103 protein-coding genes, 2 tRNA genes, 4 pseudogenes and 1 riboswitch (2 of these 110 cut by a window edge) are annotated in these 115,343 nt (G+C 60.5%); of the genes and pseudogenes, 35 read left to right on the forward strand and 74 right to left on the reverse strand.

The features are described 5' to 3' along the window. The 6 genes from HW450_RS00260 to HW450_RS00285 form a co-directional block, all read left to right on the forward strand. Positions 1 to 193, forward strand: partial view of an adenosylmethionine--8-amino-7-oxononanoate transaminase gene (locus tag HW450_RS00260; protein ID WP_182386053.1) — the 3' end only. 1,079 nt of this gene lie to the left of the window's left edge; the window shows 193 of its 1,272 coding nt (coding positions 1,080-1,272); its start codon lies beyond the left edge, outside the window; the stop codon is at positions 191 to 193. Continuing rightward, entirely contained in the window at positions 190 to 855 is a 666-nt protein-coding gene (bioD, locus tag HW450_RS00265; RefSeq protein ID WP_182386054.1) for a dethiobiotin synthase, read from the forward strand. Before HW450_RS00260 ends, bioD begins: the two co-directional genes overlap by 4 nt. 203 nt (positions 856 to 1,058) lie before the next feature. Next, a complete protein-coding gene (locus HW450_RS00270) occupies positions 1,059 to 1,985 on the forward strand; it encodes a pseudouridine synthase (protein WP_182386056.1) in 927 nt (308 codons plus the stop codon). Then, positions 1,985 to 2,683: a (d)CMP kinase gene (gene cmk / locus HW450_RS00275; RefSeq protein WP_182386057.1), complete on the forward strand. Its 699-nt coding sequence runs from the start codon at positions 1,985 to 1,987 to the stop codon at positions 2,681 to 2,683. Before HW450_RS00270 ends, cmk begins: the two co-directional genes overlap by 1 nt. Positions 2,684 to 2,686: 3 nt before the next feature. Next, on the forward strand, positions 2,687 to 4,279 hold the full coding sequence (der, locus tag HW450_RS00280; protein ID WP_182386059.1) for a ribosome biogenesis GTPase Der: 1,593 nt from the start codon (positions 2,687 to 2,689) through the stop codon (positions 4,277 to 4,279). 257 nt (positions 4,280 to 4,536) lie between these two features. Next, positions 4,537 to 5,751 carry a hypothetical protein gene (locus tag HW450_RS00285; RefSeq protein WP_182386060.1) on the forward strand — a complete coding sequence of 405 codons (1,215 nt, stop codon included), beginning with the start codon at positions 4,537 to 4,539 and terminating at the stop codon, positions 5,749 to 5,751. Here HW450_RS00285 and HW450_RS00290 read toward each other — a convergent pair. The 5 genes from HW450_RS00290 to HW450_RS00310 form a co-directional block, all read right to left on the reverse strand. Continuing rightward, positions 5,748 to 6,515: a class I SAM-dependent methyltransferase gene (locus HW450_RS00290; RefSeq protein ID WP_182386062.1), complete on the reverse strand. Its 768-nt coding sequence runs from the start codon at positions 6,513 to 6,515 to the stop codon at positions 5,748 to 5,750. The genes HW450_RS00285 and HW450_RS00290 overlap by 4 nt on opposite strands. 239 nt (positions 6,516 to 6,754) lie before the next feature. Continuing rightward, positions 6,755 to 6,828: transfer RNA gene (locus HW450_RS00295), tRNA-Pro, on the reverse strand. A gap of 64 nt (positions 6,829 to 6,892) precedes the next feature. Beyond that, positions 6,893 to 7,837: a TIGR00730 family Rossman fold protein gene (locus tag HW450_RS00300; protein WP_232843280.1), complete on the reverse strand. Its 945-nt coding sequence runs from the start codon at positions 7,835 to 7,837 to the stop codon at positions 6,893 to 6,895. A gap of 3 nt (positions 7,838 to 7,840) precedes the next feature. Next, positions 7,841 to 8,221, reverse strand: coding sequence for a YchJ family protein (locus tag HW450_RS00305; RefSeq protein ID WP_182386064.1), 381 nt, complete (start codon positions 8,219 to 8,221; stop codon positions 7,841 to 7,843). Further along, positions 8,218 to 9,375: a bifunctional alpha/beta hydrolase/OsmC family protein gene (locus HW450_RS00310; protein WP_182386066.1), complete on the reverse strand. Its 1,158-nt coding sequence runs from the start codon at positions 9,373 to 9,375 to the stop codon at positions 8,218 to 8,220. Before HW450_RS00310 ends, HW450_RS00305 begins: the two co-directional genes overlap by 4 nt. A 93-nt stretch (positions 9,376 to 9,468) precedes the next feature. On the opposite strand from HW450_RS00310, the gene secA2 reads away from it, so the two are divergent. The 5 genes from secA2 to HW450_RS00335 all read left to right on the forward strand — a co-directional run bounded on the left by secA2 (position 9,469) and on the right by HW450_RS00335 (position 14,402). Continuing rightward, entirely contained in the window at positions 9,469 to 11,751 is a 2,283-nt protein-coding gene (gene secA2, locus HW450_RS00315; RefSeq protein ID WP_182386068.1) for an accessory Sec system translocase SecA2, read from the forward strand. A gap of 123 nt (positions 11,752 to 11,874) precedes the next feature. Then, positions 11,875 to 12,306 carry an oxoglutarate dehydrogenase inhibitor Odhl gene (gene odhI, locus HW450_RS00320; RefSeq protein WP_182386069.1) on the forward strand — a complete coding sequence of 144 codons (432 nt, stop codon included), beginning with the start codon at positions 11,875 to 11,877 and terminating at the stop codon, positions 12,304 to 12,306. A gap of 89 nt (positions 12,307 to 12,395) precedes the next feature. Further along, a complete protein-coding gene (gene ftsR, locus HW450_RS00325; RefSeq protein WP_232843281.1) occupies positions 12,396 to 13,127 on the forward strand; it encodes a transcriptional regulator FtsR in 732 nt (243 codons plus the stop codon). A 5-nt stretch (positions 13,128 to 13,132) separates the two neighbouring features. Beyond that, positions 13,133 to 13,675: a bifunctional nuclease family protein gene (locus HW450_RS00330; RefSeq protein ID WP_182386071.1), complete on the forward strand. Its 543-nt coding sequence runs from the start codon at positions 13,133 to 13,135 to the stop codon at positions 13,673 to 13,675. Between the two features lie 172 nt (positions 13,676 to 13,847). After that, on the forward strand, positions 13,848 to 14,402 hold the full coding sequence (locus HW450_RS00335; RefSeq protein ID WP_182386073.1) for a MerR family transcriptional regulator: 555 nt from the start codon (positions 13,848 to 13,850) through the stop codon (positions 14,400 to 14,402). A 98-nt stretch (positions 14,403 to 14,500) separates the two neighbouring features. Here the strand turns inward: HW450_RS00335 and HW450_RS00340 are convergent, their stop codons facing one another. From HW450_RS00340 to gndA, 6 genes are read right to left on the reverse strand one after another with little or no spacing between them, the layout of a single operon-like run. Continuing rightward, positions 14,501 to 15,829: a vWA domain-containing protein gene (locus HW450_RS00340; RefSeq protein ID WP_182386075.1), complete on the reverse strand. Its 1,329-nt coding sequence runs from the start codon at positions 15,827 to 15,829 to the stop codon at positions 14,501 to 14,503. 3 nt (positions 15,830 to 15,832) lie between these two features. Beyond that, on the reverse strand, positions 15,833 to 16,717 hold the full coding sequence (locus HW450_RS00345) for a 3-methyladenine DNA glycosylase (protein WP_407926252.1): 885 nt from the start codon (positions 16,715 to 16,717) through the stop codon (positions 15,833 to 15,835). Further along, a complete protein-coding gene (locus HW450_RS00350) occupies positions 16,710 to 17,768 on the reverse strand; it encodes a hemolysin family protein (RefSeq protein ID WP_182386076.1) in 1,059 nt (352 codons plus the stop codon). The genes HW450_RS00345 and HW450_RS00350 overlap by 8 nt, the downstream gene beginning before the upstream one ends. Beyond that, on the reverse strand, positions 17,765 to 19,147 hold the full coding sequence (locus HW450_RS00355; protein WP_182386077.1) for a hemolysin family protein: 1,383 nt from the start codon (positions 19,145 to 19,147) through the stop codon (positions 17,765 to 17,767). The genes HW450_RS00350 and HW450_RS00355 overlap by 4 nt, the downstream gene beginning before the upstream one ends. A 6-nt stretch (positions 19,148 to 19,153) precedes the next feature. Next, positions 19,154 to 20,437, reverse strand: coding sequence for a DEAD/DEAH box helicase (locus HW450_RS00360; protein ID WP_182386078.1), 1,284 nt, complete (start codon positions 20,435 to 20,437; stop codon positions 19,154 to 19,156). A gap of 6 nt (positions 20,438 to 20,443) precedes the next feature. After that, positions 20,444 to 21,898, reverse strand: coding sequence for an NADP-dependent phosphogluconate dehydrogenase (gndA, locus tag HW450_RS00365; protein ID WP_182386079.1), 1,455 nt, complete (start codon positions 21,896 to 21,898; stop codon positions 20,444 to 20,446). Between the two features lie 62 nt (positions 21,899 to 21,960). Here gndA and HW450_RS00370 point away from each other — a divergent pair, with 62 nt between their 5' ends. After that, entirely contained in the window at positions 21,961 to 22,401 is a 441-nt protein-coding gene (locus tag HW450_RS00370; protein WP_182386080.1) for a PaaI family thioesterase, read from the forward strand. 10 nt (positions 22,402 to 22,411) lie between these two features. Next, a complete protein-coding gene (locus HW450_RS00375; protein ID WP_182386081.1) occupies positions 22,412 to 22,996 on the forward strand; it encodes a class I SAM-dependent methyltransferase in 585 nt (194 codons plus the stop codon). On the opposite strand, the gene thiD is transcribed toward HW450_RS00375, so the two are convergent. Both thiD and HW450_RS00385 read right to left on the reverse strand, forming a co-directional pair. Beyond that, the gene (thiD, locus tag HW450_RS00380; RefSeq protein ID WP_182386082.1) at positions 22,961 to 23,788 is read right to left on the reverse strand and encodes a bifunctional hydroxymethylpyrimidine kinase/phosphomethylpyrimidine kinase; all 828 of its coding nucleotides are present in this window, start codon (positions 23,786 to 23,788) and stop codon (positions 22,961 to 22,963) included. The two genes, HW450_RS00375 and thiD, sit on opposite strands and share 36 nt — an antisense overlap. Before the next feature lie 55 nt (positions 23,789 to 23,843). Next, positions 23,844 to 25,172 (reverse strand): NAD(P)/FAD-dependent oxidoreductase, encoded by a 1,329-nt coding sequence (locus tag HW450_RS00385; RefSeq protein ID WP_182386083.1) that lies wholly within the window; start codon positions 25,170 to 25,172, stop codon positions 23,844 to 23,846. A gap of 199 nt (positions 25,173 to 25,371) precedes the next feature. On the opposite strand from HW450_RS00385, the gene HW450_RS00390 reads away from it, so the two are divergent. Next, the gene (locus HW450_RS00390; RefSeq protein ID WP_182386084.1) at positions 25,372 to 26,682 is read left to right on the forward strand and encodes a class I SAM-dependent methyltransferase; all 1,311 of its coding nucleotides are present in this window, start codon (positions 25,372 to 25,374) and stop codon (positions 26,680 to 26,682) included. A 7-nt stretch (positions 26,683 to 26,689) separates the two neighbouring features. On the opposite strand, the pseudogene chrA reads toward HW450_RS00390, so the two are convergent. Both chrA and HW450_RS00400 read right to left on the reverse strand, forming a co-directional pair. Continuing rightward, positions 26,690 to 27,838 (reverse strand): annotated as a pseudogene (chrA, locus tag HW450_RS00395) (chromate efflux transporter); the annotation flags it as partial. A 78-nt stretch (positions 27,839 to 27,916) separates the two neighbouring features. Beyond that, the gene (locus HW450_RS00400; protein WP_182386086.1) at positions 27,917 to 29,290 is read right to left on the reverse strand and encodes an MFS transporter; all 1,374 of its coding nucleotides are present in this window, start codon (positions 29,288 to 29,290) and stop codon (positions 27,917 to 27,919) included. A 136-nt stretch (positions 29,291 to 29,426) separates the two neighbouring features. Between HW450_RS00400 and HW450_RS00405 the strand changes: the two genes are divergently transcribed. Both HW450_RS00405 and soxR read left to right on the forward strand, forming a co-directional pair. Beyond that, complete coding sequence (locus HW450_RS00405; RefSeq protein WP_182386087.1) at positions 29,427 to 30,791, forward strand: amidase; 1,365 nt, start codon at positions 29,427 to 29,429, stop codon at positions 30,789 to 30,791. Positions 30,792 to 30,900: 109 nt separating this feature from the next. Then, a complete protein-coding gene (gene soxR / locus HW450_RS00410) occupies positions 30,901 to 31,350 on the forward strand; it encodes a redox-sensitive transcriptional activator SoxR (RefSeq protein ID WP_269149331.1) in 450 nt (149 codons plus the stop codon). A 394-nt stretch (positions 31,351 to 31,744) separates the two neighbouring features. Here the strand turns inward: soxR and HW450_RS00420 are convergent, their stop codons facing one another. Genes HW450_RS00420 through HW450_RS13025 form a run of 3 tightly spaced genes read right to left on the reverse strand, consistent with a single transcriptional unit; the run spans position 31,745 to position 32,980 of the window. After that, complete coding sequence (locus HW450_RS00420) at positions 31,745 to 31,909, reverse strand: hypothetical protein (protein ID WP_182386088.1); 165 nt, start codon at positions 31,907 to 31,909, stop codon at positions 31,745 to 31,747. Continuing rightward, positions 31,910 to 32,608: a YceI family protein gene (locus tag HW450_RS00425; protein ID WP_182386089.1), complete on the reverse strand. Its 699-nt coding sequence runs from the start codon at positions 32,606 to 32,608 to the stop codon at positions 31,910 to 31,912. Positions 32,609 to 32,620: 12 nt separating this feature from the next. Further along, the gene (locus tag HW450_RS13025) at positions 32,621 to 32,980 is read right to left on the reverse strand and encodes a hypothetical protein (protein ID WP_182386090.1); all 360 of its coding nucleotides are present in this window, start codon (positions 32,978 to 32,980) and stop codon (positions 32,621 to 32,623) included. Between the two features lie 138 nt (positions 32,981 to 33,118). On the opposite strand from HW450_RS13025, the gene HW450_RS00435 reads away from it, so the two are divergent. Beyond that, a complete protein-coding gene (locus HW450_RS00435) occupies positions 33,119 to 33,502 on the forward strand; it encodes an RNA polymerase-binding protein RbpA (RefSeq protein WP_182386091.1) in 384 nt (127 codons plus the stop codon). Positions 33,503 to 33,550: 48 nt separating this feature from the next. Here HW450_RS00435 and HW450_RS00440 read toward each other — a convergent pair whose 3' ends face one another. The 7 genes from HW450_RS00440 to HW450_RS00470 form a co-directional block, all read right to left on the reverse strand. Further along, positions 33,551 to 34,354 carry a polyprenol monophosphomannose synthase gene (locus HW450_RS00440; RefSeq protein WP_182386092.1) on the reverse strand — a complete coding sequence of 268 codons (804 nt, stop codon included), beginning with the start codon at positions 34,352 to 34,354 and terminating at the stop codon, positions 33,551 to 33,553. A 45-nt stretch (positions 34,355 to 34,399) separates the two neighbouring features. After that, positions 34,400 to 35,854 (reverse strand): apolipoprotein N-acyltransferase, encoded by a 1,455-nt coding sequence (gene lnt / locus HW450_RS00445; RefSeq protein WP_182386093.1) that lies wholly within the window; start codon positions 35,852 to 35,854, stop codon positions 34,400 to 34,402. Continuing rightward, entirely contained in the window at positions 35,851 to 36,345 is a 495-nt protein-coding gene (locus tag HW450_RS00450) for an FxsA family protein (RefSeq protein WP_182386094.1), read from the reverse strand. The genes lnt and HW450_RS00450 overlap by 4 nt, the downstream gene beginning before the upstream one ends. Positions 36,346 to 36,651: 306 nt before the next feature. Beyond that, positions 36,652 to 40,215 carry a cobaltochelatase subunit CobN gene (cobN, locus tag HW450_RS00455; protein ID WP_182386095.1) on the reverse strand — a complete coding sequence of 1,188 codons (3,564 nt, stop codon included), beginning with the start codon at positions 40,213 to 40,215 and terminating at the stop codon, positions 36,652 to 36,654. A 172-nt stretch (positions 40,216 to 40,387) separates the two neighbouring features. Further along, on the reverse strand, positions 40,388 to 40,741 hold the full coding sequence (locus HW450_RS00460; protein WP_220463901.1) for a HipA domain-containing protein: 354 nt from the start codon (positions 40,739 to 40,741) through the stop codon (positions 40,388 to 40,390). A 97-nt stretch (positions 40,742 to 40,838) separates the two neighbouring features. Beyond that, a complete protein-coding gene (locus HW450_RS13190; RefSeq protein ID WP_182386097.1) occupies positions 40,839 to 41,054 on the reverse strand; it encodes a helix-turn-helix domain-containing protein in 216 nt (71 codons plus the stop codon). 20 nt (positions 41,055 to 41,074) lie between these two features. Next, positions 41,075 to 42,325 carry a lipase family protein gene (locus HW450_RS00470; RefSeq protein WP_182386098.1) on the reverse strand — a complete coding sequence of 417 codons (1,251 nt, stop codon included), beginning with the start codon at positions 42,323 to 42,325 and terminating at the stop codon, positions 41,075 to 41,077. Positions 42,326 to 42,348: 23 nt separating this feature from the next. On the opposite strand from HW450_RS00470, the gene HW450_RS00475 reads away from it, so the two are divergent. The 4 genes and pseudogenes from HW450_RS00475 to cobJ all read left to right on the forward strand — a co-directional run bounded on the left by HW450_RS00475 (position 42,349) and on the right by cobJ (position 46,602). Continuing rightward, positions 42,349 to 42,549, forward strand: coding sequence for a hypothetical protein (locus HW450_RS00475; protein ID WP_182386099.1), 201 nt, complete (start codon positions 42,349 to 42,351; stop codon positions 42,547 to 42,549). Positions 42,550 to 42,554: 5 nt separating this feature from the next. Further along, positions 42,555 to 42,803 (forward strand): annotated as a pseudogene (locus tag HW450_RS13195) (precorrin-3B synthase); the annotation flags it as partial. Between the two features lie 1,682 nt (positions 42,804 to 44,485). After that, on the forward strand, positions 44,486 to 45,133 hold the full coding sequence (locus tag HW450_RS00485) for a precorrin-8X methylmutase (RefSeq protein WP_182386101.1): 648 nt from the start codon (positions 44,486 to 44,488) through the stop codon (positions 45,131 to 45,133). Next, positions 45,130 to 46,602, forward strand: coding sequence for a precorrin-3B C(17)-methyltransferase (cobJ, locus tag HW450_RS00490; RefSeq protein WP_182386102.1), 1,473 nt, complete (start codon positions 45,130 to 45,132; stop codon positions 46,600 to 46,602). Before HW450_RS00485 ends, cobJ begins: the two co-directional genes overlap by 4 nt. Here the strand turns inward: cobJ and HW450_RS00495 are convergent. From HW450_RS00495 to HW450_RS00535, 9 genes are all read right to left on the reverse strand, one after another. Further along, complete coding sequence (locus HW450_RS00495; RefSeq protein ID WP_182386103.1) at positions 46,599 to 46,874, reverse strand: HigA family addiction module antitoxin; 276 nt, start codon at positions 46,872 to 46,874, stop codon at positions 46,599 to 46,601. The genes cobJ and HW450_RS00495 overlap by 4 nt on opposite strands. A gap of 13 nt (positions 46,875 to 46,887) precedes the next feature. Beyond that, positions 46,888 to 47,205, reverse strand: a complete 318-nt coding sequence (locus HW450_RS13200; RefSeq protein ID WP_407926253.1) for a type II toxin-antitoxin system RelE/ParE family toxin — start codon at positions 47,203 to 47,205, stop codon at positions 46,888 to 46,890. Between the two features lie 35 nt (positions 47,206 to 47,240). Beyond that, entirely contained in the window at positions 47,241 to 47,984 is a 744-nt protein-coding gene (locus tag HW450_RS00505; RefSeq protein WP_182386105.1) for a cyclase family protein, read from the reverse strand. 135 nt (positions 47,985 to 48,119) lie between these two features. Further along, on the reverse strand, positions 48,120 to 48,857 hold the full coding sequence (locus HW450_RS00510) for a cobalt-precorrin-6A reductase (protein ID WP_182386106.1): 738 nt from the start codon (positions 48,855 to 48,857) through the stop codon (positions 48,120 to 48,122). Then, entirely contained in the window at positions 48,845 to 49,618 is a 774-nt protein-coding gene (gene cobM, locus HW450_RS00515) for a precorrin-4 C(11)-methyltransferase (protein ID WP_182386107.1), read from the reverse strand. Before cobM ends, HW450_RS00510 begins: the two co-directional genes overlap by 13 nt. Positions 49,619 to 49,626: 8 nt before the next feature. Beyond that, complete coding sequence (gene cbiE, locus HW450_RS00520) at positions 49,627 to 50,889, reverse strand: precorrin-6y C5,15-methyltransferase (decarboxylating) subunit CbiE (protein ID WP_182386108.1); 1,263 nt, start codon at positions 50,887 to 50,889, stop codon at positions 49,627 to 49,629. A 10-nt stretch (positions 50,890 to 50,899) separates the two neighbouring features. Next, a complete protein-coding gene (locus tag HW450_RS00525) occupies positions 50,900 to 51,607 on the reverse strand; it encodes an SDR family oxidoreductase (protein ID WP_182386109.1) in 708 nt (235 codons plus the stop codon). Positions 51,608 to 51,614: 7 nt separating this feature from the next. Next, on the reverse strand, positions 51,615 to 52,667 hold the full coding sequence (locus HW450_RS00530) for a M24 family metallopeptidase (RefSeq protein WP_182386110.1): 1,053 nt from the start codon (positions 52,665 to 52,667) through the stop codon (positions 51,615 to 51,617). 4 nt (positions 52,668 to 52,671) lie between these two features. Then, positions 52,672 to 55,437, reverse strand: a complete 2,766-nt coding sequence (locus HW450_RS00535) for a DEAD/DEAH box helicase (RefSeq protein ID WP_182386111.1) — start codon at positions 55,435 to 55,437, stop codon at positions 52,672 to 52,674. A gap of 145 nt (positions 55,438 to 55,582) precedes the next feature. Here HW450_RS00535 and HW450_RS00540 point away from each other — a divergent pair, with 145 nt between their 5' ends. Then, positions 55,583 to 56,191 carry a DUF222 domain-containing protein gene (locus HW450_RS00540; protein WP_182386112.1) on the forward strand — a complete coding sequence of 203 codons (609 nt, stop codon included), beginning with the start codon at positions 55,583 to 55,585 and terminating at the stop codon, positions 56,189 to 56,191. 261 nt (positions 56,192 to 56,452) lie between these two features. On the opposite strand, the gene HW450_RS00545 is transcribed toward HW450_RS00540, so the two are convergent. The 13 genes from HW450_RS00545 to HW450_RS00605 form a co-directional block, all read right to left on the reverse strand. Beyond that, entirely contained in the window at positions 56,453 to 56,599 is a 147-nt protein-coding gene (locus HW450_RS00545; protein WP_182386113.1) for a hypothetical protein, read from the reverse strand. A gap of 108 nt (positions 56,600 to 56,707) precedes the next feature. Next, entirely contained in the window at positions 56,708 to 57,616 is a 909-nt protein-coding gene (tatC, locus tag HW450_RS00550) for a twin-arginine translocase subunit TatC (protein ID WP_232843282.1), read from the reverse strand. Beyond that, positions 57,616 to 57,864, reverse strand: a complete 249-nt coding sequence (gene tatA / locus HW450_RS00555) for a Sec-independent protein translocase subunit TatA (protein ID WP_182386114.1) — start codon at positions 57,862 to 57,864, stop codon at positions 57,616 to 57,618. Before tatA ends, tatC begins: the two co-directional genes overlap by 1 nt. A 4-nt stretch (positions 57,865 to 57,868) precedes the next feature. Continuing rightward, positions 57,869 to 58,852, reverse strand: a complete 984-nt coding sequence (locus HW450_RS00560) for a helix-turn-helix transcriptional regulator (protein WP_182386115.1) — start codon at positions 58,850 to 58,852, stop codon at positions 57,869 to 57,871. After that, the gene (locus HW450_RS00565) at positions 58,836 to 59,780 is read right to left on the reverse strand and encodes a helix-turn-helix transcriptional regulator (RefSeq protein WP_232843283.1); all 945 of its coding nucleotides are present in this window, start codon (positions 59,778 to 59,780) and stop codon (positions 58,836 to 58,838) included. The genes HW450_RS00560 and HW450_RS00565 overlap by 17 nt, the downstream gene beginning before the upstream one ends. Continuing rightward, positions 59,777 to 61,120 carry a Pup--protein ligase gene (gene pafA / locus HW450_RS00570; protein ID WP_182387210.1) on the reverse strand — a complete coding sequence of 448 codons (1,344 nt, stop codon included), beginning with the start codon at positions 61,118 to 61,120 and terminating at the stop codon, positions 59,777 to 59,779. The genes HW450_RS00565 and pafA overlap by 4 nt, the downstream gene beginning before the upstream one ends. A gap of 15 nt (positions 61,121 to 61,135) precedes the next feature. Beyond that, a complete protein-coding gene (locus tag HW450_RS00575; protein WP_182386116.1) occupies positions 61,136 to 61,312 on the reverse strand; it encodes a ubiquitin-like protein Pup in 177 nt (58 codons plus the stop codon). A gap of 2 nt (positions 61,313 to 61,314) precedes the next feature. Then, complete coding sequence (gene dop, locus HW450_RS00580; RefSeq protein WP_182386117.1) at positions 61,315 to 62,757, reverse strand: depupylase/deamidase Dop; 1,443 nt, start codon at positions 62,755 to 62,757, stop codon at positions 61,315 to 61,317. 3 nt (positions 62,758 to 62,760) lie between these two features. Further along, positions 62,761 to 64,293 carry a proteasome ATPase gene (gene arc / locus HW450_RS00585; protein WP_182386118.1) on the reverse strand — a complete coding sequence of 511 codons (1,533 nt, stop codon included), beginning with the start codon at positions 64,291 to 64,293 and terminating at the stop codon, positions 62,761 to 62,763. A gap of 4 nt (positions 64,294 to 64,297) precedes the next feature. Beyond that, positions 64,298 to 65,470, reverse strand: coding sequence for an HNH endonuclease signature motif containing protein (locus tag HW450_RS00590; protein WP_182386119.1), 1,173 nt, complete (start codon positions 65,468 to 65,470; stop codon positions 64,298 to 64,300). Positions 65,471 to 65,499: 29 nt separating this feature from the next. Further along, positions 65,500 to 66,087, reverse strand: a complete 588-nt coding sequence (locus HW450_RS00595) for a putative glycolipid-binding domain-containing protein (protein ID WP_182386120.1) — start codon at positions 66,085 to 66,087, stop codon at positions 65,500 to 65,502. Positions 66,088 to 66,107: 20 nt separating this feature from the next. Further along, positions 66,108 to 66,947 (reverse strand): tRNA (adenine-N1)-methyltransferase, encoded by an 840-nt coding sequence (locus HW450_RS00600; protein WP_182386121.1) that lies wholly within the window; start codon positions 66,945 to 66,947, stop codon positions 66,108 to 66,110. 10 nt (positions 66,948 to 66,957) lie between these two features. Beyond that, positions 66,958 to 68,205: a M18 family aminopeptidase gene (locus tag HW450_RS00605; RefSeq protein WP_182386122.1), complete on the reverse strand. Its 1,248-nt coding sequence runs from the start codon at positions 68,203 to 68,205 to the stop codon at positions 66,958 to 66,960. 39 nt (positions 68,206 to 68,244) lie between these two features. Here HW450_RS00605 and HW450_RS00610 point away from each other — a divergent pair, with 39 nt between their 5' ends. Then, entirely contained in the window at positions 68,245 to 69,063 is an 819-nt protein-coding gene (locus HW450_RS00610; protein WP_182386123.1) for a RecB family exonuclease, read from the forward strand. Here HW450_RS00610 and HW450_RS00615 read toward each other — a convergent pair. The 12 genes and pseudogenes from HW450_RS00615 to HW450_RS00670 all read right to left on the reverse strand — a co-directional run. Beyond that, positions 69,060 to 70,370 (reverse strand): annotated as a pseudogene (locus tag HW450_RS00615) (formate--tetrahydrofolate ligase); the annotation flags it as partial. The gene HW450_RS00610 and the pseudogene HW450_RS00615 overlap by 4 nt on opposite strands. Positions 70,371 to 70,383: 13 nt before the next feature. Next, positions 70,384 to 71,694 (reverse strand): ISL3 family transposase, encoded by a 1,311-nt coding sequence (locus HW450_RS00620; protein ID WP_182386125.1) that lies wholly within the window; start codon positions 71,692 to 71,694, stop codon positions 70,384 to 70,386. Positions 71,695 to 71,821: 127 nt separating this feature from the next. Then, positions 71,822 to 72,139 (reverse strand): annotated as a pseudogene (locus HW450_RS00625) (formate--tetrahydrofolate ligase); the annotation flags it as partial. Positions 72,140 to 72,198: 59 nt separating this feature from the next. Beyond that, positions 72,199 to 73,512: an anaerobic C4-dicarboxylate transporter gene (locus HW450_RS00630; protein WP_182386127.1), complete on the reverse strand. Its 1,314-nt coding sequence runs from the start codon at positions 73,510 to 73,512 to the stop codon at positions 72,199 to 72,201. Positions 73,513 to 73,722: 210 nt separating this feature from the next. Beyond that, positions 73,723 to 75,162 (reverse strand): aspartate ammonia-lyase, encoded by a 1,440-nt coding sequence (gene aspA, locus HW450_RS00635; RefSeq protein ID WP_343159886.1) that lies wholly within the window; start codon positions 75,160 to 75,162, stop codon positions 73,723 to 73,725. Positions 75,163 to 75,557: 395 nt separating this feature from the next. Next, a complete protein-coding gene (gene hisG / locus HW450_RS00640; protein WP_182386128.1) occupies positions 75,558 to 76,403 on the reverse strand; it encodes an ATP phosphoribosyltransferase in 846 nt (281 codons plus the stop codon). Between the two features lie 9 nt (positions 76,404 to 76,412). Next, positions 76,413 to 76,676 (reverse strand): phosphoribosyl-ATP diphosphatase, encoded by a 264-nt coding sequence (locus tag HW450_RS00645; protein ID WP_182386129.1) that lies wholly within the window; start codon positions 76,674 to 76,676, stop codon positions 76,413 to 76,415. Between the two features lie 26 nt (positions 76,677 to 76,702). Continuing rightward, positions 76,703 to 77,383 (reverse strand): HAD family hydrolase, encoded by a 681-nt coding sequence (locus tag HW450_RS00650; RefSeq protein WP_182386130.1) that lies wholly within the window; start codon positions 77,381 to 77,383, stop codon positions 76,703 to 76,705. 11 nt (positions 77,384 to 77,394) lie between these two features. After that, a complete protein-coding gene (metH, locus tag HW450_RS00655; protein ID WP_182386131.1) occupies positions 77,395 to 80,919 on the reverse strand; it encodes a methionine synthase in 3,525 nt (1,174 codons plus the stop codon). Between the two features lie 17 nt (positions 80,920 to 80,936). Further along, positions 80,937 to 81,317, reverse strand: coding sequence for a hypothetical protein (locus tag HW450_RS00660; RefSeq protein WP_182386132.1), 381 nt, complete (start codon positions 81,315 to 81,317; stop codon positions 80,937 to 80,939). A gap of 39 nt (positions 81,318 to 81,356) precedes the next feature. Beyond that, the gene (mshC, locus tag HW450_RS00665) at positions 81,357 to 82,610 is read right to left on the reverse strand and encodes a cysteine--1-D-myo-inosityl 2-amino-2-deoxy-alpha-D-glucopyranoside ligase (RefSeq protein WP_182386133.1); all 1,254 of its coding nucleotides are present in this window, start codon (positions 82,608 to 82,610) and stop codon (positions 81,357 to 81,359) included. 39 nt (positions 82,611 to 82,649) lie between these two features. Beyond that, positions 82,650 to 83,474, reverse strand: coding sequence for an undecaprenyl-diphosphate phosphatase (locus HW450_RS00670; protein WP_182387214.1), 825 nt, complete (start codon positions 83,472 to 83,474; stop codon positions 82,650 to 82,652). A gap of 45 nt (positions 83,475 to 83,519) precedes the next feature. Here HW450_RS00670 and HW450_RS00675 point away from each other — a divergent pair, with 45 nt between their 5' ends. The 3 genes from HW450_RS00675 to HW450_RS00685 are packed head-to-tail and all read left to right on the forward strand — an operon-like array spanning position 83,520 to position 86,625. Then, positions 83,520 to 84,398, forward strand: a complete 879-nt coding sequence (locus HW450_RS00675) for an aldo/keto reductase (RefSeq protein WP_182386134.1) — start codon at positions 83,520 to 83,522, stop codon at positions 84,396 to 84,398. Positions 84,399 to 84,420: 22 nt separating this feature from the next. Continuing rightward, on the forward strand, positions 84,421 to 85,518 hold the full coding sequence (locus HW450_RS00680; RefSeq protein ID WP_182386135.1) for an NHL repeat-containing protein: 1,098 nt from the start codon (positions 84,421 to 84,423) through the stop codon (positions 85,516 to 85,518). Positions 85,519 to 85,530: 12 nt separating this feature from the next. Beyond that, entirely contained in the window at positions 85,531 to 86,625 is a 1,095-nt protein-coding gene (locus tag HW450_RS00685; protein ID WP_182386136.1) for a quinone-dependent dihydroorotate dehydrogenase, read from the forward strand. Here the strand turns inward: HW450_RS00685 and HW450_RS00690 are convergent. The 4 genes from HW450_RS00690 to HW450_RS00705 are packed head-to-tail and all read right to left on the reverse strand — an operon-like array spanning position 86,622 to position 90,896. Then, positions 86,622 to 86,990, reverse strand: coding sequence for a hypothetical protein (locus HW450_RS00690; protein WP_182386137.1), 369 nt, complete (start codon positions 86,988 to 86,990; stop codon positions 86,622 to 86,624). The genes HW450_RS00685 and HW450_RS00690 overlap by 4 nt on opposite strands. Before the next feature lie 11 nt (positions 86,991 to 87,001). Beyond that, positions 87,002 to 87,538: a YbhB/YbcL family Raf kinase inhibitor-like protein gene (locus HW450_RS00695; protein WP_182386138.1), complete on the reverse strand. Its 537-nt coding sequence runs from the start codon at positions 87,536 to 87,538 to the stop codon at positions 87,002 to 87,004. A gap of 13 nt (positions 87,539 to 87,551) precedes the next feature. Then, complete coding sequence (locus HW450_RS00700; protein ID WP_182386139.1) at positions 87,552 to 89,327, reverse strand: ABC transporter ATP-binding protein; 1,776 nt, start codon at positions 89,325 to 89,327, stop codon at positions 87,552 to 87,554. Continuing rightward, entirely contained in the window at positions 89,328 to 90,896 is a 1,569-nt protein-coding gene (locus tag HW450_RS00705) for an ABC transporter transmembrane domain-containing protein (RefSeq protein WP_182386140.1), read from the reverse strand. It abuts the gene before it with no gap. A 106-nt stretch (positions 90,897 to 91,002) separates the two neighbouring features. Between HW450_RS00705 and HW450_RS00710 the strand changes: the two genes are divergently transcribed. Next, a tRNA-Leu gene (locus HW450_RS00710) sits at positions 91,003 to 91,088 on the forward strand. A 428-nt stretch (positions 91,089 to 91,516) separates the two neighbouring features. Next, a riboswitch (cobalamin riboswitch) is annotated at positions 91,517 to 91,662 on the forward strand. Positions 91,663 to 91,693: 31 nt separating this feature from the next. Beyond that, positions 91,694 to 93,949, forward strand: a complete 2,256-nt coding sequence (gene metE, locus HW450_RS00715) for a 5-methyltetrahydropteroyltriglutamate--homocysteine S-methyltransferase (RefSeq protein WP_182386141.1) — start codon at positions 91,694 to 91,696, stop codon at positions 93,947 to 93,949. On the opposite strand, the gene HW450_RS00720 is transcribed toward metE, so the two are convergent. Further along, a complete protein-coding gene (locus HW450_RS00720; RefSeq protein WP_182386142.1) occupies positions 93,946 to 95,400 on the reverse strand; it encodes a DUF5129 domain-containing protein in 1,455 nt (484 codons plus the stop codon). The two genes, metE and HW450_RS00720, sit on opposite strands and share 4 nt — an antisense overlap. Positions 95,401 to 95,423: 23 nt before the next feature. Between HW450_RS00720 and HW450_RS00725 the strand changes: the two genes are divergently transcribed. Continuing rightward, positions 95,424 to 96,881: an SDR family NAD(P)-dependent oxidoreductase gene (locus HW450_RS00725; protein WP_182386143.1), complete on the forward strand. Its 1,458-nt coding sequence runs from the start codon at positions 95,424 to 95,426 to the stop codon at positions 96,879 to 96,881. A gap of 9 nt (positions 96,882 to 96,890) precedes the next feature. After that, positions 96,891 to 97,463 (forward strand): GNAT family N-acetyltransferase, encoded by a 573-nt coding sequence (locus HW450_RS00730; RefSeq protein ID WP_182386144.1) that lies wholly within the window; start codon positions 96,891 to 96,893, stop codon positions 97,461 to 97,463. A 2-nt stretch (positions 97,464 to 97,465) separates the two neighbouring features. Here HW450_RS00730 and HW450_RS00735 read toward each other — a convergent pair whose 3' ends face one another. Beyond that, the gene (locus HW450_RS00735; RefSeq protein ID WP_182386145.1) at positions 97,466 to 97,879 is read right to left on the reverse strand and encodes a cupin domain-containing protein; all 414 of its coding nucleotides are present in this window, start codon (positions 97,877 to 97,879) and stop codon (positions 97,466 to 97,468) included. A 114-nt stretch (positions 97,880 to 97,993) separates the two neighbouring features. On the opposite strand from HW450_RS00735, the gene HW450_RS00740 reads away from it, so the two are divergent. Then, entirely contained in the window at positions 97,994 to 99,394 is a 1,401-nt protein-coding gene (locus HW450_RS00740) for an HNH endonuclease signature motif containing protein (RefSeq protein WP_182386146.1), read from the forward strand. Here HW450_RS00740 and meaB read toward each other — a convergent pair. The 3 genes from meaB to HW450_RS00755 form a co-directional block, all read right to left on the reverse strand. Next, positions 99,391 to 100,482 carry a methylmalonyl Co-A mutase-associated GTPase MeaB gene (gene meaB / locus HW450_RS00745; RefSeq protein WP_182386147.1) on the reverse strand — a complete coding sequence of 364 codons (1,092 nt, stop codon included), beginning with the start codon at positions 100,480 to 100,482 and terminating at the stop codon, positions 99,391 to 99,393. The two genes, HW450_RS00740 and meaB, sit on opposite strands and share 4 nt — an antisense overlap. Before the next feature lie 90 nt (positions 100,483 to 100,572). Beyond that, positions 100,573 to 102,777: a methylmalonyl-CoA mutase gene (scpA, locus tag HW450_RS00750; protein WP_182386148.1), complete on the reverse strand. Its 2,205-nt coding sequence runs from the start codon at positions 102,775 to 102,777 to the stop codon at positions 100,573 to 100,575. 6 nt (positions 102,778 to 102,783) lie between these two features. Next, positions 102,784 to 104,649, reverse strand: a complete 1,866-nt coding sequence (locus HW450_RS00755; protein WP_182386149.1) for a methylmalonyl-CoA mutase family protein — start codon at positions 104,647 to 104,649, stop codon at positions 102,784 to 102,786. A 296-nt stretch (positions 104,650 to 104,945) separates the two neighbouring features. Between HW450_RS00755 and HW450_RS00760 the strand changes: the two genes are divergently transcribed. Continuing rightward, positions 104,946 to 105,638 (forward strand): TVP38/TMEM64 family protein, encoded by a 693-nt coding sequence (locus HW450_RS00760; RefSeq protein WP_182386150.1) that lies wholly within the window; start codon positions 104,946 to 104,948, stop codon positions 105,636 to 105,638. A 9-nt stretch (positions 105,639 to 105,647) separates the two neighbouring features. Continuing rightward, positions 105,648 to 106,256, forward strand: coding sequence for a MarR family transcriptional regulator (locus tag HW450_RS00765; RefSeq protein WP_182386151.1), 609 nt, complete (start codon positions 105,648 to 105,650; stop codon positions 106,254 to 106,256). On the opposite strand, the gene HW450_RS00770 is transcribed toward HW450_RS00765, so the two are convergent. From HW450_RS00770 to HW450_RS00780, 3 genes are read right to left on the reverse strand one after another with little or no spacing between them, the layout of a single operon-like run. Then, positions 106,207 to 107,397 (reverse strand): SPFH domain-containing protein, encoded by a 1,191-nt coding sequence (locus HW450_RS00770; protein ID WP_182386152.1) that lies wholly within the window; start codon positions 107,395 to 107,397, stop codon positions 106,207 to 106,209. The genes HW450_RS00765 and HW450_RS00770 overlap by 50 nt on opposite strands. After that, positions 107,398 to 107,826, reverse strand: coding sequence for an NfeD family protein (locus HW450_RS00775; RefSeq protein ID WP_182386153.1), 429 nt, complete (start codon positions 107,824 to 107,826; stop codon positions 107,398 to 107,400). Between the two features lie 40 nt (positions 107,827 to 107,866). Continuing rightward, entirely contained in the window at positions 107,867 to 108,703 is an 837-nt protein-coding gene (locus HW450_RS00780; protein WP_182386154.1) for a DUF3097 domain-containing protein, read from the reverse strand. 34 nt (positions 108,704 to 108,737) lie between these two features. On the opposite strand from HW450_RS00780, the gene HW450_RS00785 reads away from it, so the two are divergent. Further along, a complete protein-coding gene (locus tag HW450_RS00785; RefSeq protein WP_182386155.1) occupies positions 108,738 to 109,517 on the forward strand; it encodes a hypothetical protein in 780 nt (259 codons plus the stop codon). Here the strand turns inward: HW450_RS00785 and HW450_RS00790 are convergent. The 3 genes from HW450_RS00790 to HW450_RS00800 form a co-directional block, all read right to left on the reverse strand. Next, a complete protein-coding gene (locus HW450_RS00790; protein ID WP_182386156.1) occupies positions 109,514 to 110,566 on the reverse strand; it encodes a ferrochelatase in 1,053 nt (350 codons plus the stop codon). The genes HW450_RS00785 and HW450_RS00790 overlap by 4 nt on opposite strands. A gap of 25 nt (positions 110,567 to 110,591) precedes the next feature. After that, the gene (locus tag HW450_RS00795) at positions 110,592 to 112,271 is read right to left on the reverse strand and encodes a DIP1281 family NlpC/P60 protein (RefSeq protein ID WP_232843284.1); all 1,680 of its coding nucleotides are present in this window, start codon (positions 112,269 to 112,271) and stop codon (positions 110,592 to 110,594) included. Positions 112,272 to 112,628: 357 nt separating this feature from the next. After that, positions 112,629 to 113,186: an Rv1476 family membrane protein gene (locus HW450_RS00800; protein ID WP_182386157.1), complete on the reverse strand. Its 558-nt coding sequence runs from the start codon at positions 113,184 to 113,186 to the stop codon at positions 112,629 to 112,631. 226 nt (positions 113,187 to 113,412) lie between these two features. Here HW450_RS00800 and can point away from each other — a divergent pair, with 226 nt between their 5' ends. Next, positions 113,413 to 115,343, forward strand: the 5' portion of a protein-coding gene (can, locus tag HW450_RS00805; RefSeq protein WP_182386158.1) for an aconitate hydratase. 880 nt of this gene lie beyond the right edge of the window; 1,931 of the gene's 2,811 nt are visible here — the first part of the coding sequence; it begins with the start codon at positions 113,413 to 113,415; its stop codon lies off the right edge, out of view.

A 115,343-nucleotide genomic window follows, 5' to 3' on the forward strand; every position in this document is an offset into this window, starting at 1 on the left:
CGGCGTGGTGGAGATGAAGCACCCGGTGGACATGGCCAAGACCACAAACGCGGCGGTAGAACACGGAGTCTGGATCAGGCCGTTCGGCAAGCTGATCTACTGCATGCCGCCGTTCATTTCGAATAGTGCGGAAGTCGAGCAGATTTGCCGCGCCATCACAGTGGCCGTTCAAGCAAACGAGGAAGACCAATGATTATCTGCGTGACCGGAACCAACACGGACGTTGGCAAGACCATCGCAACGGCGGCGCTTGCGCTTCGCCTGCAGCAGGAAGGCTGGGAGGTCGTCCCGACCAAGCCTCTACAAACCGGCGAGCCCGACGGAAAGGGCGACGCCAACACGGTCGCCGCCCTCACGGGGCTTTCCACCCACGAGTTCGCGCGCTACCCGGAGCCGCTGGCACCGAACCTTGCCGCCCGCCGGGCGGGGATAGCGCAAGCCGGCATCCAGCAGGTCAAGGAGTGGATCCAGCAGTTCGATGCACCGAACCGTGTCGTACTCGTAGAAGGCGCGGGAGGACTGCTCGTGCGGCTAGCGGATGATTGGACGCTGGCCGACTTGGCGAAGGAACTGGGCGCGCCACTCATCGTGGTCACCTCCACCGGGCTGGGATCGCTGAACCTCGCGGAACTCACTGTTGAAGCAGCCCGACATAGGGGTCTTAAGGTGCTAGGCCTCATTGGTGGGTCTATTCCAACGCAGCCTGATCTGGCTACCGCTTTGAACCTTGCCGAATTCCCCGTGGTCACAGGCGTACCATTCCTCGGCGCGCTACCCCAGGGGTGCCTGGACCGGATCGCTGAGGTTGCGCTGGAACTGGAGATCCCCAAAGAGCTGGGGCGTCGTTCGTTGTAAAAAGTTCGAGACCTGGAATTCGAGTCTCGGTGAATAAAACCCTAAATTTCGTGCATTTTCACCATGGCTACTCCCAGTCTCGAATTCCAGGTCTCGCACTTGTGCGGGAAGGCCCGCCGCGACCAGTGCAGATGTGACAAATTCCCGCCGAATCGGCTAGGCTCGTGGGCGATATTTATAACCGCATAGATAGGACACTCCTTGTGACCCCTCCCGCTCGCCGAGACGGCACACCGGATAAGAAACGGCAGCACCGTAAGGGTGCCAACAACTCTGCTCGCCCGCGCCGTGGCGAAAATCGAACCAAAGAAACTGCCGCCAGCATCTATGTCTCTAAGGCTAAGCCTGCCCGTCATCAGCATGTTTCTTCCCAGCATGTCGTGGAACCTCAAAATGGGGAAGGTATTCGCCTGCAAAAGGTCCTTGCCCAGGCTGGTGTGGCGTCGCGCCGCATGGCGGAGAAGCTCATTGACCAGGGCCGCGTCGAGGTCAACGGCAAGATCGTTATGACGCAGGGCATGCGCATTAACCCGGACACCGCCGTCGTGCGTGTGGATGGCGTGCGTATCCGGCTCAACGAGGATCTGCAGTACTTCGCGCTGAATAAGCCGTTCGGCGTGCAGTCCACCATGAGTGATGATATGGGGCGCCCATGCATCGGCGACATCGTCGGTGAGAAGCTGGACGCTGGTCAGCGCCTCTTCCACGTCGGTCGCCTGGACGCCAACACCGAGGGGCTCATCCTGCTCACCAACGATGGCGAGCTGGCGAACCGCCTCATGCATCCACGCTACGAGGTCAACAAGACGTACCTCGCCACCGTGGTAGGGGAAATGAAGCCAGCGGACGTCCGGGCCCTGAAGAAGGGCATTGAACTTGATGACGGCCTTGCCAAAGCAGACAACGCCCAAATCATCGAGGTGTGGCAGGGACGCTCAATTGTCCGCGTTGATCTGCACGAAGGCCGCAAGCACATTGTGCGTCGCCTGCTCAAGGCCGCCGGCTTCCCGGTCGAGCGCCTGGTGCGCACCAAGATTCACACCGTGCAGCTCGGCGAGCAGACCCCAGGTGCGATTCGCGCGCTTAACGACGCCGAACTCACTTCCCTGTACAAGGCGGTGGAGATGTGATGATTTCCAACATGCCAGGCGATGGCCTGATTATGGCGGTTGATGGCCCTTCCGGTGCAGGTAAATCCACGGCCTGCCGCGCCGTCGCGCGGCAGCTCAGTGCAAAGTACCTGGACACCGGCGCGATGTACCGCGTTGCTACCCTGCACGTCCTGCGCAGTGGAATTGATCCTGCTAATGAAATGGCCGTCGTTAAGGCGACTGCGGCTCTGCCGTTGCAGGTGAACGACGACCCTGCCTCCACCGAGGTGCTCTTGGCCGGGAAAGATGTTTCCCGCGAGATTCGTGGCCCGGAGGTGACCCAACACGTTTCTCAGGTGTCGGCATATCCGCAGGTGCGTGAGAATTTGGTGGCCTTGCAGCGCGCACTGGCTGCCGAAGCACACCGCTGCATCGTTGACGGGCGGGACATTGGAACCGCGGTGCTGGTGAATGCCCCGGCGAAGGTGTTCCTCACCGCGTCCGCTGAGGTGCGTGCGCGCCGTCGCTACAACCAGGACATTGCTGCTGGTCGTGAAGTTGATTTCGACGCTGTGCTCGCAGATGTTCAGCGTCGCGATGAACTCGATTCCACCCGCGCAGTGTCTCCGCTGCGCCCCGCAGAGGATGCCGCGATCGTGGACACCTCCGATATGACTTTTGACCAGGTGGTTGATTCTCTCATTGAGTTGGCCCGCGTCTCACAGGAAGGAGCCTAGGAAATGAGCTCCAAGGAAAAAGATTTTGACAACGAGCCAGATACCGCTTTCGTGTATCACACCCAGGGTGGCGAGATCGCAGCTGAAAGCGCATACTCTGATGAGCTTGAGGTGGCGCCCGGTGGTGGCTGGGCGTCCTCCGAGTTCGACGCCGCGGACTTCGGATTGAAGGATTTCAACGAGTCGGAATTCAGCGACCCGGATGTCGGCGAAGATTTTGACGAGGAAGATTGGGAAGAAGTCGAGCGCGAGTTCGGCATCGGTCCGTCCTTCCAGGAAGAGAATCTGTGCACGGTCGCCATTGTTGGCCGACCAAACGTAGGCAAGTCCTCGCTCACGAACCGCTTCCTGGCGCGTCGGGAAGCTGTGGTGGAGGACCGGCCGGGCGTGACCCGCGACCGTATTTCCTACCTTGCCGAGTGGTCTGGCCGGCGCTTTTGGGTGCAGGACACCGGTGGCTGGGATCCGGACGCGAAGGGCATTCACGCTGCGATTGCACGCCAGGCGGAAACCGCGATGGCGACTGCAGACGTGATCGTCATGGTGGTGGACACCAAGGTCGGTATTACGGAAACCGATGCGGTGATGGCTCGTAATCTGCAGCGCGCTGAAGTACCAGTTATTTTGGTGGCCAACAAGGCGGATTCGGATACGCTGCTGGCAGATGTGGCGGAGTTCTGGTCGTTGGGCCTGGGGGAGCCATATCCAGTGTCGGCGCAGCACGGGCGTGGTGGCGCCGATGTGCTGGACAAGATTCTTGAGCTGTTCCCGGATGAGCCACGCCACCCATCCATCGTGCAGGGGCCGCGCCGTGTGGCGCTGGTAGGCAAGCCGAATGTTGGTAAGTCGTCCTTGCTGAACAAGATCACGGGCGAAGAGCGTTCCGTGGTGGACAACGTGGCCGGCACGACCGTTGACCCGGTGGACTCCCTGGTGCAGCTCGACCAGCACCTGTGGAAGTTCATTGACACCGCAGGTCTGCGTAAGAAAGTAAAGCACGCGCAGGGCCACGAGTACTACGCGTCGCTGCGCACCCGTGGCGTGATCGACGCGGCAGAGGTGTGCGTCATGCTTATCGACGCCTCCCAGCCCATCTCCGAACAAGACCAGCGCGTGCTGTCTATGGTGATCGAAGCTGGACGCGCTCTGGTGATCGCTTTCAACAAGTGGGACCTGGTGGATGAGGATCGCCGTGAACTGCTGGATAGGGAAATCCAGCTGCAGCTCGATCATTTGCCATGGGTGAAGCGGATCAACATTTCCGCTGAAACGGGTCGCGCACTGCAGAAGCTGGAGCCAGCGATGATCGAGGCGCTGGAGGCGTGGGACAAGCGCGTATCCACGGGTCAACTCAACAACTGGTTGCGGGCTGTTATTGCCCAGAATCCGCCACCGATGCGTGGGGGACGGTTGCCTCGGGTGCTGTTCGCAACCCAGGCGTCCACTCGACCGCCGGTGATCGTGCTGTTTACCACGGGCTTCTTGGAGGCGGGATACCGTCGCTACCTCGAGCGAAAGTTCCGTGAGGCCTTCGGCTTTGAGGGTACTCCAGTGAGGATCGCGGTGCGTGTTCGAGAGAAACGCGTGCGCAAGTAGCGCGTTGCGTGGTGTGTAAGGGGCCGCTTCAGCGGCCCCTTTTTGTGACTCCTGTTACCTGAATGTGACTTTTGAGTGTTAAGTGTTTAAAGTGTCCAATGTTTCACGTGAAACGCCTGGTGATCAAGTGATTTAAAGTCAAGCTATTTGACTTGACCTAGAGTGTGAGGCAGATTATTTTCCGTTTTGTTAACGCTTTCTTAACCTTGCCGATTGAACACTATGGAAACACCCTCAAGAGGACACAAAAGGAAGTAATGAACGTACAGCACCCCGCAGTGAGCACCCGACCTTCGCGCGCCAAGCGTGCACTAGCCATGGTCGGACTCGCTGCCGTCGTCGTCACGGCTGCCGGATGTGCTGTCAGTCGCGCGGATGAGCTCCCTTCCGGGGCACACCGCAGCAATTCCTCTCTGTTCAGCTCGGTTGCGGGGCAGACCACCTCAGAGGTGACTTCTGCGTTCCCGTCCACCACATCCGCTCAGGTGATGGATATGGCAGTCCAACCAGCCAAGGATGGGGTGGTCGGTGGCGATCTGGCGAACCTCGCTCAGGATGCTGCGTGGTCTGTGGCAGTGGATGAACACATCGATGGCATGCGGCTGGGGCCGATGTTCGGCGCGGATACTGTTGCGCCACTGCAGATCGGCGACGTCATGCTCGTGGGACTTAAAAGCTCAGTACTCAACCAGGCCGGCACTGCTGCGTTTTCGATGCGCGACGGCGCATTGCTGTGGCAGGATCCCTCGCTGGAATGCCAGCGGGTTGACCTGGGAGGGGCGCTGCCATGCCGACAAAACGCAGGCGAGTGGGCCCCCTTCAACCCAGCGGTGGCAGCTTTTGGTGAACCCTTGAATGCCGGATTTGCCCCGGAGGCGTTCGGTTTTGCCGACGGCGTACTCTACTCGGCACGCTCCACAGGTGCGGGCGCGATAGAGGTGGCTGCTGGGACCGTCGAGTACCCGGCAGCGCTCTGGACAGTGACTGTGCCACGTGCTGCCGAGGCGATGGTGCCGGGTAACGGCGCCCGCATCGTGGTGGACGACACTCTGAAGGTGACCATTGGTGCCGCCGAGATCGAGATCACGCGTGGTGGGACCCCGCTCGCGCCAGAGGCGATGCTAGTGCAGCCGAACACGGGTGGCATGCTCATTGACATCGCACAAACCATCAATGATGTTCGCGTGGAGAACTCGGTGGATGACCGCGTGTCTGCTGCAACTTGGAGCGTTCCAGGACGGGTGGTGTCTAAGGGTACTGCCACCGACGGCCACAATCTCACTTTCGTTTCGGGCGATGACGCAGATGGCACGAATGTGATCCGCACCATCTCGTTGGTGGACGGTCACACCATTTCGGAGCACAGCGTGGTCGCTGGTGCTAACGAGCCTCGCGACATCCAGAGCGCCGCCCGCGGCATATTCGCCTACGACAAGCAATTCTCCCGTATTGCTTACTACCCTGCGGGCTAACGCTCGTACCGGAACGCGTCGCAGCGGTAGGGCAGCGCTATAGGCTGCTCTGGATCGAACCCTAGGTGCTCGTAAAGGTACCAGCTTAAGTTGGAGGTCATTTTCTCCCGGACCTTGCTCCCATTGCGTAGCCAGTATGCACGCGTGGCCATGAGTCGAAACAGATCGTTAGCTTGTAGAACCTGCTCCCACTCGAGGCGAAGTTCCTTGGTCAGGCGCCACGGCGCTGCAACATTCGGGTGGAAGCCAGGCTTCTGGACGTCTCCGGCGTGCATGATCCGCGTCAGCCGGTGCACCCACGGCACCCGCACGTCCAGGGTGTTCCATACCAACACCAGCGGCCCACCCGGTTTTGTTATCCGAGCCATTTCCTTGGACGCCGCTTCCGGATCCACCCAGTGCCACGTCTGCGCACTCGCGACCGCCGCCACTGAGGTGTCGGGCAGGGCGGTGGCCTCCGCCGTGGCCTGCCACACGGGCACGCTTAACGACGCGCGAAGCCGTCCCAACATATCCGCACTCGGATCCAGGGCCCATACTTCCCCTGGGAGCTGTTCGGTGAGCTTGCCGGTTCCCGCGCCAACATCGAGGATGGGGCCTTTCGGGTGTGGTTCGAGGAGCTCGATCACTTCTGCGGGGTAGCCAGGGCGAATGTCTGCGTACGTTTCGGCCCCACTATGAAAAGCCGCAGCCGTGTATTGCCGGTGAGCCATTCCGGTGAATTTGGGGTTATCACGGCGGGAAGGAAATGGGGTCGAGGTCATTCCCTGACTTTAGCGCAGGTGTACTCAGTGGCGGAGGGAGCCGCGATTGCTGGTAAACCCGGGAAGCGTTTCCCGGGTCTCGGGGTGGAGAGGGGGTAAATAGTGGTTTTGGGGCGGGTTGTGGGGCCGAGATCCGGGTTTCACTTCCCGGGGATCTCGGGATCCTAAGAACCTCCAGGAAAGGCAAGCAACAGAAAACCTGGCTGAGGAGCAAATTTGTTCCTCAGCCAGGCTTGTTGTCGGGCTGACCGGATTCGAACCGACGACCCCTTGACCCCCAGTCAAGTGCGCTACCAAGCTGCGCCACAGCCCGTGGCTGTTTCGTTGCGATAACGAAACTAGAAGTAGGTTACACCATCGATCATCGTGGTGAACAATTAGCTCCACTTAGCTCGTGGTGGGGTCCAGGTGTGGATGCGTTTTAGCAGTTCTTCAGGGGTATCGGCGACGATGAGGGCGTCGACAAAAGAGGTTGCGATGAATCCTTGGTCGCGCATGCGAGCGAGCATGTCCAGCAGGGGAGCCCAGAAGTCGCGGCCGTAGAGGGCGACTGGTTTGTGGTGGATGCCGAGGATTTGCCAGACCCATGCTTCGAAGAGTTCTTCAAGGGTTCCTGCTCCGCCGGGCATGGCTACGAAGGCGTCGCCAAGCTCGGCCATTCGTGCTTTGCGTTCGTGCATGGTGTTTACCACCTCGAGGTGGGCGAGGCCAGGATGGGCGAGTTCTTTGTCGGCAAGGCCGGTGGGGATAATCCCTGAGGCGCGGCCGCCGGCGGCGATGACGGTGTCGGCGATGGTGCCCATGAGGCCGATTTTCCCGCCGCCGTAGACGAGCTCGAGGCCGTGGTCGGCGAGGGCCTGGCCGAGGGCGCTCGCCGAGGATGCGAAGGCGGGGGAGTTGCCGAGCGCTGAACCGCAGAACACAGTCACTGATGTCACCGGATCGGGTAGGGCTGGGAATACGTGGTCGGCGAGGAGGGGCGCTAGCGCAACGTGAGGTTCTTGGGGCTGCACCCAGGCGATTTCCGCGATTTCGTTGCACGGCGCTGGGGATTCGAGCAGCAGTGCCGTGAATACTTCGGCTGCTATGTGGGTGTCTGCTTCGTTGGCGGCAGGCGCGGTGAAGGTGCCAAATGGGTGAATGTCGGTGATGTGGGCTCCGAGTTCCTCGAAGGCCTCTCGGAGCGCGGCTTCTTCAAAGGTTTCCCCGGGTTCGGGTTTCCCGCCGGGGAACATGTAAAGGTCGGTGCCTTGTTTGCGAACGGTGAGGACGCGGCCGGCTTCGTCGTGAAGGATCACAGCGGACACGGAAATGCAGGTCACGGGTTAGCCTTCCTCTACGTAGATCCAGTTGCCACCGTCGCGGGTGAATCGGGAGTGTTCGCGTTGGCTGCCTCGTTGTTTTCCCACGCGGTAGTGTGCTTCGAAGTCGACGGTTCCGGTGCTGTCGAGTGGTCCGCCGCCCGTGGTAGCGAGGACGTCGAGTCGGTAGAAGGTGATGTTGTCATCGAATCCGAGTTCCGTCGGCCGGGTGTCCTGAGACCAGGTGCGCAGCAGGTAGTCGGCGTCGTGGACCACGAAAGCGCTGTATCGAGAGCGCATGAGCGCCTCCGCGGTCGGGGCGGGTTTGCCGCGGTGGAACACAGCGCAGCATTCCCCGTAGGTCAGTCCGGTGCCACAGGGGCAGCGGGTGGCGTCGCTGATCACGAAATAGTGTCCTTTATAGTGGCCCCGAGCAGCTTCTCGACGCCCCCAGTGGTCACCGCAGCCGCGAGCGTTGCGCGATCCTCGTCAGACAGGTCGCCGACGAGCGTGACGCTCCGGGTGATGGCGTCGCCTTCGTAGGTGACGGTGACCTGGACGTCGTCAAGCGTGCGGATGCGCTGCGCGGTCGCGGCCGCCCGGACGGCGTTGTTGGTGTCGGCGGCGAGCGCGGACAGCAGCAGTTCCTGAGGGGAAATGTCGAGGTCTTTGCCACCCTGGGCGCGGGGCACGTCCGTGAACAGTTCGCGGGCACCGGCGCGGACCGCGGCGCTCATCTTGGTGGACTGGGTGGAGCGGGCCACGGCGGTGTGCTCTGGAAGGGGTTCTACCTCGGGCGCAGCAGCGAGGTATTTTTGGAACCAGCTGTAGATGATGCTTGCGGCGTACTGGGCGGCGCCGTCGCGGGTCATGAGGTGGTCCACCTTGTCCAGGGACACCAGCGACTTCGGGTAGCGCGCGACCAGGTAAATTTTCTGTGCGGAATCAATGCCGACGGTCTGGTCAATCGGCGAGTGCAAGATAAGCAGCGGCTTGCGCATCCGGCCGATGTAGGCCTCCGGGTTGATCTCGGCGAGATCTTCCAGGTAGCTGCGAGAAATGGTGAGCTCGCGCCCGCCAAGGGTGACCGGGACCGCGCCGGTTTCATCCACCTCGCCGATCTTGTCGGCGAAGTGCAGCACCGAGTGTGCTGGGTCGAATGGCGCGCCCATCGTTGCCACCGCGCGTATCGACGGCATGTCCTTCGCAGCCTTGATCGCCATGGCGCCGCCGAGTGAGTGACCAATGAGCAGCTGGGGGGTTTCGTAATTCTCCTCGAGCCACGCGGCGGCTGCATGCAGGTCAGCCACATTCATGCTGAAGGAGGAATCCGCGAAATCGCCTTCGGATTGGCCGAGGCCAGGGTAGTCGAACCGCAGGCAGGCGATGCCGTGCTCGGCGAGCCATTTACACGTGCGGGCAGCTGCTGGGGTGAAGCGGCTACCGGCGAAGCAATGCGAAAACAGTGCCCACGCTTTGGGAGTGGTTTCCGGCATGTCGATGGTGCCGGCGAGGGTGTACCCCGCACTGCTCGGGAAGGTCACACTAATTGAGTGCAAGACGATTCTCCCTTGGTTGATGACAGTGATTGGTTGCAATACTAACGAATGTTGTTTATGCATGTTTTGGGCGCGGCGGGATAGAGTTGGGCCATGGATTGGTTATGGAAAGCACTGGGTGGAAAATCGGGCCGGAACCAGAAACGGAGCCAGGCGATCGTCGATAAGTCGAATGTCGCCGCGTCCGAGTTATCCCAGCTCAGCGATAATGAGCTGGTGCAGCGCGCACGTGATTTGACTGCCGGAGGGCAACTAGGTGACCCGGCGGAATTCCTCGCCGTGCTGTCGGTTGCGACACAGCGCACGCTCGGTGTGAATCCTTTTGCAGTGCAATCTCAGGCCACGCTCCGGCTCCTGGAGGGTGACGTTGTGCACATGGCTACCGGTGAGGGGAAAACCCTGGTCGGCGCGATGGCCGCCACTGGATACGCTCTCATGGGCAAGCGAGTTCATGCGATCACCGTCAACGACTACCTCGCTCACCGTGACGCCGAATGGAACCGCCCGCTGGTGGAATTCTTCGGCCTGACCGTCGCCAGCATCACCGAGGCGATGGACCAGGTGGCGCGTCGTGAAGCCTATGCCTGCGACATCGTGTACGGTCCGGTCAACGAGATTGGGTTCGACGTGCTGCGCGATCAGCTTATTACCCGTCGGGACCAGGCCGTCCAGCATGGCGCCGACGTGGCGATCGTGGACGAAGCTGATTCGGTACTCGTCGACGAAGCCCTCGTGCCATTAGTCTTGGCAGGATCCGAACCCGGTGCGGCTCCCACCGGGCAGATCACGCAGGTTGTCAAAACGCTGCAAGATAAGCGGGATTTCACCATCGATGCTGATGGGCGCACGGTCTTCCTCACCGACGAAGGTGCGCATCGCGTGGAAAAAGCGCTCGGAATCGCCTCGCTTTTCGACGACGAGCACGTGGGCACCACCCTCGTTCACGTGAACCTTGCCCTTCACGCTAGGGCACTGCTCATCCGCGACGTGCACTACATCGTCCGAGAAGGAAAAGTACAGCTCATCGACGCTTCCAAGGGGCGGGTGGCCGACTTGCAGCGCTGGCCTGACGGTATTCAGGCCGCGGTGGAGGCTAAGGAAGGCCTCGCGGTGACCGAGGGGGGCCGGATCCTGGACTCGATTACCCTCCAAGCCCTCATGGGGCGCTACCCGCTGGTGTGCGGCATGACTGGTACCGCCGTGGAAGCTACTGACCAGCTGCGTCAGTTTTACGGCCTGCGAGTGTCCGTGATTGACCGCAATCGCGAGTTGCAGCGGTTCGACGAAGCCGACCGGATCTATGCCACTGCCGCGGAGAAACAGCGTGCGATCGTGACGGAAATTCGCGACCTTCATGCCAGCGGTCGACCCGTGCTGGTGGGCACGCATGATGTGGCCGAGTCCGAGCAGCTCGCCGAGGCGCTGCGGGAGTATGGCATTTCTCCTGCGGTGCTCAACGCTAAGAATGACGCCGAAGAAGCCCGAATTATTGCTGAGGCCGGTGACATCGGTCGGGTCACGGTGTCTACCCAGATGGCTGGCCGTGGTACCGACATCAGGCTTGGTGGCGCAGATGAGTCCGATAAAGAGCAGGTTGTCGCCCTCGGTGGCCTCGCGGTGATCGGAACTGGGCGCCACAAGTCTTCCCGCCTGGATAATCAGCTGCGCGGACGCGCGGGGCGCCAGGGGGATCCGGGCAGCTCATTGTTCTTCGTCTCCCTGGAGGACGATATGGTGCTGGCGGGCGGGGCGGGCGAGAACCTGACAGTGACCCCTGAACCCGACGGCCGGATCACCGCGAAACGTGCTCAGCAATTCGTTGATCACTGCCAGCGCGTGACCGAAGGGCAGCTGCTGGAGATCCACGCCCAAACCTGGAAATACAACAAGCTCATCTCTGGCCAGCGTGCGATTATCGACGAGCGGCGCGCCGGACTTCTGGACACTCCGCGTGCCTGGGAAGAGCTGGCCGAGCGGAGCCCGGAGCGGGCCGCATCACTGTCACACCTGCCCTCGTCCGTCACCGAGCAAGCCGCTCGCGACATCATGCTCTTCCACTTGGACCGGGCATGGAGCGACCACCTGGCCCTGCTTGACGACGTCCGCGAATCGATCCACCTGCGCGCCATCGCTCGTGAGACCCCTATCGATGAATTCCACCGCATTGCCGTGACGGAGTTCAAGGCGCTCGCGCAGGAGGCCGTCGATAAGGCGGTGAGCACCTTTAACGACGTGCTTATCGACGCCGCCGGTGCGCATCTCGACGACGCTGGGTTGGCGCGGCCATCGGCGACCTGGACGTACATGGTGGGCGACAATCCGCTTGCGGAATCCGGAAATTCGCTTATCAACGGCTTCCGTTCAATATTTAAATAACCAGCACAAATTCATGTAAGTTGACTTAAATAGGGGACGTTCGATGCACCTGGTGCACGAACAACCGCTATGATGGAGCCATTACTTAAAAGGTGTACTTCATAACCTGGAGGTTTAGAAACAATGAGTGACAACACCGGTATTCCTGACGCACAAGTCGAGACCACCTCTGTTTTCCGTGCTGACCTGCTGAAGGAAATGGAATCCGGCGCTGGCACCTCTCCAGCAGTCGCCGGTAACGATAACCTGCCTGCTGGCGCAGCCCTGCTTGTGGTGAAGCGTGGCCCGAACGCTGGATCCCGCTTCCTGCTGGATCAGGCGACCACCTCCGCTGGCCGTCACCCAGAATCGGACATTTTCCTGGATGATGTCACCGTGTCCCGTCGTCACGCTGAATTCCGCATGAACGACGGCGAATTTGAAGTTGTTGACGTTGGATCCCTCAACGGTACCTACGTCAATCGCGAGCCAAAGAACTCCCAGATCCTTGCCACCGGTGATGAGGTGCAGATCGGCAAGTTCCGCCTCGTATTCCTCGCCGGCCCAAAGGCTTAAGTTCTAGTAATTAGGCGCATCTTGCATCATCCATGCTGGGTGCGTCTACTTTGTCCTACTGACCCTCCTAGTTTGAAGAGAAGTAACGCGTGAGCGCTGTACCTAAGTCATCGTCGTCTCGTTCGGCGGTTCGATCGCCTAAGACCATGTCCATTGGTGTGGTTCTGGACCGCTTGCGGCAAGAGTTTGATGACATCACCGTCTCCAAAATTAGGTTCTTGGAAGCCGAGGGCCTGGTGTCGCCACAGCGCACCGCCTCCGGCTACCGTCGCTTTACCGAAGCGGACGTGGAGCGACTTCGCTACATTCTGATCACCCAGCGGGATAACTACCTGCCACTGAAGGTGATCCGGGAGCAGCTCGAAGCCATGGACAATGGCACCGTCACCACGATGCTGACGGCAAAGGAAGCGAGCCCGATCATCAGCCCGGAGAACTTTCGGGCACCGTCCGCCACCCGCCTTACCAATGACGATGTAGCCACTGGCGCTGGCGTGAGCGCCGAGGAAGTGGCATTGCTGGCCTCTGCTGGTTTGATCCGCCCGGACCGTTCCGGGTTCTTTACCGCAGATGACGTGCGTGTTGTGTCTACCTGCGCGGCGCTTAAGGAATTCGGCTTTGATGTTCGCCAGCTGCGGTCGCTGCGCAACACTGCTCAGCGTCAGGCTGACCTCATCGGGCAGGTCGCCGGGCCTATCGCACAATCTAAGAGCGATACTGCTCGGGAACAGGCCGCAGAACTGTCGCAGCAGATGACGGCGCTGGTCGTGTCCTTGCATGCCTCGCTGGTGAAGAGCGCGCTGCGGGATCAGCTGGGTTAGTCGCCATGAATTTCGTCGCGGTGGAGTATCACGGGGTGACCCCCATTGGTCCTGAAATGTTTCCATGTGTCTTGCTGCGGTGGGCGCAGCGGGATCGGGTGCTGCCACTGTGGGTAGCTGCTACCGCCGCGGATGAACTGGATATTCGAGATAACGGTATGCCACCACGGCGCCCGAATGCGTATGATTTGCTCGCTGAATCATACGCGGGGCGTGGGGGCGTGACAGAGATCCGGATCGTGAGCCACCATCAAGGCGTGTTTTATGCCAACATCATGCTGGACGGCGGGGAAGAAGTAGATGCCCGCGCAAGCGACGCTATTGTGCTAGCGCGCATTATTGGCGCGCCGATTGTGGTGGCTGAGGATGTGCTCACTGAGGCGTCCCTGTTCGTGGCGCCGGCGGATCTTGCCTCATACTTTGACGTTGTGATTGATTCTCCGGCTGTGGGGGAGCAGGTTCCGGGAGACGAGCAAGCGGATGCCGATTTTGAAGAGCTGATGCGGAGCCTCGGCGTTTCTGAGGACGACTTGCGCGGCGAATCCTAGCGAAACTCCCGTTTTCTAATAACACTTGTGTGACTAAAGGTGACAAAGTGACAGTGTGGCCCTAAACTCTAAAGTTGAGGTTTAAGTTTAGGGCGTGTCGCGTGGTGAACACTTGACGTTGGTCTAACCTTGCTTAAAGATAAGTAGAGGAAAACTACAAGGGAGAAATTACGTGGATTACCGCAGCGACGAATTGGAAGACCGCGCAGTCCAGGGCTCACTTTTTGATGTCGGACCTGACCAGGAAGTCGGATACCGCGTCCCGATCGCCTGCCAGGTCGCGGGAATCACCTACCGCCAGCTCGATTACTGGGCCCGCACCAAACTCGTGGTCCCATCAATCCGAAGCGCGCACGGATCCGGTTCCCAGCGACTTTACTCTTTCAAGGACATCCTCGTCCTGAAAATCGTGAAGGGGCTCCTCGATACTGGTATCTCCCTGCAAAACATTCGACTGGCCGTCGAAAAGCTGCGTGACCTCGGTGTTGATGACCTCGCCAACATCACTCTCGTCTCTGATGGCACCACCGTGTATGAATGCCGCTCTAATGAAGAGGTCATCGACCTGCTCGGTGGCGGTCAGGGGGTGTTCGGTATCGCAGTGCCGGGCATCATGAAGGAACTGACCGGTACGATCTCCCAGTTCCCATCCGAGCGGATCGACGAAGAATCCGAAGTCCTCGCGGACGAGCTCGCAGCACGTCGTCGCCGTCGCAACGCCGGATAAGAACCTCCCGCATCCTCGTTTCTCCCAAGATTTAGCGTACGGATGGGATGATCCAAGCCTTGGAAATCCCATCCGTACGCTAAATTTCTAGGCGCTCCCTAAAACTGCGCGACGCTGCCGCCGTGCGCGGTGGCCCAATCACGAAGCTCGGTATCCTCCGGTCCGTCGCCCACGTGCAGGATATGCAAAGTGACGGCGCTGCCGTCCAACCCACGGAGCGCTTCCGCCAGCGGCCCCACGGATCCGGCGTCGGCAGTCCCCGTGGTCACCAGCAGCACCGATACCGGCCGGGAGGTTTCCGCCGAAAAATCCTTCGCCCGCAGCAAGGCGTTGTACACCGCCGCATGCGTTTGTGGCACGCCTCCGGTGCCGAAATTAGTCAGCACCGTGACCGCGCGGTCGCTACCGGCGCCTTCGAGGAGCGGTACATTGTCTCGCCAGCCCTTGGTCGCGCCTCGAGAAAGTGGCGACGAGTAGTTCCACACGCCAACGGCTTTGCCCTGTTCTCCGAGCTCACGGGCACGCCGCGCCAAATCGGCGACGACTGCATCATAGTGTGGCCCCATTGCCTCTGAGGTGTCCAAGACGATCAACGTGTCGGTAGGCTCGCTGGCGGCGGTGACGGGCATTGGCGCAGCGGTTAAGGCGGCATGCAGCTTGTCGACGTCATCCCCCGAAAGCTGGGCCTGACGCTCGCTAACGAACTTCACGAATTCCGCCGCCGCCCGAGATTGCTCCTCGCTCACCTGTGGCGATGTTGCTGTTGCAAGCACCCGGATAGGCAGCTTCACTACCTGTGGCTGCAGCGGGACGGTCAGCTCATAGCCAGCTGGGGGCTTGCCAGAGGTGACGAACGCCTTGTTCTCCGCGATTGCCCGTTCCTGCGGAATCACGTGTGGGTTCGGGATATTCACCGCCTGGGCGGCTAGGGCTCCGGCGAGCTGACGTTCGGTCACAAACGCGACATCCTGCGCTGCGGTCCAATCCTCGGGGGCCGGCGTCCCACTGGGGTAGGCAATGCCGACGTCACGAAGAGCTAATGTCGGCCAGGTGGAACTAGCTATGCTCTGACCAGCTTCAGTTAACGCATCCTTTGTGGTGGCGTCTGATTCCTCAGTGTAGATCAGGGAGGCATTGCTGAGATCAGTGTTGTTAAAACCAGTGATGCAATAGTCTTGGACTTGAGGTTTGCTGTCCAAGAATTCATCCTGCATGGCACTCAGTGCTTGAGTACCAGGCAGCGCTGCTGTGGAAATGCTCAGCTGACCGGCCGGGCATTCAGCCACGCCCTGGTGTTGTTCGGCCGTGCGATTACGCAGCATAAACCATGCCACCAGCAATACGATCACGACGATGACGGCAATCACGCCGTAAATCAATTCCTTGGCTATGCCGGAGTGTGATTCCGGCGAACGGTGACGGCCCATGCTCTAACTCCCGAATTCGGAACTAAAATCACTCAGTACGCCTATCAAATTTTGCCTTAAAGGCACGCTGCGTTGGGATAAGGCTCGCTGGCGTGTCACGTACTCAGCCTTGCCTTCCGCAGTTTCAATCGGAACCACGCCCAGCCCAACGCTCCGGCAATCATAGGCAGAGGCTTCCATATCTAACTGTCGAATGTCTCGGGCTAGCTCGAACGTCTCCAACCACACGTCGCCTGGGACCAACGGGCCAAGTTTATAAGCCCACTTGTATAAGTCCATTCCAGCGTGCAGGCATCCCCGCTGTTCACACTCCGGCTGGTCCTCCCGGGTGAGCACCCGAAAATTGAGCGGTCGGGCAGGCGCAGTGAAGAAGCGGAACGCGTCATAATGGGTGCAGCGAATGTGGTGCGAGTCCACCACCGCCGCTGTTCCTTCCGGCCCGAGCCGTAACGGCAAAGAATGACGTGGGGTGTCCGTGCGGTACACCATTGCCCATTCGTGGAGGCCAAAACAGTCAAAGTGTGCGGGGTTCGTCTGAGTGCGTTGCAGCAGATCCAAAATATAGTTGAAAGCCGTACCTCGGCGCTGCCACAGTGCTTCACCATCGACTGTGACCGCGGGACCCTGCACGGTTTCAATCACGTGGTAATCCCGCCAGTTCACGTGGGGAGGATCGATGTCGTCGATAAGCAGCGCACGCCCGAAACCCGGGTGCCAGCGGGCGAGGATGGCCGGCTTGATCGGGTAGTAGTTGAACAGAAAGTCCCACACCGGGTGGGTGCGACCAGCGTTACGACGCTCGCGGTGGCCCCGCGTCAACTCCTCGGCGCGGGCCTCATGCTCCGCCAGCAAGGGCTGCCACTGGCTGGGAGAAAGTAACTCAAGCACCTTTATGCGTCCAATCTCGCACGGTGCCGACGTATTCTTCAATCAGGTCCTCAAGGGTAATCAGGCCGATGAGCTTGCCGGCATCGCGGACCTGCGCCATGTGCGCGCGCCGCTTGCGCATGGTGGCTAAGGCCTGATCAAAGGTGGTGCCAACTTCCAACGTGGTGAGCGGGCGCAGACTAGCTCGCGGCAACACCATCTCGCGCTCATGGGCGTTGTCGTCGATACGATCCAAAATATCCTTGATGTGGATGTATCCCACTGGGTTGCCGCCCTTCGCTAGCACGGGAAACCGGGAATAGCCGGTGGCATTCACCGCGTCCATGAGCGAGCCAAGCGTGGGACCGGACGCCCCGAAGGATAGGCAGCGCGCCTTGTCCATCGGAATGAGTACCTCACTGATAGTGCGGGCGTCCGAGCGGAGTGCCTTAGACAGGCGAGCTGATTCCTCTGCGTCCAGCAACCCTTCAGAGCGCGATTCCCGGATCATCGACGCCAACTCTTGCTGATTGACCGTAGCGTCCAGCTCATCGCGCTGCTCAATACCGAACAACTTCAATGTCAGGCGTGCCATTTCGTTCATCGCGTGCAGCAGCGGGCGGGTAAACCGCACAAACACGACGTGAGCAGGCACGAGCAGCATAGCGACGCTCTCCGGGCCGGCAATCGCGATGTTTTTCGGCACCATCTCACCGAGCAAGATGTGCAGCACCGTCACTATCAGCAACGAAATGGCAAAAGATAGTGGGTGGAGGAGTCCGTCGGGAAGCCCCGCCGCGTGGAACGGTACCTCGATCAAGTGGGCGATCGCTGGCTCACCAACCTTACCCAAAATCAGTGAGGCGATGGTGATGCCGAACTGGGCGCCGGCGAGCATCATCGACAGGTCCTCGGAGGCAGCAATCACCTGGCGGGCCCGATTCTTGCCCTGAGCGGCGAGCGCTTCGAGCCGGTCACGTCGCGACGTGATGAGGGCGAATTCGGCACCCACAAAGAATGCGTTGAGAGCGAGCAAACCAATGGTGAGCGCGATAGCGGATCCAAAACTCATCGTTGTAGCTCCTCTGCGCGTTCAATCGAAATCGGTTGGAGGGTGACGCGATCGACGCGGCGCCCATCCATCGCGGTGACCAGTGCGGTCCATCGGCCCCGGATACCAGACTCAAACTCGTTGAAAGCGTCGTTTTCGGCGTCGGGAAGTACCATCAGGTCGCCCTCCTCTGGGATGCGTCCCAGCACGCTCATGATTAGGCCACCGAGGGTTTCGTAAGAGCCTTCGGGAGGGTAGTAGCCCACGGTTTCCGGCAGGTCATCTACCCGGGCCAGCCCCGCGACCGTCCACGCAGCGCCATCACGGATGAAGTCCCGCTCGGCATCGACATCGTCGTATTCGTCGTACACCTCGCCGAGGATTTCCTCCACCACGTCCTCTATGGTGACGAGGCCCGCGGTGCCACCGTACTCGTCGGCCACCAGCACCACCTGTGAGCCTGCCGAACGCACGGCCTCCAGGACTGCGTCGCCGTCCAAGCTGGCTGGGATCACTGGGATGGGGCGGGCGATGGAACGCAAAGTTACAGTAGAGCGGCGTTCGGCGGGGACTGCGAAAGCATTCTTCACGTGGACCATGCCGATGGTGTCGTCGAGGTCTCCGTCGATGATAGGGAAACGGGAGTGTCCGGTCTCGCGGGCAAGCGTCAGCAGATCTGACACCGTATCGTCCACGCTCAGTGCTTCGATCGTGGAGCGCGGAGTCATGAAATCTTCCGCGCTGGACTCACCAAACTCGAGGGAGTTCGTAACCAGGCGCGCTTTGGCCTGAGAGAACTCGCCGTGCTCGGCGGAGTTGCGGACCAAGGATTGCAGTTCTTCGGCGGACCTGGCGGAGGCGAGCTCGTCAGCGGGTTCGATGCCGAGTTTGCGCAGCACGGCGTTGGCGGTGGAGTTCAAACCGAGGATGAACCACTTGAACACGATGTTGAACACCCGCACGGGGCGGGTCGCGAATCGCGCTGCCACGATAGGCTTGGTGATAGCAAAGTTCTTGGGCACCAGCTCGCCATACACCATCGACAGCAGCGTCGCCACGATCATGGCGAGGACAAGGGCTGTGGCGGTGGAGGCGGATTGGCTCAGCCCTATCAGCTCCAGCACTGGGGTGAAATAGCGGGCGAGGATCGGCTCGGCAAGGAAACCTGTGGCCAGCGTGGTGATGGTAATGCCCAGCTGTGCGCCGGAGAGGACGAAGGATAGGTTGTTGTAATCGCGCTGAACTGCGCGTGCGAGCCCGTCGTTTTTGGTCCGAACGTGTTCTGCTACCGCGGAGCGTTCCAGGCCACTTAGGGCGAATTCTATGGCTACGAAAAGTCCGGTCGCGGCCGTCAGGGCGATAAAGCCCAGCAAAGACGCAATGCTGATGAGTATGTCCATGAGGTGTCAGTTACGTTTGCCCCGGGGTCTAGCGATGGGTGTTTTCTTCTTCGAGCGACGGCGAGGAGGTTTGCTCGGGGTTGTGGCCTTCGGCTGGTTGTGGCCCGGTGGCGGCAGGGGTTTACCTGATGGCGTGCGGGCACCGGTGAGTCGGGTGAGCTCACCAGGGCGAGCTACCACATCGATTTCTGACGCGTTCACGCCGGCCTTATGGCACATTTTCTCCACTTCATCACGTTGCTCTTGCATTACTAACGTGACAACGGCCCCGGAAGTTCCCGCGCGGGCCGTACGCCCCGAACGGTGCAGATAGGCCTTGTGTTCTGCGGGCGGGTCCACGTGCACCACGAGCGACACGCCGGAAATATCGATGCCGCGGGCAGCGATATCGGTAGCCACCAGCACGGGAACGTCGCCGGAGGTGAACCCTTCGATGGCGGTAGTGCGGGTGGTCTGTCCTTTGTCGCCGTGGATCCCCAGCGCATTGATTCCAACCCGCCGGAGCTTCTTTACCTGCCGGTCCACACCGTGTTTGGTGCGCATGAACATGATGGTCTTACCGTCGCGAGCGGCGATGCGCAGCACGATGCCGTTGCGGGAGTCTCGGTCGCCGACCAGGAGCCGGTAGTGCGTCATGGTGTCGACGGCCGCTTCGACGGGCGCGGTGGAATGCGTGACCGGCGTGGTCAGGTACCGCTGCACAAGCTTATCGACGTCCCCGTCCAACGTCGCCGAAAACAGCAGGCGTTGCCCATCCTTGGGAGTCAGATCAAGTAGCTTGCGCACCTGGGGGAGGAACCCCATGTCTGCCATGTGGTCGGCCTCATCCAGCGCGGTGATCTGAATCGAGTCCAGAAACAGCTCCCCTTGGTTGATCAGATCCTGTGCGCGGCCCGGAGTGGCCACGAGGATATCCACCGGCGTGACCAAGGCTTGAATGTGGCGGGAGATGGCGACGCCACCGACCACGTCCACGATTCGAAGTCCCATCGCCGCAGCGAGGGGATCAAGTCGATCTTTGATCTGGGCCACCAGTTCGCGGGTGGGGGCGAGGATGAGGCCACGGGGATGCCGAGGCCGCGACGCCCCGGCCTGCGCGAGACGAGCAATCATCGGCAGGCCGAAGGTGAAGGTTTTGCCGGACCCCGTTGGCCCGCGTCCCAGCACGTCCTTTCCTTGGAGCGCGTCCGGGATGGCAGTCGCTTGGATGGGGAAAGGGGTGGTGATGCCGAGCCGAGTGAGCTCGTGGACGAGGGGAACCGGCAGCTTTAAATCAGCGAAGGTAGTCAAGAAGGTTTAGGCCTCAACTTCGCTGCGGTCGCCGCTCCACAGGGTGTGGAACTTGCCCGGCTTGTCGGTGCGCTCGTAGGTGTGCGCGCCGAAGAAGTCTCGCTGGCCCTGGATCAGTGCTGCTGGGAGGCGCTGCGCGCGCAGCGAGTCATAGTAGGACAGGGAGGACGCGAACACAGGGATCGGCAGGCCGAGCTGCGTGGCCAAGATGACAACGCGACGCCAGGAATCCATCAGCCCGTCCATCTCGCCCTTGAAGTATGGGTCGAGCAGCAGGGATTCCACATCTGGGTTGGTGTCGTAGGCTTCCTTGATGCGGTTGAGGAACTTGGCGCGGATGATGCAACCACCACGCCAGATGGTGGCCAGGTCACGTGGATCCACGTTCCAGCCGTGTTCCTCGGAGCCCGCCTTGATCTCATCGAAGCCCTGGGCGTAGGCGACCAGCTTGGATGCGTAGAGGGCGCGGCGCACGTCTTCAATGAACTGCGCCTTGTCCACGCCCTGTGCCTCCAGGGAGGACAGCTCGCCGGAGGGCAGGTTGCCGATGGTGGCGGCGCGCTGGTTGCGAGCACCCGACAGTGCGCGGGCGAACACGGCTTCGCCAATACCGGTGGTGGCAATGCCCAGGTCGAGGGCGGCCTTGACGGTCCAGCGGCCGGTGCCTTTTTGGCCTGCGGAATCAACGATGACGTCGATAAGCGGCGTGCCCGTCTCCGCATCCACCTGGGAGAGCACCTCAGCGGTGATCTCCACCAGGTAGGAGTCCAGGTCACCGGTGTTCCATTCCTTGAACACCTCGGCGATCTCGGCTGGGGTCATCCCGGCTGCGTAGCGCAGCAGGTGGTAGGCCTCGCCGATGACCTGCATGTCCGCGTACTCGATGCCGTTGTGCACCATCTTGACAAAGTGGCCGGCACCGTCGGGGCCGATGTGGGTGCAGCACGGGGTGCCGTCCACGACAGCTGCGATGGATTCCAGCAGCGGGCCGAGGGACTCGTAGGACTCCTTCGGGCCACCTGGCATAATGGCTGGGCCGTTGAGTGCGCCTTCCTCACCACCGGAAATACCGGCGCCGACAAAGTGCAGGCCACGTGCGGAGATTTCCTTTTCGCGGCGAACGGTGTCTGTGTAGAGGGCATTGCCGCCGTCGATGATGATGTCGCCTGGTTCCATGGCGTCGGCAAGCTGGTTGATCACGGCGTCGGTGGCGGGGCCAGCCTGAACCATGATGATCGCGCGACGCGGGCGTTCCAGGGCGGCGACGAACTCCTCAATGGTCTTGGTAGGGATGAAGCTGCCCTCATCGCCGTGCTCGTGCATGAGAACTGCGGTCTTTTCGTAGGTGCGGTTGAACAGCGCCACGGTGTGGCCACGGGAAGCAAAGTTGCGTGCCAGGTTTGAGCCCATAACGGCCAAACCGACAACACCGATGTGTGCAAGAGCATTGTTCTCAGTCATGGTTCACATCGTACCTGGTGCGTCCCGTGCAGCCGTGGTTAAGCAGTCTAAAATGCTTCGGTATGGAACTAACTGCACTTTTTGCCCAGGCACAGAACCGGCCACTTAACGACGAAGAACTCGCACAACTCAACGCCGCTGATCGCGGATTCTCCCGGCACATCGGGGTGCGATTCACGTTCGTCAGCGCTGACCGAGTGACCGCGGAAATCCCGGTCACCCAGGAGTTGCTTCAGATCGCCGGGATTGTCAACGGTGGGGTGTACTGCAGTATCGCGGAAACGCTGGGTTCTATCGCCGGGTTCGCAGCGGCCGGGGGACGGCCGGTGGTTGGCGTGAACAACAACACCAATTTCCTGTCGGCGTGTGGTTCTGGTGTGATCGAGGCGGAGGCAATCACGATTCACGCTGGCCGCACCACCCAGGCCTTTGAGATTCGGTGTCGGCACCGCGATAAATTGCTTGCCGTCACCACGCTCCGCACGATGGTTCTTTCCAGTTAGGCTAGCTGCTATGCGTACCTGGAACGAGATCGTGGCGGCGAACCCCGAGCATTCAGAAAACTACGCGCGACGCTGGAAGAACTTCCAAGCGGAGGGCAAGGACATTGACGGTGAGGCGCGTTTCCTTGACGCCCTCGCCCCGCGCGGCGCCCGTATCCTCGACGCAGGTTGTGGCACCGGTCGCGTCGGCGGGGTGCTGGCGCAACGCGGTCATACCGTGGTGGGGGTGGACATTGATCCGGTCCTCATTGGCCATGCACAGCAGGATTTTCCTGACCAGCAGTGGCAGGTGGGGGATCTTGCACTGGGAGAGGTGCCCGCTGGCCCTTTTGACATCATTTTCTCTGCCGGAAACGTGATGACGTTCCTGGCTCCGGCGGGTCGGCTCCCAGCGTTGCGGGCGCTCGCCGGGCAGCTCGCCGAGGACGGTCGACTGGTGATCGGTTTCGGCACGGATCGTGGCTACCACTACCGGCAGTTCTTGCAGGACTGCGCCGAGGCAGGGCTCACGGAGAGCCTATTACTGTCCACGTGGGATATGAAGCCGTTCCTGCCGAGCTCAGGGTTTATCGTCGCCGTGTTGGAGCGGGCGTAGCCACACGCCATGGTCGACGGGGCCGTGCCCCGATCCCACCTCGAGGGCATCGGCGTTACTGATGGCGTCGTGTAGCCAGCGCGTCGCCCACTCGAGGGCAGCGGGCGCGTCGGCGAGCTGCGCGTATTTGGTGGCCAGCGCGGCGCTGAGCGAACAGCCCGTGCCGTGCGTGTTGGAGGTCTGTAGCCGGGGTGTGGAGGTGTGTGAGAGGACCCCGGTGGCGTCGATAAGCCAGTTTCCGGCTTCTGCTCCGCTCAAATGCCCGCCCTTAACGACGACCATAGCCCCCGTCTCCGCGGCGAAGCGCTGCGCGGTCTGGTGTGCTGAGTCCGCGTCGGGAAGCTCAGTGCCGGTGAGAACGGCGAGCTCGGGAAGATTTGGGGTGATAATCGTCGCGCGACCTGCTAGTTCACGCAATGCCTGTTCCGCTTCGGCGTCGAGCAGGCGGTCGCCGGAGCTTGCGATCATCACCGGATCCAGGATGAGCGGGGCGTCAATGGCTGCGAACCAGTTGCTGACCGTGCGGATGATATCCGTGGTGCCGAGCATGCCGATTTTGACGGCGTCGATGGCCACGTCGTCGGAGACAGCGGCGAGTTGCTGCTGGAGAAAATCAACCGGGGGAATGTGGACGCTGCGCACCCCGTGGGTGTTTTGGGCCACCAGTGCCGTGACCACGCCCATGCCGTAGCCACCCGCGGCCAGAATGGACTTCAAGTCAGCGTGCAGTCCTGCGCCCCCGGTGGGGTCAGTACCGGCGATGGACAAGACGCGGGGGATAGGGCGGGGCATCGGTAGGTCTCCTAAAAAGGTGCCCCCTAGTAGGAAACTAGGGGGCACAGGTTGGTTATTGCTCGATCAGGTTACGAGCCTTGCGCTGCTGATCAGTGACGGTCATTTGCCAGCGCTTCGGGGACAGGACGTTCAGGCCCCATGCCCACGCGGCGGTCCAGCGGTTACGGTAGCCGACCAGGAACATGATGTGGACGGCCAGCCACATGATCCAGCCGACCAGGCCGGTCGTTTCGACCTTGCCCATCTTCACCACTGCAGAGTAACGGGAGACGGTGGCCATGGAACCCTTGTCAAAGTATTCGAACTTCGGGCGTTCGCCGGTGCGGCCACCCAGCTCAAGGATGATCTGCTCGGCAGCGTACTCGCCACCCTGCATCGCAACCTGGGCGACGCCGGGAAGGTTGTTGCAGTTAGCCATGTCGCCCACCAGGAAGACGTTCTTGTATTCGCCCACGGTGAGGTCGTCGTTGACGATTGCGCGTCCGGCGCGGTCGCATTCGGTACCAGCCTGGTCAGCGATCTGCTTAGCCAGCGGGCTGGCGGCCACGCCAGCGGACCATATCTTGCAGAAGGAACGGATGGTCTGGACCGAATCGTCCTTCATATTCTTGACGGTGATTGCTTCCTCGGTCACGTCGGTGACGATGGAGTTGAGCATCACGGTGACGCCGATCTTTTCCAAGCGACGCTGAGCGTTGCGGCCGAGGCGTTTGCCGAATGGTGGCAGAACCTGTGGCGCGCCGTCGAGCAAAATGATCTTGGCCTGCGATGGGTCGATATTGCGGTACTGATCCTTCAGGGTTCGGTTAGCCATCTCAGCGATCTGGCCAGCGAGCTCAACACCGGTTGGGCCAGCGCCGACGATGGTGAACGTCATGTAGCGCTCGCGCAGGTGTGGATCCAACGTCATGTCGGCGCGCTCGAAGGCTTCCATCAGGCGGGCGCGGATCTCCAGGGCGTCGTCAATGTTCTTCATGCCAGGGGCAAACTCAGCAAAGTGATCGTTGCCGAAGTAAGACTGGCCGGCGCCAGCAGCGACGATCAGGGAGTCATATTCAAAAACCTTGGTGTTGTTACCCAGCTGGGTGGTGACGGTCTGAGCCTTGATGTCAACACCGGTGACGCGGGCCTTGACTACGTACGCGTTGTCCTGGTCTGCGAGGATCTGGCGGGTAGCCGGAGCGATCTCGCCGGAAGCAAGCAGGCCGGTCGCTACTTGGTAAAGCAGTGGCTGGAAGAGGTGGTGATTGGTGCGGTCGATGAGGGTCACATCGACGTCTGCATTCTTGAGGCGCTTAACGGCAAACAATCCGCCGAAACCGGATCCAATAACAATAACGTGGTGGCGTCCTCCGGCTGGGCGGTAAGGCTGCTCAGTCATAAAGTTTGTGCTCCTGATAGGAAAAATCCAATGGTTAGGTATTCCATCTTAACCCCTATTGGGATAACGCTCACACTACGGTTGCCTTAGCCACACTGTGGTGCGCTTTTACGTGTCGCTGATCACTGTGCGCGCTGTCGAACATTAAGCTGGGGAAGCATCCGATGCTGAGCACAGAATCGAGGTGGCGAGAACCCGGATGGCTACATACACTCCTGAACACCTTGCCAATGTGGATGACGAGACCTGGTCTGCGCTGGTGAACGTCACCGAGCCGGGGCCGATCAGCAATTTCCGGGCTCGCCGTGCTGAGCAGCGTTTCGCTGCTGCCTGTGCCAAGGCCGGCCTCGAGGTGGAGGGAGATAGCCCGGATCTGGTAGTGGTGCACGACGAGTTGTTTGTTCGCCTGGCTGAGTCTGGCTGGTTGGGGCTCGCAGAATCCTATATGGCCGGGGAATGGACGGCCCCGGATCTAACGAAAGTGCTTGAGAAACTGTTGGGGGCAGGCTACGCCCCGCGGAGGGAGCGCTTGGCGAAGACAGTCCCGAGTCGCGGGACAGGCCAAGAACTTCCCGCTGATCTGGTGCAGCTGACCTCAGAGGACGGCGTGTCCCTGTGCGGTGGATTGTTCGCCTCCGGAGTTCCCACCACCGTGCGGAAAGCCACCAAAAGCTTCGTGCCTGGCGCCGGGCGGGGCAAAGAGCCGGCCTCTCACTTTGTGGACGTGACGTATGTGTCAGCCCCAATTGACGTGGAGCGCGCCGATTTCCCTGCCGCACAGGAGCGCGTGATGGCGAGCCTGCTGGATGCAGCTTTGGTGGACCAGGGTGCTGACGTGCTCGAATATCCCAGCTCCGGTGGGGCGCTCGCGATGCAGGCGTCGGCGCGGGGCGCCACTGTGGACGTGCTGACCTCTGACCCGGATCATCGCGTGGCTCTGGACGAATTCATTACTCTTAACGGAGCAACGAACCAGGTGCATCCCTACACGTTGCCGGCGGCGTTTCCCTCCCGGGAGGATTGGCGCGGCCGATATGACTGCATTTTGTCTCTGGAAAAACTGGAGCACATGGGCAAGAATGGTCGGCTTTCGTACCTCAAGGCACTCGACCGGATGCTGACAGTGGGCGGCTTCATCGGGATGCAAACCGTGGTGGCCACCGATGTGTTTGGCCCTAACTCGCGGGCGGCCCTGGCCGTGCTGCAGGGCTACCTGTGGCCGGCACTGCGCTTCTCGACGCCCGAGAAGCTTCATCAACTCGTCGATAAAGAAACCGGGCTGCGTATCATCGGGCAAAAGCACTTCGGTGAGCACTACCGGGAGTCGTTGCGCATTCAGCGGGAAGTTTTCGAAAGTAATCTGCGCCAGGCCGCGGCCGCGGGCTATGACTCCGTGTTCCGCCGACTGTGGATCTACCAGTTTGCGCTCCTGGAAGCGCTGTTTAACCTGGGGTGTTTGGACGCGGTCCAATTCACGCTGACCACGAGGAACAGGTCGGGGCGTCGTTAAGCCTGCGCTACAGCAGCACCCAACCGGCGAGCGCCGCACCCACGGCGATGGCCCACGGTGGCACGCCCCATTTCGCCATGCCCAGCCAGCACGTTGCGACGATACCGAGGCTAGCGATGCCGGTGACCCCGTGCGTGAAGACCGGCTGGTAGAGAGCGGCGGCAAGCAACCCGACCACGGCCGCATTAGCGCCGGAGAACGCTTTACGCACCCGCAGCGGGTGGGAAAGCCGATCCCAGTAGTGCAACCCGAACAGCACTAACAACGCAGACGGGGCGAAGATCGCGACGGTAGCGATGAACGCGCCGAGCAGTCCCGCGTCCGCAGCACCGAGGAAGGACGCGAAGGTAAACAACGGGCCCGGAACTGCCTGGGCGGCAGAATAACCGGCCAAAAACTCGGTGTGCGTTACCCACCCTGGGGCGACAGTGTGCTGCTCGAGCAGCGGCATCACCACGTGCCCGCCACCGAAAACGAGCGCGCCAGAACTGACATACGCGTTCACCATCTCCAGGAAGTGATTGCCGGTTGTCCGTGCCAGCACAGGAAGCGCAACGATTGCAACGATAAGAACAGTGAGAGCAGCAATCGCCACCGACTGCGGAACCGTCGCAGTGTGAGCAGCCGCGGTAGGTTCGCTCGCCGAGCAGAACGCCATCCCCGCCAAGGCAGCCACGAAAATCACGAGGAGATGCGTCCACGGACCGGGCAGCGCCAACACCGTGATCCCGGACAACACGGCGATGGTGGCAGTGACCTTTGTTGCTGCCAGGTTCTTCGCCATCCCAGCAACCGCGTGGAACACCACCGCCACGGCTGCGGCGAGTAGCCCCGCGAGCCAACCGGCCTGCGGATCCACCCACGCGGAGTTCTTCACCAACAGCGCGAACGCGGTGAGGGTGGCCGCAGAGGGGAGGGTGAAGGCCAGCCACGCCATGAGCACTCCCAGGTAACCGGCGCGCCGAAACCCAATCACCATGCCCACCTGGGAGGAAGCGGGGCCGGGGAGGAATTGGCAGAGCGCCACGGTATTTGCGTAGTCGGCCTCATCGAGCCACCGGCGCCGATCGACGAATGCGGTTTTGAAATAACCGAGATGGGCGGTGGGGCCACCAAAAGAAGTAAGCCCCAGCGCCGTAAACACCTTGAGAACTTCCCAAGCGGAGCCACGGGACGAAGAGACAGTCGTAGTGGCTTAGTTTAGGGCGGATGGGGCTGGGTTGCTTGCTAACAGTTAGATAGCCGTGAGATCGTGGTCCTTCGTTTCCTTCATAGCGAAGATCGCGATGAGGGAGATCATGCACACGACGATCAGGTAGATCCCCACCGACGCGACACCGTGGTGTTTGACCAGCCACGTTGCTACGAACGGTGCGATCGCGGCACCGAGGATGGAGGACACGTTGTAGGCGATACCGGAACCGGTGTACCGAACGTTGGTCGGGTAGAGTTCCGGCAGCACGGCCGACATTGGCCCGAAGATCAGACCCATGATGAACATGCCCAAGGTGAGGAACATCAGGACGCTACCCTCGGTGGCGGAGGACGGTGCGAGGAACACTGGGAAGGTGAACCCGAACCCAACCATGATGAAGGACACCACGATCAGGGTGCGGCGGCGACCGAACCGGTCGGCGAGCCATCCGGCCAGCGGAATGCCCACGATGAACGCGAAGATGGAGATGATCTGCAGCTTCAGGAAGTGGATGTAAGGGATCCCGAGGCCCACGCCGAGTTCCTTCTTACCAATGCCGTAGGACAGGATCCAGGTGGTAACCAGGTAGAACATGGTGTAGCAGGACACCATGACAAAGGTGCCGATGATCAGTGGCTTCCAGGATGTCTTGAACACCTCACCCAGTGGGGTCTTGACTTTCTTGCCTTTGTTCAGAGCGTCGGTAAACACTGGGGTTTCTTCCAACTTGAAGCGCACGTATAGTCCGACCAGCACCATTACTGCGGAGAGCAGGAATGGGATACGCCAGCCCCATTCCATGAAGGCGCCTTCGGTGCTGCCGTTGGTGTGACCGAGGAACGTGACCAGGATCAGGAACAGTCCGTTGGCAGTGAGGAATCCGAATGGCGCGCCGAGCTGTGGCCACATTGCGGCCCAGGCACGCTTACCCTTTTCGGCGGTTTCAGTAGCCAGCAGCGCAGCGCCCGACCATTCGCCGCCCAAGCCAAGGCCTTGGCCGAAACGCATCAGGGCGAGCATCGCTGGCGCGGCCACTCCCGCCTGGGCGTAGGTGGGGAGCAAACCGATGATGAAGGTAGCAATACCCATGGTCAGCAGGGAGCCGACGAGTGTTGCCTTGCGACCGATGCGGTCACCGAAATGGCCGAAGACGACGGAGCCCAAGGGGCGGGCGACGAAGGCGAGGCCGAAGGTGGCGAAGGACGCAAGCAGGCCGATAGTGGGGTCCTCGTTCTTGGGGAAGAACAAGAAGGGAAACACGGCTACTGCGGCGGTGGCGTAGGCATAAAAGTCGTAGAACTCAATGGTGGTGCCCACTGTGGACGCAATGATGATTCGGCGCTTGGTTTTTTTGTCGAGCTTGGCGCCCGGTACTTGTGTCGCAGTGTGCGTAGAGGTTGTCGCTTGGGGCATAAACACCACCTTGTGTGAAGCTAGTCGGAATAGGGTTTCTCGAGACTAACACAAAAATCTCACACAATGGAAAGAAATTCCCAACCTGTAGAACAATTTGGTGTTGGTAACTGTTGGCGTGTCGTATAGTAGGCGTATGACCAGTATTCCGTGGCATGAGTGCGATGTCTATAGTTGGCGGGAAAAAGTTGCACTGACCAGTGCAGAAACCGGCATAGTGGCGTGCCTGCAGCGAATCGATGAACTCAACCCCACCCTCAACGCACTTTCATTTGTGTTACGAGACGAGGCGCTCGCGCGGGCGCGCCAGTTGGATAAAACTCCGCCGAGCGGTCGGGGAGTGCTCCACGGGGTGCCTATTGTGATTAAGGACGAAATGCCGGTCGCGGGGGTTCCCACCACTTTCGGCACGGCGACGCAAACCACTCGCGACCCCGGCAATGCGTGGGCGGTGCAGCGCCTTCTCGACGCCGGAGCCATCATCGTCGGGAAATCCAGAATGCCGGAGTTTGGCTGCTGGGCCTTCACGGAGACCGAATCGAAGGGGATAGTCCGCAACCCACACGATCTTTCCCGCACCACTGGCGGCTCCTCTGGTGGTACTGCCGCAGCAGTCGCATCCGGGATGGTGCCCGCAGGTATGGCCGGCGACGGTGGTGGATCAATCCGTATTCCAGCAGCGCAATGCGGCTTATTCGGGTTGAAGCCACAGCGCGGACGCGTCTCACTGGCGCCTTTTCCTGACCTCTGGCACGCACTGGGGACCGTCGGCCCGCTTACCCGCACCGTGCGAGATAGTGCACTGCTTTACGACGTCATTTCCGGCACGGCCGACACGGATTCCTGGCATGCAGAGCCGATTGGCTCCTTGGTTGACGCCTGCTCGCGCGAGCTTTCCGGTTTACGGATAGGCGTGGTGCAGCGGGCCTTTTCCAATGGCCGGAAAGCTTGCAAAGAACATCGAGATGAGGTTGCTCGGGTTGCTGAGCTGTTGCGTGCGCAGGGGCACGAGGTCTCCGACGCGACGGTACGATTTCCGAACCCGACATTGCCTTTTCTGATCCAATTCTTCACCGGCCCACTAGCTGAGTATGAGCTGCTGAAAGATACGTCACTGCTCGAATCTCGCTCGCAAGCAGTGGTGCGGGTTGGCAAGCTGATCCCAGCAAGTGCCATCGAGTGGGCGAAGCGGCGGTCGCTCGCCATAGGAAAGGCTGTCGATGAGGTATTTGAGGACTATGACGTCCTGCTATCTCCGACTCTGGGGAAGCGGCCAGCCCGGATTCCAGCGCTTCGGGGTAAGGGAATGATTGGGGCGATGGTGGCTTCGGCGTCCTCCGTCGGGTTTACCGCCTTTACCAACATTTCTGGGCAGCCAGCTGCGCATGTGACCACAGGTTGGGCGGGGGATGGACTGCCTATCGGGGTGCAGCTTATTGGACCTTCGAATGGGGAAGAGGTTCTGGTGTCCGTGGCCGAATGGTTAACGAACTCCGTGTAGTAGGTGCCATTTCTCAAAGGCGGGGTCGGTTAATTCCTGCTGGTGGTAGAAGGTTTCTGTTGATATACCCCAAAACTACAACTTAAAGTTAACTTTAAGTCAAGGGGTTGTGGAGAATGCGATGGAGCTTTCTGTTGGTGAAGTAGCAGCACGCGCCGGTGTGGCACCTTCCGCTGTCCGGTTTTATGAATCAAAAGGGTTGATCGCGAGTCATCGAAACGTTGGAAATCAACGGCGATTCAAGCGAAGTGTCCTGCGGCGGGTTGCCTTCATAAAAGTGGGGCAAAAAGTGGGGCTGAGCCTCGACGACATAGCTCAAGCTTTGGGTGAGCTGCCACACGGTGAAGCGGTGCCAACCAAAGCCGATTGGCAGCGACTCAGTGAATCGTGGCGTCCGCGGATGGATCTTCAAATCGAACGTCTGAAGCGCTTGCGAGACAACCTTGATAGCTGCATCGGTTGTGGCTGCCTCAGCTTGGAAAGTTGTTCGCTTTATAACCCGGAGGACCGGTTGTGGCATGTGGGAACTGGGGGCTGTGAAACTCGAACCCCTCAGTGATGGGAATTAACCTCCACGGCCACGTCAAGGTTCTGGGCTAGGGCGTCGTGAAGCATGCTCAGTGTTGCGTGTGGGGCGTGACACGAACCGCCGTGCCAATCGCCCCAGACATTGTCTATGTGTTGGCCGAGGAAACCCCATACGAGCCAACGCCGTTCCATGTGTGCGACGTGATTGAGGAGCTCGGCGGCTGACCAGCCACTCGGTGTTAGTGGAACGTGAATACTGGGCTGCTCGGATGCTCGCTCAAGCAGGCTGGCGTGAAAATACTTCAGGTATCCAAGTAGATGCTGGGAGACTGACTACACGGCGCCGGATGGAGGGTAGGGCTGTGGGCTGGTCATGGAACCAGTGTACCGATGCCCTATTTGACATAATGTACATTATCGGACAGTTATTTGTTTTTGTAGGCCGTACGCAGTTGAAACGCTGTCAGAACAAACAAGATCAGCGTGATCCCGGCTACGAGCGGCATCTGCTGCGTCATGACGAAGATAAAGAACGCGAGCAACGCCACCAGCCGGAACCACAGCCACGGGATGAGCTTCTCTGTGGGCATTTACTTCTCCAGCGCGATGCGGATGTTCAGGTGCCCTTCAGTATCAATTTTCGCTGCCACGAAGTCTGGCGTCTCCACGCCGTAATCCAACCGGTTGATTGGGATGTTCGCTCCCACGACCATGTTGTCGCCAGTGCGCAGCACTTCCATCTCAGCCTGGATGTGCTTAGACACGCCGTGGATGGTGAGGGTTCCCGGCACGGTCACTTTGCCGATGGTCCCGTTGTCTGGCACTGACGACACGTCAATTCCCGCGCCCTCATCGACTGCGAAGGTTGCCGTTGGGAACTGGTCCGTCTCAAGCAACTTCATGCGCACGTTGATATCGCGCTTTTCTCGGTCGGTGTGAATGGTCGTCATATCGACCGTAATTTTCGCCGCATTGAGCTTCCCCTGTGCGATAGTTACGTCACCCGTGACGTTATTAGTACTACCCGAGGTAGCACGACGTTCGCCAGGAAGGATCTCCCAAAATGTGTAACCGACGGATGTCGGGTTACCAGGAGCCGCTTTGACTACGTGCCACGCACCGTTGAAATCAGTGGAAGCATTCTTCGCGCCCTCGACTTGGATGCCTTCAGTTTTCACACCGGGCGTCATGTAAGCCTTGTACGCAACCGGAACCACGCTGGCGAGTGCGACGACAATAATCGCCACGACCATACCGATGATCAGTTTCTTGTTGTACGTCTGTTGCATGGAGGAATTGACCTAACGTAGTTTCTCGATGGACCGAGCAAGCTCGACTAAATCTTCGCACAGCTGCCGGATTTCTTCTCCATCAGCTCCCTCTGACGCGGCCGTCGCAACGTCCTCTGCAGCGCAACGCAGCTCAAACAATGAATCCTTGAGCCGAGAAGCTTTCTCCGGCCGCAGAATCACAGCCTCGGCGGGAATAGCCGTACCCGCAACATTGTTGCGTTGTTCGTAGGCGCGTTGTCGGCAGGAATGACTGCAGTATTTTTTCGGTCGACCTCGACCCGAAACCTCAATCGGTGTGCCACACCAGGCACACGTCGTGGGCTGTGGGGTCTCTGCATACGAGGGTGACGAAGCAGAATACGGTTTCACGTGCTAAACCATAGTCGATTCGTCCTCGCCTTTGCTAAACCCCACGTGCAAGCCACACCCTAAAACCGCTATAATGGCGAAATATTGCCCGGAAGTCACCTTTTCGTGGGTGTATCACTAGCTAAGGACTGAATTTACATGGCAGATCGCGTACTTCGTGGCAGCCGCATGGGCGCTGTTTCCTACGAAACGGACCGAGACCACGATCTCGCGCCACGTCAAATGGTCAAGTACAAGACGGACACCGGTGAGGTGTACGAGGTCCCATTCGCCGACGACGCTGAAATCCCAAGCACCTGGCTGTGCAAAAACGGCCAGGTAGGCGTGCTGATGGAAGGCGAAGGCCAGGAAGCGAAAGAGGTCAAGCCACCTCGTACCCACTGGGACATGCTGCGCGAGCGTCGCTCCATCGAAGAGTTGGACGTGCTCCTGGAAGAGCGCATCGAGTTGTTGCGCAAGCGCCGTCGTAACGCTGCCCGCCTGCTCAAGCAGCAGCAGGAGGAAGCCGCACAACAAGGCTAGAAAGCCACACAAAAACCCTACTCAGGTGACCTGAGTAGGGTTTTACTTTTAGTACAGGCGCTTCTTGCGCTTGTTCTCGATTTCGTACTTGACCAGGCCGTACATTTCCTTAGCCAATTCACGAACCTGCTCGCCGCGGTGCGCCAGGCCCCACTTGGTTACCTCAAGTAGGGAATCCTTGACAAAGGAACCATCGAGCTTGGACTCCCCGATCTCCCGTTCGGTGAACGTGATCGGCACCTCTACGACATCCCAGCCGGCGGCGACGGCGCGACGTGCCACATCCACTTGGAAGATGTAGCCGGCGGCGGAGAGCTCATCGAAGTTCAGGGACTCCAGCAGTTCGCGTCGGAAAGCGCGGTAGCCTGCGGTCATGTCGGTGAGCCCGGAGCCGAGCATCAGGCCGATGTACAGGTTGCCGCCCTTGGACAGCAGCCAGCGATTCTTCGGCCAGTTCACCACCTTGCCACCTGGTACGTAGCGGGAACCGATCACCAGGTCTGCCCCGGCATCGATCTTCTCTAGCAGCAGGTGGAGTTGCTCAGGGGCGTGGGAGCCGTCGGCATCCATCTCGCAGAGCACGGTGTAGCCCTGCTCCAGACCCCATTCAAATCCGGCAAGGTAAGCGCCCAGCAGGCCACCCTTGCCTTCGCGGTGCAGGACCTTGATGTGGCTATCTTCGGCGGCGAGCTTGTCGGCTGCTTCGCCGGTGCCGTCTGGGGAGTTGTCATCGACGATGAGGATATCTACCTCAGGAGTTGCCTTGCGGACGCGTCCGGTGATGAGCGGCAGATTCTCCAGTTCGTTGTACGTCGGAATGATCACGAGCGTGAGATCACTTGGATTGCTCATTAGTTTAAGTTTCTCCCCTATTCGGTGACAGTTCTTGTGCCCATTCTACCTGTGGCGGCGCGACACCATCAGCGACAGGACCGCTGCAGCCAGCCCGAGCCCCACCATGATCAGCTCCATGAAGTGCCCGTACCGGACTGCGATGGTGCGACTGTCCTTCAGTGGCAGCGTGTCCACGAGCGTCGCAGGTTGGAAAATTGCGGTTTTCTCGATGACCGAACCGTCGGGGAGGATCAGCGCCGAAGAGCCAGAGGTCGCTGCGATGACGACGGCGCGGTCGGTCTCGATGGCCCGCATTCGGCTCATGGCCATCTGCTGGTAAGTCATGTTGGTGAACCCGAAGGTGGCGTTGTTCGTCGGCGTGGCAAGGATTTGCGCGCCCTTATCGACGGCCGTCCGCGCAGCAGCATCAAACGCAACCTCATAGCACGTGGCAATACCCACCTTCACGTCCTTCATGGTCACCACGCCGTCGCCATCACCCGGCTGGAAGTTGCCAGCCATGTCTACGAAGGAGGAAAAGCGCCGGAAGAAATCCCGGTAGGGCATGTATTCCCCGAAGGGCTGCAGGAACTTTTTGTAGTGGTACTCCCCTGTCGTGCCATCCGGGTTGAACACCACCATGGTGTTGCGTGGCCCAACCTCGTCCACGGTGATCGTGCCGACTAGGGTCGGCGCGTTGACCTTGGCCACGGCACCGGTGATGAGCTGCCGGGCCTTATCGTCGCTAAACGGGTTGACATCGGAGGAGTTCTCCGGCCAAATCACCAGATCCACCGGCTCTTCGAGCTCTTCGGTGACGCGGGCATGATTGGCGAGCACCGCGCGGCGCTGCGCATTGAAATCAAGGCCCAACCGGGGCACATTGCCCTGGATCGCAGCGATCTTGATCTCCCCGGTGGGCGCGCCAGCGGGCTGGACCAGCGGGATCGCCATACCAGAGCACACCAGCAGGAATGCGCCGATTGCGGGGATGAGGCGTCGTGAAGCAAGCAACGCGCCTACGAAGACCGCAACGAAGGTGACCAGCGCTGGCCCGCCTATCGACGCCCACTGCGCCACCGGCCCCTCAATCTGACCCCAGCCCAGGCGCCCCCAGGCGAAGCCACCAAACGGCCAGTTGGATCGGACGAACTCCATGGCCACGAACCACAGCGCGAACGCCAGCGGTCCCCAGTGCTTCCAGCGTGCGATGGGCACAGCCAAGAATCCGAAAACCACGAAATACAGCGACTCAGTCACCGCCAGCGCAAGCCACGGAACCGCGCCCACAAACTCGCCGATCCACGGCAAGAGCGGCACATAAAGTGCCAAACCATAAGTCAGGCCGATCAGCGCGCCAGAGCGCTTACGGGGCTGGTCATCGCCCCACGGCATCAGGGCCACAGCTAACGCGGCGAGGCCGAGAATGCCGGCCCACCACCAACCGAGCGGTACAAAAGAAGCGTACGAAGCGTACCCGCCGATTCCGGCAAGCACGAGCCGAGCCAGAAGCCTCACTTAAAGTCCTCCGGCTTGACATTGTCCGACCAGCCTTTGAGCTCGTCTTCGTCGATCACCGGCTTGTTAGGATCCGCGAAGGACCCATAGACCGTGTGCTCCCGATACCTATTCGTTGCCTCAAAACCACGCATGCCTAAGTTTTCAATCTTCACACGCAGCTTCTTTGCCAGGGCTTTCCGCGCCAACGCCCGCGTGGGCGGCACAATGAGCAACAATCCGAGCGCTGTGGTGACAAAACCAGGCGCAGCCACCAAGATCGCACCCGCGGCCAACAAACCATAGTCACCAGCCAGCCGACCAGGGTTAACCTGCTGCTGGTGCAGCGCGACGCGGCCAATGCGCTTCATCTCAAAGGCCGCCAAGAATAGGCCGCCAAAGAAGCACAGAAACAGCGCAAGCAGCGCCCAGCCGACGCCGATGGCCTCGGAGACACCCCAGAACGCGAGGGCCTCGATAAGGAAATAGGGAAGAGCAATGATCAAAGGCACGCTACTACCCTACCGGTTGGCTTGCTAGTCTTTGTAAAGCAGCGCGGGTTTGCTGATAGTGGATTGACGATGTTTCCAGGATGGGGTTCGTGAACTGTGTGGGTGTCCTGGGGTTATCGTCAACGCGACATCGTCAAAACCGGGGCCAGCGCAGCCCCGGAGTGTTTTTCCAGGTGGGTGCTGCGGTGGGTGGTGATGCTGATAGTGGTTTGACGATGTTTCCAGGATGGGTTAATGAAAAACATCGACATCCTGGGATCATCGTCATTGCAACATCGTCACAGCCGAAAACAGCACCGCCCCGTCCTATTTCTCCTCCAGGTTCCCTTCCATTTCCAGGAAGGTAGACCGCAGGGTCTCAAGGTCTTCTTGGCTCGGAGAAGCCCACATCCCGCGATCCGCAGCCTCCAGCAGCCGTTCGGAGATGTCGCGCAGCGCCCACGGGTTGGACTTCTCAAAGAACTCACGCATCGTCTCATCGCGGACGTATTCCTGTGTCAGCGTGGAGTACATCCAGTCGTCCATGAGCCCGGTGGTAGCGTCGTATCCGAAGAGGTAGTCGACGGTGGCTGACATTTCGAAGGCGCCCTTGTAGCCGTGGTTTCGCATGGCTTCCAGCCAGCGCGGATTGACCACGCGCGCGCGGAACACGCGGCGGGATTCCTCGTGCAGGGTGCGGGTCTTGACGGTTTCTTGGCGGGTGGAATCGCCGATGTACGCCTCCGGATCCTTGCCGGTCAGTGCGCGCACCGTGGCGACCATGCCACCGTGGAATTGGAAGTAGTCGTCGGAGTCGGCGATGTCGTGTTCCTGGGAGTCCACGTTTTTCGCGGCGACGGAGATGCGCTGGTAGGCTTCCCGCATTTCTTCCTTTGCTTCGATGCCGTCCACTCCCCGACCGTAGGCGTAGCCGCCCCAGGTGGTGTAGACCTCGGCGAGGTCTTGGTCGTCGCGCCAGTTGCCGGATTCGATCAGTTGCAGCAGGCCAGCGCCGTAGGTGCCGGGCTTGGAACCGAAGATGCGACGGACTGGTTTCCCAGCGGTAGCGTGCGCCCGGACGAAGTTATCCGTCGCCGGCTCGTCCAACCCGGCGACGAGCTGGACGGCGTCGTCAAGCAGTGCCACGACGTGCGGGAAGGCGTCGCGGAAGAAGCCGGAGATGCGGACGGTGACGTCGATGCGCGGGCGGCCGAGTTCCTCCAGCGGGATGACGGACAGGTCGATGACGCGGCGCGATGCCTCGTCCCAGATGGGGCGCACGCCCAGCAGCGCGAAGACCTCGGCGATGTCGTCGCCGGAGGTGCGCATGGCGGAGGTGCCCCACACGGACAGACCGACGGAGGCCGGGTATTCGCCGTGCTCGCCCAGGTAGCGCTGCAGCAACGAATCCGCCAGCAACGTTCCGGTCTCCCACGCCAGACGCGAAGGGATGGACTTCGGGTCCACGGAGTAGAAGTTGCGGCCGGTCGGCAGGACGTTCACCAGGCCGCGCATTGGTGAGCCTGACGGCCCGGCCTCGATGAACTCGCCGTTCAGGGCGCGCAGCACCTGGTCGATCTCGCGTGGGGTTTGCTCCAGGCGCGGCACCATCTCGGTGCAGGCGAAGCGCAGGATGTCGCGTGCTGCCTTCGGGGCATCGAGCTTATCGACGGCCCGTGGATCCCATCCTTCTGCAGACAGAGCTTCCAAGAGTGCCTTTGCTTTTGCTTCCACTTCGTCGACCCGTGCGCGGGATTCGTCCCCGGACTCGGACAGGCCGAAGGCCTCGCGCAGGCCCGCGACGGATTGCTCGCCGCCCCACAGCTGGCGGGCGCGGAGCATCGCGAGCACCAGGTCAATGAGCATTTCCTCTTCGATCGGTTGACCTAGGATGTGCAGGCCACCGCGGATGGCGACGTCCTTGATTTCGCAGAGCCAGCCGTCGATATGCATCAGCATGTCGTCGAAAACGTCCTCGTCTGGGCGTTCGTCCCAGCCGAGGTCCTGGTCCATTTTCGCGGCGGTGAGGAGGGTCCAGATCTCCTGGCGGATGGCTGGGAGCTTCGCTGGGTCCATGGCGGAGATGTTTTGGTGCTCGTCCAGCAGCTGTTCCAGGCGGGTGATGTCGCCGTAGGACTCGGCGCGGGACATCGGTGGGATCATGTGGTCCACCAGCACGGCGTGGGCGCGGCGCTTGGCCTGGGTGCCCTCACCGGGATCGTTGATCAGGAACGGGTAGATCAGTGGGATGTCCGCGATCGCCTGGTCGGTGTAGCACTCGGCGGACATGCCGACGGTCTTGCCTGGCAGCCATTCCATGTTGCCGTGCTTGCCCATGTGGACGATCGCGTCGGCTCCGAACACGCTGCGCAGCCAGTGATAGGTACCCAGGTAGTGGTGGTTCGCTGGCAGGTCAGGGTCGTGGTAGATGCCGACCGGGTTTTCGCCGAAGCCACGTGGTGGCTGGACCATGACCACAACGTTGCCGAATTGCAGGCCAGCAATGTAGATCTCCCCCGTGTTCGGGTTCACGTAGTGCGTGCCGGGGGCGGCGCCCCAGTGCTCGGTCATGTCCTCTTGCACTGCTGAAGGCAAGGTAGCGAAGTACTCCAGGTACTGCTCACGGGGCAGTTTCAGCGGGTTGTTGGCCAGCACGTCCTCGGTGAGCCACTCTGGGTCATGGCCGCCGGCTTCGATGATGGCGTGCATGAAGGCGTCGCCGTCCATCTCGGTGTAGCCCGGGATCTGGGTAACGTCGCCGAGGTTGTAGCCTGCTTGCTCGAGAGCGCGCAGGACGCGCAGCGTGGATGCTGGGGTGTCCAGGCCGACGGCATTGCCGATACGGGCGTGCTTGGTTGGGTACGCCGAGAGCATGACGGCAATCTTTTTCTCGGAATTATCTAGCGACCGCAGCCTTGCGTGCTTGACCGCGATCCCTGCTAGGCGCGCGCAGCGTTCCTCATCTGGGACGTAGGCGATGAGGCCATCGGAGTCGAATTCCTTGAAGGAAAACGGGATGGTGATGATGCGCCCGTCGAATTCCGGCACGGCCACCTGCGTCGCGACGTCCAGCGGGGTCAGGCCATCGTCGTTCTCCTCCCACGTGGCGCGCGGCGTGGTAAGCGCGAGGCCTTGGATGATCGGGATGTTCAGCGCCGCGAGTTCTTTCACATCCCAGGCTTCGTCGTCGCCACCGGCCTGTGCGGTGGCAGGTTTGGTGCCACCCGCTGCCAAAACGGTGGTGATGGTAGCGTCCATGGTGGCCAGTTCCGCCAGAAGTTCCGGCGCCGCCTGGCGCAAGGAGGCCGTGAACATCGGAACAGCGGTCGCCCCCTGCTCTTCGATCGCGCGGCTCAGCGCCTTGATGTACTCCGTATTGCCGGCCAGGTGCTGGGCGCGGTAGTAGAGTACGGCAATGCGGGGGCCGACCGGGGCGTGGTCAGCAGCCCAGGTGTCGCGCTCCAGGTGACCCCACATCGGCATGTGCTCCGGCTCGTCGAAGCCGTAGCCGGTGAGCAAAATCGTGTCCGAGAGGAAGCGGTACAGGTGCTCCAAGTTTTTGGCGGAGCCTTCAGCAAGATACGTGTGGGCGGTCGTCGTGACGCCTGCCGGGACGGTGGACAGCTCGGTCAGCTCGGCGTCCACCGCCAGCTCACCCGAGACCACGATGGTCGGAATGCCGGTCTTGAGGACGGCGTCCAGGCCCTCTTCCCAGGCGCGCTTACCGCCGAGCAGCCTCACGACGGCGATGTCGCACCCCTCAAGCCACTGCCCAATCTGGTCGGCTTTGAGGGACATAGGGTTGGCGAACGTGAACTCGACGTTCTCGGCCTCATTCGCGGCCTTTGCAGACAGCAGATCAGTGTCCGAGGTGGATAGCAGTGCAATCACTAGATACAAACTTTCTGTGCAGTGGTTAAGGGTTTCGCGCCCTGGTCGCTGCGCCGCGATAACGGGAGCTCAAGGTCTGACTGTGACAGTGGCGCGACCGCCCGGAATTGCACCGGATTCTTGAACTTCCCACGGCCAATGCGTGTGGCGTTCCCCTCATGGTACGTGATTGCTATTCCTCGACCTGGTATCGGCGGTGGCGAAGCTCACGTTCCGCACCAGTTAAAGGGGAGCCGGTGAAAGGAAGCAAGGAAAGATCAATGTCAGCGACAACACCGAGCACTAGCCTTATCGACGCCGCTGCTGCCGCTGGCGGTAGCCCAATCGAGTGCGCAAAGTCTAACCAATCCTGGCGCTTCAAGTCCTTAGTTTTTCCATTGACGGGCAACGCCATCGTGAAATCTCGGTAGAACGCTGTGCACGGCACGTCGTACATAGGAGCAACATCCCAACGGCCATCCTGCTGGAGGATCGAAACGTTTTTGGCGTGCGATGTCCGGTCCGGAATATTTGGGTGAGTACTCAAATACAACTTCGCCAGCCTCTGTGCGACGGAGATGTCCTGCAAACACCCCGTTTTTACACATCTGCGACAGAAACAAACTTCAGTTCATCCACATGGATCACTGGAGTATCTCGATTCTGAGACCAAGAGTGTTAAGTACTGTTAAGACTGCTCCAATGCTGGGCGTTCCTGTCCCTTTTTCGATGTCGCGAAGGGTCCGGTCCGAAATGCCGGTCATTTCCGCGAGTTGCTGTTGGGTGAGCATATAGCGCTTGCGCATGTCTCGTATCGCTTGGCCGATAGATGTGGCTTCAGGGGAACTAAGATCTGCCATGTCGGCAATATATTTCCGAATTAGTGCAGCCTCTCCAGCAACCACTCCATCTGCTGCGGCACCGAAAGATAGTACGGGAGGAAGTGGTTGAGGGAGGTCCTACCGGGAAGTCGGACCAACCGTGATTCGGTATAGGACACAGCACCTCCCAAAGCCGACCACCTATCCCGCAGCCGTTGCACCTGTTCCACGGGGATCACGTCGTCGTTGCGGGAACCCCACAGTCTCACCGGCATCGCCGGAGGGCAGTGCCCTAATTCCTGTCGCTCGAGCGCCGCGCGCACCAGCGGAATCTCGCTGACCACCTCGGAAAACGATCTGCCGTCTACGGTCCACTTACGGGTGTGTTCCCACCCACTGGCCAGGACTGTTCCGCCCGCGCAGGTGCCGATATTGGCAAGTACTTGGCGCCGACCATGCTCGTTGAGCAGGGGCCATAGGATTTCCCAGAGCTCGGGAGTTTCTGCCATCAGCCCCATGAACGAATAGGCCAACGTTCCCACCACAAGGGAACCGTCAACGTGGGACATGACGTCGAGAAGCGTGCTCGGTGGGGCGCCCACCACTGCCGCGCGCGCCGGGAGCTGCGGGTTTTCCACGCACCACCCCACTGCCCCGGTGCCTTGGGAAAATCCCCACAATCCGATCTGCTGCGTATCGGAAATGCCTAGCGTCCGGGAAGCGCGCAGCGCGTCATAGAGTGATTGACCAGCGGCGATGTGGTCGACGTAATACTGGATAGCGGCGTCGGGATCACGCGGGTAATCGATAAACACCACGTCGCAGCCTTGGCGTAGGAACGCGAGCATGACAGGTAGTTCGTAAGCCATGATGGCGTCGCGCGGTTTGTCCAGAAACACCTTGAGGCCGATGGCGCAGCTGTGGGACGGGTCGCAGTGCTGCGCCACACCCTGAGTGGACGGGGCGAACCCGATGACCGGGCGCTCACCATATGGCCAGGAGGCGGCTGAGCGGATCAGCCCGCCCGTAGCCGTGAGCTGGCGGCCATGTGAATCGGTGGTGACATATTCGAACCGTTGAGCCTGCTCGCGGGCACCGAGGAAACGCAAAGGGCCGACCTCTGTGACAGTGCCTGGGGCCATTCCGAACACGCGCTCCGAACCACCAAAGTTCGGCACCTTCACATCGTCAATGATTGTGCGGCGCACGGGCTGCCTACGCAGGAGAAACCGGATGAAGTCCCTGCGCAACGGGGCGGATACGTGCGCGAGCAGTTGCACGTCGGAAAGCCGGTAGCGTCGGAGCCTCATGCCTCCACCCTATAGTGGTCCCCATGGAAACACGTTTCTTTATCCAAGCGGCCGACGACATCACCCCGGATTGGCAGGACCTCAGCACGTGGGCGCCGAGCCTCGAGATTGCCGAACAGCTCCTAGAGGTGTTCCAGGAGACGGTCGCGCAGTCTGGCGAGCTGAAGAACCCTCGGCTGCGTATTGTGACGCGTCCCGTTGGGGAGGCGACAGCCATAAAATAGAGTCTATGACTCTGCCTCAACACGCTTCGACCGAAAAAGTAGCCTGCGACCTGGGGCTTGGTGACCGCACCCGATCCGACGGGTGCCCCGGAGCCCTAACCTTCCACCACGCCTCAGATGGATCGATCGGCCGAGTGCGCTTCCCCGGCGGCATGATGTCCGCCACACAGTTTGCGCAGTTCGCACAGGCATCTGCTGACTTTGGCGACGGCGACATCCACCTCACCACCCGCGGCAACGTGCAGATCCGTGGCATTACCGACGAAGCAGGCTTCACGACGGCCGTCCTCGCAGCCGGATTCGTCCCCAGCATCCCCCACGACAAGATCCGCAACATCATCGCCACTCCCCTTGCCGACCTGGACGAACTCGTGGTTGAGCTGGATCAAGCCCTGCTCGCCGAGGCGGAACTTGCTGGACTTTCGGGCCGTACCTTATTCGGTATCGACGGTGGCGACGGCGCGATCCTGGCACAGCAGCCCGATTTTGGCGTGTTCAGTCCCTCGAATCAGCTCATCCTAGGCGGGCAACTCACCACGCACGTCCTCACCAACCCTGCCACTGAGCTAGCCGAACTGGCCCTGAAGTGGCAACGCACCCGGGGCGACAAATGGCGCGTTGCCGAAAAGCCCGAGTTCAACACCTACGATACTGCTGCCGTTGAGTCGCAAGAACCGACTCACATCGGCTGGTTTGACCGCGAAAATGGCACTGTCTCCCTCGGTGCGGGCCTGCCGTTTGGCGTGATCACGGCCAAGGTAGCGGAGCTGCTGCGGGCCGTCGACAAGCCTGTGCAGGTCACGCCGTGGCATAGCGTGCTCGTCCACGACCTCGACGAAGGGGAAGCCGAAGCGGTAGCGAAAGTACTCGCACCGATGGGGCTCATTTTCGACGCCCACTCCCCTCACCTGCTGGTCACGGCGTGCACGGGACTGCCGGGTTGCGCAAAATCGCGGGATGACGTCCGCCGCGACGCCCTCCAGCTGATGGCCAGCGGGGCGAGTGAACGCACGCATTTCTCCGGCTGCGAGCGCCGATGTGGGCACCCGCGCGTGGCATACACCGATTACTTGGCGCTGGGCGGCGGTGAGTATGAGGTGTTTAGTAGCTGCTGCTAAGTCTCGTCGACGCGAGGCTTCCGTGAGGATGCCAATGCCAACAATGGCAAAATCCAGGCTGCTGGAGCGTTCCACTGGAGATGAATCCACGTTGTCAATGCAACTACAACTGCAAACTTGATGTGACGGAACTGCATGAGAATCTTTCCTTAAGCTACCAGTGGTATCCAGGGCATGTCGAGATTGCACCTACCACTCCGGCGAGCAGACCACGGACACCGCCAGTCAAGGCGCCAGTTCCTACCCAAGCAGCAAAACACACCTCGTTCTTTTCATCGCTGTAAGCGATGATTTGTCCGGGCGATGCATATTGAGTCAAAGTAACTGTTAGGGTGCGATTGGTTGGGGATGGCTCGTATCGCACTTGAAGGCTCCCGTGCTCACTTTCCATAGTGGTTGGGAGGACTTCGACTATTTCCCCTTGTGAATCAACAATCTGAGGGGATCCAGAGTTGTTGACAAAGCGGTTTGATCCAAGCTCGATCACGATCGCTTCCCCATTGGAACTCCAAAGCATTTCCCTGCCGTCAGTTTGTGTGGTCGAGGGCTTTTCCTGAGCCGTATCCATTGCGATATTAGTGGCATGAGCTGGTGAGTGAGAAAAAGAGAGCAGACAAGCTAGCCCAAGTGTGAAGAGTTTTTTTGCATGTCATCCTTTCGATGATTGAGAACCAGTTGGTAGTCATTCACACTAAGCTCTAATAAATTACGTTTGCAATGCTTTAAAGTAACGGTTTTATAACGGAAATTGTCACCTTGAAATCACTCCCATTTCGGCCATCCGGAACCACAAATCCGACCGCGCTAATCTAGTAGTCATGCACGAGTACATCACCGACGGTAACGAGATTTATCGCCAGTCCTTTGCCCTGATCCGGGAAGAATCGGATTTGTCCGCGTTCGATGAGCTGCAGGCTCAGGTTGCGGTGCGCATGATTCATGCTGCGGGACAGACGGATTTAGCGGATGACATTGAGTTTTCTGCTGGGTTAGTCCCAGCTGCCCGGGGCGCCCTGGAGGCTGGTAAGCCGATTATCACGGATGTGAACATGGTTGCCTCGGGTGTGACGCGCAAGCGCCTTCCTGCTGACAATGAGGTCTTGTGCTTCCTGCGTTCTCCTGAAGTACCGGAGCTTGCTGAAAAGCTGGGTACGACCCGTTCTGCTGCGGCGGTTGAGCTGTGGAAGCCAGTTCTTGACGGTGCTGTGGTGGCGATCGGTAATGCGCCGACCGCTCTTGTTCATTTGCTCACGTGGTTGGCGGAGGACGAGTCGCGGCCACGCCCGGCTGCAGTTCTCGGTATCCCGGTTGGTTTTGTGGGGGCTGCGGAATCCAAGGCTGATCTGGCCAACGCAGCAGCTGATTTGGGGATTGAATTCCTGACGGTGCATGGCCGTCGTGGTGGCTCTGCGATTACTTGCGCCGCCATTAATGCGCTGGCAACCCACCAGGAGATTCTGCCATGAGCACACTGTATGGCATCGGAGTTGGCCCCGGCGATCCGGAGCTGCTGACCCTCAAGGCTGTGAAAGCGATCGAAAGTGCGGACGTGGTGGCCTACCACGCTGCGCCGGGTAAGCCGTCAACGGCGGCAGCGATTGCCTGCGAGCACTTCCGCGAAGGTCAGATTCATGAGTTGCTGGAGTACCCGGTGACCACGGGGGCCACTGACCATCCTGGTGGCTACGCTGGCGCCTTGGCCGATTTCTACGTGGATGCCACCGAGCGGCTTGCTTGCCACCTGCAGGAGGGTAAATCGGTTGCGATCCTCTCTCTCGGAGACCCGATGCTGTATTCCTCTTACCAGCATCTGCATCGGACGCTGGCTGAGTTTGCGACGGAAACTCGTGTTATTCCGGGCATCCCTTCCATTACCGCGACTGCGGATGCCTTGCAGCAGCCGCTAGCTGAGGACGACGAAGTCATCACGATTCTTCCGGGCACCCTCCCGGAGCAGGAGCTGGTGCATCGCCTTGCGCTGACGGATACCGCTGTGATCATGAAGCTGGGGCGAACGTTTGAGAAGGTTAAGCAGGCGTTGGTGACAACGGGTTTGGCCGAGCGTGCCTATGTGGTTATCCGCGCCACCATGTCGGGGGAACGAGTGGTGCCTGTCCTCGAGGCCACCGAGGTGCCGTATTTCGCCTGCGTGGTTGTGCCGTCCCGCGTGATCTCCCCGGCCCCGGAACCCCGTGGCGAGGTCGTCGTCGTGGGGCTCGGCCCTGGTGCAGAGCGCTGGACGACGCCAGAGGTTGCCGCCGAGTTGGCGCAGGCCACCGACATTGTTGGTTACTCCACCTACGTCAATCGTGTCCCGGTCCGGGAGGGGCAGCACCGACACCTGTCGGACAACAAGGTGGAAGCGGAGCGCGCCGCGATGGCGCTGGATATGGCTAAGCGTGGTGCCCGGGTTGCCGTGGTTTCTTCCGGTGATCCAGGCGTATTTGCCATGGCTGCAGCTGTGCTCGAGACCGCCGACGATGACCTGTGGCGTGACGTTCCAGTACGTATTGTGCCAGGCATGACCGCAGCTCAGGCGGTGGCATCCCGAGTGGGCGCGCCACTAGGGCACGATTTCGGCATGCTTTCGCTCTCCGATCGCCTCAAGCCCTGGTCGGTGATTGAGAAAAGGATTCGCGCCCTGGCCAGCGCAGATATGGCTTTCGCTGTGTACAATCCGGCCTCAAAGACGCGCCGGGAGCAGGTGGCACAGCTGCGCGACATCGTCGCTGAGTATCAGGCGCCGGAAACTCCGGTGATTGTGGCCCGTGCGGTGGGATCCACAGAGGAGTCTGTGGTGGTCACTAATTTGCGAGACTTCGACCCTTCGATTGTCGACATGCGCACCATGGTCATCATCGGCGCCTCCACTACCCATGTCTACGAGGGGCCAGATGGGCCGCGGGTGTTTACTTCCCGCAGGTATGAGGGCTAGCCGACAAGCTTTTCGACGACCGGCTGCCCGGCTTCCCTTGCCCGAGCGAGGTCGTAGGCGGTCTGCATATCCAGCCACAGTTTGGCCGTGCCGACGCCTGCAGCCTCGAAACGGATAGCGAGTGCCGGGGTGACCGCAGCGTGTGCGTGCAGAACCCGGCTCAGTGCAACCCGGGAAACCCCAAGTCGACGGCTTGCCTCCGCAACGGAGATTTCTAGTTCGCTGAGCACATCCTCACGGATGACCTCACCTGGGTGAACTGGGTTGAACATTGGAAAACCTCCTTTAGTGGTAGTCAAGGTAATCGACTAACTCGACATCTTCGCCTACAAACCGAAAGATGACTCGCCAGTTTCCGGTGATCCTCACTGACCAAAATCCCTTGCGATCGCCGACCAATTCATGCGCCCGATATCCAGGAATCCGAAGGATTGGCTCGATCGTGGTCGCTTGATCGAGGACGGAGAGCACACGTGACAGTTTGTTTGCATGTTGTGGCTGTATGCCTCGCTTAGACCCGGTCTTGAAGTACTCTTCCAGTCCGCGGTGCTGGAAACTGACGATCACGCAACTAGCGTATCGTATTGCGATACACGTGTCCATCGCCTCAAACTGGGGCTGATTACTTCACCGTGTGGTTACGGCAACACAGCGAAAGCGCGGGCCGGAAATCCTGTCCCCTCCAGCGGTTTCGGCCATGATGCGACGATCAGCGCGCCGGTTTCCGGAACCTGGTCCAAGTTCGCCAGCAGTTCGATCTGCCATTTATCCTGGCCGAGGACGTACAGCTCCGTCGGCAAGGAGCCTTGCGCTGCGACGACGCCCTGGTCGGTGTCGGTGGTTTCGTGTCCAATGGCCGAGATGCCGCGCTTGTCGACGAGCCATTGCACCACCTCCACGTTCCACCCTGGGTAGTGAGTCACGCCTTCGGTATCAGCGTTGGCCATGGCTGCTGCATCTGGCCAGCGCTTGTGCCAATCGCTCCGGAAGGCGACGAAAGCACCTTCCGGGATCTGGCAGTTTCTTTCCTCCCAGGCCAGGACATCCTCGATACTTGGGGTGAAGTCATGGTTCGCAGCAACTTCCTCAGAGAAGTCGAGTACGACCAGGGGTAGGACCATCTCGGTCACCGGTATTTGGTCCAGGGGCCGAGCATTCTGCACGAAATGAACCGGTGGGTCTACGTGGGTGCCCCACTGGCCGACGAACTGGTACTGGTCGATCTCGAACCCGTGCTCAGCGACGGTAAAAAGCCGAGTACGCGTTTCGTCTGGAAGTGCCGAGAACTTTGGTTGTCCGGCATGGAAGGAATGAGTGAGGTCAACGAACGTGTGGTCGGTGCGTAGAGAGGTTGCGAGTTGCCAAAGATCAAGAGTAGCCATAAAGACAGCATGGTCTACTAGGGTAAGAGTTGTCAAGACCGCTCGGTCTAGAGAGGGTTAGGGGTGTCGAATTTGGTAACGCAAACTGACGAAAACGTGGTGTTCTGTACAGTTTCCACTATCAAATCCGACATGCTAGATCTCTCTGAGCGTCCGCAGTACCTCAACCGGCGTGTGCACCACATAGGCCCGCGATCCCCCTGGCAGCGGTGGTCGCTCAACCATCACTACTGGAATACCGAGAGATCGTGCTGCCTCCAGCTTCGCCTCGGTGAGTGACCCGCCGGAGTTCTTGGTCACCAGCACGTCGATCTGGTTGCCAATCATCAAATCTTTTTCGCCCGCGACGTCGAACGGGCCGCGAGACAAGATCAATCGGTGGCGCGGCGGCAACGGCACTGATGGCTTCTCGACGCACCGGATCACATACAAATTGTGCGGATCGTTCGCGAATGGCTCGAGCTGCTGGCGGCCGATGGTGAGGAAGATGTGGTGGTGGTCGCGAGCTACCACCGACGCAGCTTCCTCCATGGAAGACACCGGGATCCACTTGTCCCCCGCGCCAGGAGTCCAGGCCGGCCGGTGCAGGCAAATGAGTGGCACACCTGAGGCACGGGAGGCCTCGGCAGCGGACGTCGATATGCGCTCGGCAAAGGGGTGGGTGGCGTCGATGACGACTTCTACCCCGTTTTCGAAAATCCAGCGAGCCATTCCGGCGGGGCCGCCGAAGCCGCCAATGCGTACCTCACCGACCGGAAGGTGCGGGTTGGAAACACGCCCTGCCAGCGAGGACGTGACCCACCACCCCTGGCCCATCATCAGGCGAGCCAGTTCGCGGGCTTCGCCGGTGCCGCCGAGGATTAGTGCGCGCATGGGATGGTCCTTCCGTGCTCATCACGCGGCCGATCGTCGGAATACAGGAAAGAATCCGGGAAACCAGACGCCCCCAGCACCTTGCCGACGATGATCATTGCAGTCCGGGAAATTCCAGCCTCTTTAACCTGTTCAGCAATATCTGAAAGCGTGCCACGCAGGATCTGTTCCTCCGGCCGGGAAGCAAACGCGACGATCGCCACTGGACAATCGGAACCATAGTTCGGCACGAGTTCAGAGACCACGCGGTCGATATCGTGCGCGGCTAAGTGAATGCAGAGTGTGGCCTGGGACTGACCCAACGTCGCCAGGTCCTCCCCCTCCGGCATGGCGGAGGCCCGACCCGAAATGCGGGTGAGGATGACCGTCTGCCCTACGGTTGGCACCGTGAGCTCGTGCCCCAGAGACGCTGCCGCCGCCGCGAACGACGGCACCCCGGGAACGATCTCGTAGTCGATCCCCAGCTCCACCAGGCGTCGAGCTTGCTCCGCGAGCGCCGAATACACGGACGGGTCCCCCGACTGCAGTCGCGCGACGTCTTTACCCTCTTCGTGGGCACGCTGGAGAATTGCCGTGATTTCATCGAGTGGCATCCGCGCGGTGTTGATTACTTCCGCGTCGGCCGGCACATTCGCCAGCACCTCCTGCGGCACAATGCTGCCCGCGTACAGGCACACTGGGCAGCTGCGAATCAGCTTGTCAGCACGAATAGTGAGCAGGTCAGCCGCGCCGGGGCCGGCACCGATGAAATAAACCGTCATGCAAGCAACTATAGCTGTTTGGTCACCTTCCACTGCAGCACCGGTAGGGCCGACTTCATCGCGCGGAACGCCCCGACATCCTTACAGTGGGCTACCGAGATTTCCGTGAGCGAGCCCCCGTACTGGGCGTGCAGATCGTACAACAACGATGCTGATTCGAGGGTGACGGCGTTGGCGACGAGGGTCCCGCCGTCGGGAAGCGCGCCCCAGCAGCCCTCGAACACCCCTGGGGCGGTAAGCCCGCCGCCGATAAACACCACGTCTGGGGTGGGTGCGGTAGCTGGGAATGCTCCCTTGACCTTAAGGTGTGGCACACCCAGGTGGAGTGCGTTGGCACGAATGCGGGCGCGACGTAGGTCGGATTGCTCGAAACAGATCGCACGGGTGCCGGGCGTCGAACGGAGATACTCGATGGCGATCGAGCCCGAGCCACCGCCGACGTCCCAAAGTAACTGGCCTGGCGCCGGTTCGAGGGCTGCGATGGTCAGGGCACGAACATGCTGCTTAGTGAGCTGCCCGTCCGTGTCGTAGGAGTCGTCGGGCAACCCGGGAACCAGCGAGCGGGAGGCCACCGGGGTGATCGCGATGACGTTTAGGGCACTATCGGGTGCGCGCAGCTCATCGGCTCGCGTCGTAGCGATGGTGCAGTCGGGGCCACCCAGATCACTGAGGGTCGTCACCTCAGCATCGCCCTGCCCCTGCTCAACCAACAGCTGGCGGATCAGCCCGGGCGTGGTGCGGTCGCGACCCAGCACCAAAAACGGCCGCCCCTTATCCAGCACCGGGATGATCGCAGCGACCTCATTAGTCACGAGCGACACCACGTCAGTGCTGTTCAGCGACCATTTCAGCTCCGCGCAGGCGAGCGACACCGACGACGGCGCCGGGATCACACTGAACGGCCCCTCGAACTCCCGCTGCAAGGTGCTGCCAATGCCATGGAACATCGGGTCCCCGGAGCCGAGCACCACAATATTTTGGTAGCGCCAGTTCGCCAGCATGCCCGGTATAGCTGGAACCAGCGGCGACGGCCACGCCTTGAGCACCGCGGACAGCCCCACCGGCAGCAGATCGAGCTGGCGGGGCGACCCGATGACCACTCCAGCGTCGTGGATCGCGCGCTGCGCCCGGCCGGACAGGTCATCGAACCCACCCGGATTGATCCCCACCACCGTCACCCCGGTATAGGGAATCCGCACCGAAAAATCGGGGTCCACCGCGGAAAGTGTCGGGCGGGCGGGTTCTTCGTGAGCTACTGCCGGGCTGGTCATAACCAAAATTCTAGCGTGGCATATGGCGCCACAGGGGTCTCGGCACGAGCTTCATCACCCACGCCAACACCCGCAACCGGCCGGGAACCCACACAGTGCCACTACGCCGCTGCCTAACGACGGCCCGAGCAACCTCCTCTGAACGGACCGACATCGGCGCTGGCTTCATTCCTGTCGTCATCGAACCGATCACGAACCCCGGCCGGGCCAATACCAGCGACACATTGGTGCCATGCAACTCGTCCATAAGGCCCTGGCAAAACGCATCCAACCCCGCCTTGGTGGAACCGTAAACGAAATTTGCCTTGCGGGCGCGCCACCCCGCGATGGAGGAAAACGCGTAAACCGTCGAGCAAACCTCTTGCTGTCGCAAGATATCCGCCAGCACCGTGAGCATGCTGACCTGGGCCGTGTAATCGACGGTGGCGATCTCCGCGGCGTGCGCTTCATCTCTTAGGGCACGCTCGTGATCACCCAGAATCCCGAAACACACCACTGCATGCGTGATGGGACCAAAGTTTGTGGCCTCCTGTACCACGAAGCGATGAGATGAAAGATCCGTGGCCTCGAACGGCAGCACATGGACTTCCTTGGCCTCTGGCAACTCTGGGATGGCCTCGGGGCGGCGGGCACACAGGACCACGGTCTGGTCCTTGCAGAGGCGCTGGGCGATCTCACCACCGATGTCGCTGGTGGCACCGAGAATAAGAACTGTCATGAGCTAGTTACCAAATCCGGCACTGATTGAGCCGTGTTACCCCTTCTTCCGTCACCACCACAATGTCCTCGATGCGTGCGCCACACTCCCCCGGCAGGTAGATGCCTGGCTCCACCGAAAACGTCATGCCTGGCTCCAACACCAGATCATTGCCTGCCATGATGAATGGCTCCTCGTGAAGCGAAAGGCCAATGCCGTGGCCCGTCCGGTGGGTGAAAAAGTCCCCGTATCCGGCTGCTGCGATGTGATCGCGGGCAGTGGCGTCGATAAGCGCTGCCGTCGCGCCTGGCCTTACCGCTGCCACCGCGAGCTCTTGAGCCTCTCGCAGCACCTGATACCAGTCTGGCTGCTGCCCGAGGAAGTAGGTGCGCGTGCAGTCCGAATGATACCCATCGCCCCACGTGCCACCAATGTCGACGACCACCACATCGCCGTCCTGCAGCACCCGATCCGAGTAGCTGTGGTGCGGGTTGGCCCCATTGGGACCCGATCCCACAATGACGAAATCGACGGCGCTATGGCCGGCCTCCAGGATGAGACGGTGGATATCAGTCGCGACTTCAGCCTCGGTTCGGCCCGGCACCAGCAAGCCCGGCACCTGCTCGTGCACACTATCGATGGCCCGGCCCGCAGCCGCAAGTTGTTCGATCTCCGTTGGGTCCTTCCGCATGAATAGCTCAGCTAGCAGCGGTGTTGCTAGGCGAGCGGTAGTTCCCAGCTCGTCTTGGATAGCGAGGAGGTGCGCAGCCGTGAGCTCGGACCCCACACCAATGGTCTTGGGGTTGCCCAGAATCTGCTTCACCAGTGCGTACGGGGACCTACCGTCCTCCCACCCCAGGATGGGGACCGGAACCTGCAACGATTCCTTGTCTACCATGGGCGCGATGTAGACGGCGTCGCCGGTGTTCGGGATGACGAGGCCGGAGAAGCGCTCATAGGTCTGCTCCCAGGCGCCCGTGAGGTAAGCCAGTTCCGCACTTGGCCCGAATACCAGACCTCCGAGGTCATGGGCCTGCGCGAGTTCCCGGGCGCGTTCAATACGGTTAAGAAAATTGTTCATCGCGTTAAGATCCGATCGCTACTACGCCGCGACGGATAGCGTCGACGGCTTTACGGGCATTGATTTGGATGATGTCGGTGTATCCGGTTTTCTTGACCTGTTCAAGGGTGTCTATCACCTGGCGACACCAGCGGACAAAATCGCCCGGCGTCAGCTCAGCCCCGGACGCAGCCGCGGCCTGCATGCAGTAATCGAGTGGTGCGCCGGCCGCCCACTGGTGGATGGCGAGAGCAAACCCGGCCTCCGGCATCTTGGTTATGGGCAGGCGGTGCCGACGCTCATCAGATTCCAGCTCAGTCCAGATACTGTAGGTGGCGTTCATCGCATTGGCCATCGCATCGGTCGCAGCCTCTGCTTCCCCCTGGGTCTCCTTGCGGTTTTCGAAGACACACATGGATACCACCCCGGCTAGTTCTGCCGGGTCGAGCTCGTTCCAGATACCGCGACGCAGACACTGCGCCACCAGCAGGTCCGCTTCACCGTGGATCAGTGCCAGGCGCTCGCCCTCATCGGTGATGACGGGGACACGGTTGTCATCGAATTCCACGTAAGTCATTTCTTCCAGCAGGTTCAAGATACGGTCAAAAGTCCGCCCCAGGGTGTCGGTGGCCGCGGAGACTTGGTTTTCAAGTCGGGTGAGGTCACGAGTGCGACGTGTAAGGCGCTCCCCAATCCTAGCTAGCTGCTCCAGATCTGGCCATTGATGGACCGGATGCTTCCGAAGTTGCTGCCGTAGCAAGTTTATTTCTTCGTTGCCTCTGGTTCGGGGCTCCATGCGCATCTTCTTCGGGCGTGGGTAATGATTGCGTCGGAACTGATCCACCACGTATTTCGCGTGGCGCTTCGGGGGGTGAGTGACATCTCGCGACAGCCGCATCTGGCCAATGACGATCGGTGGCATAGCGAAGCTCTCGGCATCGACCCGGCCCGACCACCCCGATTCCATGATGATCCACGGTTTCGGGTCGCGCGCGTTGTTTGCCGCGGACACCACTACCGCGAGTAGGGGCTGCCGCTTACCAGGCATAGCGATAACCTGCCCGTTTTGTAGCTTCGCCAGGACTTTCACCACTTCCCGGTAACGCTCTTCAATGCCGTGCTTGCGGGCCTTTCGCTCAGCATCCTTCAAATCACGACGGATTTGCATGTAGTCCAGGAACTCGGTAACGGGGTCGTCGGAAAGCGCCGGCGGGTTGGTCGCTGTGATGGCGGCGGTGAGCTCAGCGCGTAGCTCGGCCACCTTTTTCTCGGCGCGTTCCAGCTCGCGAACCTCGTCCACCACGGAGCCGTCCGCTTGGTACTGCGCGAAGGACTTCTCCAACAGGCGGTGCGCGGGCTCGTAGCCGATGGTTTTGAGGAGGTTCACGCTCATGTTGTAGCCCGGGGCGAACGTCGAATTGAGCGGATAGGTGCGCGTGGACGCCAATCCGGCGACAGCGCGAGGATCCATGGCGGGCGCCCACTGGACGACGGCATTGCCCAACACGTCGATACCGCGACGACCAGCTCGTCCCGTGAGCTGTGTGTATTGGCCCGGAGTGAGGTCCACATGGGCTTCCCCGTTGTATTTGACAAGTTTTTCCAGCACCACGGTTCGGGCAGGCATGTTGATGCCCATCGCGAGGGTTTCGGTGGCAAATACCGCGCGCACGAGCCCCTTGACAAAGAGCTCCTCCACAATATGCCGGAACGCCGGGAGCATACCGGCGTGGTGCGCGGCGAAGCCACGCATGAGTGCCTGTTTCCAACGGCGGAAATCAAGCACCTTAAGATCCTCTTCCGGGATGCCTTCCACGCCTTGGTCAACGATCTGTGCGATCAGCTCTGCCTCTTCCTGACTGGTGAGTGTCAGTTGGGAACGCATGCACTGGTAGAGTGCGCCGTCGCAGCCGGCACGAGAAAAAATGAAGGTGATAGCGGGCAGCATCTTCTGGTTCCGGAGGATCTGCAGTACCTCCGGTCGGCCGAGGGGCCGGAATCGGTCCTGCTCGCGTGGGGCGCCGGAGCGTCGCACTACCCTGTCGCCACCTTTCGACCGAGACCGAAATCCAGCTGCTTTGTTGTACTGCGAACGCTGATCCTGGGCCTGGCCTGATTCTAGGCGGTGGATATAGTGCTGTAAATCCCTGTTGACTTTGCCCTCTGCGTTTTCGAACAGCGGGAAAATTTTGCGTCCTACCAGCATGTATTGGTCGAGCGGGACGGGGCGCTTGTCTGTGACAATCACTTTGGTATCCCCGCGCACCGTGGACAGCCAATTGCCGAACTCTTCGGAGTTGGAGACCGTTGCCGAAAGGCCGATGATCTGCACCGATTCGTCGAGATTCAGGATGACCTCTTCCCACACTGCGCCACGTGATTGGTCAGCAAGGAAGTGAATTTCGTCCATCACCACGTGGGTGAGGCGATCGAGGTTGCTGCTTTCGGCGTAGATCATGTTGCGCAGCACCTCGGTGGTCATCACGACGATCTCGGCGTCGCCGTTGATGGATACATCGCCGGTCAGTAGCCCCACGGCATCCTCGCCGTGGATTTTGCGCAGGTCATGGAACTTCTGGTTACTCAAGGCCTTGATTGGGGTGGTGTAAAAACACTTTGTCCCACGACTCAGAGCGAGGGAGACGGCGAACTCCCCCACGATCGTCTTTCCTGCGCCGGTCGGTGCGCACACGAGAACGCCGTGCCCCTCTTCGACGGCTTGGCAGCCTTCCACTTGGAAATCGTCGAGCGGGAACTTGAGATGCGCGGTGAACTCAGCGAGGTGTGTCATATGTACTAATCTACCTGTTAAATAAGGGATTGGTTCAGACGTTCTAATGTAGTTGTGGGGCCTGCTTGGTTATCTCTAAATTAGCTATTGCGTTCTAAAATGTCAATGTATGGTGGAGGTAGAAAAGTTCATACGGGGGAAGTTCATGAGAACACTTGAACAAGCACAATTAGCCATCAAACACGCATTGGTATCCGGAGCTTCATTCGAAGCCTTTCCACTGCTCCTGGGCATATACGAGGATCTTGCGCGTCTGCTCACCGACACTGCCCGAGGGCGTGACATTAGCGAGCTTATCGACGCCGGAATGTCCCGAAGCTCGGCCGGTGCCCTGCTACTCAGGGCCGACAATCCTTGGGATGAGGACATCCCAGTGGGACACCAGGACCGAATTTTAAGCGCGATGAAGGCATTATCGTCATCATCGCCGAGAGCGAGGGAGCTCTACGCCGAGGCGGCGGAAACGGCACGGACGTCCTCGGAGCGACAAACTCACCGCCACACTAAAGAACTCGTGCGCCAGGAAAATCAACGTCTGGGCAAGGATCCGTGGGAAGCGTATCGGCAGCGAAGTTTCCGAATGCGGGAAGCGGATGAACACGGTGGATACCGGATTTCGGGCTACCTTCCTCCTGCCACAGCGGCCCTGCTGCGTGGGGTGTTAGATAGGGCATTCCACTTGGGGAGAAGCCACGATGACGATCGCCGGACCGTGGATCAACGCAGCGCTGACGCATTCGACCAGGTTTTATGATGGGCATCGGCCCAACAAGTAGAAAGCACCGGCCATGCGGCAATCGTGGTTTCAGTGACCGAGGATGATGAATTCGATCTGGAAGCCAGGTTTGGTTCCAATGTTGGAGTCGATCTGAATCTGTTCGAACTAGCGATGTTGTCCGGAGACAAACTGGTCGACTACATCGCAGTGCATACACATAACGGGGCATTAGCATCCCTTTACAGTGCGAATAGATCCGCCACATTCTTGCAGCGCATCGGACTTATCGCTCGGGACCTAGTGTGCCAGCATCCTGGGTGCGATGTGCGGGCCAGCCGCTGCGACGCACACCATGTCATCCCGTGGTACAGGAATGGCCTCACTGATATCGGAAACTTGGTTTGGCTCTGTCGAGCGCATCATGGCTGTAATGACGATACCCATGAGAAACAGCACATGGAGATGGAGGATGGAATGCCGGTATGGGTGGACAAAAACGGAAACCGCAGGAGAAACGATTCCCCTGCGGCGCGAAAAGCCGGTGGCCGACGGCTACAAAACATCGTCAAAAGCTGAGCCAGGTCGAGCCGAAATGTCCCCTACCGGTTTCTCGATCGGTGCTGGACTTTCCAGGCTACCGGCGGAATCATCGTCCTCATCCAACCAGTCTGGGCGCTTGCGGTCACGACGCTTGTCATTCAGGCGACAGAACTGCAACGCCAATTCCACCAAAATCACGAGAGAACAACCCAACGCCACCATCGACATCGGGTCCTGACCTGGGGTCATGAATGCCGCAAAAATGAACAGCGACAAAATGATGATCCGACGCTTGTCCTTAATGGCGTCATATTCGAGGATGCCCGCAATATTCAGCATCACAATAATCAGTGGCACCTCAAAGCTGACCCCGAAGACCAGGAGCAAGGCGATAAAGAACCCGTAGTACCGTTCGCCACTGAGCGCTGTGGTCTGGGTTTCGTTACCGATTGACAGTAGGACTTCCAAGCCATATGCCATGACGAAGTAAGCCATTCCGGCACCGGCGACGAAAAGCAGCACCGCGATTGACACGAAGCTGAACGTCCACCGACGCTCGTTCTTCATCAATCCGGGAGTAACAAATCCCCAGATCTGTGCCAGCCACACCGGGGAGGCAAACACCGCTCCGGCCAGCGCGCCTACCTTCAGGCGCAGCATGAACATCTCGAATGGTGCGGTAGCCAACAACTTGCACGAGCCATCACGCGAGAAATCGGCACGAAGAGCGGGATCCAACTTGCAGTAGGGGCCCTTCAGCAACTCACCCAGCGAGATCACGCCGAAGAAGGAGTGCTGGTACCAAATGAAACCGATCACAGTGCCAACGGCGAGTGCTGCGATGGAGATCAGCAGGCGACGACGTAACTCCTGAATGTGTTCAACGAGGGTCATTGACCCATCGGCGTTACGTTTCTTCATTAGTGCTGCTGCTGATTAGGGTTCCGCTCTGGTTCCTGGATTGGCTGTGGGTGCTGGTAGCCCTGCTGCTCGATGGCAGGCGGCTGTGGCTGTGGCTGACCATCGTTTTGCATTTCCCTGACTTCGGACTTGAAAATGCGCATCGAGCGACCCAGGGAACGGGCAGCATCGGGGAGCTTCTTCGCGCCGAACAGCAAAATCAGAACAACGGCGATGATAATCAGCTCAGTGGGGCCAAGGTTTGGCATGTGGTTACCCCTTATAACGATCAGAATGTGACAACAGCTCATCATACGCCCTGAGGCCTGCCTGCGCTCGTTCCGTGACGATGTCGGCGAGTTCCTGTGGGGCGACGATAGTGAGGTTTCCTTCGCAGGCTAACACAAACCGCACGAGCCACTCTTCGGAGCCTATGGGGATGGTGCCGGAAATCCACCCAGTGGTGTCTGCTTCTCCGAGTGTGAGGGGAACGTAGTCCGCGATCCATGCGTAGTGCGGGGCGACGCGGACGGTGGCCATCTTGCGGGTTCGGGCAAATCCGAACGGGTCGGTTGCGGACAGGGAAAGTTTCGCTAGATGTGGCTGTGAAGCTTCATCCGTAAGTGTGACGTCGCTCATCCGGTCGGTTCGGAACGTGCGGTGCGCATCAATACCGTGGTCCCAGCCGGTGAGGTAGGTGAATCCGTCGCGGGTAAAGATATGTGCGGGAGAGACAACACGTGTAGAGGTGTCGAACGTCGTTTGCGAGAAGTAGGCAAAGGTCAGTTGTTGACCTTCGTCCATGGCGATGCGGACGGTGGTGAGGATGGGATCTTCCGGGGCGTCGGCGGTGGCGTCGACGACGGCAGCGACTTCGGAGCCCATAATGCCGCGGAGTTTCGTCGCCGCGCTGGTGACTGCTGCCTTGTCGACAAGTCCGGGCGTTGCCTCTAGGTTCTCCAAGGCCAGGAGCAGGGCGGCGGCTTCTGTCGTCGTGAGGCGTAGCGGGCGGTCCATACCTTGGGCGTTGTCGACACGCACTTTGCGGTAGTCATGCTCCATTTCCACTAGGTCACCCGGCATCAGGCCTGGTAGACCGCAGCACCAGAGGCGGTTGAGGTCGTCCATGATGTGGTCCGGGGCCCGGCCGAGGTCTCGGGCGGCTTCCATGACGGTGCGTTCGGGGTGGGCCTCGAAGTATGGCAGGAGGTTGAGCATCCGGACGAGGTCGGCTAGGCGTTCATTTTTTCGTGACATTACGCAGTCCTTCTATCACCGATTCGCGCACGTCGGGTGGCGAGAGCACGAGCACGTCGGGGGCGTTGCCGACGCAGGTCCGTACGAGCCATTGCTTGTCGACGTCCGTCAGCGTCACCCTCTCCCCCGAGCGTTCACCCAGGTGCTCGAGCTCCGGGACGAGGCCCGGGGACATCTGGACGACGGCGGATACTAGTTCTTTTCCACGGCGAAGGGTGTCCTCGACGATGCGTTGCAGATCAACATCAGGGCGTGGGTGACTGCCCTTGCCGACAGTTTTGATACTGGAGAGGCGGGTGATGCGGAACACGCGAACGTCGGAGCGGTCAATGTCGAAACCTACGAGGTACATCCGACCACGCAGTGGGACGAGTCCCCACGGGTCCATGGTACGGGTGACTGGTTCAGCGACGGCGTGTGCGGTGTAGTCGAAGATGAGGCGTCGCCCGCGGTTGCAGGCGTCGACGATGTGGTCGAGGGTTGAAGCAGACAGGTTGCTGAGGTCACTGTGGGTGCTCATGCGGTCCACCCCGGCGAAGGACCTGGACGCGCCGGAGGCGGCGATTTTGGTCCAGCCGGAACGCCCGAACACGGCGAGCTCGCCGGTGAGGCCGCGCTCCCCCGCGAGTCCCAAAACGGTGGCTTCCTCGGGAGTGAAGCTCACTGCCGGGAGAGAATAGTCCTCTTCCTGCAGGCGGTAACCAGTGACCTCGCCGGCGATGACCTCGATGGGGACGCCAACTTTCTGCAGGGCGAGCCGGTCGCGTTGGAAGGCACGGTCGAAGGCGGCGGGTGATTTGTCTTGGTAGCCGTCGACGTTCCGGTGCACCCACTCTGCGGTGAGGAATTGGCGCCCCATCTGTTTCGCGCTGAGGAACGCGAAGGTGAGGTTGGTGAGGCGCTCCAGGGCGGCGTCTTTCTCTGTCACAGATACTCCAGGAGTTCATCGACGCGGGTATCGACGGCGGCAAAGGGATCGCCGAGCTCCACCATGCGTGGTTCGGGCTGGTTCACCTTCAGGCGCATCCAGTCGACGGTCACCGAAGCTTCTTTTTCGAGTGCTTTGGCCAGGAACTTACCACGCAGCGCGGCGCGGGTGGTTTGGGGCGCCTGCACGCGGGCTTGGTCGATCGCCTCATCGGTGGTCCACCGCTTCACCAGCCCCTTGTTTTGCAGGACGGAGAAAATTCCGCGACCAGGACGAATGTCGTGGTACATCAGGTCGATTTGGGCGAGCTTTGGATGGTCCAGGTCCCAGCCGTACTTGGCCACGTAGCGGTCAATAAGCTTCTTTTTGATTACCCAGTCGATTTCGGTGTCTACTTGGGAGAAGTCACCGCTTTCGATGGCATCCAAGGTGCGGGTCCATAGGTCGAGGACTGGATCCTCGCGCCACTCGGTGGCGGCGGCTAGGTAGGCGCGCTGCATGTTCAAGGCGGTGATCGTGGCGCCATTCTTGAGCTCAAGGACAGTGCTGCCAGTGATGTCGCGTGCGATTTCTCGAATAGAAGCAATGTCGTCGGCAAGCTCGAAGTCTGGCAGGTCGACACCCGCCTCGATCATCTCTAGCACTAGCTGCGTCGACCCTACCTTGAGAGCGAACGTAGGTTCGGCCATGTTGGAGTCGCCGACGATCACGTGCAAGCGCCGGTAGCTGGAAGAATCAGCGTGTGGCTCGTCGCGAGTGTTTATCATCGGGCGACTGCGGGTGGTGGCAGACGACACTCCCTCCCACACATGGTCGGCGCGCTGCGAGACGCACCAGCCGGTACCGAAGTGTGAGCTGGCACTGCCGAGGAACGGCCGGTAAATCATGCCGGCGCCGGCGATCAGCTGGCGGGTGACCAGGAACGGGATGAGCTTGCGGCCGAGGACCTTGAGCACCGCGCTGCGTGGTACCAGGTAGTTTTCGTGGCAGCCGTAGGAATTGCCCTGCGTGTCCACATTGTTTTTGAACAGATAGATCTGGGCTGCCTTGCCCTCAGCGGCGAGGGCGAGCTCAGCCTGCTGCGCGAGAGCGTCGACGATCCGGTCCCCCGCTTTGTCGTAGTTCAGGAGTTGGGTCACGGAGTCGCATTCCGCGGTGGCGTACTCCGGGTGGGATCCCACATCGAGGTACAGGCGGGAGGCGTTGGGGATAAAGATGTTGGAGCTCGAATACTTGTCCACGATCGGCCGGAACATGTAACGCGCTACTTCGTCTGGCGTCATCGGCGGCACGTCACCGGGGAGCGTGGCCATGATGCCGTACTCCGTCTCAATCCCCATGATTCTGCGCAAGGACTACTCCCCGCCCTTCTGCACGTAGGAGCGCACGAATTCTTCCGCGTTGTTTTCCAGCAGGCCGTCGATCTCATCGAGTAGATCGTCGGTGCCTTGCGTGTTCAGCTGGACCTGCCCGGCAGTGTCGAGCGAATCGTCGTCTGGGGTGCCGGCGCCGGCTGCGTAGCTTTGAGTCATGGTTAGTCCTTTCCTTCGATCAAGTGTAGGGCGCGCGGGTCGTTGGCGGTGTAGGAATCGACTTCCGGCATGCTGATGCGCTGGTTGTCGATCACAATGCTGTCCCAGCTGGCGGCCTGCACCCGGTCGCCGTGTTGCTGCATCATGGTGCCACGAGTGTAGGCGCGGGTGTCGCGGGGCGGTGTGGCGGCGGCGTGAGCGATCTCCTCCTTCGTCACTAGGGTACGCATCCGCCCCTTGCGTACCAGGGCGTGGTAGAGGGACTTTGCGGGATCAATATCGCAGTATTGAAGGTCGATGAGCTGGAGTTTCGGGTCATCCCAGGTCAGGCCCCGGGCGATGAACCCCTGCATGAGGGCAAGTTTCGCGGTCCAATCCAGCAGGTGGCTCGTTGCGAGGGGATCTTGTTCCAACAGGGACATAACTTCGCCCCACAGCTGGTGTTCCCGGGATCCCCTGGCGACCCGTCCGTAGTATTCCCGCAGAATCTCTAGTGCGGTGAGGGAGCGGCCGTCCTCGAGCTCCAGCTTGTGGGTGAGCGTGAGGTCCCGGGAAACCTGTGAAACTTCCGCCACAGGCTCCTTCAACGCCAGGTCGGCGAAGGACACCCCGGCTTCGATAGCGTCAAGCACTAGCGCCGTCATCCCCAGCTTGAGGAAGTTCGAGGTCTGGGACATGTTTGCGTCGCCAATGATGACGTGCAGGCGCCCGAAGCGTTCTTCGTCGGCGTGTGGTTCGTCGCGGGTATTAATGATGCCCCGGTTCAGCGTCGTCTCGAGCGAAATCTCCGTTTCGATGTAGTCCGCGCGCTGGGAGATCTGGAAACCCGGCTGCCCTCCCCTGGCGCCGAGGCCGACGCGACCCGCACCGATGATTACTTGCCGCGTGACAAAGAACGGGATCAGCGCAGCCGCCAGCTCATCAAAGTCCGTAGTCCTTGAGTACAGATAATTCTCGTGGCTACCGTAGGACGCGCCTTTGCCGTCCACGTTGTGCTTGTAGATCTTCAGCTCTGGGCACGGCTCATGCCCATCGAGCGCCGACAGCCCCTGAGCGCTCAGCTCCGCAACGGCCGCGACGGCGTCCCGGAGGATCACATCCCCGGCGGCGTCGTAAAGCATGGCGTCCCAGGCGTTGGTGGTTTCCGGCGCGGAATACTCCGGGTGCGCGTGGTCGACGTAGAAGCGCGCGCCGTTTCCGAGCACAACATTGGCCACACCGACGGCGTTCGGATCGATAACCGGCACCGTGTGGTAGCGCTTGAGGTCGAATCCGCGCAGGTCCCGCAGGGGGTGCTCGGCTTCGAAGTCCCAGCGCGCACGCCGGGCGCTTATCGACGCCGCGTACCCCACCACCGCGTGGGTGGAGGTAATGATGGGGCTAAGTAACGGGTCTGCCGGGGTGGCGATGCCGTATTCAGTTTCGGTTCCCATGAATCTGCTCATGTGCTACCCCACAATCTTTGCTTGGATGACCTTGCCGCCGTGGCGGCCGGTGATGCGTGCCCACTCGTCCGGGTTGGAGGTGTTGGGCAGGTCTTCGTTTTCTTTGTTTTCCATGTCGATCGCCGCGAGGATGTGCGCTTCGGTGATGCCAGGGCCTGCTCCAGAGAGCTGGTCTTTGATGGCGAGTTTTTTAGCGCGGCCGACGATGTTGGCGATCATCGCACCCGAGACGAAGTCCCTGTAGTGCAGGGTTTCTTTGGTCCCGTCAAGCAGGATGAGCTCCACGAAGGGTTTGTCCTGGTAGAGGTAACCCACGGCGGAGTCGATGAGCGAGGCGGCGGGCTGCGCGAGGGGGATGCCGTCGGTGAGATAGCGGGCGAAGATGTCGGTGGCCTGTTCTTTTCCGGGCCGGGAGACGCGGATCTTCACATCGAGGCGGCCCGGGCGGAGGATGGCTGGGTCGATGAGTTCTTCGCGGTTGGTAGCGCCGATGACGATGACGTTGGAGAGAGATTCGACGCCGTCGAGTTCGGCGAGCAACTGCGGGACGACGGTGGTTTCCACATCGGAGCTCACGCCGGAGCCGCGGGTGCGGAAGATTGATTCCATTTCGTCGAAGAACACGATGACGGGGCGGCCTTCGGCGGCCAATTCCCGGGCGCGTTCGAAGATGAGTCGGATTTGGCGTTCCGTTTCGCCTACGTACTTGTTCAGCAGCTCGGGGCCCTTCACATTAAGGAAGTAGGAGCCGCCTTTGACGCCGAGGCGTTCGGCAAGGGAATGAGCGACGGCTTTCGCAATCATGGTCTTGCCACAGCCGGGAGGGCCGTACAGCAGCACACCTTTAGGCGGGTGCAGGTCGTACGTGCGGAAGAGGTCTGGGTGGGCGAAGGGCAGTTCGACGGCGTCCTTGATGTGCTCGATTTGTTCGTCGAGGCCGCCGACGTCGGCGTACGTGACGTCGGGGACGTCCTCGAGGGCGAGGCGGTGGACTTCGGATTTGGGGATTACTTCGAATGCGTACCCGGATTTTTGATCTACCAGCAGTGTGTCCCCGGGGCGGGGTTTGCGTTCGGCGCTGAGCAGCTTGGCGGCGAGGCGGATGACCCGCTCCTCCCCTGCTTGGTTGGCGATGAGGGCGCGGTCGGGGCCGAGGCGTTCGGTGAGGGTTACGAGGCTGCCTTCTTGCGAGTAGCCGCATGCCTCGACGACGACGGATCCCTCGCCAAGCCGGACTTTCATGCCCGGGGTGAGGGACTCTTTAGCCAGCGCTGGGTCAACCATGAGGCGCATGTGGCGGTTGCCGGTAAAGACTTCGGCGGCGCGCCCGTTCTCGGCGTATTCCAGGAACACACCGTAAGTGGATGGCGGGGTTTTGAGTCCCTCGATCTCTTCGTAGAGGAGGGCTAGCTTGTCGCGGGATGCTTTGAGTAGCTCGGCGAGTTTGGTGTTGCGGTCTGCGAGCTCGCGGAGCTGGCCTTTGAGGCGGCGCACTTCTGCTGCGTGCTGCGCTTCTTCGGGCGTGGGGATAGTCATGGTTCTACGATAGCGTGACGGTGAATTCGAACGGCGGTCCGTTCACTACTTGCCAGCCACCAGCTTGTTGGGCTGCTGGGGATTCGTTGCGTTCGTGTGTGCCATCGGGGTGCACCATGACCGGTCTACCCAGCACCATTTCGAAGTGAGTTTCGATCCAACTATCGTCCACCTGTCTGTGATGCTTGGGACACAAGAGAGTCATGTTGTCTACTGAGGTTGGGCCGCCTCTGGACCACGGGACTACGTGGTGGGATTCGCATCGGCTGGCGGGTTCGTTGCATCCCGGATGCTGGCAGACGCCGTCTCGTGCGAACAGTGAAATTCGCTGGTAGAAGTTGGCGGTCCTATTGGCGGTGACCAGTTGCTTCGCGGCACCGTTGTGGTCGTGGACCTGGATGTAGTCGATGATCTTGTCGCTGCTGAGGTAGTTGATCTCAAAGAGATTGAGGTCAACCCCTACGTTGCTGCCGAACTTCGCACGCCAGTCGAATTCGTCTGACTCGGTGATGCTGACGATCAAGGAGCAGTGCCCAGTGTGGCTTCGGCGGTCGCTGGATGCCCACCGGATTACCTGTTCAAAAGCATCGGCATCACGCTGGGCGATGGTGCGGCGGTCGTCTTCGATCTCGTGGGCTTTCTTATCCGCGCGGGCTGCTTGATCAAGCAGTGACTTGAACAAGGCTGCAACAGCGGTTGGAGCGTAGCCACTGAACCGGCAGCCGCCGTGCTCGTCTTGTTCGCCGAGCCTGAAGCGACGCTGGCGGTATGCCTCAAAAGGATCCTGAGCGAGCCGTTCGTTTTCCTCCCGCACGAGTTTCCGTGCGTAATCACGGGTCTGGCGTGGAGTGGACTTCAGCGCGGCGTGTGCTGCCTCCTGGTAAATTTCCGTGCGCCGATCAGAGGACGGCGACAGCTTTTCCATGGCGCCCAGGATAAGGTCCTGATGCTCTACTGGCACCCCAGGATTCCACCAGTTGTTGGCCCGCCGTTCGATCCGATAAGCCTCCGAGGCGCTGGCGCCGGACTTCTCCAATTCGCGGCGGCTCCTGCCTGCAGCCATGCGGGTTTCGAGTCGGGCCACGATCTCTTTTAATGCGAGGAGATCGCCAAAAGATTCGAAGCAGTTGCCGTCGTGAAGCGCATGTTCCAACAGCGCTGTAGCCTGCTTAATCATGGTAACCCCCTCCCGAAAAGTTACCCTAATTAGAACACAAGAGCTAAATCAGGGTATTGTGTGACGACCCCGTTTGCATCCACCGTGAGAGACACATCGACACCCCGAGTGCCCGAAGCGTACCGGACGTGGCGGCTATCAATAGAGCTGTAATACTGGTCGCTGGCAATGACGCGCAGTGAAGGCATATCGATCCACGCCATGATCAATTGTGTTTTTGGCACGTCGCCAGACAACAGGCCGAGGCGCCGGATCGGCATCACATTAGTGAGTGGGCATTTGCCCAAATCCACATCAAGGGCCGACGACAGGTCCGTCCCGGGCGCAATTCCCGGCTCAGGCATCTCGGCCGGCTGGATGCCACTGAGCGAAACGGTCTGGTCCCACACTCCGTCGGAATCCCGAATGAGCTCCAGCGACCGCTGCCATCCCGCGCCCTGGACCTGGACATGGACCCGGGACGTGATCCAGTCCGTGCTGGCATCAAGCATCCAATTCGCCTGGTATTCAGAACAGGTCTGGATCCCAACGGCGGTAAGTCCGTTATCTTGCAGAGCAACGCAGCAGATGTCGCGCTGCGACTCGTCCTGTAAATTGCGCCATGTGTAGTAATCCATGGCACAACGTTACCTAAGACCTACTTCCGCCCGCGGCGCTGTGGGCGTGGGGCGACGGTGCCGTCGGCAAGCCTGCGTGCCCAGACGAGGAACGCGGTGTGGGCGTTCATGCGGTGTTCTGGGCGGGTGGCCAGGCCTTCGACCTTCCATTCGCGCACGAGGGATTCCCACGCTTTTGGCTCGGTAAAGCAGCGCAAAGAGCGGATGCCTTCCATGACCTTCATCAGCTGTGGGACGGTGGCGACGTAGGTCATGAACACGCCGCCGGGTTGCAAGATGGCAGAGCACACGTCGAGGCATTCCCATGGTTCGAGCATGTCCAGGATGATGCGGTCCACCGGCTCGCCGCCGAGATCATCGAGGGTTACCGACCGGAGGTCACCCAACCGTGGGCTCCAGGTATCAGGCCGGCCACCAAACCAACCGTCAACGTTGGACTCGGCGTATTCCAGGTGGTCCTCGCGGATTTCGTATGAGATCAGCTGCCCCTCAGGCCCGATTGCGCGCAGCAGCGCCATCGACAGCGCACCGGAGCCAGCACCGGCCTCGAGTACGCGGGCGCCTGGGAAGATGTCGCCTTCCACCAGGATCTGGGCGGTGTCCTTCGGGTAGATCACGGCCGCGCCGCGGGGCATGGACAGGATGTGGTCCACCAGCAGGTGCCGGAAGCAGAGCCACTGGCCGCCCATGGCGGATTCCACCACGGTGCCTTCCGAGGAGCCGATGATTTTATCGTGCTCGATGATGCCCTTGTGGGTGTGAAGCTTTCCGCCAGGCTCCAAGATGATGGTGAAGTGGCGACGCTTCGCGTCGGTGAGTTGTACGCGGTCGCCCGCCTGGAAAGGTCCGGAATTTGCCATGCGCTGTAGTTTAATCGGCCATCGTCAGGTAAGAAAACAGCGCCTGCTCCATCCACTTCATGTCCGCCACGTGCGCGAGTTCTCGCGCGGAGTGCATGGACAGCAGTGGGATGCCAACGTCCACGGTTTCAATGCCGAGCCGGGTCGCGGTGATTGGCCCGATGGTGGAACCGCAGGGGCTGTTGTTGTTTCCGGCGAAGACCTGGGACGGAACCCCGGCGGCGCGGCAGGCGCGCTCCCACATCCCTACGGTGACCGCATTGGATGCGTAGCGCTGGTTGGAATTCACTTTCGCCACCGGCCCCTGGCCGAGCACCGGATAGTTCACCGCATCGTGCCGGGAAACATAGTTCGGGTGCACCGAGTGGGCGGCGTCGGCAGAGACGCAGGTAGACCGCGCGTACATCTGCTTCGTTTCCTCAAAATCGCGCCCCAACGCACAGGCGGTGCGCCCCAGCACATCCTCTAGGATGGGGCCGGCCGCGCCGGTGGTGGAAGCCGACCCGATCTCCTCGTGGTCAAAAGCGGCGAGCACCAGCACGTCCGTGGCCGTGGCGGTCGCGGCGAGGAATGCCTCCAGCGAGGCATAGACGCTGGAGAGGTTGTCCATGCGGCCTGCGGCAATAAGCTGCTTATCGACGCCGAACAGCGCGCCCGGTTGCGCATCCACCGTGATCAGATCATGGCTGGCAATGTCTTCCTTGGCCACGCCAGCGGCCGCAGCCACCAAGTCCAGCACCTCCACATCCGGGTTCCCCACGGAATAGATCGGCTGGGTGTGGGCCTGGCGGTCCAGCTTCAATCCTTCGTTGGCGCTCCGGTCCAGGTGGATGGCTAAGTGCGGAATCCGGAAATCCCCGTCGGTGACCACATTGCGGGTTGTGCCGTCGTTAAGCACAATGCGTCCGGCGAGCCGCAGCTCGCGGTCGAGCCACGACGGGATGATCGGCCCACCGTAGACCTCAACGCCCGCCTGCTGGAAAGTCGCGGTGCCCAGGTCGCCGCGGGGCTTGAGCTTGAACCCCGGGGAGTCGGTATGGGAGCCGATAATTCGGAACGCCGCCGCCTCCGGGCTCGGCACCCACCATGCCATGAGAGCGCCACCGCGGATCAGGTAATGCCCGCCGGGAGTGGCAGACCAATCGTGCGTTTCCACTTGCTCGGTGAACCCGGCATCGTGAAGTCGCGCTGCCACCTCGTGCGCGGCGTGGTAAGAGCTAGGAGAAGCCTGGATAAAGTCAAGAAAAGCGTCGGACATACCCTCCAGCTTGCCATGTCCCGCTAAGCTGTAGCCATCATGGCTGCAAAGAAACCTCGTCCCCTCGCCCTGTCCCCCTCTCGTGCTTCGGATTACCAGCAGTGTCCACTGCTCTATCGCTTCCGGGCGATCGATCGGCTTCCGGAACCGAGCACGGTTGCGCAGGTCAAGGGGACGTTGGTGCATGCGGTGTTGGAAGAAATGCACAAGCTTCCGCGCGAGCAGCGCACCTACCCGGCCGCGGTGAAACGCCTCAAGCCGCATTGGGCGCGCATGTGTGCCGAGGATGCCGAGCTGGAGCAGCTGGTCCCCGACGATCAGCTGTATGACTTCCTGGTGGAGTCCCGCACTCTCCTGCGTGGCTACTTCGAGATGGAAAACCCGCAGGGCTTCGATGCACACGAGTGTGAGATGTACGTTGATGAGGTGCTGCCCAATGGGGTGCCGGTGCGTGGCTTCATCGACCGGGTAGATATCGCTCCTACCGGCGAGGTCCGTGTGGTGGACTACAAGACGGGTAAGAAACCGCTCCCCCAGTATTCCCAGGCCGCGCAGTTCCAGATGCGGTTCTACGCGCTGGTGTATTGGCGGCTATTCGATCAGATCCCCACCCAGCTGCGCCTGATGTATCTGAAGGTGATGGATTCGATGATCCTCACTCCGTCCCGGGAAGAACTGGAGTATTTCGAGCGTGACCTAGGTGAATTGTGGGCCAAGATCGAAGGCGACGGCAAGGAAGGGACGTTCCGCCCGAAGACCTCAAAGCTGTGCGGTTGGTGCCATCATCAGCCGATCTGTCCGGCTTTTGGTGGCACGCCTCCGGACTACCCGGGGTGGCCGGGTAGCACCGCAGACTAGAACAATCCGGTGATCTCTCCGCTGGGGGTGACGTCGATTCCTTCCGCGGCAGGGAACTTGGGTAGGCCCGGCATGGTCATGACGTCGCCGGTGAGTGCGACGATGAACCCGGCACCTATGCGGGGAATGAATTTGCGCACGTGCAGGGTGTGCCCCGTTGGGGCGCCGAGCGCAGTGGGGTCATCGGAGAAGGAGTACTGGGTTTTGGAAATACACACGGGAAGCGTGTCCCAACCCTGTTGCTGCAGGTATTTGAGGTCTTTTTGGGCGTTGACGCTAAGCTGCACCGCATCCGCCCCATAGATCTCCCGCGCGATCGTCTCGATGGAGGAAAGGACGCCGTCGGCGGGGTCATAGAGTGGCTGCGTGTGCGCAGGCTTATCGACGCCCTCGTCCAGCACCACCCGTGCCAACTCAGTTGCCCCTTCCCCACCATCAGCCCAGACGGTGGTGAGCACCACGGCCACGTCGTGGCGACGACCCCATTCAATGACCTCATTGACCTCGTCTTCGGTGTCGGTGATGAAGTGGTTGAGGGCTACCACGGGTCGGGCACCAAACTTGCGAACGTTGGCTACATGGCGTTCCAGATTCTCGAAGCCACCGTTGTATTTCAGTGCGCGGACTGTGGCGACGACCACCACGGAGGCGACGTCGAGGTCACCTGCTCGGGCCTTGATGTCGAAGAACTTCTCTGCGCCGAGATCGGAGCCGAACCCTGCCTCAGTGAGCACCACGTCGGCGTACCGCAGAGCAGTATCGGTAGCGATCAGCGAGTTGCAGCCGTGCGCGATATTGGCGAAGGGACCGCCATGGACGATTGCGGGGGTTCCGCCCAAGGTCTGGACCAGATTCGGGTTGATGGCGTCGCGAAGCAGTGCGGTGAGCGCACCCGCCGCCCCCAGCTGCTCGGCGGTGACCGGCTCCTGGTCGAAGGTCTGGCCGACGACGATGCGGCTCAGGCGAGCCTTGAGGTCAGCAAGGTCGGTGGCCAGGCACAAGATGGCCATGATTTCGGAGGCCGCCGTGATATCGAAGCCGCTTTCCCGCGGAACGCCTTGGCCAGGCCCGCCGAGGCCAGTGACGATGCCGCGGAGGCTGCGGTCATTGACGTCGAGGCAGCGGCGCCAGGTCACGCGGCGCGGGTCAATGCGGAGCTGATTTCCCTGGTGAATGTGGTTATCGATCATTGCCGCAAGGGTATTGTTCGCCGCGGCAATCGCATGGAGATCGCCCGTGAAGTGCAGGTTGATATCCTCCATCGGCACGATCTGGGCGTAACCGCCACCGGCTGCCCCGCCTTTAATGGCTCTTCCGGTTTTAGAGTGCGTTGATCTTGTCCTGTAGTTGTCCGGAGTGGATCAGGCACCGCAAGATGTAGTGGTTGAGGTTTCGGAATCCCAGGGCGATCCCCCGTAGGTGCTCGAGCCTGCCGTTGATGGCCTCGACCGGCCCGTTGGACGCCCCGATATCGAAGTAGGCGAGCACATCTTCCCGCCGACGCCACAGGGTTCTCCCGAGTTGAGCCAGCTCCTCCAGACCTTTCGGCAAGCCTTTGCGCAGGGTGGTGATGATCCGTTCCATCAACTTCTTGCCTTCTGATTTCTGCGGGTGCCCGTATGCTGTGATCAGGTCCTGGTAGAACATCCAGGTGACCTCGAGTGCCACGTAGTCATCGTCGGTGGCCCACAGCATGTCCAGGCGTTGTTTCTGCCGCTCGGTGAGGTAGTTCGTCCTGGTCAACAGGGTGCGACGGTACTTATACAGCGGATCATCTTTGCGTCCGCGGCGTCCGGTGGTCTCTCGTTGGAGTCGTTGCCGGCACCCGGTGAGTTTGTCAGCCGCCAGATGCACCACATGGAAAGGGTCCATGACTTTATTTGCCTGTGGTAGTTGCTCTTCGACTGCGGTGGCATAACCGGTGAAGCCGTCCATGGTCACCACCTGCACTTGGCGACGGAAGCCGGGGTCGCGTTCCTGCAGCCACCCGCGCAGCACGTCCGCGGACCGCCCCGGTCGCATGTCCAGTAGTCGGGCGGGCCCGCGGCCGTCGACCAGTGGGGTGAGGTCCACGAGGATGGTCACCAGGTTCGAGGGCTGACCTCGGGTGTGTTTCCAGACGTGCTCATCGACTCCGAGGATGCGCACGCCGTCGAGGTGGTGCGGGTCGTCGTAGACGAGCTGGCGGCAGGCATCGAGTGCGACCTGGTTGACCAGGTCCCAGCCGATACCGAGTACTTTGGCGGTGGCAGACACACTCATCCGGTCAATGGCGAGGCGCTGGAGGATCCAGCGGGTGACTCGGTGGGTGAGCTTGGATCCGTCATCCGCGCAGGCCAGGGATGCCTGGAAGATCTTCCTAGAGCAGAAGGGCTCTGTGCACAGAAAGCGGGGGACGCGGACGTCCAGGCGGGTGGGGAACCCGACGACGGGAAGATCAACGAGCCGGCGCAGGGTGTGATCCCTCAGCTTCCCGGGGTGCCCGCAGTCCGGGCAGGTGTGGTTCACGGCCACCGGGGTGGCGTCGATGATGGTGATGTTTCCGGCGTCGGCGGCTCCGGTGATCGTGAGGCCGATTTCTGCGGTGCGGCAGATGGTGTCGGCGACGAGGTTGCCAGTAGTAGGCTGCACAGTAGGGTCCTGGTTCGGTTGGATGGAAGCTTCGCAACTCTCATCTTGTACCGGCCAGGACCCCTATATGTTGTGCCACCCCGAACCCCACCCCATGGTCAGCTACGCACTCTGAAACCGGAAGAGCCCCTTTAATACCCATGACGGGGCCTTGGGACGGCTCGCGGATCGCGACGATGGTGCGGTGCCCGGCAGCGCGGATGGCGTCGGCAAGCCCGATCAGTACCGTGGACTTCCCCTCCCCCGCCAGCGTGGGCGACATGGCGGTGACCAGCAGTAATTTTCCGGTGCGCTCTCGGTCAGGAAGGGCAGCTACATCAATTTTGGCTTTTCCCCGGCCGTATCCGATGACGTGCTCGGTGGGGATTCCGGCCCGCTCGGCGATCGTCGCAATGGGCTCCAGGGTGTGAGCACTCGCGATCTCGAAATCTTGTGGTTGCGTCATATCCACCAATTTAATGAAAAGACCACCCCGAAGGGTGGTCTTTGCGCAGAAAGCAGGGGCTACAGCATGAAGCTACCGAACAGGAAGCCGAACGCAACAGCCAGGGCGATGCACAACGTGCCCGGGATGATGAAGGAGTGGTTGAACACGAACTTGCCGATGCGCGTCGAGCCAGTATCGTCCATCTCCACCGCGGCCAGCAGCGTTGGGTAGGTAGGCAGGATGAATAGCGCGGACACCGCAGCGAAGGATGCGATGGCGACCAATGGAGAAACACCCACAGCGAGGGCTGCCGGAATGAGTGCCTTGGCGGTAGCGGCCTGCGAGTACAGCAGTGCGGCGGCGAAGAACAGGACCACTGCGAGCATCCATGGGAACTGGTTCAGAACGTCGCTGGACAGCGCCTTGATCTGATCGATGTAGCCGTTGATTAGCGTGGTGCCGAGCCAAGCCACACCCAACACACAGACGCAGGCGGACATGCCAGAGCGGAACACGGAGGTCTGCAGGATCGTGTCAGCCTTGAGCTTGCACACCATGGTGATGACGGTGGCAGCGCCCATCATGATGGCCATGATGGCTTCGTTACGAGGAACGGTAGGTTCCTTGATCAGGCCGACCTGGTCGGAGATAGCGGTGGCGTAGAACATGACCACCAAGATGGCGATCAAGAAGATGACCACGGAGGCCTTGGCTCCCTTGACGGGCTCGTAGGCGTGCATGCCCTGTGGTGGCTTTACTGTGCCGTTGGCTAGGCGTTCCTGGTAGACCGGATCATCTTTCAGATCCTTACCCAGGAAGTTCGTGACGAAGGCGGTGAGGATGATGGCCAGGAAGGTGGACAGAATAAACACGGCCAGCATGGACAGGTAACCGACGCCGTGTTCCTTTTCCATGATGCCCGTCATGAAAACGACAGCTGCGGAAATAGGTGACGCGGTGATAGCCATCTGAGAGGCAACGACGGCGATGGATAGCGGACGAGAGGGGCGAACGCCACCCTCCTTTGCCACCTCAGCAATAACTGGCAGCGTGGAGAATGCGGTATGGCCGGTGCCGCAGAAAACCGTCATGAGCCAAGTGACAATTGGGGCCCAGATCGTGATTTGCTTCGGGTTTTTACGCAGTGCCTTCTCTGCGAGATAAACGAGGTAGTCAAGGCCACCGGCTTTCTGCATCGCGGCGATAGCGGCGATGACGGCCATGATGATGCCGATGACGTCGAACGGAATGTCCTTGATGGTGACGGTGAGTCCGGTGAGCCCGAGCAGGAGCACACCTGCGCCGCCGGCGAAGCCGATGGCGATGGAACCCAGTCGCGCACCGAGGAAGATCGCGGCGAGCACGATGATGATGTGTAGTGCGAGTAACACAGTTCTTTCCCTTGGGATACTAGAGTTTCGCACGAAAAGGAGGTTATCTTGCCCGTGTGAAACTCGGGATTATGTAGTTTCACTGCATATTCAGTTGTGAAAAAAGTCTTGGGGATTTTCTCGGATACGCTCCCCGATAGGCTCTGCGCAGGCCTATCGGGGGCGCTACCCAAGGCGGGCACCGATTATCGGCCACCCGAGTACGTAGCGTTAGTCTTCGTACAGCTTGCCACGGTAAACAGGCTTCATGAGGTTCTCAACGGAGAGAACTTCATTCAGCTTCTCTTCATCCATCAGGCCCTTCTCCAGCACCAGATCGCGGACCGAGCGGCCGGTGGCGGCGGCTTCCTTACCGATCTTGTCGCCGTTCAGGTGGCCGATGAATGGGTTGAGGTAGGTGATGATGCCGATGGAGTTGTGCACAAAGTCGGCACAGATCTCTTCGTTGGCGGTGATGCCGACGACGCACTTCTCACGCAGCGTAACGACGGCGTTGGTCAGCAGCGACAGGGACTCGAAGATTGCCTGTGCCAGTGCTGGCTCCATCACGTTCAGCTGCAGCTGGCCAGCCTCAGCGGCCATGAGGACGCACATGTCATTGCCGAAGACCTTGAAGCAGACCTGGTTGACAACCTCAGGAATCACTGGGTTGACCTTGGCCGGCATGATCGAGGAACCTGCTTGCATTTCTGGCAGGTTGATCTCCTTCAGACCAGCGCGTGGGCCGGAGGAAAGCAGGCGCAGGTCGTTACAGATCTTGGACAGGTTCATGGCAGACTGCTTCACTGCCGCATGGGCGTGCATGTAGCAGGAGTTGTCGTAGGTTGCCACCAGAAGGTCTGGTGCGCCCTTGATGTCCAAACCGGTGACCTCTGCGAGGGCCTTGACGATGGCGTCCTGGAAACCGTCTGGGGTGTTCAGGCCGGTACCGATTGCGGTGGCGCCGAGGTTGGTGGTGAGCAGAATCTTGATGGCTTCCTCGAGGAAGTCGGCTTCTTCGTGGAGGCCGTGGCCGAAGGCTTCAAACTCCCCACCCAAGGTCATTGGGACAGCGTCTTGGAGCTGGGTGCGACCCATCTTGAGGACATGGGAGAACTCCTTACCCTTGGCGAGGAAGGCGTCGGCAAGGTTGCGCAGTTCCTCAATGTAGCCGACCGCAGCGTGGTAAATGCCGAGCTTGAGGCCGGTTGGGTAGGCGTCGTTGGTGGACTGTGCCATGTTGACGTCGTCGTTTGGGTTGAGGTCGTGGTACGAGCCCTTTGGCTTGCCCATGTGCTCCAGCGCAAGGTTAGCGACAACCTCGTTGGTATTCATGTTCATGGACGTGCCGGCGCCACCTTGGAAGGAATCCGTGGGGAACTGGTCCATGCAGCGACCCTCTTCGAGGATTTGGTCGCAGGCCCAGACGATGGCTTCGTACTTGTCCTTTGGCAGGGTCTTGCAGGCACGGTTGGCCATAGCGGTGGCCTTCTTGACCTGAACCATGCCACGAATGAAGTCCGGCACTTCATTGTGTGTCTTGCCGGAAATGTTGAAGTTCTGGACCGCGCGGAGGGTGTGGATGCCGTAGTAACAGTCGTTTGGAACTTCCATGGTTCCGAGCAGGTCCTCTTCGGTTCGGGTCCCTTGGGTGAAGGTTGGATCAGTCACGGTGTTGCTCTCCTTTTCGCCACATGTGACCTAAAGGTGTGTTGGTATCTCCAACAAGCGCCTTGAGTAATCTCTGATGGCTCGCCGCTCCTGTCTGCAGTGAGCCAAATAATTGGATTGGGCAATTGATTCAATAACCCATTGTACCGAGCGCATGTTTTCAAGCCAAGGGTTTTTCCAACAAAGTGGGCATTTTCGGATGTGGCATTATGCACGTTTTAGGTGGGGAACTTTTACCCCTATCTATTTGTTTTCATTACCTTCTTGACGGTTGTTCAACAATGCAGGTCAGCGGGCTGTGAAGCGCTGCTTTACGTGGAGAAATAAAAATAACCCGAGGGAAGAAGATGTCCTCCCACGGGCCTACTCCCCCAATTAGTGGGGAGATTAAACACCTACATTCGGGCAATCCTGATCTCGGAAGCCAAAATCGCCTTGGCACCCAAAACGGACAGTCGGTCCATGATTTGGTTTGCTTCCTTGAATGGCACCATAGCGCGCACTGCAACCCAATCCTCGTGTGCCAACGGGGATACCGTCGGCCCGGACAGGCCCGGAGTGATCGTGGTTGCTTCCGCCAGCAAATCCCGCTGAATGTTATAGTCCAGCATGAGGAAATTCTGGGCGTGCAAAATGCCCTCCATGCGGCGCAGGAACACGCGGTGGGCGTCGCGAAGCTCAATGCCCTGCCGCGCCACGACGACGGCCTCGCTGTCGCAAATCACTGGGCCGAACGGCACCAGCCCCTGCTTGCGCAGCGTCCGACCGGTGGACACGACGTCCGCAATCGCATCAGCGACACCCAGCTTGATGGAAATCTCCACGGCGCCGTCAAGGCGGATAACCTCAGCGGACACCCCACGAGCCTTGAGATCCTCGCGCACCAGGTTGGGGTACGACGTCGCAATACGCAGCCCTTCCAAGGAATCCACCGTGTAATTGGCCTCCCGCGGACCGGCGTAGCGGAACGTCGAAGCGCCGAAGCCCAGCGGCATCACTTCCTCCACCTTGGCCATGGAATCCGCGGCCAGGTCACGACCGGTGATCCCCAGGTCCAGGTGCCCCTTGGCAACGTAAATCGCGATGTCTTTCGGACGGAGGAAGAAAAACTCCACCTTGTTCGTCTGATCGAGCACCGTCAGGGCTTTAGGATCTTGCCGACGCTCGTAGCCAGCTTCCTGCAAAATAGCGACGGCGCGCTCAGACAACGAGCCTTTATTCGGTACAGCAACTTTGAGCATGAGAAATCCTTAGAGGTACTTGTAGATGTCTGCTGGTTCCAGGCCTCGGGCCACCATCATGACCTGGGTCCAGTAGATGAGCTGAGACATTTCTTCCGCAAGCTCCTCGTCGGACTGGTATTCCGCTGCAATCCAGACTTCGCCCGCTTCTTCGATGATCTTCTTACCCAGATGATGGACGCCCTTATCCAAAGCAGCGACAGTGCCGGAGCCCTCTGGGCGTTCCTGGGCGCGGGTTCGAAGTTCAGCGTACAGCGAGTCAAAATTCTTCACGGGGCCTATTGTTTCACAAGCAATGCTTAGTGTCGTGCACAGGCCCTAAACCACGCGCCACAAAGCTGTGGAGTTACCCCTATAAAGGAGGTACTTCCGTGCTGTGCGCGCATATCCAGGACGCCGTCTGGCACCGGGCCGTGCTCTGGCAGCCCAACGACGCGGCAGCCCGCATCCCGGGCGGCCAGCATGCCAGCCTGGGAATCCTCAAATACCAGGCACTGCTGCGCGTCCACTCCGAGGCGGGCCGCCGCAGTGAGATAGATCTCCGGGTCAGGCTTGCCCGCAGAAACCTCATTGCCACAGATGGTGCTGGTGAACAACTCCCGGCCGATCGCATCGATCGCGGGGGCTGCGAGCACCCGGTTGGTGTTGGTGACCAGCATCATCGGGGTGCCTGCTGCTTTCAAGGAGCCGAGTAACTCAGCAACCCCGTCCCGCAGTTCAAGTCGGGTATCAAACAGCTCCTGGACGCGGGTGAACATAGCGCTGCGGTAGCGTTCGTAATCAGCATCGCTGACGCTCACCCCGGCATGCTCGGCGCAGATCGCCAGCGTGTTGGCAAAGGTGCCGCCAACGGTGCGGGCGCGCAGCTCCGGGGTGAGGCGACGCCCCATCGATTCGCTCATCTCATAGGTGGCGATCCCCCACAACGGTTCGGAATCGACGAGGGTGCCGTCCATATCCCACAAAATTGCTTGGTACATGAACCCCAAGCTTAGACGTTAAAGTACTTAGCCTCCGGGTGGTACAGCACGAACGCATCCGTGGATTGCTCGGGGTGCAGCTGCAATTCCTCAGACAACGACACGCCGAGGCGCTCTGGCTGCAACAACGCCACCAAGCCACGGCGGGACTCCAAGTCCGGGCAGGAACCATAACCGAAGGAGTACCGCGCGCCGGAGTAATCCAGATCGAAGAAGCGACGGGGATCCTCGGCGTCCTGCTGGCCGACATTCGTACCGTCGGAGAGTGTGAGCTCGGCGCGGATCCGGCTGTGTAGCCACTCCGCGATGGCTTCGGTGAGCTGCACGCCCAGGCCGTGGACCTCTAGGTAGTCGCGGTATTCGTTGGCGGCAAACAGCTCGTTGGCAAAGTCTGCGATGGGCTGGCCCATGGTGACCAGCTGGAACGGCAGCACGTCGATCCGATCCGGGGCGATAAAGTCTGGAATGGACAGGCAGCGACCCCGTTGCTGGCGCGGGAAATCAAAGCGGGTGAGTTCCGGAGCGTCGAGCGAAGGTTCGGTGTGCACGATGATGGATTCGCCCTCCGCGTGCGCCGGGAAATACCCGTACACCGCTGCGGCGTGGTCCAAAATTCCCTCGGACTTGAGGCGGTCGAGCCACATGCGCAGCCGTGGGCGGCCTTCGCGTTCCACCAGGTCTTCGAAGGTGTCGTCGGAACCCTTGGCGGGTTTAAGTCCCCACTGCCCCATGAACAAGGCGCGCTCATCGAGCATCGGCAGGAAGTCTGCCAAGGTGATGCCCTTAAGGATGCGGGTACCCCAGAACGGCGGCGTGGCGCGTGGTACATCGACGGCAACGTCAGAGCGTTCCGGCAGCACCACCGGTTCGGCGGTCGCTTTGCGCTCCTCGGCGATGCGCAGTGAACGCTCGCGACGGGCTTTGCGCTCGGCCTTCTTCTTTTCGGCCGCCTCGGCAGCGGCGATCTGCTCCGGGGATTGCGACCCATTCTTCAGCGCCATCACGTTGTCCATGAGGGTCAAACCCTCGAAGGCGTCTTTGGCGTAGTAGACGCTGCCCTCGTAGATCTCATCCAGGTCGTTTTCCACATAGGTGCGGGTCAGGGCCGCGCCGCCGAGGAGAACCGGATACTTGGACAGTCCAGCGGCATTAAGCTCTTGCAGGTTTTCCTTCATCACCACGGTGGATTTCACCAGCAGACCGGACATGCCGATGACATCGGCGCCGTGTTTTTCGGCGGCCTCAGCGATGTCGCGGATGGGCTGCTTAATCCCGAGATTGACCACTTCGTAGCCGTTGTTGGACAAGATAATGTCCACCAAGTTTTTGCCGATATCGTGGACGTCGCCTTTGACGGTGGCGATGACGAGTTTGCCCTTGGATCCGGTGGAGTCGGTGGCCTCCATGAATCCCTCCAGGTAGGCCACTGCCGTTTTCATGGTTTCGGCGGACTGGAGCACGAACGGCAGCTGCATTTGGCCGGAGCCGAAGAGATCACCCACCGTCTTCATGCCTGAGAGGAGGTCTTGGTTGATGATCTCGATGGGGCCCTTCTCAGCCATCGCGAGGTCGAGGTCGGCTTCGATTCCCTGCTTCTCGCCGTCGATAATGCGCTGCGCAAGGCGCTCAAAGAGCGGCATAGCGGCGAGCGCTTCGGCCCGGGCGTCCTTGGCGCTGGAGGCGTCGACGCCTTCGAAGAGCTCCATGAACACCTGCAGTGGGTCGTAGGTGTCGGTGCGGCGGTCGTACACCATGTCTAGCGCTACTTCGCGCTGGCGCTCGTCGATGCGGTTCATCGGGATGATCTTGGAGCTGTGCGCGATCGCAGTATCCAGGCCGGCTTCGATGCATTCGTTGAGGAACACGGAGTTGAGCACCTGGCGGGCGGCTGGGTTTAGCCCGAAGGAAATGTTGGACAGGCCGAGGGTGGTGTGTACCTTCGGATGCGCTGCTTTGAGGCGCTTGATGGCCTCGATGGTTTCGATGCCGTCGCGTCGGGTCTCTTCCTGGCCGGTGGAGATTGGGAAGGTGAGGCAGTCGACGATGATGTCCTGCTCCTGGAAGCCCCAGTTTTGCGTGATGTCGGCGATGAGGCGCTCAGCCACGGCCACCTTGTGGTCGGCGGTGCGGGCCTGTCCGGATTCATCGATGGTCAGCGCCACCACTGCGGCCCCGTGCTGTTTGGCTAGGCGCATGATCCGTTGGTAGCGGGAGTCCGGGCCGTCGCCATCTTCGAAGTTCACGGAGTTCAGCGCGCAGCGACCACCGAGTACCTTCAGGCCGGCTTCCAGCACAGCAGGTTCAGTCGAGTCGAGCATGATGGGCAACGTGGTGGCTGTAGCGAGGCGGGAGGCCAGCTGGTGCATGTCGTCGCGGCCGTCGCGTCCCACGTAGTCGACGCACACGTCGAGCATATGCGCGCCGTCGCGGGTCTGCCCTTTGGCAATGTCGATGCACTTTTCCCAGTCCCCGGCGAGCATCGCTTCACGGAACGCCTTGGAGCCGTTGGCGTTGGTGCGCTCGCCGATCATGGTGATGCCGGTGTCTTGTTTAAGTGGAATGGCCTGGTAGAGGGAGGAAACGTAGTCTTCCGGCTCGCGGTCTGGCAGTGGGGCTTCCAGCTTTTCGACGGCGTTAGCCAGGAGCCTAATGTGCTCCGGAGTCGTGCCACAGCAGCCGCCGACCATCCGCAGGCCGTATTCCCGGATAAAGCTCACGAGAGCCTCTTCAAGTTCGGGGGCAGTCAGCGGGTAGACCGCACCGTCTTTACCGAGTACGGGTAGGCCGGCGTTCGGCATAACGGTGACCGGAACGGAGGCGTGTTGGGAGAGGTAACGCAGGTGTTCGCTCATTTCGGCGGGGCCGGTGGCGCAGTTCAGGCCGATGGAGGAAATTCCGAGGCGTTCCAGAGCAGTGAGGGCGGCCCCGATTTCGGAGCCGAGCAGCATTGTGCCGGTGGTTTCCACGGTGACGTGCACCATGATGGGAAGGGTGACCTCAAGTTCTTCGAAGGCGCGCTGGCACGCGAGGACAGTCGACTTGACCTGCAGCAGGTCCTGGGCGGTTTCGATGAGGATCGCGTCGGAGCCGCCGCGGATGAGGCCCTTGGCGGCCAGGTAGTAGTGTTCGCTGAGGGCATCGAATAGCGCGTGCCCGAGGGATGGCAGCTTCGTGCCCGGGCCGAGCGCACCGACGACGAACTTGCCCTCAAAGGTGTCGGCTACCTCGCGGGCGATGCGGGCACCAGCGTAGGCGAGTTCCTCGCAGCGGTCGGCGATGTCATAGTCGGCGAGGTTGGGGAGGTTACACCCGAAGGTATTGGTTTCGACGAAGTCGGCGCCGGCTTCATAGTACGACCGGTGGATGCTGGCGACGATGTCGGGCCGGGTGACATTGAGGATCTCGTTGCAGCCTTCCAGTCCGAGGAAATCGCTGTCCACGGACATATCGAAGCCCTGGAGCTGGGTGCCCATGGCACCGTCGCCCACGAGAATTCGGGCGGACAAGGCATCGAGGAATGCTGTACTAGTCTTCATAAACTAGACAGCTTAGACTATTCCAGTTCTGGAAGTGAAGCCAAGGCGTCATTAGATGCAGCGGAAGCAGCAACGGCCTTCTTAAACAGCGCATTGAGCTCCTCGCGCTCCTCCGGCTCCACCACCGCATCCGCGTGTCGAGCATTGAACTCGTCGATTGCGGTAATCGTGGTTCCCACCAGCTGATTCACCGCGTCAACCTCTGCACCTTCCGGAAGCGCATCGAGGCCATCCAAGAACGCCTCCAGAATCTCCTGCAACTGCGGCAGCACAGCAGGATCAAAGGGCTGATCCCAAAACTCGCGCTCCTCTTCTCGTAGGTAGGAGCCGGAAGCGAACTCCCTAAGATCGGAAATAAACTCATCTACATCGGTCTGAAACTGCGTACGAATAGTCATGGTCCTCATTGTCTCCTAAAAACCGTGTGCGCGCCTGTGCTACAGGCGTACCCCGAGCAGGGCATGGACAGCGGTACGCACAATCTGGCCAGCTTCTGACTCTGCAACGTCCTCGTCGGCCACGCTCAACGCCCACGCATCAACGGCAGACAATGCGCGTGGGGTGTCCAGGTCGTCGGCAAGCGCGCTGCGTAGTTCGGCAACCAATGCCCGGGCCGTGGTCAGGTCGGTAGCACGCTGCACGGCGCTGCGCCACCGCTCAAGACGCAGGGTGGCAGTGGTGAGCCCTGCATCGGACCAATCGCGGTCGCTGCGATAGTGGTGCGCGAAGACACCCAGGCGGATCGCACTCGGATCGTGGCCAGCGGCCGTGAGCTTGGATACGAACACCAGGTTGCCCAGGGACTTCGACATCTTCACGCCGTTGAGAGACATCATGCCTGTGTGCACATAGGTCTCCGCCATCCGGTGCACGCCGTGCAGTGCCTCCGCGTGCGCCGCGGAAAACTCGTGATGCGGGAAGATCAAGTCACTGCCGCCACCCTGGATGGCAAAGGTAGGGCCCAGTCGGTTCGTGGCGATCGCCGAACACTCGATGTGCCAGCCGGGTCGGCCAGCGCCAAACGGCGCATCCCACGACGGCTCCCCCGGCCGGGCCGCCCGCCAAATTAGCGCATCCAGCGGATCCCGCTTGCCGGGCCGTTCCGGATCTCCGCCACGTTCGGCAAAGAACTTTTCCATCGTGGCGCGGTCATAGTTCGATTCGTAACCGAACTGCTCCGTGGCATGAATCGACGCGTACACGTCTGGGTACTCGTCGCCTTCGATCTGGTAAGCAGAACCGTTGTCCAGTAGTCCCTGCACCATCGCGATCACTTCATCCACCGCGTCCATGACGCCTACGTAATGCTGCGGGGGCAGCACCTCCAGTTGCTCCATATCGGAACGGAACAGATCGATCTGGCTGGTACCCAGCTCCTGCCAGTCCACCCCGTCGCGCTCGGCGCGTTCAAACAACGGATCGTCCACATCGGTGATGTTCTGGACGTAGGTCACCTCTACCCCGTTGTCAAGCAGCTGCCGGTACGCCAAATCGAAGGCGAGGTAGGTGGCCGCATGGCCGAGATGCGTGGCGTCATAAGGAGTGATGCCACACACGTACATGCCGGCGCGACCGTCGGGGGTAGACACGACGTTGTAGTCCTGGCTGGAGGTATCGAACAACACCAGCGGAACCGGGGCGCCGAGCGCAGGATCAAGACGGGGAACTTCAGGACGTGGCCACGAATGCATACCTAGAACTTTAGCGAGGCCACAGTTTGCGCGCTTCAGCTAGGGCTGCAATACCCCTGCAGCCAGCAGACCCATCACCAACAGACCCGCAGGGATGCGGTACGCGGCGAACCACGAGAACGAGTGATGCGAGACGAACTTCAGCAGCCACGCAATGGATGCATAACCCAGCACAAAGGCGATACTGGTTCCCACCAGCAGCTGCGCCCCACTGGCAGCCTGACCAGCCTGCGGAGCAAACGCGTCAGGGAGCGAGAACAACCCAGAGGCCAGCACTGCCGGGATAGCGAGGAGGAAGGAAAACCGCGTCGCTACCTCACGATTCAGGCCGGTAAACAGACCCGCTGACACCGTGCCACCCGAGCGCGACACGCCTGGAATCAGCGCCAAGCACTGCGCGCAGCCCATGATCAGGGCGTCCTTCATCGTGAGCTCATCAAAGGAGCGTGTCTTCTTACCGAACTTCTCCGCCGTGATGAACACGAACGAAAACAGCACCAGCACCGTCGCGGTGATCCACAAATTGCGCAGGTTATCGCGGATCAGGTCCTTGCCCAGGTAGCCGAGGATCGCGACCGGCAACGTACCGACGATCACCATCCACCCCATCCGGTAATCAAAATCCCGCTTGTTCTTATTGAACAGGCCCGTGAGCCACCCCTTCGCGATCGTGAAAATATCGCGCGCAAAGTACACCAGCACAGCAGCCTCAGTCCCCAGCTGCACCACAGCGGTGAAGGAAGCGCCAGCGTCCACACCCCAGAACAACGAGGAGATGATGCGCAGGTGGCCGGAGGAACTGACCGGCAAAAACTCGGTCAAGCCTTGGACGGCGGACAACACAATGGTCTGGGACCATGACATAGCTTCGGTATTCACGCCAGTAACCCTACGGTATCGTTGAGGGCTGTGAAACAACGGCAACTTGGGACAAGCGGTCTGCGGATCTCGTCCATTGGCTTGGGCACGCGGACGTGGGACGCGGGGATGGACGTCGATAAGGCGCGCGATGTGCTCCGCGGTTTTGTGTCCGCAGGGGGCACGCTTGTCGACGCTGCCTCCCTCCCGTTACTCGCCGCGGCGCTGCCGGCAGTCCCACGAGAAGAGCTCGTGTTGTCGCTTGCTGCCGGCGTGGACCCCACTGCTCCGGTAGGGATGCGAGTGGACTGTTCCCGCAGGTCATTGCTGGCTTCGTTGGATCGATCCCTCGCCGTGCTTGGGGTGGATCACGTCGATATTTTCAGCGTGGAGTACTGGGATGGCCTGACTCCCCCGGCTGAGATAGTGGACACTTTGGAGTCCGTGGTGCGCTCCGGACGGGCCCGCTACGCCGGGGTCCGCGGCTATTCGGGGTGGCAGGCGGCCGTCACCACGTCCCCACAGATCGTGGTCGCTCAGGCCGAATATAACCTCTTGGACCGCTCGGCGGAACAGGAATTGCTGCCCGCCGCGGAGTTTTTGGGGCTCGGATTCATAGCAAGTTCCTCCCTCGCGCACGGGATCCTGACAGGCAAATACCGCGACGGCGCCCAGCCGACGGACGCCGCGGTGTTTGGTCGGCTCGATCCGCACAGCAGTCGCGTGGTGGAAGCGTTGGGTACCGCCGCGACGGGGCTCGGCATCTCTCCGGTCACCGCGGCACTGGCCTGGTCGCAGGGGCGACCGGGGGTATCGTCCACCCTGGTAGGTGTGAGCGACGCTGCGCAGTTGCCAGATGTCCTGCGTGCAGCCTCGGTGGTCCTGCCGGCGGCGATCGTCGAGGCGCTAGATGAGGTTTCGGCTCGGTAACCCTCTGGTAACCTTGTTAGGCGTGAAGAAATCCCAGCGTAGCTCCCTCATCGCCGCCGTCGCGGTGGTTTCCACCTTGTTGACCTCGTGCACCCCACCAGGCGTGGAAGATCCACAGAAACAAGCCCAGGAGCAAGCCGCCAATAATCAAACGGTGTCCGGCGCCCTGGGAGGTGCTACCCCGGCGCAGTCGCCCGCATCGGAGCACCCCGCAGGTGAAGTGCTGCGTCTGGAGGCCCCCTTTGATAAAGCCACCGACATCGAACTATCCGGTGACATCTTCCTCGTGCGTGCCGCGGAGAAAATCGCTATCGGCACGATCGACCAGCTGCGGACCAACTCTTACAAGGAGATGGACATCATCAAGGCCTGCGGCGACGTTTCCGTTACCGGGGATACCTTCGTGCTGCCGTGCCCGAAGCCCGTGGACGGCGCGGGCGGTGGAACCATCTACCTCATCGATGCGAAGAACCCATCTTTTAAAGACACCCGCCGGGCGGACATGGAGTTCACCTCCGCAGCGCTGACCACCACCGGTGAGGTGATCGGCGGTAGTTCGAACCAACCGGATGTTGTGGTGTTTAGTGGATCGGGCTCCAAGAAAATCTCGACCTCCCGCAAGGCGGACGAGATGGTCTCCAGCGCAGTGTCTGGCACCCGTGACGGTGTGGTGTTCATCGAACGGGAAAAGACCGTTATCCAGGGCGTGGACTTTAGCAATAATCGTCCGGGTGGTGCGCTGCGCATGGGAGTGGGTGTCGGCTCCATCGCCGCAGGCGAAGAAGGCCTGTTCCTAGCCTCGGATACCTTGGGCCACCAATTGGGCGTCTACACCGACGACGACATCTTGATGCTGCACCAGACCGTCAGCACCGACCCCTCGCCGTGGGCCGTGGCGTGGGACGCCAAGCGCAAGCTCGCCTGGGTATCTTCGAATGCGACCAACAAGATTCAAGCCTTTAAGATCTCCTCTGGCGTCCCTGAACTCCAGGGCGCTGTGGACTCCGTGGCCAATGTTCGTAGCATGACCATTGACACGGACGGCAACATCTACGCACTTTCCGATTCCGGCGCTGGGCTGCAGTACATCCCGGCCACCGACGTGGACAAGCAACTCTAAGGACTGTTTTCGATGACCGCTCACCCGCTGCGTACCGCCGGCTACAACTTCGCACTGAAACAGATGTTCCGCCTGCGCCCCGAACGCATTCACATCCTCATGGCGCAGGCACTCGGGCTGTTGCACAAAGCCACCCCGGTTAATCGCGCGCTGAACAAAGTGCTGCCAGTCCATGACCCGATCCTGGCGCAGACCGTGTTCGGGGTGGAGTTTCCTCGTCCACTGGGGTTGGCAGCTGGATTCGATAAGAATGCCACCTGCGCCGACGCCTGGGCGCCCCTGGGGTTCGGTTACGCCGAACTCGGGACCGTGACGGCACAGGCCCAGCCGGGCAACCCGACTCCTCGCCTGTTCCGCTTGCCTGCGGACAAGGCGATTTTGAACCGGATGGGTTTTAACAACCGTGGCGCCGCTTTTGCTGCAGAGCAGCTGCGGCAGCGGTCGTCGAAGGACGTCATCGGTATCAATATCGGCAAGACTAAGGTTGTGCCCGCTGAGGAAGCGGTGGCGGACTATTGCGCTTCCGCGTCCCTGCTGGGTGACCTTGCGGATTTCTTGGTGGTCAACGTCTCCTCCCCAAACACCCCGGGGCTAAGGGACCTGCAAGCGGTGGAATCTTTGCGACCGATCTTGACCGCGGTGCTGGAATCCACCACGTCTCCTGTGCTGGTGAAGATCGCGCCGGACCTGTCCGACGAGGACGTGGACGCCGTCGCTGACCTCGCGGTGGAGTTGGGGCTTGCTGGCATCGTGGCCACTAACACCACTATTTCCCGGGACGGATTAACGACGCCAGCTGCTGAGGTAACGGCAATGGGCGCCGGCGGTATCTCCGGAGCCCCAGTCGCAGCACGATCCCTGGAGGTGCTGCAACGGTTGTACGCGCGGGTGGGATCTCAGCTGGTGCTGATCTCGGTTGGTGGCATCACCACCCCGGAGGAGGCTTGGAAACGCATCGCCTCCGGTGCAACGCTGCTGCAGGGCTACACCCCGTTCATCTACGGTGGTCCGGATTGGATCCGCGACATCCACCTGGGAATCGCAGCGAGGCTGCGGGAACACGGGTTCAGTAATATCTCCGAGGCCGTGGGCTGTCAGAAGTTCTAGCTACGTGGGATAGCTGCTCGGCGTAGGACCAGGCTACACAGCAGGGCTGCGATGGCGTAGGCAGGCAACCACCACTGCTCCATCACATATAGCGGCTCATTTGGAATGAACCGGCCACCCACGACGAGCAATAGCGCCACAGCAAGCGCGAACACGCTCCATACGGAGCGTGGCTGTCCGGGAGCCGCCATGCCAAAGCCTCCGACGAGTGCCCCGGCCACCACGATGAGAAGAAAACGCGGTGTGACCTGGAATGGCACCAGGAAACCCTCCGTGACCACAGCCACGAAGGTGAAGATCGCTAAGACGATGGCGATGGCGACGAAAGCTCCGCCGAAGCGGATGGCGACGGGAAGATCACTCATAGCGGGTGATCTTAGTGGTTTTCGTGCCAGCCCCACGTAATAGCGCGCCCGAGGGTGTGGAAGTACAGATTGAAGCCCAGCACCGTGGGGGTAGCATCCTCAGGGATGTCGAGCTTCTCCACATCCAGGGCGTGGACAGCAAACAGGTAGCGGTGCGGCGCGTGGCCTGCTGGTGGCTGGGGACCGTAGTAGCCGCGCTTACCGGAATCACCCTTGAGGGTGACGACGCCTTCGATTCCACCCAGGGTTTCATCGCCAGCACCTGAGGGAACCTCGGTGACGGTGGCGGGGATGTTGAATACTGCCCAGTGCCAGAAACCAGAAGCAGTCGGCGCGTCTGGGTCGAAGCAGGTGATGGCGAGAGATTTGGTGCCTTCAGGCAGATCAGACCACTGCAGCTGAGGCGAGACATCGTTGCCGCCGAGCTGCTCAGGTTTGAAGGTGCCCCCGTCAACGAAGTCGGAGGAGCTCAAGGGGAAGCTGGGTTTATCCCCTAGAGGTGCGTAAGGATCAGGGCCGGGAAAACGAGAATCAATGTAGGAAGTCATACTTCCCTTATACCTAAGATTCCCACTTCTCATACAGCTGTGCGTATTTTCCACCCAGCGCGAGCAAGCTGTCGTGGGTGCCGTCCTCGATGATCCGGCCCTGCTCCATCACAATGATCCGATCCGCAACTCGGGCTTGATCCAGCCGGTGCGCCACCACGAGTGAGGTGCGACCGCGCGCCACCTTCGTGGCTGCCTGTTCCAAAGCTCGGGCGTTGTCACTGCCGGCTTCGGCGGTGGCCTCATCCATAATGAGCACTGGTGGGTCGAGCAAGATCATGCGCGCCAGCGAAATCTGCTGCTGTACCTCGGGAGAGAGTTCTTCAGCTCCGGCACCGACCTTGGTATCGAGCCCTGCCGGGAGCCAGCGGTGCCAATGTGTGGTTCCTGGAATCAGACCCACTTTTTCCAAGGCCTCGAGCAGTTGGGAATCGGAGGCACTTGGGGCGGCGAGGCGGAGGTCGTCGGCAAGCGTGCCGGCGAACAGGTGCACTTCCTGGCTGATGAGGGCCACGTGGCGGGCGGTCCAGTTGTCGGGGACGCTGGCCGTATCGACGCCGCCGACCAGGATCTGGCCGGTTGTTGGCCGTTGCAATCCGGCGATCAGCCCCGCAAGCGTGGATTTCCCGGCACCGGAAGCACCGACGAGTGCGGTGGTGGTGCCGCCGCGGAACGTGATGGTGATGTCGGACAGAACGGGCGCGCCACCGGGATAGCAAAATTCGAGGTCTCGGATCTCGACATCAGGGCAGGCGTCGATCGGTGCGGGGTCACTGGCTTCAGAGGTGGTGCGCAGCTGAGCCAGGGCTACCGCGCGCCCCAGGCAGGTCAAGGCGTTTTGGATCTCGCCGGAGAAATACATCACGTTGAACAGGTGCACTTCCATGCGGGAGATCAACAGCATCGCGGTGGTTGCCTCCCCGATGGTCAAGGCTTCGCGGTGGACCAGGAGCGTGGACAGCAGGAGGCCGCTGAGCACGAGCAGCGCGTAGGCAGCTGTTCCGTGCATCGTCAGCCTATTGAACAGGGGTTCGCGGGCGGCCGTGGTATTCACCGCATTCCACGAGGAACGCTGCAAGCGGTTGTGCGCCCACTCCTCTAGCCCCAGGGCCCGCAGCGTCGGCAGGCCACGGATGGTGTCCAGCAGCTGGTTGTTGCGCGTTGCGTCGGCGTCGGCGACCTTGTTTGAGGCAGCTGGAAGCAGCGCGATGTTACGTACCGCGACGGGATACAGCAGCAGGCCCACACCAACAAACGCGATGCAGTAGCTCCAATGTACGAACGCGAGGGAAACGAAAGTGAAGGGGAACATCAGCGCGGTGATGACCACCCGCGAGCCAATGGCGTTGACCATGCGGATTGCGGTATCAATGTCCTTGGTCAGCCGTGAAATCACGTTGCCGGTACCCAGCTCCATGATGGTAGGAATGGGTGCCCGCAGCGTCGCTGACATAGCAGAAATGCGCAGGTCAACGCTGAGTCGTCGGGCGCGAGAGAGCATTACCCACTGGGCGAGCGCGCGGCCAGCAGCTTCCAGCGTCAGCCCGAGCGCAATGAGCGCCATGAGCCACACGTATGCGTTCGTCCCGGTCCCGATGAGGGGTAAGGAGCGGCCGGTGATGGCGTCGACAAGCTTGCCGATCGCCACGGAGGTGCCCATCATGGCGGTGAGCGTCACGGCGAACACGACTGTGGCCAGCAGCCACCAGGAGCGCCTCGGGCGGGACGGGAGGCTGCCGAGATAACGGCCGCACTCGCTTAACGACGCCGGATGCTGGAAATCTGCCATCTATCGCTCCCCTTTCTTCACGATCCGATCGGCCACGCTCACCCAACCGCGGGACGTGGTCAAAACAATGGTGAGTTTTCCTTCCCGCAGCTGTTTCGTGGCGCAGGCGACGTTGTCCAACGTGACGGCGTCCAGGCCGGTTGTTGGGTCATCGAGGACGAGCACGTCGGGGTCGAGCGCCAGGACGCGTGCGAGAGCTACTCGTTGGCGCTGGCCGCCAGACAGGTTCAGTCCGGCCTCGCCAATCGCAGCTTCCGGCAGCTCACCATTCGGGCTGAATCCACCGAGGCGTCGGATGATGTCCTCGCAGGCCGCGGCCTCGAGTGCTTCCTTGACCTTGGTGGCAGAGCCGGTCGGATCAATGTTGTCCGCGAGCGTGCCCTCGAAGATGTTTGCGCTGTGTGGCACTTGGATGGCGGCCATGGTGGCGAGCTCGCTCCGTGCCGCGTCGCGGGCCGCTGGAGTGTCCGTTAGCCACACTTCGAGACCGGTGCGTGTCGGAGTGATGAGGTCGCCATGCTGCGCGGTGATGGCAGTGGTCTCGGCCAGCTCCAGCACCCGGCCTGAGCTAGCGACGGCGCGTGCCCAGTAGTCGGTGAGGAACCCCAATGCAAAACCCATTACCGTTAGCGCTGGGGGTGCTACCAGCGTCACCGTGAAGAACTCACCGGGAGTGATGCTTCCTCGCACTGCGAACCAGCCCGCGCATCCCAACACTGCGATGTTCGCTAGCAACGGGATGAGCTGGCGGAGGAAGTTGGTGAGCGCGAAGATCCGGGCGTCGTCGAGCATCAGGCTGAGCGCGTCCGTTGCTTTCTGGGTGAATTTTTCCTCGGCTCGTTCCACCGCGCCCAACCCCTTTAGCACCCGGGAACCCTGGGCGTAATCCGTCGCCAGCGAAATTGACGCAGCCTCGGCGGCGCGACGAGACCGCGAAATCTTCGCGATCGCTTTACCTGTGAAGTAGCTTGCAACCGCAGTGCCGACACCGCCGAGGAACATCAGCGATGCGAGCTGCCATGAAAACTGCGCGACGATGATAATGGTCGACGCTAGATAGCCCACCATCACTAGCGGGAAGTTGAGGATCTGCTTAACATCCCCCACCTGTTGGGCATCCTCGTCAACGGTGTTAAGGATCTCGCCCGGAGTTTTAGTACTGTGTCCCCTCACGAGTCGCTGCACCAGCTCCAACCGCATGTCGTGCGCCACCCGGCTGATGGAAAGCGTGGTGAGCGAATCACCTGTTGCGTCGACGAAGAACATGATCGTCATCGTGAGCACGATTGCCGTGACGGAAGAAACTAGCAGCGTGATGTCTGCAAAGGGTACCACCTTGTCCACGGCGAAACCCACGATCCGAGAAATCAGTGCGGACATCATCGATGACGAGAACCACGCGATGGCCAGGGCAATAACGGCCCGGCGGTGGCTCCCGAGAGCCGTTAACGCAACCTGAAAACCACGCTGTTGGCCAGACAGAATGGGAGCAGCTTCCGGTGGGTGCTCCGGAACAAACCACGCCCATGACCGCATACGTGGCGGCACTTTCGACGGATGGGTGAACATGACAGACAAACCTACCACAAAGTGCAATTAACCTGCTGATTTGTTAATTCAAGTCTAGTCGGGCTATTGTTTACGAGTGCCCAGCCGAGAGGCTGACAAACACCCAGCCCGGGTGGCGGAATGGCAGACGCGCTAGCTTGAGGTGCTAGTGTCCTACTAATGGACGTGGGGGTTCAAGTCCCCCCTCGGGCACAGTTTTTAAAACCCCAGTTCTTTGGAACTGGGGTTTTTGCGTTAAGTAGCGAAATGTGTGCCCGGGCGGCGCTTTTGTGTTGTCACTTCACCCGTCATGGCCCCGAAGTTTCTTGCTAAAACCCGGGAAGCATTCCCCGGATCTTGGGCCGAAATCAGTGAAATAGCAGGTGTGAAGCCTGAAAAATCGCCAAAACCCGGGGAACGCTTCCCGGGTTTTGTGGGGGTGATCGATCTTGCGTTGGAGATGGCATTCCCGGTTTTCCGGCATAACAAGGCGCACTCTGATAGTTGGCTCTGAATGTGGGTCCCGTTGTGTGTAGATCTGCAAACCAAGCACCCCACATTTGACAGACTAAGCTGTCTAGTGTTCTAATTTGCTTCACCAGTGTTTTGCAACACAATGCGCCACATCACCCCTGTTAGGGAACGTGTGGAGATTGTGCGGTAAAAAGCAGGGGAATCCGGTGAGAATCCGGAGCTGTCCCGCAACGGTATGCATCGAAAAACTCTGTGGTTGTCTCCCAGACTCTTCGTGTTAAGTCCGATTACCTGCCGCTGGGTTATTTGTCCGACAAATTCGACTGACGAGGATCAAGAGAATTATGACCTTCCACGCGACCATTGCTGGTGTGCCACGAATTGGCCCTAATCGTGAATTGAAAAAAGCCCTTGAAGGCTACTGGAACAAGAAAATCTCTGGCGATGAACTAGCCGAGGTGGCGACGCAACTCACAGACACCTACACGGCTGACTTACTTGCTGCGGGAATCGAGGCGGTTCCTTTTGCAGGTAAATCGTTCTATGACGCGATACTTGACACCACGGCGCTACTTGGAGTCCTCCCCCACCGCGTATCCACTATTGCGGATTACGAAGGAGACGCGCTGCCTAGTTTTATCGATCGTTACTTTGCCACAGCACGGGGATCGGTAGATTTTCCGGCGTCGGCATTAACTAAGTGGTTCGATACTAACTACCACTACATTGTGCCCGAGCTGTCTGCTGATACTGTCTTTTCGCTAGACGATGATGCGTTTTTGGCCGATCTCCGGCATCAAATCGACAAGTTCGGCGTTGCAGTCCGACCTGTGATTATCGGTCCTTTAACCTATCTCAATCTTGCCCGTACCACCGATGGATCTGATCCGCTTGATCATCTGGAGGAGCTGTTCGCTATCTACCGTGAGCTCCTCAAGCGTATTGGCGGTAGTGGTGTCGAATGGGTGCAGATTGATGAGCCAGCTTTGGTCACTGATCTTCCGGCAGCGGTGCTTAGCCGGGTGCGAGCAGGCTATGAAACTCTCGGGGGTAGCCTGCCCGCAGTGAAGATCCTGGTTCAAACCTATTTTGAAGACGGTGATCAGGCTGTGGAGACACTCAGCGGAACCGGGGTCACCGCAATCGGTGTTGATCTTGTTGCCGGCTCGGCGGAGCTGCCGCATTGGACTGGTGAGGAACTCCTGGTTGCCGGTGTGGTGGACGGCCGCAATGTGTGGCGTACTAATCTTGATGAGGCACTTGACACTCTGAAACAACTGGCTGCACGAGGCCCAGTCGCGGTGTCCACCAGCGCCTCCCTCCTCCATGTCCCTTATAGCCTTGATAAAGAGGATCTTGGGCAGATCCAAGATTGGCTAGCCTTTGGTAAAGAAAAGGTGGCCGAAGTGGCTGCACTTGCAGCAGCGTTGCAGGGCGAAGATGTCTCGGAGTTTTTTGCAGCGGCGCGAACGGCATTGCAGGATCGCGCGCAGTCGGAGTTGACGCATGATGCTCAGGTTCGGGAACGAATTGCAGCAGTAACGGATGCTGATCGGCAACGAGCATCGCGGGAGGAGCGTCGGCAAACGCAGCTCGCAACTCTCGACTTGCCACCGCTTCCGACGACGACTATCGGCTCTTTCCCACAAACGCAGGAGATTAGGCGTGCCCGGGCGCAGTGGCGTGTCGCAGAACTTACCGACGCCGAGTACCAGCAAGCCATGGTCGACGAAATTTCCACCGTGATTGAGGCTCAGAGCAAACTGGGGCTGGATGTCCTAGTTCATGGCGAGCCAGAGCGAAACGACATGGTGCAGTATTTTAGTGAGCAACTGCAGGGGTATATTGCGACTAGCCACGGCTGGGTGCAAAGCTACGGTTCCCGATGCGTACGTCCTCCGATCATCTCCGGCGATGTACGACGCACCGAACCAATGACTGTTCAGTGGTACAATGTGGCCCAAAGCCTCACAGACAAGCCAGTGAAAGGCATGCTCACCGGCCCGGTCACCATGCTGGCGTGGAGCTTTGTGCGGGACGACCAACCGCTTGGTGATACCGCTGATCAGGTAGCGCTTGCCCTACGCGATGAAATAGCTGATCTCATTGCAGCGGGTGCAGTAATCATCCAGGTCGATGAACCGGCTATTCGAGAATTACTGCCACTACGCAAAGAAAAGCAGGCTGCATACCTTAAGTGGGCCGTGGGAAGTTTCCGTCTGGCTACGGGTGATGCACCGAGCAATATTCAAATACACACCCACATGTGCTACTCCGAGTTCAATGAACTCATTGATACAGTTAGCGACCTCGACGCAGACGTTACCAGTATCGAAGCTGCCCGTAACGGTATGCAAGTGCTGAAAGCCCTCAAGGAATCCGGCTTTGACATGGGCATTGGTCCGGGTGTGTGGGATATCCACTCCCCTCGTGTGCCGCGCCAAGAGGAAGTGGATCAACTGCTAGAGGCAGCACTCGATTCCATTGATCCCCAACTGCTCTGGGTCAATCCTGACTGTGGCCTCAAAACCCGAGGCTGGGAGGAGACGACTGCCAGCCTAGAGGTGCTGGTAAAAGCTGCCCACAAGGCGCGCGTTTAGAAACTAGACGAGCCCCCTGCCCCGGAAAACCCAGAGCTGAATGATGTGTTCGTGTTGCTCGACGAGGACTGCTGCGCAGCGACGTTGTTGTTGTGCCAGCTTTGCATGGCCCAGAACGGCACGAAGTCCGAGTAGCCGTAGCCCGGGCGGTAGTCACGCTCGTAGACCTTGGGGGCTCGGAGCTGCTCCACTTCTTTGGCATCGCTAAACTGCTGAGCCTTTAGTACCGCGAGGGCTGCCTGGTAATCCTTCAGCAGCCCGGTGTATCGCTCCAGGAAGTCAGGGGCAGCGGGCTCATCTACCAGTGCGTCAGCGGTGGCGCGGGCTTGGCTTAGGCTCTGGTACAGCCCGGAGTTGGTATTCTTAACCTCGGCTTGAGCTGCGACAATGTCGGAGCGTAGGGCTGTGGCCTCAACCTGCCGAACATCGACGTCGCCGTGCTCGATGCGGAAAATTGTATCGATGTTCTGCTCCGCGGTGCCTACTTGCCGTGCGGTCTCGGCGGCGGTGTTGATTCGGTCGGCGTTGGCGAGGATCTGCTTCGGCTCGTCGGAGGCAGTGAGACCGCCGAAGCTGTCCACTTGGCTGTGCATGGTCAGGAATCGATCGCGAACCTCTGCCCATTCGTCGCGCATCGTGGCGTGAGCGAGCGGTGAGGTGAGCGAATTGGCGCGGATGTCGATGCCATCAAGGCGCTGCCCCAAGGAGCCGTACTCCTTTGAAATAAAGGCGAGGTTTTCGCGGGCCTTGGCCAGTTTCATTTCGCGGCTGCGACGTGCGGCCCCTCCGATACCGACGACGGCAGCTGCGACGCCACCGACCCCTACCCCGGCACCGAGTCCAGCACCGACGCGGTTCTCGACAGCATTGTCGTAGCGAGCCTCGGCGAGGCCAGCAATGTCGGAGGCTTCATTAGCCCCAGCGAACAGCCCGGCAGGGATGTTGCCGTCCTTCACTCCTGGCTTGATGGCGTTGACAGCCGCGTCGAGGTGGTTGCCAGACCGCAGATCGAGCACATCAGCGACGTCTTCACCTGCGAAAACGAACGCCTGTCGCGGATTTAACCCAACCCCGACAAACAAGGTGCCGTCGGCGAAATGGTCGTCACCGATGAGGTCTGGGTGGTGGTCACGGAGGAAGTTCTCGACGGAGTCATTGACGTTGTCTTTGTTGCGCGCGAAGACGATGTAGTGGAGTTGTTGCACCGTGGTGGGTGCTTCGATGCGCTCGGCGTCCCGCAGCATGCGCGCTTCGTCTTCATCGCTCAGCACATTGTCAGGGTCGTGGACTTGGGTGTTCGCTATCCCCCGCTGGGTGGGAGCGGATATCGCGTAGTCAGCGCGTTGTGGTGGGTCGATGGATAGGAACGTGGCCAGGCCCGCGCCGGTACCTAGTGTGAGTCCCGCGACGAGGGCAGCCCCTGCAATCTTTGCCGGTGATAATGCGCTCATGCCACGACTATAGTCTTAAATCTATGAGTATCGACCCCGCTGATTTACGTACCTGCCTCCGCGTTCTTGAGGAAGCAGGCTCGTTGGATCCCACTTCCCCGGATTCTGTGACGCTGCAACGGGCTGTCGGAAAGCTTTTCAAGGAGGTCAAGCGCCAGCGGCGGGCGGCGGCCAAGCAGCGGCGTCGTAAAGCAGACGCTGCCGTGCTCGCGCGCACCGCCACCGCCAACCCGCAGCGTATCGACGACGAAACCGCCGGGATCCTCGTGCGCCCCGCGGGTTCCGAACCCGTCGTTCTCGAACGAGGAGCTGTCGCCACCCCACATGGTTGGGCCGGGAAGCTGTACCGATCGCAGAACTGCTATGTGTGCAAACAGCCGTACACGCTGGTCGATTCGTTTCATCACCAACTGTGCCCCGACTGCGCAGCGGACAACCGGGCCCGCAGAGACGCCCGGGTAGACCTCACAGGCCGGCGGGCGGTGCTCACCGGCGGGCGGGCGAAGATCGGGATGTATATTGCGCTCAAGCTGCTTCGCGACGGCGCCGACCTCACCATCACCACCCGTTTCCCGCGCGATGCGGCCCGTCGGTTCGCAGCGGTCGGTGACAGTGCAGACTGGCTGGACAGGCTCCACATCGTAGGCATTGACCTGCGAAACCCCGTCGCTGTGAGTGAGTTTGCGGCGTCGGTGGTCGCGGCGGGGCCTCTTGACATCCTCATTAACAATGCCGCGCAAACGGTGCGGCGCTCACCTGGCGCGTATTCCGGCTTGGTCGCAGCTGAATCCGCACCACTGGAAGGCCCGGCTTGCGAGGTCAAGGTGTTGTCCATAGGCGATACCGCCGCACTGCACCCGGCTGCCCTCACTGGCGGGACGAGCACCGCGCATGCCCAGGAGCTGGCGCTAGCGGCACTGTCAGGTGGCGCAGCGTCATTGGAGCGCATTGCCGACGGTACCGCTGTGGACGCCGGTGGCCTCATCCCAGATCTGGGTAGCGCCAACTCCTGGTCGGCCGTCGTTGGCGATGTGGATGCGCTTGAGCTGCTGGAGGTGCAGCTGTGCAACCAGACCGCCCCGTTCATCCTCGTGAACGAGCTGCGCCCCGCGCTGGAGGCCGCCACGGCCCGGCGAAAATACATCGTGAATGTGTCCGCGATGGAGGGAGTGTTCGGGCGGGGATACAAAGGCCCAGGACACCCGCACACCAACATGTCCAAAGCAGCGCTCAACATGCTCACGCGCACGGCAGCGGGGGAACTCTTTGAACACGGCATCCTCATGACGGCGGTGGATACCGGCTGGATCACCGACGAGCGCCCACACACCGTGAAAGAACGCCTCGCGCGGGAAGGATTTCACGCCCCACTTGATCTGGTAGATGGCGCCGCCCGCGTGTACGATCCGATCGTGCAAGGCGAACATGGCGTCGACCTCTACGGCTGCTTTCTAAAGGATTACCGCCCGCACCCGTGGTAGCCTGCGGTTATGATTCGTGAAGCTGAGCGTTCGGATATTCCTCACGTTGCGCGGTTGATGGCAGAGGTATTCGCGGACGATGCGGCATTTCGGAGCTACTTTCAAGGATGTGGTCCGGTAAACCGCGCCGGAGACATGGCCCCTATCTTCGAGCGCCAGTTGGCAGTGGAGTTTGTTCCCGAGGGCGTCGTGGACCTGTGCTTCGATGGCACGACACTCGTTGGCGCCGCTTGCTGGAATCTCCCAAACGACGACCACTGGTTCCACTTCCCTAGCTACGTCGCGATGTATGGTGGCGACGCTTATCGCATGCTGCTTCGCGACGCCCGCTCCATGTCCTACCACCCCACCGAACCGCACTGGTATCTCTACGCACTGGCGGTCTCTCCCGCAGCTCAGGGCAAAGGTGTCGGTTCGAGGCTGCTCAGGCACGGATTAGAGCGCGCTACAGGGCTGGTCTACTTGGAAGCGACCACCCCGGGATCGCAGCGGCTCTATGAGAGGTTCGGTTTCTCTGTAACACGGCAAATCCCCACCACTGACCCGCAGGTCACAGAGATGGGGATGGTACTGCGTCGATAAGCCTAGTGCTGCTCGTTCGGATCGTTGTCCGCGTCCTCCTTGGTGGCGTGGACGGTGCCTGGGAGGTGATCCGGGGCGGCGTAGATTGAGTAGACCTTCAGTGGCTCGTCGCCTTCGTTGACCACGTTGTGCCACTTGCCGGCCGGGACAAAGATAGCCCAGTCGTCCTCCACGACCTGATCAATGTCGAGGTTGTTTTCGTCGGCGCCGATCATCACATGACCCTTACCAGCCTCGACGCGGAGGAACTGGTCGTGATCATCGTGGACTTCAGCGCCAATCTCGCCACCGGCAGGGATGCTCATGACAGTCATCTGCAGGTGCTTGCCGGTCCAGAGGGTGTCACGGAAATTCTCGTTATCCGTGGTTGCCTTTTCGATATCCAGGACATAAGGGTTGGGGCCGTGGTCAGCCATGATTGAACTCCTTTGTTATTGGGTGCAGATGGTGCCCATTGTACTTAAACTTCATTCGAACAGGTGTGCTAGTTTTCTTCCGGTTGTGTCCGGCCCAATTTTTATAATGGGGCCATGAACACATTAGAGCAGGTCAAGCAAGGCTTCGTGGACGCGATAGCGGCGCAACGGGCAGCCTTTGACGTGCTCGAACATCATGCCATGGATGCTGAACAGTTGTGGCAGATTCTCGATCTTACGCGCGAACTAGAGCGACTCGCCCAACTTACTACCCTGTACGCCCTCCGGGAGCTAGTCAACGAACGCGAGGTTTTTCCGAGGACGGCAGGAGGGTCAAACAAACTCAGGCATGTCGGGAGGTTCTCCCGAGCCGAACTACGGAATTACCTACGCATCGCTGAGGACGTCTTTGAAAAGCCACCGTTTCTCGGTAGTCCCGACACCTCCCCGGCCGCGCACCCGCATACTGCACAAGGAATGCGTGAAGGGCTGTTCGGCGTCGAATCCGCTGTAGAAATATCCAAGACAATGGCGGCGTTGCCCGACGACATCACCGCCGAGGTCCGCGCCCATGTCGAAGCCATGATGGCAGGGTTCGCCACCGAGCTTGCTCCGGACGACCTCCGGTCGGCTGGCCAAAAAATCCTTCAAGGACTCGCCGCGGATTCTGAACCAGCCGACGACAACCGCCGCAAGCTTCGCGACGCCACACTGTCCCGCCAGGGCGCTGACCTGATGTCTAGCCTCTACGTCACTGCAACACCGGAGCTCCACGCCCTGCTGAGCAGGCTGTTCGCTGACTACGCTGGCCCCGGTGACCTGCTCCCGGCTGGAGAAAAAGACCACGATGACCGCTTCGCCGGGCAACGCCGTCACGACGCGCTTGTCGCAGCACTCAAATGCGCCCTGGGGCCGGGTGGAGCTATGACTCCCACCAGAGGATGCTCGACAGTCGTCGCCACCATGTCTATCGAACAGCTCGCCCACGCTGCAGGGCCCGTTGCGACAGACGTAGGCACTCTCCTGCCAATCCCCGACCTGATTAGGCTCGGAGCTGACAAAAACGCCTTTCTTGCCCTCCTAGAAGAAGGCACCGGCAACCTGATCGAACTCGGGAAATTCAAACGAACTGCAGACCTCCACGCCTACCTCGGACTCGTCGCAGCCCAGGGCGGAGACATGACGCCAGGCTCCAACCTGCCTGCGGCCATGTGCGAAATCCACCACATCTGCGCCTGGCGCTACGGCGGACGGTCAACCGGCGACAATCTCACCTTGATCGGTCACGCCACCCACCGAAACACCGACGATGCTCAGGAAGACCCCGACAAGTGGTGGACCTACTGTTCCAAAACAGGCCACCTGCTGTGGCGGCCCCCGAAACACATCGACCCGCACAGAACACCGCGCATCAATATCAGCCCCCACACCTGGTTTAACCCAGGACAGATGATGCGACTCTTCGGCGCGGCACCACCAGGAACTACCTGCCAGCACTGCGCCCAAGCAGCCTAGTCGCCAGTAGCTCCATCAAAGGCACGCAAGATCTCCTCCGCAGCCAGCGTAGGAGTAATCTCGCCGTGCCGTAGTTGCGTTTCCACGGATTCACGGGCTGCCACCACATCCGGGTTAGTGTTGAGACGCTGCAACAAGGTCTCATGCACCATCGACCACATCCAACCCACCTGTTGTTCCCGGCGACGATGCTCAAACTGACCGGACTCACGCATCACCTTGTGGTGCTCCTGAACGTGACCCCAGAACTCCTCGAGCCCTTCATTCTCCACAGCTGACATGGTGATTGTTGGTGGGTGCCACAAGGAATCCTCGGGACGCACCATCCGCATCGCAGCCGCCAGCTCGCGGGCAGCTCGCTTCGCCTGTTTCAGGTTCGGCCCGTCGGCCTTATTGATGGCCACGATCTCAGCCATCTCCAGCACGCCCTTCTTAATGCCCTGGAGCTGGTCTCCCGCGCCCGCGAGCGCAAGGAAACAGAACACATCCACCATCTGAGACACCGCCACCTCGGACTGGCCCACACCAACGGTCTCCACGATGATGATGTCAAATCCCGCGGCCTCGAACACCACCATAGATTCCCGTGTCGCCTTCGCCACACCTCCAAGGGTGCCGGCGGACGGCGATGGACGAATGAACGCATTGTCCTCGGCGGACAGCTTTGCCATCCGGGTCTTATCACCCAGGATGGAGCCACGAGTCTTTGTGGAAGAGGGGTCGATAGCTAAGACCGCTACCTTGTGGCCCTCCTTGATCAGCTTCATTCCCAGTGACTCGATCGTGGTGGATTTACCTACACCAGGAACACCGGTGAGGCCGACGCGGAGTGCGTTTCCGGAGTGCGGCAGCAGCTTGACCAGCAGCTCTTGTGCCAAAACGCGGTGTGCCGGGGCCGTAGATTCCAGCAGGGTCACTGCCCGCGCCATCTGGGTGCGATCCCCCGCCAGCACAGCCTCATACAGCTGGTCTACGTCGATGCGCCGACGGGCACGCTTAACTGCTTCCGGGGCAACCGCCATGCCGACGTCCGTGCCCGCGGTCGTGGTGAGGGAACCGAGAGAATGCTCGAGGAAGTTGCTGGACATTATGGGGTGCGCTCCTAGTGGCGTCGAAAAGCGAGCGGGGGCGACGCACTGTGCGCCACCCCCGAATGATTGCTGGTGTTTGAGGCTGTATTAGGCGTCGACGTTCAGGTCAAAGCCCAGGTTGGCCGACAGCTTTGTCATCATGTCGATCGCAGACTCCGCGATGACGGTGCCCGGTGGGTAGATCGCAGAAGCGCCCATATCGTACAGCTCCTGGAAGTCACCCGGTGGGATCACACCACCAACGATGATCATGATGTCTTCGCGGCCCAGCTTGGCCAGTTCCTCCTTCAGCGCAGGAACCAAGGTCAGGTGGCCTGCTGCCAGGGAGGACACGCCCACCACGTGGACGTCAGCGTCGACAGCGCTACGAGCTGCCTCCGCAGGGGTCTGGAATAGCGGTCCAACATCAACGTCCATGCCGAGGTCAGCGTAGGCGGATGCGACGACCTTCTGACCACGGTCGTGGCCATCCTGGCCCATCTTGGCGATGAAGATACGGGGACGACGGCCCTCTTCCTTCTCGAAAGCGTCGGCCATGGCGATGGCCTTGGCAACGTTAGACACGGTGCCTTCCTTTCCGACCTCGTCCTTGTAGACGCCGGACAGGGTCTTGATCTCAGCCTCATGGCGGCCGAAGACCTTCTCCAAAGCCATGGAGATCTCACCAACGGTAGCCTTGGCGCGGGCGGCATCCACGGCCAGCTTCAGCAGGTTGGATTCCAGATCGCCCGGCTCGCGCTCCTCAGTAGCAGCAGCGGCGGTCAGGGCATCCAGGGTGCGCTGCACCTCGTGCTCATCGCGCTCAGCACGCAGGCGCTCCAGCTTCTCCAGCTGCTCCGCACGCACCTTGGAGTTCTCCACCTTGAGAACTTCAATCTGCTCGTCTTCCTCAACGATGTACTTGTTCACACCAATGAGGGCCTGGCGGCCAGAGTCAATACGAGCCTGGGTACGGGCAGCGGATTCCTCAATGCGTAGCTTCGGAATACCTTCGACGGTTGCCTGTGCCATGCCACCCGCAGCCTCAACCTCTTCGATGTGCTTACGTGCGCGGTTAGCCAGCTCATTGGTCAGCCATTCGATGTAGTAGGAACCAGCCCATGGGTCCACTGGACGGGTGGTGCCGGACTCCTGCTGCAGCAACAACTGGGTGTTACGAGCGATACGAGCCGAGAAGTCAGTCGGCAGAGCCAGTGCCTCATCCAGAGCGTTGGTGTGCAGCGACTGGGTGTGGCCCTGGGTCGCGGCCATCGCCTCGATCGCAGTACGGGAGACGTTGTTGAAGACGTCCTGTGCGGTCAGCGACCAACCAGAGGTCTGGGAGTGGGTACGCAGCGACTGGGACTTCGGGTTCTTCGGGTCGAACTTAGCCACCAGCTCGCTCCACAGTAGACGGCCGGCGCGCAGCTTAGCGATCTCCATGAAGGTGTACATGGAAATGCCCCAGAAGAAGGACAGACGCGGAGCGAACTTATCCACGTCCAGGCCAACTTCCTTACCCGCGCGGATGTACTCGATGCCGTCGGCAAGCGTGTAGGCGAGCTCGAGGTCAGCGGTAGCGCCCGCCTCCTGGATGTGGTAGCCGGAGATGGAGATGGAGTTGAAGCGAGGCATCTTCAGCGAGGTGTACTCGAAGATGTTCGAGATGATCCGCATCGATGGCTTCGGCGGGTAGATGTAGGTGTTACGAACCATGAACTCCTTCAGAATGTCGTTCTGAATGGTTCCGGCAAGCTGCTCCGGGGTCACGCCCTGTTCCTCGGCCGCCACGATGTACAGCGCGAGGATCGGCAGCACAGCGCCGTTCATGGTCATGGACACGGACACGTTGCCGAGGTCGATACCTTCGAACAGCTGGCGCATGTCCAGGATGGAGTCGATAGCCACGCCGGCCATACCGACGTCACCGACCACACGCTCGTTGTCAGAGTCGTAACCGCGGTGGGTAGCCAGGTCGAATGCGACCGACAGGCCCTTCTGACCAGCCGCTAGGTTGCGACGGTAGAACGCGTTGGACTCGGCTGCAGTGGAGAAACCAGCGTACTGGCGAATCGTCCATGGCTGGTTGGTGTACATGGTTGGGTATGGGCCACGCATGAATGGCGCAATACCAGGGAAGGAATCAATGGGGTGTCCCTTGGCAGCGGCCGCGTCGCGGTCGGAGCGGGTGTACACACGCTTAACGTCAATGCCTTCCGGCGTAGACCAAACCTGGCCATCAGCAGGGGGCTCAGTCTGAGCAGCCGCGTCGGAAGTGCGTGGCACCTCAGCGAAATTCGGGATAGTAGTCATATTTCCTTACGCTCCCAGCTTGGTCAGCAGCTCAGCCAGAACCTGGGCTGCATCGATCTTCATGTTGACGTAGCCGTCCGGCTTAACCTCAGCGTCCGCGAAGGACTTCTCCGCGCCAGCGACCAAGATAGTGCCAGCACCGGCCTCACGCAGCGCCTTAACGACGTCCGCACCCGTAGCCGCATACTCCTGGTCAGTGCCACACACCACCACGATGTCGGTTTCCTTCGCAGCAGCCGCAAACTCGTCAGTGCCAGCGACAAGCTGACCTGGGTTCAAAGTTTCGATACCACCGGACGCGAGCAAGTTCGCGGTGAAACCGGTGCGCACATTGTGCTTGGCCAGCGGACCAATCGGAATCATGCCGATCAGCGGACGCTTGCCATTGGCTTCCAGGAAGGCGTCGGAGCGGTTACGCAGCGCCTCAAACTCGGCAGCCCACCGGCGCACACCGGCTGGTTCGACGCGCAGCTCGGCAGGCAGTGGCTTCTCGCCCAGGTTCGGGAACTCGTTAATGCCCGTGACCTTCTTCACGCGGCGGGCGATGTCGGCGCGCACCCGCTCGTAAGAAGCATCTAGCTTGTCCTGAACTGCGTCGGCAGCAGCTTGCAGGCCACCCCTGCCCTCAACCTCGGTGAACTCGCCCCATGCCTTATCAGCCAGCTGCTGGGTCAGGGACTCGACGAAGTAGGAGCCACCAGCAGGGTCAATCACGTGACCGAGGTGGGACTCTTCCAACAGCAACAGGTTAGTGTTGCGGGCAATGCGAGCAGCGAACACACGAGAGGTTCCCGGCAGACCACCTGAGATGGAGTGGTCGAACGGCAGGACCTCGACATCGTCAGCCCCACCAACACCAGCAGCGAACGCTGCGACGGTCACGCGGAGCATGTTCACCCATGGATCACGCTGGGAGAACATCGCTGGAGCAGTCAGCGCGTGCTGTGGTGCCAAACCAGCCTCAGGAGCTCCCAGAACCTCTGCAACGCGGGCCCAGAGGGTCCGGGCAGCGCGGAACTTAGCGATCTGCGCGAATTGATCATCGCTAGCGGCGAAGCGGAACGCGATCTGGCCCAGCGCATCCTCGATGCTCAGACCGGCTTCGGTCAGCGCGCGGACGTACTCAACACCGGTTGCCAGAGCGAAACCAATCTCCTGGGCATCCGTCCCGCCCTGGTTATTGAAGGCCACGGCGTCGACAAGCAGCGTGCGGATGCTGCCAGCGAAGGTGGCATTTTCGACGGCCAGTGCAACGGCGTCGTCAAGAGCGATGGACTCGGTGCCCACGAAACCGGCCGAAAGTGGAGCTGCGGACAGTTCAAAACGTGCCTTTTCCGCGACACCAGCCTCCTCAGCCAGTGCCTTGAGAGCATCGCTGGCAGCTTTGACGTCGGCGCCAGCGAGCACGCGGACCTCAACCAGATCCAGGTATACGTCCTTCAACACAGCAGGAAGATCCGCAGCGCTCAGGCCCGCGGTGAGGTCAATGACCACAACGGTGGAGCCATTATTCAGGGCGTGCAGAATCGCCTTATTGGTTGCGGCCGCATCACCTGCGGTGCCGGAAGCCACGCCACCGAAAGTTTCGGTGACTCCCCAGCCCGAAGCAGTGACATCGCCCCGAGTGTAAGGAAAAACACCAGGCGCAGAAACTTCAGCGAGCTCATCTGCGCGGGTGTAGAGCGGATTGACGTCGATGCCTTCGTAGGTGGTGTGGATCAACCTCGTCCACACATCGAGTGGGACATCAGCAATGTCCTTCTTTTGCACACGAGCAAACACCTTCGCTACTGCCTTGTACCAATCCTGCTGAGTCTCAGCGAAGTCAGCAGGAAGCGAGGTGTTTACCGCGTCAGACTGTACATCAGTCACTACGGACCTTCTCCCCTTGTGCTTGAACCCGGGCAGGAACGAGTCTCCACCCGGATCGGTTACGTTCAGTTCAAAACACCATGAGCAATTCCATACAGGTACGGCCTCGCTCACAATCACTAACAAGTGTAGCCACCACCGCAGTGAATTGTTGCGTATTTGCGCACATACAGGGAGGCGAATTCACCATCGAACTCATAAAGCTGCAGTTAAAGCGGTGTAACAACGCTGAATTCGGGGCTAATGTTGACGCCGCCCACTACACCCGCTCAACCACTAAACTAACCTGGAATACCATGCGAACCCAAGGACCACCGTGGTGGCGGATCTGTGCATTTCTCGCGTTCCTCGCTGCCGGAATCGTCCTCGCGACGACAGTGCAGCTCCCCTCCATCACTGAGATGCGCCAATGGGTAGACAGCTACGGCCAGTGGTCCATCGCGCTGTTTGCACTCCTCTATGTCACGGTGACGCAGTTCCCCATCCCCCGTACCGCACTGACGGTTTCGTCCGGACTGCTCTTTGGACCAGCGTTGGGGATAGGAATTGCACTGCTGGGGACGACGCTCGCCGCCCTCATCAACATCACGCTCGTGCGGGCTTTGTTGGGATCTGATCCGGAAGGCTCTACAGCGGACTCGTGGACTTCACGTCTTGCACGGACCCACCGCAACCACAAGGCCTTAACAAAGATCAATCAGCGGTTGCAGCACCGCGGATTCTTCTCCATTTTCTGCCTGCGGTTAATTCCCGGCATTCCTTTCTCAGTACTGAACTACGCCTGCGCCATCACTCCCGTAAAACGCAAAGACTTTACCCTAGCGACACTGTGTGGCTCTGCCCCGTCGACGATTATTGGAGTGTTGCTCGGCGACTCTGTGGCGTTAGGGGAAAACAATCACGCCGCGCTCCTTTTGGGAACCCTGTTTATCATCGGAGTCCTTGGATTTACGGCGGATTTATTGCTACCAGTCAAGTCTAAAACGTAGACTAGGCTCATGTTTGCGATCCATGCCCGCTATCGTGGCCGCGCTGTCCGGCGCGCCGAACTCGTCGCCCGCTCCGCGGAAGCTCTGTCCACTATGGAAGGCGTCGGCACATTTGACATCCTTGGTGTGGAGGACATTTGCGCGGTAGTTGACACCCCGGAAGCAGTAGCCGATACGACGATGGCGCTGTTGTCCGCTGGGGAATGGGCAATCGGGATCGGCATCGCGCCCACAGCTACGAACCCAACCTCGGACGTCGTCACTAAGATTGCCGGTGCTGCACTAGGCGCCCGGGCACGGGTGGGCGTCGTCAAGGTGCGGGTTCATGGCCCACGTACGCTAAAGCCGGACGCCGACGAGTGGGCCAGCGACATCGCCGCCTGTTTCCTGATGCTCGCCACCGTACTGGCTAAGCGCAGCATCGAAGGGCGCGAAGCTACGTCACTGATGCGGCGTGGCTATAACCAAAACGAAGCCGCCGCAGAGCTGGGAATCACCAAGCAGGCGATGTCCCAACGGCTGCAGGCGGCTGGGTGGCAAGCGGAAACTGCCGGGTGGCAGCTTGCCGTTAATCTTCTTCGACGGGCTGAGGAGCTAACTGAGGCTCCGGGAAGCTAGGCTGTGGCTGAGCCTGCGGCAGCTGCTTCTTGAGCTCAGGAACCTCCGGCTCGACAGGCTTGTTGGCCACTGCATTCGCAGCTGCGACGGCAGCCGCAATTTCCGGATCCGATTCCGTGTTGAACCACTCGTCGGTATCTTCCTGCTCCGTGATCTTCTTATCGGTTTCGCTCACCGCTGGTGGCTCGTAACGGAAGACCCCATCGTCGTCCTTCTTCGCCATCGCGCGGGCGAATTGTTCCAGGGAATCCCCGAACTGGCTCGGAACCATCCAGACCTTGTTCGCGGAACCCTGTGCCATCTTCGGCAACTTCTCCAGGTACTGGTACGCCAAGACTTCTGGCGTGAGCTGCGAGGACTTGATCGCCGCGTTGACCTTCTGAATCGAACGTGCTTCACCCTGGGCCTTGAGGTACTTCGCCGCACGCTCGCCCTCTGCCCGCAGGATCATCGCCTGGCGCTCTGCCTCTGCGGCGAGAATTGCAGCGTGCTTCTCGCCTTCCGCAGCCAGGATCTTGGCCTGCTTTTCACCCTCAGCGGTCTTGATGTCCGCCTCACGCTGACCTTCTGCGGTAAGAATTGTGGCGCGCTTCTCGCGGTCCGCTTTCATCTGCTTTTCCATCGACTGCTGAATCGATGGTGGTGGATCAATTGCCTTCAATTCCACGCGGGAGATACGAAGGCCCCACTTGGTGGTAGCTGCGTCCAGCTCACCACGCAGCCGACGGTTGATCACTTCACGGGAGGTCAGGGTCTCCTCCAGCGTCATACCACCGACAACATCGCGCAGCGTTGCGGTGGAAATCTGCTCCACACCCACGATGTAGTTATCCACGCCGTAAATGGCGCGCGCCGGATCGTTGATCTGGAACGTCACCACGGTGTCAATAGCCACCGTCAGGTTGTCCTCGGTAATCACCGCTTGCGGTGGGAATGATACGACGCGCTCGCGGGTATCCACCTTGGCACGAACCCGGTCAACAAACGGCACCAGCAACGTGATGCCACCGGACACTGTCCTGGTGTATCGTCCGAGGCGCTCAATAACTGCCGCTTCTCCCTGTGGAATCAACGCGATGGATTTCACCAGCACAATCACCACAAAGAGCAAAATGACGATGAGGGCAAAAAGACCTGCCATCTATAGCTCCTTCCACACGACGGCGGTTGTGCCATCGATACTTACTACGTTTACTTCTTCGCCGACCGCGATCGGGGTCGTGGGATCGATACTCCGGGCAGACCAAATCGAACCATCCAACCGGACCTGGCCCCCGGTACCAGTTACCTCTTCCAGCACCACTGCGCGCTGTCCCTCCAAGGCCTTCACCGACGTATCCAGCACCGGCTTTCTAGTCAAATGCCGATGCAGATATGGCTTGAGGAAGACCAACAGGAGGAGGGCCGAGACGGCGAAGCAGGCAATTTCGGCCCACAACGGGATGCCAGGAATGGCGGCACCGGCCGTCGCTAAGGCTGCCCCGGCAAGCATGAGCATGGTGAACTCGCCGGCGAGCAATTCCGCTGATGCCAGGACGAGCGCTGCAATAAACCAAATGATGGGTCCCACGATTTACTAATCTACCTAAACGTGTACTTCGGGGGCGACGCTAACGAAAATCTTCTTTACTTAGTTCCGGGACGGTGACCCAGTCCACCAGCTTCTCCACCGCCCCGATCAGTGTCGCATCCAGGTCCCGGAAGCTTTCCACGGCGTTATATACGCGGTTCCAGCCTTCCCGAGGATCACTCCACCCCACGCGACGGCACACTCCCGTCTTCCAGTCCTCCCCGTACGGCACCTCCGGCCACGCGCGCAGGCCCAGCTTGTTCGGCTTCACAGCAGCCCAAATATCGATGAATGGGTGCCCGGTGACCAGCACGTGTGGGCCCACGTTCTCCACCAACCGGGTCTCTTTAGAACCTTGCACCAGGTGGTCAGCTAACACCCCGACGCGACGACCCGGCCCCGGACCAAACTCGGCGAGGCGTTCCGGGAGATTGTCCAGTCCCTCCAGATACTCCACCACTACGCCCTCGACGCGCAGGTCATGGCCCCAAATCTTTTCCACGATCGCCGCATCATGGATGCCCTCCACCCAAATCCGCGACGGCGCGGCCACCTTGGCTTGGACGTTTGCCACCTTGCGGGATCCAGAGTTTGACTGCGCCGGGGCTTGCTTTGGCACATATCGCGTCAGGGACACTCGCTGCCCCTCCACCAGGAACGCGCCGGTGACCATCTTGAACAGTCGCTCTCGGCCGTGCCGATCCTCTAACCGAATGAAATCGCCGTCGTAGGTGCGCTCGAAGCCTACCACCGCGCCGACAAAGCCGTCAGCCAGCACCTCAACCACCAGTCCGGGCTCCGCCGGAACCGCGGGATACTGTGGCCGCTTGCTGCGGGAATGTCCGGAAAAGATGTCTCCTGCATATCGGTCAGTCATGACAGTCAAGCCTATCGGGTAACTTATCTAGATTATGGATCAGCGCGCACATGTCTACTCCCCGCTCCAGAACATCGCGATCTGGTTGGCGTCGTGGCTGCACGGCCACATCGCCACCGATGAATGTGTGGACGCGCTGCGCGCGCTGGGCGGAGACATCAGGATCGCTGGCGTGCAACCTGATGCGCCTGGAAACACGCTTGAGCTGCTGCGTACCATCCGGCGGCTGGCGGCCGAAAGCCTGGATGCTGGGGAACCCGTCATCCAGCTCGTATTGTGCGGCCCGGGTGAGGCGCCAGGGCTGCGGGCTGGCTCGCCGAGCGCCCGGGCCACGCTGGCGAGCGGAATGGGCGCGTTGGTGCTACCCACCCCGGACAGGTTTCGCAGCCACGTGGTGGTGCCCGTGGACCGCGGCGGCGGGTTGGCATGCGAGATTTTCGCCGAGGCGGAGCCGTTGCCTGCGCAGCACTACCTCTCCCCTGGGGAGGCAGACCTGCTGCTTGCCGACGCCACCCGCTCCGCGGCGCAGCTTATCGACGCCATCCCCCACGTCACTCCGGACCTGCCGAACCCCCGCCTCACAGTTGGCACCCTAACGGACTTCTATGACACCCCAGGTCTTCCGTTTTCTACCCCACCGCGCGCCGCGAAACTGTTCGCTCGCGCGGACCGGGTGGCTGCGATCATTGAAACGGTGTCCAGCCATGTTGGGGATCATTCTCTGGACCCGGTGTTGCTCCCGCTCATGCGCAATGTCCGGATGGCGCGCACCGCTGGGGTGAGCTACGCGGTGCACGAATTGGCGCGGTGTTAAGAGGATCGCGGGCGGCGCGTCGGGACGCAGCAGTTCGCGGCGCAAGGTTGCCCGTTGACGCTGCAGCCACGGCCAAGACGCTGTGGTTGCTGCTGAGCATGTTCGCGCAGCAGCTCAATTACTAGCTGGGTGAATTCCTCCGTGGGGCCGATCGTTGCGGCGCGGACAACACGCTGGCCATTCTTGTTAGCTTCGTCCGTGAGCTCCGTGTCAAGGTCCCACACGACCTCGATGTGGTCGGAGATGAACCCGACTGGGTAGACGATGAGATTGCGGACGCCGTCGTCGGCAAGCGCGGCAGCATGGTCGACGATGTCCGGTTCCAACCACGGGATGTGCGGGGCGCCGGAACGAGACTGCCAGACCAGATCCCAGTCAGCAATTCCCAGCTCGGCCGCGATGAGTTCCGCGGAGCGGCGTACCTGAGTGGAATAAAGCGGGCCGTCGTCAGGGGTGCCGGAGGATTGGTCAGCGGCCGTGGGGATGGAATGGGCGGTGAAGACGAGGCGGAATTCAGCTTCGCCTAAGGCAGTGATGGCGTCCCGTACGCTATCGACGCTTGCTTTGATGAACAGCGGGTGGTCATAGAATTGGCGCAGCTTAGTGAACGTGACCTCGGGAAGGCCGCGTTGTTGCAGGTGCTTGCGGATGTGGGTGATGTCTTCGTCATATTGTCGGCATCCTGAGTATCCGCCCCACGCGGAGGTTGCCAGGACTGCGACGTTGCGGTGCCCGTCCGCCACCAGCTGCTCGGCGGCCTCGGTCCCGAAGGGGTGCCAGTTCCGGTTGCCGAAGTAGATGGGAAGCCCAGGAAGGGCCCGTTGGAGGTGCGCGACGATCTCCCGGTTCAATCCGTTGAGCGGGCTGACGCCGTCGAAGTGGTAGTAGTGCTCACAGACGTCGTCGAGTCGCTCTGGCGGGATACCGCGCCCACGGGTGACGTTTTCCATGAAGGGGCGCACGTCGGCAACGCCCTCAGGCCCGCCAAACGACAACACGAGAAGTGCATCGAATGGCAGGCCTGAGATCAAGTCCTCGTTCTGGGTCATGCAGACTACCCTAGCGCACGCGGTGTTAGATCAATCGCACGGCGTAGGGGCTCATTCCACTCCAGCGAACCGGGTTGACCGACACCGTTGCTCCGGACTGTGGGGCTTCGATCATCATGCCGTCACCGAGGTAGATCGCAACGTGATTTTCTGCGTTTGGACCGTAGAAGATGAGGTCGCCACGTTGCATCTCGCTTGGAGACACCTTGGTACCGCGCTGGTACTGGTAGCCGGTGTAGTGTGGCAGATCGATGCCGACGCCGGCGAAGGCGTAGAGCACCAGACCAGAGCAGTCGAAGCCGATCTTGTTGTAGTCGCCGTAGGAGTCAGCGACGCCGCCATCGCGGATACCCTGGGTTGGGCCGTTCGCGTCGCCACCACCCCAGGCGTAAGGTACGCCGACCTGGGCTTGAGCGCGAGCAATCATGGTTTCGATGCGTTGCGCGCGGCTACCGGTGGCCGGGGCCGTCGGTGCATTGCCGGACGGCTTAGCGACGGCCCCAACCGCCGCAGCTAATGCGTCAGCGAGATTACCCAAGTCAAGGTAATCGTTCTCACCAAAGATCCCACTGTTTGCTTGAGTGTTTGCTGCCTCGGCTGCGGCGAGCGCTGCGGCCGCAGCGGTAGCGGCTGCCACAGCATCGTTTTGCTGCTGTTGCAGTTCAGCTTCGCGTTGCTGTCGTGCGGCTGCCTCTGCCTGGGCTGCAGCAGCAGCGGCTGCGGCTTGCTCCGCCTGAGCCTGGGCAGCGGCGCGTTCCGCCTCAGCTGCCGCGGCTGCGCGGGCGCGGGCCTCGGCCTCTGCTTGTGCTTTTTGGCGAGCCTCTTCCTCGGCCTTTGCCTTGGCGGCAGCGGCTTCCGCTGCGGCCTTCTCGGCAGCCTTGCGCTCCTCCTCCGCCTTTAGGAAGTCCTGGTATTCCTTGCGCTGCTGATGCAAAGTGCCACTGTTAGCCTTCGCAGCTTCGAGACGAGCCTTAGCGGTGTTTCGCTCTTCTACCAGGCTCTTGTGCTCGGCGTTGCGCTGGGCCAACAGTGCAGAGTTGGTGTCGTACGCTTGCTGCGCAGCGGACTGGGCAGCGGATGCTTCCCGTTCCCGCTGTTCTGCAATGGCGCGCTTTTCACGCAGCACAGATTCTTTGTTTGCGGCTTCGGTACGCAGGCGATCCAGCTCTTCGATCGCTGCACGCTGCTTGGCCGCGTTCTGGCGCAGGTACGTTTGGCGAGCTAGAGCGTCCTCGGTGTTGCCGGTGCCGGCTGCACCGGAGACGGCACCATTGGCGGAACCGCGTCGGTAAGCCGCGCGGGAGACTTCGTCGAGGGTGTGCTGAGCCTGTTCGATCGCTTTCTGGCTGGCATCCAAATCCTGCTTGGCAAGGTCGACTTCTTCGCGCGCCTTTTGAGCTTCGGCCTGTGCAGTTTGCAGGTCGACCATCGCCTTGTTCACGGCTTCGCGCAGTCCACCCATCTCGTTTTCGAGGCGAGTAATCTCGGCCTCTTTTTCAGACAAGGTGGTGGCAAGGCGCGCGACGTCCCCGTTACCTGCGTTGACTGCATCCTCGGCTGCCTTGATGTCCGCGTCGGACGGGTTCGGTGGAGGTACCGGTTGGGCGAGCGCAGTCGCCGAACCAATGGTCGCGCAGCATGCTGCAACCGCCACCAAAGCCCTGGCTGAGGCCAGGCGGGACTGCGGATCCTTGATCGTTGCCACGGGGTAACTCCATTCACCTTCGCTAACTGCGTACAGGATGTGGCTCACGCGTCCCGCCAACACACATTAGGTCAACCTTCTAGGCTTGATTTCTGCACAATGCTTCCCCACATCAGCAAATACAGCCTCAATTAACTTATTGTGAATCAGCCAACTCATGAGCCGACAACAAGAACAATAAGCCACAACGACCCAATAAAGACACTCTTGACTCGTTAGTCACACTAGTAAAGGCCAGCCCCATGACTTACGTTTATGGTGCTGGCCTGCGAGAATGTTACGGAATGATATCGAATGTGAAATATATCACATTGCGAAAAAGGGGCGTGTCGTTACGCGATTGAGGTGCGATTGCAACTATTGCGAGCGGTCAAGCGTTTTGGCTTGACTGTAGCGGAAGGTGTGGATGGCGGTGATAACAATCGCGAGCCCCAATAACGCGGCGATAACGATATTGATCCACATCCAAGGGAACACAGGTCCATTCAGAGTGTCGATGAACTGGCGCGCTGCCGGGGCGATTTCAGGGTTGGAGAGGAAGTCGTACTGCGCGGCCTCTAGGGCGGCGCGTGAGAAGTCGTGACTGACTACTGCCCCAGATCCAGGCGCGCGCACGATGATGGTGTCAAAGTCGGTAGTGTTTAACAGCTCCTGGGCAACGTCGCGCGTCGCACCCGCCTCCGGCGGCGTGTGATCGAGAATAACGAAGGCAGTACGTCCGAAATTGGTGTCCAGCCCGTACTGTGCCACATTTTGCAGTTCCGGTTCTAGGGTTGGGTGTTCGATGCCCAGCTGTCCGATAGCCACGCCATCTGCATTGATTTGATCGCGCATCGAGACGATATCAATATCTGACGGGATCATGACAGCTTCCTTAGTGTTGGGGGCGCGGACGGATCCAGAGTTTAGTGTCACATTTCCCTGTGCTTCGCGGTGACTCGCCCATATCGCGCAAGTTTTCCACGTAGGCTGTGAGCTAGACAGTGTTTTCGGGCCTGTTGTGGTGGCCAGTAGTCCCCAGATAGGGGCAGGTTGGAGGTTCAATGCCTCAACAGAACGCTCGTACTGTTAAACTGTCTCGTAGACGATGGTTAATACCCGATCGTTTACTCACCCATAACAATAGGAAGTGGAGCTGACTGTGACGATTAGCAAGAACTCCTTCGGTGCCAAGAGCACGCTGACCGTAGGCGACAAGTCTTACGACTACTACGCCCTCAGCGCAGTGCCTGGCATGGAGAAACTGCCATACTCTCTTAAGGTTCTTGGCGAGAACCTGCTGCGCACCGAAGATGGCGCCAACATCACCGCCGATCACATCAACGCGATTGCTAACTGGGACGCTTCGGCAGAGCCAAGCATCGAAATCCAGTTCACCCCAGCACGTGTGCTGATGCAGGACTTCACCGGCGTTCCTTGTGTCGTTGACCTCGCAACCATGCGCGAAGCTGTCAAGACCCTCGGTGGCGACCCGGACAAGGTTAACCCACTCAACCCTGCTGAGATGGTCATCGACCACTCCGTTATCGTTGAGGCCTTTGCTTCTAAGGAAGCACTGAAGACCAACGTTGACATTGAGTACGAGCGCAACGAAGAGCGCTACAAGTTCCTGCGCTGGGGCTCCAAGGCCTTCTCCAACTTCCGCGTTGTGCCTCCAGGAACCGGCATTGTCCACCAGGTGAACATTGAGAACCTGGCTCGCGTCGTCTTCGACAACGACGGCCTGGCATACCCAGACACCTGCATCGGTACTGACTCCCACACCACCATGGAAAACGGCCTGGGCATCCTGGGCTGGGGCGTGGGTGGCATCGAGGCTGAGGCCGCAATGCTCGGCCAGCCAGTGTCCATGCTCATCCCTCGCGTCGTCGGCTTCAAGCTGACCGGCGAGATCCCAGTGGGCGTTACCGCTACCGACGTCGTTCTGACCATCACCCAGATGCTGCGTGAGCACGGTGTGGTTCAGAAGTTCGTCGAGTTCTACGGCAACGGTGTGAAGGCTATCCCACTGGCTAACCGTGCCACGATCGGCAACATGTCCCCAGAGTTCGGCTCCACCTGTGCGATCTTCCCGATCGACGAGGAGACCGTCAAGTACATGCACCTCACCGGCCGCTCCGAAGAGCAGTGCGCACTGGTCGAGGCATACGCTAAGGCTCAGGGCATGTGGCTGGAGCAGGACGCCCCAGAGGCAACCTACTCCGAGTACCTCGAGCTGGACCTGTCCACCGTTGTTCCTTCCATCGCTGGCCCGAAGCGTCCACAGGACCGCATCCTGCTGTCCGAGGCCAAGGAGCAGTTCCGCAAGGACCTGGCCAACTACACCAACGACGAAGTCTGCACCGACGAGTCCCTTCCTGCAAAGCGCATGGAGGCTGAAGGTGAGGCCCTGGAGGAGACCTCCGCACAGGTCACCGACCTCAACGTCTCCCAGGCTGGCAACGGCGAGTCCGCTGCTGTTGGCCGCGTTGGTCGCCCATCCAACCCAATCACCGTGACCTCCCCTAAGGGCGGCGAGTACACCCTCGACCACGGCATGGTTGCGATTGCGTCCATCACCTCTTGCACCAACACCTCTAACCCATCTGTGATGATCGGCGCTGGCCTGATCGCACGCAAGGCCGCTGAAAAGGGCCTGAAGGCTAAGCCATGGGTCAAGACCATCTGTGCACCTGGCTCCCAGGTTGTCGACGGCTACTACAAGCGCGCTGACCTGTGGAAGGACCTCGAGGCTCTCGGCTTCTACCTCTCCGGCTTCGGCTGCACCACCTGTATCGGTAACTCCGGCCCACTGCCAACCGAGGTGTCCAAGGCCATCAACGAGGCTGACCTGGCAGCTACCGCAGTTCTGTCCGGTAACCGTAACTTCGAAGGCCGCATCTCCCCTGACGTAAAGATGAACTACCTGGCTTCGCCAATCATGGTCATCGCTTACGCCATTGCCGGCACCATGGACTTCGACTTCGAAACCCAGGCGCTGGGTCAAGACCAGGACGGCAACGACGTCTTCCTGAAGGACATCTGGCCATCCACCGAGGAGATCGAGGCTACCATCGAGCAGTCCATCTCCCG

It is taken from the genome of Corynebacterium hindlerae (assembly GCF_014117265.1).
Lineage (GTDB): Bacteria > Actinomycetota > Actinomycetes > Mycobacteriales > Mycobacteriaceae > Corynebacterium > Corynebacterium hindlerae.

Coding starts and splice junctions, on each gene's coding strand:
- HW450_RS00560 (WP_182386115.1), bottom strand. CDS start 58,852: ATGTCACGAAAAAATGAACGCCTAGCCGACCTCGTCCGGATGCTCAAC.
- arc (WP_182386118.1), bottom strand. CDS start 64,293: ATGACTATCCCCACGCCCGAAGAAGCGCAGCACGCAGCAGAAGTGCGC.
- metH (WP_182386131.1), bottom strand. CDS start 80,919: ATGAAGACTAGTACAGCATTCCTCGATGCCTTGTCCGCCCGAATTCTC.
- HW450_RS00510 (WP_182386106.1), bottom strand. CDS start 48,857: ATGCGCGCACTAATCCTCGGCGGCACCGGCGAAGCCCGCGAACTGGCT.
- HW450_RS00600 (WP_182386121.1), bottom strand. CDS start 66,947: ATGGCAAATTCCGGACCTTTCCAGGCGGGCGACCGCGTACAACTCACC.
- HW450_RS00405 (WP_182386087.1), top strand. CDS start 29,427: ATGACCAGTATTCCGTGGCATGAGTGCGATGTCTATAGTTGGCGGGAA.
- cbiE (WP_182386108.1), bottom strand. CDS start 50,889: ATGACCAGCCCGGCAGTAGCTCACGAAGAACCCGCCCGCCCGACACTT.
- HW450_RS00595 (WP_182386120.1), bottom strand. CDS start 66,087: ATGGATTACTACACATGGCGCAATTTACAGGACGAGTCGCAGCGCGAC.
- HW450_RS00340 (WP_182386075.1), bottom strand. CDS start 15,829: ATGGGCCGTCACCGTTCGCCGGAATCACACTCCGGCATAGCCAAGGAA.
- HW450_RS00720 (WP_182386142.1), bottom strand. CDS start 95,400: ATGAGCGCATTATCACCGGCAAAGATTGCAGGGGCTGCCCTCGTCGCG.
- gndA (WP_182386079.1), bottom strand. CDS start 21,898: ATGACTGAGAACAATGCTCTTGCACACATCGGTGTTGTCGGTTTGGCC.
- HW450_RS00390 (WP_182386084.1), top strand. CDS start 25,372: ATGGCTACATACACTCCTGAACACCTTGCCAATGTGGATGACGAGACC.
- meaB (WP_182386147.1), bottom strand. CDS start 100,482: ATGTCCAGCAACTTCCTCGAGCATTCTCTCGGTTCCCTCACCACGACC.
- HW450_RS00400 (WP_182386086.1), bottom strand. CDS start 29,290: ATGCCCCAAGCGACAACCTCTACGCACACTGCGACACAAGTACCGGGC.
- HW450_RS00760 (WP_182386150.1), top strand. CDS start 104,946: ATGCGAACCCAAGGACCACCGTGGTGGCGGATCTGTGCATTTCTCGCG.
- tatA (WP_182386114.1), bottom strand. CDS start 57,864: ATGCCAAACCTTGGCCCCACTGAGCTGATTATCATCGCCGTTGTTCTG.
- tatC (WP_232843282.1), bottom strand. CDS start 57,616: ATGAAGAAACGTAACGCCGATGGGTCAATGACCCTCGTTGAACACATT.
- HW450_RS00605 (WP_182386122.1), bottom strand. CDS start 68,205: ATGTCCGACGCTTTTCTTGACTTTATCCAGGCTTCTCCTAGCTCTTAC.
- HW450_RS00375 (WP_182386081.1), top strand. CDS start 22,412: ATGCGTACCTGGAACGAGATCGTGGCGGCGAACCCCGAGCATTCAGAA.
- dop (WP_182386117.1), bottom strand. CDS start 62,757: ATGAGCAGATTCATGGGAACCGAAACTGAATACGGCATCGCCACCCCG.
- HW450_RS00330 (WP_182386071.1), top strand. CDS start 13,133: ATGAATTTCGTCGCGGTGGAGTATCACGGGGTGACCCCCATTGGTCCT.
- thiD (WP_182386082.1), bottom strand. CDS start 23,788: ATGCCCCGCCCTATCCCCCGCGTCTTGTCCATCGCCGGTACTGACCCC.
- HW450_RS00670 (WP_182387214.1), bottom strand. CDS start 83,474: ATGTCATGGTCCCAGACCATTGTGTTGTCCGCCGTCCAAGGCTTGACC.
- HW450_RS00355 (WP_182386077.1), bottom strand. CDS start 19,147: ATGGACATACTCATCAGCATTGCGTCTTTGCTGGGCTTTATCGCCCTG.
- HW450_RS00610 (WP_182386123.1), top strand. CDS start 68,245: ATGGCTGCAAAGAAACCTCGTCCCCTCGCCCTGTCCCCCTCTCGTGCT.
- HW450_RS00735 (WP_182386145.1), bottom strand. CDS start 97,879: ATGGCTGACCACGGCCCCAACCCTTATGTCCTGGATATCGAAAAGGCA.
- HW450_RS00420 (WP_182386088.1), bottom strand. CDS start 31,909: ATGCCCACAGAGAAGCTCATCCCGTGGCTGTGGTTCCGGCTGGTGGCG.
- metE (WP_182386141.1), top strand. CDS start 91,694: ATGACCTTCCACGCGACCATTGCTGGTGTGCCACGAATTGGCCCTAAT.
- HW450_RS00350 (WP_182386076.1), bottom strand. CDS start 17,768: ATGAGTTTTGGATCCGCTATCGCGCTCACCATTGGTTTGCTCGCTCTC.
- HW450_RS00370 (WP_182386080.1), top strand. CDS start 21,961: ATGGAACTAACTGCACTTTTTGCCCAGGCACAGAACCGGCCACTTAAC.
- cobM (WP_182386107.1), bottom strand. CDS start 49,618: ATGACGGTTTATTTCATCGGTGCCGGCCCCGGCGCGGCTGACCTGCTC.
- pafA (WP_182387210.1), bottom strand. CDS start 61,120: ATGGGGATTGAGACGGAGTACGGCATCATGGCCACGCTCCCCGGTGAC.
- HW450_RS00505 (WP_182386105.1), bottom strand. CDS start 47,984: ATGGCTACTCTTGATCTTTGGCAACTCGCAACCTCTCTACGCACCGAC.
- odhI (WP_182386069.1), top strand. CDS start 11,875: ATGAGTGACAACACCGGTATTCCTGACGCACAAGTCGAGACCACCTCT.
- cmk (WP_182386057.1), top strand. CDS start 1,985: ATGATTTCCAACATGCCAGGCGATGGCCTGATTATGGCGGTTGATGGC.
- HW450_RS00470 (WP_182386098.1), bottom strand. CDS start 42,325: ATGAGGCTCCGACGCTACCGGCTTTCCGACGTGCAACTGCTCGCGCAC.
- HW450_RS00495 (WP_182386103.1), bottom strand. CDS start 46,874: ATGTTCAACCCAGTTCACCCAGGTGAGGTCATCCGTGAGGATGTGCTC.
- hisG (WP_182386128.1), bottom strand. CDS start 76,403: ATGCTCAAAGTTGCTGTACCGAATAAAGGCTCGTTGTCTGAGCGCGCC.
- HW450_RS00700 (WP_182386139.1), bottom strand. CDS start 89,327: ATGGCAGATTTCCAGCATCCGGCGTCGTTAAGCGAGTGCGGCCGTTAT.
- HW450_RS00785 (WP_182386155.1), top strand. CDS start 108,738: ATGGATCAGCGCGCACATGTCTACTCCCCGCTCCAGAACATCGCGATC.
- secA2 (WP_182386068.1), top strand. CDS start 9,469: ATGGATTGGTTATGGAAAGCACTGGGTGGAAAATCGGGCCGGAACCAG.
- cobJ (WP_182386102.1), top strand. CDS start 45,130: ATGAGCACACTGTATGGCATCGGAGTTGGCCCCGGCGATCCGGAGCTG.
- HW450_RS00780 (WP_182386154.1), bottom strand. CDS start 108,703: ATGACTGACCGATATGCAGGAGACATCTTTTCCGGACATTCCCGCAGC.
- HW450_RS00660 (WP_182386132.1), bottom strand. CDS start 81,317: ATGACTATTCGTACGCAGTTTCAGACCGATGTAGATGAGTTTATTTCC.
- HW450_RS00540 (WP_182386112.1), top strand. CDS start 55,583: ATGAGAACACTTGAACAAGCACAATTAGCCATCAAACACGCATTGGTA.
- HW450_RS00535 (WP_182386111.1), bottom strand. CDS start 55,437: ATGACACACCTCGCTGAGTTCACCGCGCATCTCAAGTTCCCGCTCGAC.
- HW450_RS00385 (WP_182386083.1), bottom strand. CDS start 25,172: ATGACTGAGCAGCCTTACCGCCCAGCCGGAGGACGCCACCACGTTATT.
- HW450_RS00690 (WP_182386137.1), bottom strand. CDS start 86,990: ATGAGTGATCTTCCCGTCGCCATCCGCTTCGGCGGAGCTTTCGTCGCC.
- HW450_RS00685 (WP_182386136.1), top strand. CDS start 85,531: ATGACCGCTCACCCGCTGCGTACCGCCGGCTACAACTTCGCACTGAAA.
- HW450_RS00425 (WP_182386089.1), bottom strand. CDS start 32,608: ATGCAACAGACGTACAACAAGAAACTGATCATCGGTATGGTCGTGGCG.
- HW450_RS00530 (WP_182386110.1), bottom strand. CDS start 52,667: ATGAACAATTTTCTTAACCGTATTGAACGCGCCCGGGAACTCGCGCAG.
- HW450_RS00790 (WP_182386156.1), bottom strand. CDS start 110,566: ATGACCCAGAACGAGGACTTGATCTCAGGCCTGCCATTCGATGCACTT.
- der (WP_182386059.1), top strand. CDS start 2,687: ATGAGCTCCAAGGAAAAAGATTTTGACAACGAGCCAGATACCGCTTTC.
- HW450_RS00545 (WP_182386113.1), bottom strand. CDS start 56,599: ATGGGTATCGTCATTACAGCCATGATGCGCTCGACAGAGCCAAACCAA.
- HW450_RS00765 (WP_182386151.1), top strand. CDS start 105,648: ATGTTTGCGATCCATGCCCGCTATCGTGGCCGCGCTGTCCGGCGCGCC.
- HW450_RS13200 (WP_407926253.1), bottom strand. CDS start 47,205: ATGGACACGTGTATCGCAATACGATACGCTAGTTGCGTGATCGTCAGT.
- HW450_RS00740 (WP_182386146.1), top strand. CDS start 97,994: ATGAACACATTAGAGCAGGTCAAGCAAGGCTTCGTGGACGCGATAGCG.
- HW450_RS00525 (WP_182386109.1), bottom strand. CDS start 51,607: ATGACAGTTCTTATTCTCGGTGCCACCAGCGACATCGGTGGTGAGATC.
- HW450_RS00440 (WP_182386092.1), bottom strand. CDS start 34,354: ATGAGCAATCCAAGTGATCTCACGCTCGTGATCATTCCGACGTACAAC.
- HW450_RS00435 (WP_182386091.1), top strand. CDS start 33,119: ATGGCAGATCGCGTACTTCGTGGCAGCCGCATGGGCGCTGTTTCCTAC.
- HW450_RS00475 (WP_182386099.1), top strand. CDS start 42,349: ATGGAAACACGTTTCTTTATCCAAGCGGCCGACGACATCACCCCGGAT.
- scpA (WP_182386148.1), bottom strand. CDS start 102,777: ATGACTACTATCCCGAATTTCGCTGAGGTGCCACGCACTTCCGACGCG.
- HW450_RS13190 (WP_182386097.1), bottom strand. CDS start 41,054: ATGGCAGATCTTAGTTCCCCTGAAGCCACATCTATCGGCCAAGCGATA.
- HW450_RS00485 (WP_182386101.1), top strand. CDS start 44,486: ATGCACGAGTACATCACCGACGGTAACGAGATTTATCGCCAGTCCTTT.
- HW450_RS00285 (WP_182386060.1), top strand. CDS start 4,537: ATGAACGTACAGCACCCCGCAGTGAGCACCCGACCTTCGCGCGCCAAG.
- HW450_RS00725 (WP_182386143.1), top strand. CDS start 95,424: ATGAGTATCGACCCCGCTGATTTACGTACCTGCCTCCGCGTTCTTGAG.
- HW450_RS00695 (WP_182386138.1), bottom strand. CDS start 87,538: ATGACTTCCTACATTGATTCTCGTTTTCCCGGCCCTGATCCTTACGCA.
- HW450_RS00650 (WP_182386130.1), bottom strand. CDS start 77,383: ATGTACCAAGCAATTTTGTGGGATATGGACGGCACCCTCGTCGATTCC.
- bioD (WP_182386054.1), top strand. CDS start 190: ATGATTATCTGCGTGACCGGAACCAACACGGACGTTGGCAAGACCATC.
- HW450_RS00730 (WP_182386144.1), top strand. CDS start 96,891: ATGATTCGTGAAGCTGAGCGTTCGGATATTCCTCACGTTGCGCGGTTG.
- HW450_RS00590 (WP_182386119.1), bottom strand. CDS start 65,470: ATGATTAAGCAGGCTACAGCGCTGTTGGAACATGCGCTTCACGACGGC.
- HW450_RS00575 (WP_182386116.1), bottom strand. CDS start 61,312: ATGACTCAAAGCTACGCAGCCGGCGCCGGCACCCCAGACGACGATTCG.
- HW450_RS00770 (WP_182386152.1), bottom strand. CDS start 107,397: ATGGCAGGTCTTTTTGCCCTCATCGTCATTTTGCTCTTTGTGGTGATT.
- mshC (WP_182386133.1), bottom strand. CDS start 82,610: ATGCATTCGTGGCCACGTCCTGAAGTTCCCCGTCTTGATCCTGCGCTC.
- HW450_RS00290 (WP_182386062.1), bottom strand. CDS start 6,515: ATGACCTCGACCCCATTTCCTTCCCGCCGTGATAACCCCAAATTCACC.
- HW450_RS00705 (WP_182386140.1), bottom strand. CDS start 90,896: ATGTTCACCCATCCGTCGAAAGTGCCGCCACGTATGCGGTCATGGGCG.